A 112,572-nucleotide genomic window follows, 5' to 3' on the forward strand; every position below is an offset into this window, starting at 1 on the left:
GCCCGGCCTTGATCAGCGACTGCCGTGCCGGGTTCTGCCCGGAACCGGCCGTCAGCACCTGGCCCATGATCACTTCGCTGACCTGCTCGGGCTTCACGCCCGCACGCTCCAGCACCGCGCGGATCACCGTCGCGCCCAGCTCGGGCGCCGCAATCTTCGCAAGCGAGCCGCCGAATTTGCCGACCGCGGTCCGCGCGGCCGATACGATCACTACGTCCGTCATTTCCCTTTCCTCCAGGCCCGCACGACACGGCGCATCGCTACCGGCCCTGTTAAAAAAACTGCGGTGCACCGGACAGCCTGCGCCGCTGTCCGGTTTTCGTCAATCGCGCTGCAACACGTAGCGGCCCGGCGCCGGCTCGATCACCGGGAACTGCGCGTTACCGGGCTGGGCGGGCGGCTCCACCTTGCGGCCGCCGTACTGGTCGAGCCATTCGACCCAGGTCGTCCACCAGCTTCCCGGGTGCTCGGTCGCACCGGCGAACCAGTCGTCCGCCGATTCGGGCAGGTCGCTGTCGTTGACCCAGTAGCTGCGCTTCTTCTTCGCCGGCGGATTGATCACGCCCGCGATGTGCCCCGACGCGCCGAGCACGAACTTCAGCGGGCCCGACAGGATCGACGTCGACGCATAGGCCGTCTGCCAAGGCACGATGTGATCCTCGCGCGAACCGTAGATGAAGGTCGGCACGTCGATCAGCGTCAGGTCGACCGACTCGCCGCACACGGTCAGCGCGCCCGGTTCGCGCAGCTTGTTCTCGAGATAGGTATTGCGCAGGTACCACGCGTACATCGGGCCCGGCAGGCTCGTCGAATCGCTGTTCCAGTACAGCAGGTCGAACGGCGCCGGCGTGCGGCCCTTCAGGTAGTTGTCGACGACGTAGTTCCACACGAGGTCGTTCGGCCGCAGGAACGAGAACGTGTTCGCGAATTCGACGCCGCGCATCAGCCCCGGCTGCGACCCGTTCTTGCCGCCGATGGTCTGCTCGCGCATCTGCACGTGCGCCTCGTCGACGAACACGTCGAGAATGCCGGTGTCGGTGAAGTCGAGCATCGCGGTGAGCAGCGTCATCGACGCGGCCGGATGTTCGCCGCGCGCGGCAAGCACCGCGAGTGCGGTCGCGAGCATCGTGCCGCCGACGCAGAAGCCGAGCGTGTTGATCTGTTCGCGGCCGCTGACCTGCTGCACGGCGTCGATCGCCGCGAGCAGCCCTTCGTTCATGTAGTCGTCCCACGTCTTGTGCGCGACCGATGCGTCCGCGTTGCGCCACGACACGAGGAACACCTGATGGCCGCTCGACAGCGCATGCGCGACGAGCGAATTCTCGGGCTGCAGGTCGAGGATGTAGAACTTGTTGATGCAAGGCGGCACGATCAGCAGCGGCCGCTCGAACACCTTGTCCGTCTTCGGCGTGTACTGGATCAGCTGGATCAGGTCGTTCTCGTAGACGACCGCGCCTTCAGTACACCCGAGGTTCTTGCCGACCACGAACTGCGATTCGTCGGTCTGCGAAATCTTGCCGCGCTGCATGTCGCCGAGCAGGTTCATCATCCCTTGCCGCAGGCTTTCGCCCTGCGTTTCGAGGATCGATTTCTGTGCGTCGGGATTGAGTGCGAGGAAGTTGCTCGGCGCGGCCGCGGCCGTCCACTGCTGGACCGTGAAACGAATGCGCTCGCGCGTCTTCGGATCGGTCTGCAGCGCGTCGGCCAGTTCCTGCAGATAGCGCGCGTTGAGCAGATACCAGGCCGCCGCGAACGCATGCGCCGGCGACGCCTTCCACGCATCGCCGCTGAAACGGCGGTCCTTCAGTTCGGGCGACTCGAGCTTCGCCGCGGCGGCCTGCTGCATCAGCGCCATGCAGTCACGCGCGTAGTCGGCCTGCAGCGCCTGCAGCCGCTCGGGCGGAATCGCGGCGGCCGGCAGCTTCAAGCCGGCGAACGGCGACGCCATCGCGCCGAAATCGGGCATCGACGGCATCTGGAACGGGAACGATGTCGGAAACTGGAATGTCGCGAACGGATTCACGGTGGCCGACGCAGTCGCGGCGCGCGCCGGATCTGCAAAACCGCGCCACGCGTTCAACCACGACTCGAACATCTGCTGCATCGGCTGGGCCGCCGGATCGAAACCAATGCTGCCCGGAGAAGTGCCCGCCTGAGCGGACGTCGACGATTTTTTCGATGCTGTCATTACCTGCCTTACCGGTGATTCGTGAGCGTCTATCGTGAAATCCTGCTCGCGCGCGGCATGCCGGTTGCGAGCCGGGCCGTCATGCTCTGGAGAGGCGTCTCCAGATTCTGCCGCAGTGCGGTATTTTTATCATTATCGTTTTCCCCATGTGAAGCGCCATGTCAAACCGCTGAACATTTCCGTACGGAGATAATCCTCGCACAACAGACGGGACAAGGGTTCCGGCAAAACATAAAACATTTTGGTTGACTTGACTTCGGGATTTTTCATTCAATCGCGCATGCAGCGCGGTATGGCTGCCGAAATATCGAGATAACCCGATTTTGCGGCGCAACAAACTCCACGCGCATGCGCATTTCGTCAATCGGCCAGCCAGATCGCTGCTGACATGCGGCCCGTCACGCGATCGCGCCGGTATGAATAGAAGCGTGCCTGTTCGGTGACCGTGCAGGCCGTCCCGCCGCTCACGTGCGCAACGCCCGCACGCGCGAGACGCAGGCGCGCGAGCGCATAGAGATCGGCGAGGAACTTGCCCGGCGCGCCATCGATCGCGACGAACGCAAGCCGGGTTTCATCATGCTCCGACTGCGGGGCCGTGTCGAGAAACGCGTCACGCACGTCGGCGCCGACCTCGAACGCCCGCGGGCCGATCGCCGGCCCGAGGTACGCATGAAGCGCGTCCGTCGCACTGCCCGCGAGTGCCGCGACACGCGCCGCGGTCTGCTCGACGATGCCGGCCGCCAGCCCGCGCCAGCCCGCATGTGCGGCGCCGACCGCGCGGCCCTGCATGTCGCACAGCAGCACGGGCAGGCAATCCGCGACCATCACGACGCAGACGGCACCCGCCCGGTCGGTGACGCTCGCGTCGGCCTGCACCGGCGCCGTAGCCGTGGGCGCCGCCGCGATCACCTCGTCCGCACGCACGATCTGCGCGCCGTGAACCTGCTCGAGCCATGCAGCGCTCGACTGGCCGGCCAGCGCCAGCAAGCGCGCGCGGTTCCCCGCGACATGGGCCGGGTCGTCACCGGTATGCAGGCCGAGGTTCATCCCGCCCGGCAGCGCGTCTCCGCCCTGCCAGCGCCCGTACGGGCCTTCGCTCACCCCGCCGTCGCGCGTCGTGATCAGCGCGCGCACGCGCGGCGACACCTGCCAGTCGGGCTGTACGCAGTCCTGCCACGTCAACGGCGCCAGGTTCGTCATCGGCACTCACTCCTCCTCATCGTCCAGGTCCGGCTCGTCATCGTGATACTCGCCGCCGAAATCGTCATCGTCGTAGACACCGTCATCGTCGTCGAATTCCTCGTCGCCCTGCCCGAAGCCGAGCGCCGCGACGAGTGCGTTCATGTCGTCCGGCAGCGGGCAGCGCCATTGCATCGCCTTGCCCGTGACCGGATGCACGAGACCGAGCCGCCATGCATGCAGCGCCTGTCGCGCGAACCCGTCCGGCAGCGGCGTGACCGAGCGCTTGCCGCGCGCACGCCCGTACACCGGATCGCCGAGCAGCGGGTGCCCGGCGTGCGCGCAGTGCACGCGGATCTGGTGCGTGCGACCGGTCTCGAGATCGCACTGGATCGCCGAAACCGGCTGACGTTGCCACAGGCATGTGTCAACCGTGCGGAAATGCGTGCGCGCGGGCTTGCCCGATGCGCCCGTAACGACGGCCATGCGCGTGCGTTCACGCGGATCGCGGCCGATCGGCGCGTCGATCGTGCCTTCCTCGGGCATCGTGCCCCACACGAGCGCGAAATAGCGGCGCTTCACCGTGCGGGCCTGCAACTGGCGCACGAGGTCCGTTTGCGCGGCCAGCGTGCGCGCCACCACCATCAGGCCCGACGTTTCCTTGTCGAGCCGGTGGACGATCCCAGCGCGCGGCAGGCCGGCCGCCGCGTCGCCGTAACGATGCAGCAGCCCGTTGAGGATCGTGCCGCTCCAGTTGCCGGCGGCCGGATGCACGACGAGGCCGGCCGGCTTGTTGATGACCACGAGTGCGTCGTCCTCGTAGATCACGTCGAGCGGCACCGGCTCCGGCGTAAAGGCAAGCTGCTCGGGGAGCAGGTCGGGCACGAGCTCGATCTTCGCGCCGAGCGGCACCGGCTGGCGGATCTTCGCCGGCGCGCCGTCGACGAGCACGCGCTGCGCCTCGATCCAGCTCTGCAGGCGGCTGCGCGAGAATTCGGGGAACAGTTGGGCGAGCGCCTTGTCGAGGCGTTCGCCCGCGAGCGACATCGGCACTTCGACGACGCGCGGCGCTTCATCGACCGCTGCGGACGGCACGACGGGCGGCTGCATTGCGTCGCCGGTCAGATCGTCATCGAGGGAATCCCCCGAGGCAGCGTCGGCGGGCCGATCGCTTGGGCTATAATCTTCGCGATTTGGTGTGCCCGGCTGGGCATTCTGCGAACTTGAACGGGTCATTTAGACTGGGTCACCGAGACTTGAAGCTAGGACATGCGAGCATGATGAATTCGACCAAACGCACGGCCAGAACCGTCGCCGCCCGGGCTGCGGCGGTAGCGGCCGCGGCCCTCATCGCCGGCTGCCACGGCTTGCCGCAGAAGCAGGACGAGACGGCTACCTGGTCGAACAACAAATTATACTCAGAGGCCCAGGACGCACTGTCCGGCGGCGACTGGGGCAAGTGCGCGAAATATTTCGAATCGCTGCAAGGTCGCGATCCGTTCGGCCATTTCGCGCAGCAGGCGCAGATCAACGTTGCATACTGCAACTGGAAGGATAACGAAGCGGCCGCCGCCGACCAGGCCGTCGATCGCTTCATCCAGCTCCACCCCGATCATCCGGATATCCCGTACGCGTACTACCTGAAGGGGATGATCCACTTCAACGACGATCTCGGGCTGTTCGGCCGCTTCTCCGGCCAGGACATGAGCGAGCGCGATCCGCAGGCACTGCGCGAATCGTACGATGCGTTCAAGGTCGTCGTCGATCGCTTCCCGAAGAGCAAGTACGCGCCCGACGCCGCCGCGCGGATGCGCTACATCGTCAACGCGCTCGCATCGCACGAAGTGCACGCGGCCGACTACTACTACCGGCGCGGCGCCTACGTGGCGGCCATCAACCGCGCGCAGCTCGCGATCAAGGACTACAAGGGCGCGCCGGCGATCGAGGACGCACTGCACATCATGATCCTGTCGTACGGCAAGCTGAACCAGCCGGAACTCGCCGAGGACACGAAGCGCGTGCTCGCCGGCACGTTCCCCGACAGCCCGTATGTGACGGGCCACTCGCGCCCCGGCTCGAAGAAGTCGTGGTGGCAGTTCTGACGAAAGCACCGTACAGCCCGCGCTGCACGAACAAAAAACCCGGCCATCGAGCCGGGTTTTTTATTGGCGCCGCATTCAGGCGGCGCCAGTGCGATCGCGCGGCGATCGCCGCACGCACCGTCAGGTGCGCTTTGCAGAACGATGCTCGTCGAAGAAGTCCTGGACGACCGCGATCTCGCGGGTCCGCTTGAACGGCGGCAGGCTCTGCCAGATCCGGCGCCCGTAGGGCTTGTCGACGAGCCGCGTGTCGCAAATCATCAGCACGCCGCGATCCGTCTCCGCACGGATCAGCCGGCCTGCGCCCTGCTTCAGCGTGATCACGGCCTGCGGCAACTGGTGCACGGCGAACGGGCTCAGCCCCTTCTTCGTCAGCGCGTCGAGCCGTGCGGCCAGCACCGGATCGTCCGGCGGCGCGAACGGCAGCTTGTCGATCACGACGAGCGACAGCGCGTCACCGCGCACGTCGACGCCTTCCCAGAAACTCTGGCTGCCGACCAGGATCGCGTTGCCATACGCACGGAAACGGTCGAGCAGTTCGGTACGGCTTGCATCGCCCTGCACGAGCAGCGGCGTGTTCCAGCCGCGCGATTCGATCACGTCACGCAGCTTCGACGCAATCCGGTCGACCGCGCGCAGCGTCGTGCACAGCATGAACACGCCGCCACCGGATGCCTCGATCGCCGGCAGCGCGGCGTCGAAAACGGCATCGGTAAACGCCGGCGAAGACGGTTGCGGCAGGTTGCGCGGCACGTACAGCAGCCCTTGCGACTGGTAGTCGAACGGGCTCGCGAGCGTCATCGAGCGCCGCGAGCTGAGGCCCATCTGCGCCGCGTAGTGCGTGAAGTCGCCGCGCACCGACAGCGTGGCCGACGTGAACACCCAGGCACGCGGCACGCCCGCGCGCTGCTTGGCAAAGATCGGCGCGACCGACAGCGGCGTTTCGTGCAGCTGGACCGTATGCGCGAACACTTCGACCCAGCGCACCTTCTCGTTCGGATCACCGTCGGATGCCGCCTTGTCGCCGGCCGCCGTTGCGTCGGCCTTCGCCGCCGCTTCCGTCGCGCCGGGTGCGACCCAGCCGGCCAGCAGGTCCTGCAGCTCGCGTGCGCGCCGCAGGCACGCGCCGAGCGATTCCGCCCGTTCGGCCTGGCTGGCAAGCGCCGACGCCAGCGCGTCGAGCGCAGCCTCGAGCGCGTCGAGCGCACCGAACATCGGGTGATCGTCGCCGAGCTGGGCGAGCGACATGCGGACGATCTGGTCGTTCGCGAACGCCAGGCGCAAGTCGCGCGCCGCGCGCTCGAGATCGCCGCCGAGCTTCACCCACTCGACCGCGTCGCGTGCATGGCTCAGGCCTTCCGCCACCGTGTCGCGGGCGAGCTCGAGAATCTGCGTCGTCGACAGCGTTTCTCCGAAGAACAGCGTCGCCGTTTCCGGCAACTGGTGCGCTTCGTCGAAGATGACCGTGTTCGCGTTCGGCAGCAGCTCGGCCATCCCCGTATCGCGCAACATGATGTCCGCGAAGAACAGGTGGTGGTTGACGACGACGACGTCGGCCTGCTGCGCCTCGCGCCGTGCCTGCATCACGAAGCAATCCTTGTAATGCGGGCATTCCTGGCCGAGGCAGTTGTCGCGCGTCGACGTGACCATCGACCACACGGGCGCCGTTTCCGGCACGCTCGCGAGCTCGGCCTTGTCGCCGCTCTTCGTGATCTTCGCGAAGCGGACGATTTCCTGCAGATAGGCCGTATCCTGCCGCGACGGCAACCGGCCGTTGTCGGCCGTGCGCTGCAGGTAGTAGTGACACAGGTAGTTGGCCCGGCCCTTCAGCATCGCGACCGACACCGGCACCGCCAGCGCGTTGCGCACGGTCGGGATGTCGCGCGCGAACAATTGGTCCTGCAGGTGTTTCGTGCCGGTCGACACGATCACCTTGCCGCCCCACAGCATTGCGGGCACGAGGTACGCATAGGTCTTGCCGGTACCCGTACCGGCCTCGACGATCAGCGTGTTGTCGCCGGCATCGCTGTCGACTTCGGCTGGCGCGGCGGCGTCCGCGCCCGTTTCGGCCGCCTTGTCGCCATCGCCGAGGCGACGTGCCGGCCGCTTGCGGGTTTCGAAGATCTCGGGCTCGGGCATCCGGCGCGCGGACGCTTCCATCGCGGACGCGACGGCGCGCGCCATCTCGATCTGCGACAGTCGCGGCCGATAGCCGTCGATCGCACGCGCCAGCAGTCCGCCTTCGCCGAAGATCGTGTCGAGTTCGTCGACGCGCTTGCGGCTCAGCTCAAAGGTGCCTTCGGGCGCACGAGCGCGCCCGGCGGACGACACGTCGCGCCGGGCATCGGGGGTGGCTTCAAGCGGTGAATTCAAGGCAAGCGTTCCTGTGTCCAGCGCCCGGGCGGCGCCGGCGCTTGCCAGGCCGCGCTCAGGCGCGCTTATCCGGTTCCAGCTGCGATTGCAGCAAAATGATTTTGTCCTTGGCCGCCAGCTTTTCCTTCTTCAGCCGGTGCAGCGTGATGTCGTCGATGTCGGAGTGTCCTTCCTTCAGCTCGATCTCCCGAGCGAGCTGCTGGTGCTGCTCCTGCAATGCAGCCAAACGGTTGTGCAATTCCTGCTGCTGTTCCGTGTGACGGTTTTGCATACTTGCCTCCTCATCGAAGCAGCGCGCCGACTGGCGTGCCAGCGCGCCCGAGACTGATCTCGATCAATCCAACACGTTACTGACCCTGCTGTTGCTTCTGCTGCGCCTTCTCGGCCGCTTCCTTCTGGCGCCGCTCGACATCGGCCTTGTGCTGCACGGCTTCCTTCTGCTTCTGCTCGTAGCGCGCGGCGTTGTCCGCCCGCTCCTGCGCCTTCTGCGCGGCCTGCTGGTGCGCCTGGTCGAGCTTGCGCTGGAAGTCGCCCTGCTTCTGGTCGTATGCCTGCTTGTTCGCCGCGCGCTGCGGCCCTTCCGCGCCACGCTGCGCCTGCTTCAGAGCATTTTGCTCCTGCTTGTCGCGGAACGCAGCCGCGTTTGCCGCATCGTTCGCCGCGCGCTGCGGTGCTTCCGCCGCGTTCTGCGCCGCCTTCAGCGCCTGCTGCTGGTCGCGCTGCTGCGCACGCACCGCCCGCTGCTCGTCGTTGAGTGCGAGCTGCTCCTGGCGGATGCTCGCCCGCTCGTCGCGCATTTGTTCACGCGCCTTGCCGAGACAGTGATTGACGAAGAACTTGCTGTAGCAATCGTGCTCGGCCACCGCATAACGATAATCGTTTTCCGCGGAGCGTTGATTGAGCACTTTTTGACGGGCGTCGAAATCCGGTGCGGCCGTGGCCGTCACGGGCGCAGCCGCGGCGGCGGCCGGGGCGGTTGCGTCCGAAGCTTGCGCGAACGCGCCGGAAGGCCCGGCAGACAAAGCCGCGGCGAGCGCTGCGCCGAGCGCGACGAGAGAAATTCGGGAAGTTGGCAACGTCGTAGGAAAGCTGCGGGACATGTGTCAAATTCTATCACCCCCGGCTGGACGCTCCGCCATTTATGGCAAAATGCCCCGCTTCACTCACCCGCGGCATCCGGCCCGTCGGGCCCGCCACGCAGCCCGCCGCTTCGGGCCTGCCGGCCCCCGCCGCGATTTCAGCAGGCAGATCATCCACGACATGACGGAAACCGTAGCACTCAAGATCGTACAGCGCATCGCCACCGAACTGTCCGTCCAGCCGCGCCAGGTCGCGGCGGCCGTGCAACTTCTCGACGAAGGCTCGACCGTTCCGTTCATTGCCCGGTACCGCAAGGAAGTGACCGGCAACCTGGACGACACGCAGTTGCGCCAGCTCGAGGAACGCCTCCTGTATCTGCGCGAACTCGAGGATCGCCGCGCGTCGATCCTGTCGAGCATCGACGAACAGGGCAAGCTGACCGACGAACTGCGCGCCGCGATCGACGCGGCCGACAGCAAGCAGGTGCTCGAAGACCTTTATCTGCCGTACAAGCCGAAGCGCCGCACGCGTGCGCAGATCGCCCGCGAAGCCGGCCTCGAGCCGCTCGCCCAGGCGCTCCTCGCGAACCCGCTGCTCGACCCGCAGGCCGAGGCAGCCGCGTACGTCGACGCCGACAAGGGCGTCGCCGACGTGAAAGCCGCGCTCGACGGCGCGCGCGACATCCTGTCCGAACAGTTCGGCGAGACGGCCGAGCTGCTCGGCAAGCTGCGCGACTATCTGCACAACCAGGGCGTCGTGTCGTCGGCCGTCGTCGAGGGCAAGGAAAACGAGGAAGGCGAGAAATTCCGCGACTATTACGACTACGCGGAAACGATCAAGACCGTGCCGTCGCACCGCGCCCTCGCGCTGTTCCGCGGCCGCAACGCGGGCGTGCTGACGGTCAAGCTCGGCCTCGGCGAAGAGCTCGACGCTCAGGTGCCGCACCCCGGCGAGGCGATGATCGCGCGCCATTTCGGCATCGCGAACCAGAACCGCCCGGCCGACAAATGGCTGTCCGACGTATGCCGCTGGTGCTGGCGCGTGAAGGTGCAGCCGCACATCGAGAACGAGCTGCTCACGCAATTGCGCGAAACGGCCGAAACGGAAGCGATCCGCGTGTTCGCGCGCAACCTGAACGACCTGCTGCTGGCCGCGCCGGCCGGCCCGAAGGCCGTAATCGGTCTCGACCCCGGCCTGCGCACGGGCGTGAAGGTCGCGGTCGTCGACCGCACCGGCAAGGTGCTCGCGACCGACACGATCTACCCGCACGAGCCGCGCCGCGACTGGGATGGCTCGATCGCGAAACTCGCCCGCATCGCCGCGCAGACGCAGGCCGAGCTGATCAGCATCGGCAACGGCACCGCGTCGCGCGAAACCGACAAGCTCGCGAGCGAACTGATCGCGAAACACCCGGAGCTGCGCCTGCAGAAGATCGTCGTGTCGGAAGCCGGCGCATCGGTCTATTCGGCATCCGAGCTGGCCGCGAAGGAATTCCCGGAGCTCGACGTGTCGCTGCGCGGCGCCGTCTCGATTGCACGCCGCCTGCAGGATCCGCTCGCCGAGCTCGTGAAGATCGAGCCGAAGGCCATCGGCGTCGGCCAGTACCAGCACGATGTGAACCAGCGCGAACTCGCCCGCTCGCTCGACGCGGTCGTCGAGGACTGCGTGAACGCGGTCGGCGTCGACGCGAACACCGCGTCGGCCCCGCTGCTCGCCCGCGTATCGGGCCTGAACGCGACGCTCGCGCGCAACATCGTCGACTACCGCGATGCGAATGGCCCGTTCCCGTCGCGCGAGCACCTGCGCAAGGTGCCGCGCCTCGGCGACAAGACCTTCGAACAGGCCGCGGGCTTCCTGCGCATCAACGGCGGCGAGAATCCGCTCGACCGCTCGTCGGTGCACCCGGAAGCGTATCCGGTCGTCGAGCGGATGCTCGCGAAGATCAACAAGCGCATCGACGACGTGCTCGGCAACCGCGAAGCGCTGTCGGGCCTGTCCCCCGCGGAATTTGTTGACGAACGTTTCGGCCTGCCGACCGTGCGCGACATCCTGTCCGAACTGGAGAAGCCGGGCCGCGATCCGCGCCCCGAATTCAAGACCGCGACGTTCCGTGAAGGCGTCGAAAAGGTGTCGGACCTCGTGCCTGGCATGACGCTCGAAGGCGTCGTGACGAACGTCGCCGCGTTCGGTGCGTTCGTGGACATCGGCGTCCACCAGGACGGCCTCGTCCACGTATCCGCGATGTCGACCAAGTTCATCAAGGATCCGCACGAAGTCGTGAAGGCCGGCCAGGTCGTCAAGGTGAAGGTGCTCGACGTCGACGTGAAGCGCCAGCGCATCGCGCTGACGATGCGCCTCGACGACGACGCGGCAGCGCCCGGCATGTCGTCGCGCGGCGGCCAGGATCGTGGCAACGCAGGGCGCGGCGCGGCCCGCCCGCAGCGTTCGCGCGAGCCGGAACCGGCTGGCGCAATGGCCGCGGCGTTCGCGAAGCTGAAGCGCTGAGCACCCGCACGCCTCTCCGACAGACAAAAAAGCCCGCCGAAAGGCGGGCTTTTTTACGACTTCGGCAAGCACGGCGCGTGGCCGGACGGCCCGCGCGCCACACCTTGGTCAGATTTCGATCTTCGTCCCGAGCTCGACCACGCGGTTCGCGGGGATCGAGAAGAAGTCGGTCGGCTTCGCGGCATTCTGGTGCATCCATGCGAACACGCGCTCGCGCCAGATCGACATCCCGGGCAGATGCGTCGGCACGACCGTTTCGCGCGCGAGGAAGAACGACGTATCCATCAGCTCGAACGTCATGTCGTGCGTGCGGCCGAATTCCTCGAGCACGGCCTTCACGTCCGGCGTCTCGTTGAAGCCGTACTCGGCCTTGACGATGTACAACCCGCCGCCCGCATCACGCGAGGACTGACGCTTGTCGTCGCGCACGTAAGGAAAGTCGCGGGTGACGAACGTGAGGAAAATGGTGCGCTCGTGCAGCACCTTGTTGTGCTTCAGGTTGTGCAGCAGGCTGACGGGCACGAGCTTGTCGTTGCCGGTCAGGTAGATCGCGGTACCCGACACGCGATGCGGCGGATGCGCGAGCAGCCCCTGCAGGAACGGCTCGAGCGGGATACCGTCGGCCGCCGTGCGCTCCTTGACGATGTGACGCCCCTTGTACCAGGTCATCAGCAGGAAAAACAGCAGCGCGCCGATGCCGAGCGGCAGCCAGCCGCCCTGCGCGACCTTCAGCAGGTTCGCGCCGAAGAAGCCGAGGTCGACCGCGAGGAACACCGCGATGATCGCGCCGACCAGCAGCCGGTTCCAGTTCCACACCTTCACCATCACGACCGCGGCGAGCACGGTGGTGATCACCATCGTCGCCGTCACCGCGATACCGTACGCGGCCGCGAGGTTGTCGGAGCTCTTGAAGCCGATGACGATGCAGAGGATCACGAACAGCAGCAGCCAGTTCACGACCGGCACGTAGATCTGGCCGATCGCGAGTTCCGACGTGTGCAGCACCTTCATACGCGGCACGTAGCCGAGCTGGATGGCCTGCGACGTCAGCGAATACGCACCCGAGATCACCGCCTGCGACGCGATCACGGTCGCGACCGTCGACAGCACGACGAGCGGCAGCAGGCCCCATTCGGGTGCCAGCAGGAAGAACGGGTTCTCGATCGCCTTCGGGTTCTGGATCAGCAGCGCGCCCTGGCCGAAGTAGTTCAGCACGAGCGACGGCATCACAAGCCCGTACGCGGCGATGCGGATCGGCTTCGCGCCGAAGTGGCCCATGTCCGCGTAGAGCGCTTCCGCACCGGTCAGCACCAGCACGACCGAGCCCAGCACGACGTACGCCTGCAGCAGGTGGTCGGCCATGAACGACGCCGCGTAATACGGGTTGATGGCGGCCATGATGCCCGGCACGCGCACGATGTGGTACACGCCGAGCGCCGCGATCACGACGAACCACAGCACCATGATCGGGCCGAACAGCTTGCCGACCAGCGCGGTACCGTGGCGCTGGATCCAGAACAGCGCGATCAGGATCACGATCGTGATCGGCAGCACGAGATGGGACAGGTGTGGCGTCGCGATTTCGAGACCTTCGACCGCCGACATCACCGAGATCGCCGGCGTGATCACCGCGTCCCCGTAGAACATGCACGCGCCGAAGATCCCCAGCGCCATCAGCGCGCCCGCGACCCGGGTCTTCGAGTCGAGCGGTCGCAACGACAGCGCCATCAGCGCGAGCACGCCGCCTTCGCCGTTGTTGTCCGCGCGCATCACGAACAGCAGGTACTTGATGCCGACCACCAGGATGATTGCCCAGAACAGCAGCGAGATCACGCCGAGAATCGATCCTTCGGTGAGCGGAATGCCGTGTGCGGGGCTGAACGCCTCCTTGAGCGAATACAGCGGGCTGGTGCCGATGTCGCCGAACACGACGCCGATGGCTGCTATCGCCAGCGCCCGCATCGAGTGTTGTTGCGTCGAATGCGGCGCGTGTGCTGCGTCGGTCGCGTGGATCGTGTCGTTCATATGAAGCGTAATAATCGGGTCCGGGTCGGACAAAACGAGCGCTATTCTACTCGCGCCCCCGTGAAACACCGCCCTGCTCTGTTGCCTTGTAACCACGCGATCCACGCTGCGCATGCAATCCGGCGCGAGCTGTGGCAGGGCTGTCAATCATAGCCGGGGCAGCACCGTCTGCCTACCGGATCCACGGTACGCGCGGCGCCGGCGCGTATCGCGCCCCAATGAAAAACGGCGCCGCGAGCGGCGCCGTACAAGGCTTTCCTTCGATTGGCCGGCCGTTTATGCGCCCGAGCCGTCGCGCTGTGCGCGACCGCGCTTGATCCACGCCTCGAGGTTGTGCGGGCGAACCGTATCCCACTCCTCGAACGGCTGATGAATCCACGGATTCGTCGGCAGGAACTGCGTGTGATAGTCGGGCTTGACCTTCGAGCAACCCTTGTACCAGAGCACGGCCGAGCGCACAGCCGTCACCGACGGATAGCGCTCCTTCAGGTGCTCCTGCACGCGCGCAAGCGTGACGCCCGAATCGACGAGATCGTCGACCAGCAGCACGTTGCCCGCCAGGTTGCCGCGCGTCATCGTGATGTACTGCGCGATATCGAGGTCGCCCTGCTCCGTGCCGGCCGCTTCGCGGTACGAACTCGTCGCGAGGATCGCGAGCGGCACGTCGTAGATGCGCGACAGTTGATCGCCGACGCGCAGGCCGCCGCGCGCGAGACACAGGATCTGGTCGAACTTCCAGCCCGATGCATGTACCTGGAGCGCGAGCAGCTCGATGAGACGGTGATACTCGTCCCAGCCTACCCACAGATTCTTGTCGTCGTTGCGCGGATCAGTCATCAAGTCTGCCGCCGTCATCGTGATTTGCTGCGTCATCTGAAAATTACACCTTGAACGGATGGCGGAGCAGGATCGTTTCGTCGCGGTCCGGACCCGTCGACACCATGTCGACCGGCACGCCAGCCACTTCCTGGACGCGGCTCAGGTAAGCCTGCGCGTTCGCCGGCAGCGCTTCCCACGTCTTGATGCCGACCGTGCTTTCCTTCCAGCCGGCAAACGTTTCGTATACGGGTTCGCAACGGGCCACATCAGCGGCACCGCGCGGCAGGATGTCCGCATCCTTGCCATCGATCTTGTAGCCGACGCACAGCTTGACTTCGTCGAGGCCATCGAGCACGTCGAGCTTCGTCATGCACAGGCCCGACACGCCGTTGATCTGGATCGAGCGGCGCAGCGCGGCTGCGTCGAGCCAGCCCGTACGGCGCGGACGGCCGGTGACCGAACCGAATTCCTTGCCGACGTTGGCGAGCGTGACGCCGACCTGGTCCTGACGCTGCGGATTGTCCGCATCGTACAGTTCGCTCGGGAACGGGCCCGAGCCGACGCGCGTGCAATATGCCTTCGTGATGCCGAGGATGTAGTTGAGCTTCTGCGGACCCACGCCCGCGCCAGCCGACGCCGCACCTGCGACGCAGTTGCTCGACGTGACGAACGGATAGGTGCCGTGGTCGATGTCGAGCAGCGTGCCTTGTGCGCCTTCGAACAGCAGGTTCTGGCCCGCATTGTTCGCGTCGTACAGGCGGCGCGAGACGTCGGCCACCATCGGCTTCAGGCGGTCGGCATAACCGAGCATCGTGTCGAGCGTGGCCTGGAAATCGACAGCCGCGCCGCCCAGGTACTGGGTCAGCACGAAGTTGTGGAAATCGAGGTTTTCGCGCAGGCGGTCGGCGAAGGTCTTCGCGTCGAACAGGTCCTGCACGCGCAGCGCGCGGCGGCCGACCTTGTCTTCGTATGCGGGGCCGATGCCGCGGCCCGTCGTGCCGATCTTGCCCGCGCCCTTGCGCGCTTCGCGCGCCTGGTCGATCGCGATGTGGTACGGCAGGATCAGCGTCGTGGCTTCGGAGATGAACAGACGGTCGCGTACGTTCACGCCGGCTTCTTCGAGCTCGCCGATTTCCTTGAACAGTGCTTCGGGGGACAGCACGACGCCGTTGCCGATGTAGCAGGCGACGCCTTCACGCATGATGCCCGACGGAATGAGGCGCAAGATCGTTTTCTTGCCGCCGATGATGAGGGTGTGGCCGGCGTTGTGACCGCCCTGGAAACGCACGACGCCCTGAGCGTGGTCCGTCAGCCAGTCGACGATCTTGCCCTTGCCTTCATCACCCCATTGCGTTCCCACGACGACGACATTGCGCCCGGGAGTCACGTTCACTGCGCTGGCAGACATGTTGATTCGTTAGCTGGTTAAAAACGTATTCTACCTATGTTCGCGGGCGATTCCGAATTTTTCCGTTTCGCTTCAACGATATGCACGCCGAAGCACGTCCCGCGAACGCCTGTTTATCGGGGTTCGACCACCCATGCGCCATTGCGCTCGACGAGCGAACGGTCGCACGCGAATTCGTCGAGCACATGATCGTGGCCCGGCAGCGCCTGGATCACGACCTCACCGGCATCACGCAGCGCCGCGACGGCCGCGCTCAGCGCATCGTCCTGCGCCCACGGCGCGAGAATCGCGGTGCCGCGCGCCTCGACCGGCGAAATCCGCGCGAGCTCGCGCAGGTCGAGCGAGAAGCCCGTAGCGGGACGGGCACGGCCATACGCCTGGCCGACGTGGTCGTAGCGGCCGCCCCGCGCGATCGCGTTCGGCACGCCGTCGATGTAGGCGCTGAACATCGCGCCGCTGTGATACGCATAGCCACGCAGGTCGCCGAGATCGATCGCCACCTCGGCACCCTTCGCCTGTGCCGCGAGCTGCGCCAGATCGTCGAGCGCCCGCGTGATTTCGGGCAGCACCGGCAAGCGTGCGCGCGCCTCGACGAGCACGCTCGCGTCGCCATAGAGATGCGGCAGCGCGCGCAGCGCGGCGCGCGTATCGGCACCGAGATCGTCGGTGAGCTCGTTCAGCAGCGGCACGTCCTTGCCCGACAGCGCGTCGTACAGCGACTCGCCGCGCTCGGCGGCCTGCGCGTCGCGCGCCAGCAGCGCAGCGAGCACGCCCGCGTGGCCGAGGTCGAGACGGATGCGCGACAGGCCTGCGAGATGCAGCGCGTCGAGCATCAGTTGCTGGATCTCGAGGTCGGCTTCCAGCCCCGCATGCCCGTAGATTTCGGCGCCGATCTGGATCTGCTCGCGCGTCGCGTGCAGGCCGCGCGGACGCGTATGCATCACGTGGCCCGCATAGCAAAGGCGCGTCACGCCCTGGCGGTTCAACAGGTGCGCGTCGATCCGCGCGACCTGCGGCGTGATGTCCGCACGCAGGCCGAGGGTGCGGCCCGACAGCTGGTCGACCAGCTTGAAGGTGCGCAGGCGCAGGTCTGCGCCGCCGCTCGTCAGCAGCGACTCGAGATACTCGAGCAGCGGCGGCATCACCATTTCGTAGCCATACGAACGGAAGCGGTCGAGCAGCCTGCGGCGCAGCTCCTCGATCTTGCGCGCTTCCGACGGCAGTACGTCGGCGATATTCTCGGGAAGTAACCAGGTCGACATCGGTACGGTCCTACGACGGGAAACAGCGCGCGACACGCGCGCCGCGATGTGAATCGGAAATTCTGAATTCGGGCGGGACGAACGGCGGATAAGCCGGCTGGATCAGGTCCCGGTCAGGTGGCGAGCAGCAGCAGTATGAGCCCGAGCACCATCACGATCAGCCCGCCGATCCGGATATGATGCGGCGGCCGCTCAGCTATTCTACGAAACGTGTCGCGCCAGGCGACGGGAAACACGAAGGGGAACGCCCCCTCGATGATCAGCATCAGCGCTACTGCGAGCAACAACGAGCCAGCCAGGTCCATGCGAGCGACGGCGCCGCTCGACGCGGCGCCCCAAGGTCAGTGTTTGCGGGGAGCAGGCGCCGCCGGTGCGGCACCGCCCGTCGGGCTGCGCATGAAGCGGAAGAACTCGCTGTCGGGATCGACGACGATGATGTCGTTGCGCTTGAACGTGTACCGGTAAGCCTGCAGGCTCGCGTAGAACTGGTAGAACTGCGGATCGCGACCGAACGCGTCGGCGGCAATCGTCGCGGCCTTCGCGTCGCCCTCGCCCTTGATCGTCTGCGCGGACTTGTACGCGTTCGCGAGCACGGCCTGCTGCTCGCGTTCGGCGTCCGCCTTGATCTGCTCGACGTCGGCCGCGCCTTGCGCACGCACCTGCGCCGCCTGATCGCGCAGCGCGCCGATCATCCGCTGATAAACGGCGTCGGTCTGAGCGGCCGGCAAGTCGACACGCGTCAGCTGGACGTCAACGACGTCGACGCCGAAACCGGACGCCTTCGCCTTCACTTCGTCACGAGCCGCATCGGCGATCGCACGCTGGCCGCCGAGCGCGTCGTCGAGCGCACGCTTGCCGAACGCGTCGCCGAGTGCGCTCTTCAGCGCGCCGGCGAGACGGTCGCCGGCTGCCGACGGGTCTCCGCCCGTCGTCGTGAAGTACTTCATCGGATCGCTGATCCGGTACTTCACCGCGTAAGCGACGAGCAGGTCGTGCTTGTCTTCGGTTGCCAGTTGCAGCGGATCCGACGACTCGAGCGATTGCAGCCGCGTGTCGATCAGCGTGGCCGTCTGCAGCGGCGGCGGCAACTTGAAATGGATGCCGGGGCCCGCCAGCTCGGGCTGCGCGCCGTCACGCCCCGACAGCACGGCCGTGTGGCGCGGATCGACGGTAAGGACGGTCGACGATGCCGCGAAGGCAACGATCACGATTGCGACGACGAGCGCAATGATTCGGTTCATGTTCTGCGCTCCCCGTTACTTCGTATCGTCTTCGCGCGACCGGCTGCGAAACGCTTCGCGCGATCGCAGCACGTCGTTGCCCGACGCGGCCGCGGCCGACGCCGCACTCGCGGGTGCCGCTGCTGCCGGCGCGACGGCCGCCGGTGCCGACGCCGCATCGGGCGCGGATGCGCCGGTAGACGCCGCGGCGTTTTGCCGCCCCTGCTCGACGAGCTTGTCGAGCGGCAGATACACGACGCTGTTGCCGCCCTTGTTGCCGATGAACACCTTCGTCGAATTCGAATAGATTTCCTGCATCGTCTCGAGATACATCCGCTCGCGGATCACCGCGGGCGCCTTCGAGTACTGCGCATAGACCTGCTTGAAGCGGTCGGCATCGCCTTCGGCTTCCGTGACCACGCGATCGGCATACGCCTTCGCTTCGTCGACGAGCTTCGCCGCATCGCCCTGCGCCTTCGGCAGCAGATCGTTTGCATAGGCTTGCGCCGCACGCTTCGCGGCCTCGCGCTCGTCGCGCGCCTTCGCGACTTCACCGTAGGCGGCCTGCGTCTGCTCGGGCGCCGCAACGCTCTGCATCGTGACGGCCGTCACCTCGAGCCCCGACTGGTAGCGATCGAGATCGCGCTGGATCGCGGCGGAGAGCTGCCCACGCAGCGCGTCGCGGTCCTGGTTCAGCACGTCGGCCGCGCTGCGCGTGCCGACGATCGCACGTACCGCGGCCTGGGCGGCCTGCGAGACGCTGCGCTCGGGATCGACACTGCGGAACAGGTAATCGGTCGCGGAACGGATGCGGTACTGGACGATGAAGCGCACGTCGACGATATCGGCATCGCGCGTCAGCATCGCCGCTTCCTTCACGTTCGCGAGTCGCACGACGTTGTTGCGGCCGATCTCGATCGAGCGGACCTGCGACGTATCGACGATTTCGTGCGACGCGAACGGATACGGCGCGCGCCAGTGCACGCCCTGGCCGACCGTGCCCGACAGCTTGCCGAGCTGCAGCACGACACCCGTCTGCCCTTCCTGCACGACGAACAGCCCGCTGCCCGCGTAGACCGCGACCAGCACGCCGATCACGATGCCGACGCCGACGCGCGCGGCTCGCCCGTTGTCAGGACGGAAGCCGTTGCCGCCCTTGCCGCCGAACAGGCCGTTCAGGCGCCGGTTGAAGTTGCGCCACATCTCGTCGAGATCGGGCGGACCATCGCCGTCGCCTTGCGGACGCTTCGATTCGTTCGGGCGGGGACGGGATCCGTCTTTGCCATTGCCTTCGCCGCGTCCCCAGCGGGGATCGTTGATCGACAGCAAGGCGCGCATCCGCCGCCAGGTACTCCGCTCGTTGTATTCGTTCACCAGAGTTTGTTCACCAGATTAGACGCCGACGAACCGGCCGGGACCGGTTAGCGCCCGTGTTCGGAAATCGTGTGGTCTTCGTGTGGTTCAGCGGGGGCGCCGTCGAGCGCGCCGTTGGGTAACGTCGCGCTGGAAAGGTGTTCCGCGGAGGCGATTTCGGCGATGGCGGCACGCAACGCGTCAAGACCCTGACCGGTGCGCGCGCTCAAAAAGACGCGCGAAATATTACCATACTCGTCCCGCTCGACCGCGTCGCCGCGGGCCGCCAGCTCAGGCACGGCGTCGATCTTGTTGAACACCAGCACCTGGCGGATCGTGTCCGCGCCGATCTCGTGCAGCACACCATTGACCTGCTCGATCTGTTCAAGCCTGACCGCGCTCGACGCATCGACCACGTGCAGCAGCAGATCCGCGTGGATCGTTTCCTCGAGGGTCGCGCGGAATGCGGCGACCAGTTGGTGAGGCAGCTCGCGGATGAACCCGACGGTATCCGACACGACGATCTGGCCGACCTCGTCGCCGAGGTACACGCGCCGCGACGTCGTATCGAGCGTGGCGAACAGCTGGTCGGCCGCATAGGCCTGCGCTTTCGTCAGCGCGTTGAACAGCGTCGACTTGCCCGCGTTCGTATAGCCGACGAGCGACACCGACATCGTGCCGCTGCGCGCGCGCTGGCGGCGTTGCGTGCTGTGTTGCCGGCGCAGCCTGTCGAGCCGCGACTTCAGCATCTTGATGCGTTCGCCGATCAGCCGGCGGTCGGTTTCGAGCTGGGTTTCACCCGGACCGCGCAGGCCGATACCACCCTTCTGCCGTTCAAGGTGGGTCCATGCGCGAATGAGCCGCGTCGACAGGTACTGAAGCTGCGCGAGTTCGACCTGCAGCTTGCCTTCGTGGCTGCGGGCACGCTGTGCAAAGATGTCGAGGATGAGGCTGGTGCGATCGACCACGCGCCTGTTAAGTGCCTGCTCCAGATTACGTTGCTGGGCAGGCGCCAATGCGTGGTTGAAGATGACGATTTCGACGTTGTGCGCGTCGCAGGCGAGCCGGAGTTCGTCGGCTTTGCCGCTGCCGATGAACATCTTGGCATCGGGACTGGAACGACGACCCGTGAGGGTGACTGCGGGACGGGCCCCCGCGCTGGAGGCGAGAAGACTGAGTTCTTCGAGACTGGCTTCGAAATCGGTCTTGCCGAAATCGATGCCGACGAGCGCTGCGTTGATCAAATTTTCAGGTGTCAAGATAAGGCGGCTGGCATCGGTCGCTCGCGGCGACCGGATGCCGGCCGCTGCGATAGGTTAGGACGAGGCTTCCGCGTCCGGGTGGAAATTCACCGGGCGCGCCGGCACGACCGTCGAGATGGCGTGCTTGTACACCATCTGGGTCACCGTATTACGGAGCAACACGACGTACTGGTCGAACGATTCAATGTTCCCTTGAAGCTTGATGCCGTTGACGAGGTAGATCGAAACGGGAACGTGCTCTTTGCGCAGTGCGTTCAAAAACGGGTCTTGTAACAATTGCCCTTTGTTGCTCATGGCGTACTCCATCTTTTTTTGCAGGTTGATCTGGATTGGCGGCGAAGAAAAAGAGATCCGGCGCCAATCGCTACACTATAGCCGATTTTGTCTGGCCCGCCGGGGGCATAGGCCTTGCGGCCAACCCCTTGCGTGACGCGTGTAACAGACGTCTTCAGCTCTTGTCCGCGTACGGATTGTTCGACGAACGGAACTCTATGCGCAATGGAGTCCCGGTCAGCGAGAAAGTTTCGCGGAACCGGTTTTCCAGGTAACGCTTGTACGTTTCCGTCACGGCGTCGAGCGCGTTACCGTGGATGACGATGATCGGCGGATTCTGGCCGCCCTGGTGCGCGTAGCGCAGCTTCGGACGCACCGGGCCGCGACGGCGCGGCTGCTGGAACTCGACCGCCTCGATCAGCGCGCGCGTAAGCTTCGGCGTCGGCAGCTTCGCCATCGCCGCCGCGTATGCGTCGTCGACCGAGCGCATCAGCGTGCCGATGCCCGTCTTCTTCGTGGCCGAAATGAAGTGCGACTTCGCGAAGTCGAGGAATTTCAGCTTGCGGGTCAAATCCGCTTTCGCGCGATCGCGCGCATGCTCGTCGAGCCCGTCCCACTTGTTGACGCCGATCACGAGCGCACGGCCCTGTTCGACGACGAAGCCGGCGATGTGTGCGTCCTGGTCGGAAATATCCTGCTGCGCATCCAGCAGAAGAATGACCACGTTCGCATCGGAGATCGACTGCAGCGTCTTCACGACCGAGAACTTCTCGATCGCTTCGAACACCTTGCCGCGGCGGCGCAGGCCGGCCGTGTCGATCAGCGTGTATTTCTTGCCGTTACGCTCGAAGTCGACGTAGATCGAATCGCGCGTCGTGCCTGGCATGTCGAACGCGATCACGCGATCCTCGCCGATCAGCGCGTTCACGAGCGTCGACTTGCCGACGTTCGGGCGGCCGACGATCGCGATCTTGATGCCGCGCGAAGGATCGTTCTCGTCCTCTTCCTCCGGACGGTCCGCATACGCGACGTCCAGCGCCTCGTTGATCATGTCGGTGACGCCGTCACCGTGCGCAGCCGAGATCGCACGCGGATCGCCGAGCCCGAGCTCGTAGAAGTCCGTCGCGACCGCCGTGTACTTCATCCCCTCGGCCTTGTTGACGACGAGGAAGATCGGCCGGCCGGTCTTGCGCAGGTAGTCGGCGATCGACTTGTCCTGCGGCGCGAGCCCGTTGCGGCCGTCGACGATGAACACGACGACGTCGGCTTCCTCGACCGCCTGCCGCGTCTGGCGGGCCATTTCGTGCAGGATGCCGTCCTTCGCGACGGGCTCGAAGCCGCCCGTGTCGACGACCAGGTACGGCCGCTCGCCGACGCGCCCTTCGCCGTAATGGCGATCGCGCGTCAGGCCCGGCAAGTCGGCGACCAGCGCATCGCGCGAGCGCGTGAGCCGGTTGAACAGCGTGGATTTCCCCACATTGGGGCGCCCAACGAGGGCAATGACCGGTTTCATCTGTGTTTTCTACGGTGATGCGCAGCAGCGGGAGGCCCGCTGCTGCGGGCGGCTGCGCTGAATGAAAATATCACGAATTCGCGCCGCGCCGGATGCGCGCGCCTGGCGCGCGTCGCGCGCCGTCGTCTTTCGTCTCGAACTGCCTTTCAAATACCGAGCGGCCGGGAGCACCGGCCGCCTTCAAGTCGCGCGGCCGCGGCGCGCGGGACAAGCCCATCGCGCCACGGCCGCGCATGTTTCCTGCGCGTCAGCGCGGACGGAATCCGTACAGGCCGCCGTCCTTCGTCTGCACGACGAGCGTATTGCCCGCGAGGACCGGCGCCGCCGTAATCGCGCTACCGTCGGTCTTCATCCGTGCGATGAAGCTGCCGTCTTCGCGCGACAGGAAGTGCACGAAGCCCTTGTAATCGCCCATCACGACCGCGTGCCCGAGCAGATACGGCACGCCGACGTCACGGCTCTTCAGCTTGTCGTTGCGCCACAGCTGGTTGCCCGTGGCCGCGTCGTACGCGGTGACGACCGACCAGTCGTCGCCGCCGGCGACCACCGAATCGTCCTGCGCGAGGCCGCTACGGCTCGAGAACGGCTTTTCCCACAGCGGGCGGCCCGAGTTCGCATCGAAGCAGCCAAGCTGACCCTGGAACGTCACCGCGCAGGCTTCCGCGCCCACGAGCGTCGGCGGACCGCTGACGTCGTTGATGCGCTCGACCTCGGTGACCCCCTTCGGGAACGACACCGGCGCCTGCCAGAACGGCTCGCCCGTCTGCAGGTTGATCGCGACCAGCCCGCCGCCCGGGAAGCCCGCCAGCACCGCCGCGTCACCCGCAAACGTCATGCCGGCCGACACGCGCAGGTTCAGCGGCACCGCGCGGTTGCGGTAGTTCCACTTCTGCTCGCCCGTCTGCGCGTTGAACGCGATCACCTGGCCGTCGATCGTGCGCACGACCACGAGGCCGTTGCCCACGAGCGGCGGCGAGAAGATCTCGCCCTGCACGGTGGTCTTCCACAGTTGCTTGCCGTCCGGACCCAGCACGAACACGCCGCCCTTCAACGCACCGACCGCGGTCAGGTTGCCGTCGCTGCCGACACCGGCCGACAGGTCGGAGCCGACCTTCGCGCGCCAGAGCGTCTGGCCCGTCTTCGCGTCGATCTTCTCGACCGAACCGTTTTCGCCCGCCGCGTAGACGGCGTCACCCACGGCCACCGGCGAGAACAGGTAGCGTCCGCCCTTGCCGACGCTCGCCTTCCAGACCTGTTGCACGTCCATCACGGGCTTGAACTCGGCGAGCGGCGTCGGCACGCGGCGCGCATCCTTCGACGACGAGCAGGCCGCCAGTGCGAGGACAGCCGCCGCGCAGGCAACGGGCACAGCGTAACGTTTCAGCAAATTCATCGGTTAGCGAAGCAGAGTTAAGAGGTTGAGGGGACCGGGGTTCAGCCGCCGAGCGCGTCCAGCTTGAACTGCACGAGCTGACGCGCGGACTGGTCGTCCTTCGACAGGCCGTCGAGCGCGAGCTTGTAAGCTGCGCGCGCATCGTCGGTCTTGCCTTGCGCGGCAAGCAGATCGCCGCGGCGATCGGCCACGAGGCCCTTGAATGCATCGACCGGCGTACCCGACAGCAGCGCGAGGCCCGCATCGTACGCCTTCTCGTCGAGCAGCAGCGACGCGAGACGCAGCTTCGCGATCTGCTTGTACTCGTCATCCTTGGCGTGATCGACGGCCCATTGCAGCTGTGCCTTCGCACCGGCCGAGTCGCCGGCTGCGTACAGCGTCTTCGCAGCGGAGAGTGCAGTCATCTGCGCATACGGCGTGCTGCCGAACTTGTCTTCCATGTCGGCGGCCGCGCGAGCGATCGTCGCCTTGTCGTTCGCGGCGGCGGCCTTCTGGACCTGTTCGTACAGCCCGGACGCCTCGGCAGCCTGACGGCGCTGCCAGTAGTTCCAGCCGTTGAAACCGGCCGCGACGACGAGCGCCGCGAGCACGATCCACGTGGTGAGATTGCCCCAGCGGGCCCACCACGCCTTGACGCTTTCAATCGATTCTTGTTCGTCGTGATAACTCATCGGCGAGCGATTCCTTCCTGTTCAGGCTTTTCTTGTCGAGCGGATGCCAGCGCGATCAGTCGTCGCCGTCTTCGGCGGATGCAACCATCGCATTGATTAGGAATTCGGTCAAGCCTTCGACCGGTACGGTCTGCTGAACGTTCTTTTCCCCGTCTCCGCCCGCACCGCGCAGCGCTTTCACGCCCACCGTGCCGTTTGCAACCTCTTCTTCACCGAAGATCACCGCGAACGCGGCGCCGCTTGCGTCGGCCCGTTTCATCTGCGACTTGAAGCTCGCCGGCGCGCCGTCGGCGCTGCAGTGGAAGATCACGTCGAGGCCCGTGTCGCGCAGGCGCTCGGCCGCGATGAACGCCTGTTCACGCGCGGTCTCGCCCTGGTGCACGACGTACACGTCGACGCCTTCCTGCTCGGGTGCGAGATCCTCTTCCTTCAGCAGCTCGAGGATCCGCTCGATGCCCATCGCCCAGCCGCACGCGGCGGTCGGCTTGCCACCGAGTTGCTCGATCAGCGGATCGTAGCGGCCGCCGGCCGCGACCGTGCCCTGCGCGCCGAGCTTGTCGGTCACCCACTCGAACACGGTCAGGTTGTAGTAGTCCAGGCCACGCACGAGACGCGGGTTGATCTTGAACGGAATGTTGTTCGCGAGCAGCAGGCGCTGCAGCCCTTCGAAGTGCGCGCGCGATTCGTCGCCGAGGAAGTCGATCAGCTTCGGTGCGTTCTGCGCGATTTCCTGCAGCGCGGGGTTCTTCGTGTCGAGCACGCGCAGCGGGTTCGTATACAGGCGGCGCTTCGCATCTTCGTCCAGCACGTCGGCGAACTGCTCGAGGTACTTGATCAGTTCGACGCGATGCGCGGCACGCTCTTCGGCGAGGCCGAGCGAGTTGATCTCGAGCTTGATGCCGGTCAGGCCGAGGTCGTCCCACAGGCGCTGGCACATCATGATGATCTCGGCGTCCGCGTCAGGGCCCGCGAAGCCGAGCGCCTCGACGCCGACCTGGTGGAACTGGCGATAGCGGCCGCGCTGCGGACGCTCGTGACGGAACATCGGGCCGATGTACCACAGGCGCTTCGGGCCGTCGTACAGCATGTTGTGCTCGATCGACGCGCGCACGACGGCCGCGGTATTTTCCGGGCGCATCGTCAGGTTCTCGCCGTTCAGCGCGTCGGTGAAGCTGTACATTTCTTTTTCGACGATGTCGGTGACCTCGCCGATGCCGCGCGTGAAGAGTTGCGTGTGCTCGACGATCGGCGTGCGGATGTTCTGGTAACCGTAGGCGCGCAGCAGCGATTTCACGGTAGCTTCGAAGAACTCCCAAAGGCCGGCATCCTGCGGAAGGATGTCGTTCATGCCCTTGACGCCGGTGAGCTTCTCGATCTTGCGTTTTTGTTCAGTCATCGTGTGTGTGGACGAATTAGTTCGTGGCCTCAGCGCGGCCGTAGTTGCGTTCGACGTAGTCGCTGACGATCTGCTGGAATTCCTCGGCGATCCGCTCGCCGCGCAGCGTCTTGACCTTCTCGCCGTCGATGAAGACAGGCGCGGCCGGGTTCTCGCCCGAGCCCGGCAGGCTGATACCGATGTTCGCGTGCTTCGATTCGCCCGGGCCGTTGACGATGCAGCCCATCACCGCGACGTTCATTTTCTCGACGCCCGGATACGCCTTGCGCCAGACTGGCATCTGTTCGCGCAGGTAGGTCTGGATCTGCATCGCGAGTTCCTGGAACAGCGTGCTCGTCGTACGGCCGCAGCCCGGGCAAGCGATCACCATCGGTGCGAACGAGCGCAGGCCCATCGTCTGCAGGATTTCCTGGCCGACGATCACTTCGCCCGTGCGCGGCGCGCCCGGTTCCGGCGTCAGCGAGATGCGGATCGTGTCGCCGATCCCTTCCTGCAGCAGCACGCCGAGTGCAGCCGTCGACGCGACGATGCCCTTCGAGCCCATGCCGGCCTCGGTCAGCCCGAGGTGCAGCGCGAAGCCGCAGCGGCGGCCAAGCTCACGGTATACGGCGATCAGGTCCTGCACGCCGCTGACCTTGCACGACAGCACGATGCGGTCGCGGCCGAGGCCCAGTTCGACCGCACGCTCGGCCGAGCCGATCGCCGACTGGATCAGCGCCTCGTACATCACGCTTTGCGCATCCCACGGCTGCGCACGCGCGCCGTTCTCGTCCATCATGCGTGCGAGCAGGTCCTGGTCGAGGCTGCCCCAGTTCACGCCGATCCGCACCGCCTTGTCGTACTTGGCAGCCGCCTCGATCATCAGCGCGAACTGCGTGTCGCGCTTCGCGCCCTGGCCGACATTGCCCGGGTTGATCCGGTACTTCGACAGCGACTCGGCACAGCCCGGGTAGTCACGCAGCAGCAGGTGGCCGTTGTAGTGGAAATCGCCGACGAGCGGCACGGTTACGCCCATGCGGTCGAGCTGCTCGCGGATGGCCGGCACGGCGGCCGCGGCCTCGGGCGTGTTGACCGTGATGCGCACCAGTTCGGAGCCCGCGTTCGCGAGTTCCTTGATCTGGATTGCCGTGCCGATCGCGTCGGCCGTGTCGGTATTCGTCATCGACTGCACGCGCACCGGCGCGTCGCCGCCGATCGTCACGAGCTGCCCGCCCCAGCGGACATCCACCGCATGCGATACACGGCGCGGCTGGTGCCCGCCGAACACCGGCTCGGTTGAACAAATCTGACTGCTGCGTGGGGATTGAGCTTCGGATTGCATCGATAGATCCATTTACGCGGAATGCGCCGCGACGCGGCGCATGAATTGAAAAAGCGCCGTGCCCTCACGGCCTGCCGATATCGACGACAGGCCTTCGCCACGGCGCTTGACGTCAGGGCAACGTGAACCGCGCCACATTACCCCGCGCTGCCGAATATTTTGCCGGATCGACAGGTTTTCCGTCGAACGCGATCGCGTCGAGGCCCGCCTTGTTGCCGATCGTGACCTTGAACGGGCCGTCGCCGGCGACCTGCTTCGCCTCGCCGCCGTGCACCAGCCCGGAGAACAGCTCCTTGCCGCTCTTGTCGCGTACGCTGAACCAGCTGTCCTGCTTGACCTTCAGTTCGATCATCGACTGGCCGGCCGCCACCGCGACGCTCGTCGGCTGGGCCGGCGCGGCGGCACTGGCCGCCGTCGTTGCCACGACGGGCTGCGATGCGGCTGCCGTCACGACCGGCGCCACGGGCGCAGGCGCCGGAGCAGCCGATGCAACTGCCGGTGCCGGGGCTGCAGACGCAACAGCCGGGGCCGGAACCTCATTCGCGATTCCGGCAGACGCACCGCTCGAGGCCGCCTCTTCGACGGAAGACGACGATGCCGCCGGCGCGCTCGCGGCCGACGCATGCTCGGCATCGCCGCTCTTGAAGCGCGCGAGCAGGCTCGACGAATCGCCGCCAGTGTGCCACATCAGTACGGCTACCACCGCGACGACGACGATCCCCGTGCCCCAGAGCCACGGGTGATGCCGCGACGACCCGCCCAGCGGAATCGACACGCGGCCACGCGGCAGGTCCGTGCCCGACGACGCGGGCATCGACAGGTCGACTTCCGGCACGCCGCGCTCGCGGCGCAACGCCTGCGCGAACGGTTCCGGATCGACGCCGAGCATCTTCGCGTAGCTGCGCACGACACCGAGCGCGAACGTCACGCCGGGCAAATGACTGATGTCACCGGCCTCGAGTGCCCGAAGCTTCTGCGGTGCGACCTTGAGTCGCGCCGACACGTCGTCGACGGTCCACCCCCTTGTCTCCCGAAGCTGCGCCAGTCGGCTGCCGACTGCCGCAAGCGATTCCAACCCTGCCGGTGCCGGCTTCGCGCCATTCGTCTCTGCGCCGTTAGACGGCTGCGGCTCACTCATCCTCGTCCTCGCGTCGATTCTTCTTCACTGGCGGCCGCCGCCGGTTCCCGCCGGCCGGCACCCGCAACTGTCCTTACCATGCGCGACGCCGAGGCGCCGCGACCGATCGCTATTCGCGTGTTGTACCGCTCAAAGGCCCTAGCATCCCCGGCTAGGCGTCCCTGTCAAATCGCCCGAACCTCGATGATTTTTCCTGCTGCGCCCGTCCGTTCCGCGAGGCGCGTGCGGTCCTTCACCGCGCCGGCCAGCTGGCCGCACGCGGCATCGATGTCGTCACCGCGCGTCTTGCGCACGGTCGTGACGACACCCGCGTCGATGAGGACCTGTGCAAAGCGCTTGATCTGCTCCGGTTTCGAGCGGATGAGGCCCGATTCCGGAAACGGATTGAACGGGATCAGATTGAACTTGCACGGCACGTCGCGTGTGACGGCCAGCAGTTCGCGTGCATGCGCTTCGGTGTCGTTGACGCCGTCCAGCATGCAGTATTCGAAAGTGATGAAGTCGCGCGGCGCGACTTTCAGATAACGCTGGCAAGCCGCCATCAGCTCGCGCAGCGGATACTTCTTGTTGAGCGGCACCAGCTCGTCGCGCAGCGGATCGTTCGGCGCGTGCAGCGAAACGGCCAGCGCGACCGGCAGCTCGGCGCCGAGGCGGTCCATCATCGGCACCACGCCGGACGTCGACAGCGTGACGCGGCGGCGCGACAGGCCGTACGCGTTGTCGTCGAGCATCAGCCGCATCGCCGGCACGACCGCGCTGTAATTCAGCAGCGGCTCGCCCATGCCCATCATCACGACGTTGGTGACGACCCGTTCGGCCTTGCCGTTCGGACCGGGCGCGCGACCCAGTGACGCTCGCAATGCAAATTCGGCCATCCGGAGCTGGCCGATGATTTCAGCTGTCGACAGGTTGCGGGAAAAGCCCTGCTTGCCCGTCGAACAGAAGCGGCAGTTGACCGCACACCCGGCCTGCGACGACACGCACAGCGTGCCGCGCGTCTCTTCCGGGATGAACACGGTTTCAACCGCATTGCCGTTTCCGACGTCGATCAGCCACTTGCGCGTGCCGTCGGTGGAAACGTGATCGCTGGCGATCTCGGGCATGCCGATCGACGCGCGGCCCTTGAGTTTTTCTCTCAAGGACTTCGCGAGATCGGTCATGCCGTCGAAGTCGCCAGCGTTGTACTGGTGGATCCAGCGCTGCAACTGCTTGGCGCGGAACGGCTTCTCGCCGAGGCTGCCGCAGTACGCGACAAGACCCTCGGCATCGAAGTCGAGAAGATTGACGGAAGTTTCGCTCGTCATGATGTGCTGCCTTGCCGCGTGCGCTGAATCCTGCCTACTTGCTGCCAGCCAGGGCTTAGCGCGAGTAAACGTTCATTTCCGGGAAGAAGAACGCGATTTCGACCGCTGCCGTTTCAGCAGCGTCCGAGCCGTGCACGGCGTTCGCGTCGATGCTGTCGGCGAAGTCGGCGCGGATCGTGCCCTTTTCCGCCTTCTTCGGATCCGTCGCGCCCATCAGGTCGCGGTTCTTCAGGATCGCGCCTTCACCCTCCAGAACCTGGATCATCACCGGGCCCGAGATCATGAAATCGACGAGGTCCTTGAAGAACGGACGCGCTGCGTGAACCGCGTAGAACTTCTCTGCGTCAGCACGCGACAGGTGCGCCATGCGCGATGCGACGATCTTCAGGCCGGCGCCTTCGAAACGGCTGTAGATCTGGCCGATCACGTTCTTTGCCACCGCATCCGGCTTGATGATCGACAGGGTGCGCTCGATTGCCATAAAAACTCCAAAAAATTAAGAAGTTACAGGTTCAAATGAATCCGCTATTGTAGCACGATCCCGTGTATCATTGCGATTGAACCCTTACACACGTGAAAGGTTCCGAATCCATATGTTTTGTGCCGCCTGGCCATTGAAACCTCCCGGCACGGAACGTATCTTAGCCATAGCTGCTCCGGTTTGCTGCGCCGCACACCGCGTGCGCCGAACCGGCCCCGGACGCCCACGCGTTCAATGTTAGGAGAAACCATGAACGACTATCCGTACAATTTCGGCCGCGGCGGTTCCGTCAGCACCGCCGAGGTTCGCAACCGCGTGCTGCGAAACACGTACTGGCTGCTCGCGCTGTCGATGGTGCCGACCGTGCTGGGCGCCTGGGTCGGCGTCGCGACGGGCTTCTCGCTGTTCGCGGCCACGAGCCCGATGATGAGCCTGCTCGCGTTCTTCGCGATCGCATTCGGCTTCATGTTCGCGATCGAGCGGACCAAAAACAGCGCGGCCGGCGTGTTCGTGCTGCTCGGCTTCACGTTCTTCATGGGCCTGATGCTGTCGCGGCTGCTGAGCTTCATTCTCGGCTTCTCGAACGGCCCGTCGCTGATCATGCTCGCGTTCGGCGGCACCGGTATCATCTTCGCCGCGATGGCGACGATCGCCACCGTCAGCAAACGCGACTTCTCGGGGCTCGGCAAGTGGCTGTTCATGGGCGTGATCGTGATCCTGCTCGCATCGGTCGCGAACATCTTCCTGCAACTCCCGGCGCTGATGCTCACCGTGTCGGTGCTCGCGATCGCGATCTTCTCCGCCTACATGCTGTTCGACGTCCAGCGCGTCGTGAACGGCGGCGAGACGAACTACATCTCGGCCACGCTCGCGATCTACCTCGACCTGTACAACGTGTTCACGAACCTGCTCGCGCTGCTCGGCATCTTCGGCGGCAACCGCAACTGACGTTCGCTACACCCCATGAAAAAACCGGCCCGCGGGCCGGTTTTTTTACGTCCGCCGCCGGGCTCAGTCGCGCTCGAACAGCGCGATCGATTCGACGTGCGACGTATTCGGGAACATGTTCACGACACCGGCGCCCTTCAGGCGGTAGCCGGCCTCGTGCACGAGCAGGCCCGCGTCGCGCGCCAGCGTCGACGGGTTGCACGACACGTAGACGATACGCTTCGGCAACGGGCCTTCGCCGCTCTGCGCGATCTCGGCCAGCGCCTTCGACACCGCGAGCGCACCTTCGCGCGGCGGATCGATCAGGAACTTGTCGAATGCGCCGAGCGCACGCATGTCGTCGCCCGTCACTTCGAACAGGTTCCGGCATGCGAACGTCGTGTGGCCGTCGACACCGTTCTCGCGCGCATTCGCCAGCGCGCGCGTCGTCAGCGTATCGCTGCCTTCAATGCCCATCACTTCGCGCGACAGTCGTGCGAGCGGCAGCGTGAAGTTGCCGATCCCGCAGAACAGGTCGAGCACGCGGTCGTCGCGCGACGGCGCGAGCAGGCGCAGCGCGCGGCCCACCAGCACGCGGTTGATCTGGTGGTTGACCTGCGTGAAGTCGGTCGGCTTGAACGGCATGCGGATGCCGAATTCCGGCAGCGTGTAGTCGAGTGACACGTCGAGCGGATAGAACGGCGTCACCGTGTCCGGCCCTTTCGGCTGCAGCCAGAACTGCACCTTGTGCTCGTCAGCGAACGCGCGCAGCAGCGCTTCGTCATCCGCGTTGATCGGCTCCAGCACGCGCAGCACGAGCGCCGTGACTTCCGAACCGACCGCGAGCTCGATCTGCGGCATCCGATCGCGGATCGACAGCCCCTCGACGAGCCGGCGCAGCGGCACGAGCATCGCCGACATGTGCGGCGGCAGCACTTCGCAGCTCGTCATGTCGGCGACGTAGCTGCTCTTCTTCTCGTGGAACCCGACCAGCACGCCGCCCTTCTTCGCGACGTTGCGCACGGTCAGGCGCGCGCGGTAGCGATAGCCCCACGACGGGCCGTGAATCGGCGCGAACATCGTTTCCGCGCGCAGCTTCGCCAGGTGCCACAGGTTGTCTTCGAGCACGCGCTGCTTGACCGCCACCTGCGCCCGCATGTCGAGATGCTGCATCGAGCAGCCGCCGCAGGTACCGAAGAACGCGCATTTAGGCTTCGTGCGCATCACGCTCGGGCGCAGAATGTCGACGACCGTCGCCTGCTCGTAGCTCGGCTTGCGGCGGAAGCTCGAATAAGTCACACGCTCGCCCGGCAGCGCACCCTCGACGAAGATGACCTTGCCTGGCTCGCCGTCCTCGGTGATCGTGCGGCCGACACCGCGCGCTTCCATGTCGAGCGATTCGATCTCGAGAACCGGGGCGATTCCGGGCGCGACGGGCGCGTTTCTTGATTTGCGCGCAGAAGTGGGGACGGCTTCGGACACCAGCTTTTCCTGACAAACGTTGAAGAAGGCGAGATTGTAGACGACGCAGGCTCGCATCGCCCGCTTTGCATGCGTCGAGGGTCGATACTTAAGGATAGACGGCCCAGCATTGCGCCGGATCCGCCAGAAAGACGGGCCCGAGAGCGCCAGCGGCCGCGTGACCCGTGGCGCCGACTCAGGCGCGGCCCTGGGCCCGAGATCCGCCAGACAGGAGATTCGACCATGCAACTGATCGACTGGAACATCCAATGGGGTCGGGACGCGGACGGCGGCGTCGATCTTTCACGCACCGTCGCGGCGATCCGCGCGCTCGGCGACTTCGACGTGCTGTGCCTGCAGGAAGTCACGCGCGGCTTTGGCGCACTGCCCGGCCGGCCCGGCGCCGACCAGTTTGCCGAGCTCGCGGCGCTGCTGCCCGGATATACGATCGTCGAAGCGATCGGCGCCGACCTGCCGGCCATCGAGCCGGGCGCACCGCGCCGCCAGTTCGGCAACGCAATCGCGACCCGGCTGCCGGTCGGGCGCGTGCTCCGCCAGTTGCTGCCGTGGCCGGCCGACGCCGGCGCGCCGTCTATGCCGCGCGTCGCGCTCGACGTCGAGTTGCAGACGCCTGTCGGGCCACTGCGGGTAGTCACCACGCATCTGGAATATTATTCGGCGCGCCAGCGGCGCGCCCAGGTCGACGCATTGCGCGACCGGCCAGCCATGCGATGCGATCATCTGCGGCGACTTCAACAGCGCGTTCGGCAGCGAGGCCTATTGCCGACTCCTGGAGCCGATCCCGGACGCGCCGCGCTTCATCGACGCCTGGGTCGCTCGGCACCCCGGTCGCGTGCCACCGCCGACGGCGGGTGTCTACGATACGGTGCAATGGTCGGAGGGGCCGCTCGCGTGCGACTTCGTGTTCGTGACCGATACGCTGCTGCCGCGCGTCACGCGCTGCGAGATCGACGGCGACGTGCGGGCGTCCGATCACCAGCCGGTGCTGCTCGAACTGGCATGATCGCCCCACCGGCCGCGGCGCACCTCGCCCGCGCTATGCGTCGAAACCGGCCAGGTATTCGGCCCAGTGCGACGCAGGCTCCTGCGCAAGCGAGTTTTTCACGAGCAGGATCTCGTCCGCATACTCGCTCGGCGTCAGGCCACCGCGCATCAACTGGAACCGGCAATACAACAGGTAGGTATTGACGACGTCGGTTTCGCAATAGTTGCGGATTTCTTCGATCCGCCCGGCCTGGAACGCCGGCCACACCTGGCTGCCGTCCATCCCGAGCTTGCCCGGAAAACCGCACATCTTCGCGAGCGCGTCGAGCGGCGCGTTCGCACGCGCCTGATACATCGCGAGCACATCCATCAGGTCGGTATGCCGCGAGTGGTAGCGCGAGATGTAGTTGTTCCACTTGAAATCGCGGTCGTCCTCGCCGAGATCCCAGTAGCGGCTGGCGGGGATGCCGTGCACGAGCGCTCGGTAATGGAGCACCGGCAGATCGAAGCCGCCGCCGTTCCACGACACGAGCTGCGGCGTGTATTTCTCGATCACGCGGTAGAACGACTGGATCAGCGTCGCTTCGTTGTCCTGCGGCGTGCCGAGCGAGCGCACACGAAAACCGTTGTTGTCGCGGAACACGCACGAAATCGCAGCGATGCGCTGCAGGTGGTGCGGCAGGAAATCGCCGCCGGTCTTCTCGCGGCGGGCGGCGAACGCGTGTTCGGCCACCGCGGCATCGTCGAGTGTCGCGGGCAGATCTTCCAGACGGCGAATGCCGTCGACATCGGGAATCGTCTCGATGTCAAAAACAAGAATCGGAGTCATCAGTTACAGAACGGCGTCCTTGCGCACGCCGTTGGAGGCGAAAAACCGCTTGAGGCGCACCAGCGCTTCCTGCTGGATCTGGCGCACGCGCTCGCGCGTGAGCCCCATCTCGTCAGCCAGCTCTTCGAGCGTTGCCGGTTCGATGTGGTTCAGGCCGAAGCGGCGCTCGATCACATGCCGATGCTTGTCGGACAGCCGCGACAGCCACGCGCGCGTCAGCGTCTCGAGCTCGCGGTGCTGAACCTCGGCGTCGGGCGACTGGCTCTGATCGTCGGGCAGCAGGTCGAGCAGGCTGCTCGCGGGATCGAGGTCGAGCGGCGCGTCGAGCGACGCCGTGTGCTCGTTGAGCGCGAGGATGTCGGTGACTTCCTCGGCGGTCTTGCCGGTGAGATAGGCGATGTCGTCGATGCTGGCTTCGCGGCGCTCGGCCGCTTCACCCGTCGACATCGAGTTCTTTTCGAGGTGACGCTTCGCGCGCAGCACCTGGTTCAGTTCGCGGATCACGTGCACGGGCAGGCGCACCGTGCGGGCCTGGTTCATGATCGCGCGCTCGATGCTCTGCCGGATCCACCACGTCGCGTAGGTCGAGAAGCGAAAGCCGCGCGTCGGGTCGAATTTCTCGATTGCGTGCATCAGGCCGAGGTTGCCTTCCTCGATCAGGTCGAGCAGCGGCACGCCACGGTTCAGATACCCCTTCGCGATGCTGACGACGAGGCGCAGGTTGCGCTCGATCATCACCTGCCGCGCCTCGAATTCGCCGGCCTTGGCCAGACGCGAATAGCGCTGCTCTTCCTCGACGGTGAGCAGCGGCTTCACGCTGATGCGGTTCAGGTAATGCTGGATCGTGTCGGCCGTGAGCTCGGCCTGCAGCATCGTGCGGAAATCGTCGACGTCGGGCACCGCCTCGGCGCGGCCTTCGCGCTCGTCGTCGCCACCGTCCGCTTCAGAGTCGCGTGCCTCGAGGTCACGCTCGTTGTCCGCGACGTCGTCTTCGTCGTCCGTCGAAGCACCAGCTCGCCCCACCGATGCTTGCGTGGCTCGACTGATTTTCTCAGATTCGGCTTGCGGCTCGTGGCGCTTCGATTTCGGCATGGTCGTCTCGGTTATTGAGGCGGCAAATACTTCAGCGGATCGACAGGTTTACCCTGCCGGCGAACCTCGAAATGCAGCATCACGCGGTCGGAATCGCTGTTCCCCATCTCGGCGATCTTCTGCCCCTTCGTTACCGCATCCCCCTCTTTTACCATCAAAGCGCGATTGTGTGCATACGCCGTGAGGTAAGTTGCATCGTGCTTGATGATAATGAGGTTGCCGTAGCCGCGCAGGCCATTGCCGGAGTAGACGACGCGACCGTCGGCCGCCGCTTTCACGGTCTCGCCGGCCGACCCGCCGATATTGACGCCCTTGTTCTTCGCATCATCGAAACCGTTCAGCACGGGACCGCGCGCGGGCCATGCGAACGTCACGGGGCCGCTCGGCGCGGCTGCCGTATCGCTCGATGCGGCGGCCGCGGCAGGCGGCGTCGCGATCGACGACGACGTACCGGCGGCCGGCGTTGCCGGGCCGCTGCTGAGCGGCGCAGTTGCAACGGCGGCGCCCGCGATCGGCGCGGCGACCTGCGTGCCCGCAACGGCGGCACCGGCCTGCGGCGAAACGCGCAGCAGCTGGTCGACTTCAATCTGATTCGGGTTCGCCAGGTTGTTCCACGCGGCGATGTCGCGATAGTTCTGCCCGTTTTCGAGTGCGATCCGGTACAGCGTGTCGCCCGGCTTCACCCGGTAGTAACCCGGTGGCGCGGGGGGAAGCGGCGCCGCGGGCTGCGCGGTGCCGGTCGTGCCGAGCGAACCGGAGCGATCGACGACGGGCGCGTTGTCGAGCCGCGTCGCACAGGCGGCCAGAAGCGTGGAGAACGCAGCTACGCAGATCGCCCGCTGGGCGAGCGTGAGCGGTTCCCTGGAACGGTTGTTTTGCATCGCGCGCAACATACTCATCGGTTTCAAATTACTCCGGATTTTAAAGGGACAAAGAAAACGCGATCAAGCCGTGACTCTCTCCATTGCGCGTGAGCGACGCGCTCGACGAGCGTGAGCACCTGGTGCTGCCCGCTCTGCGCGCCGACCGGCGCGACGAGCCGCCCGCCGATCGCGAGCTGCTCGAGCAGCGCCTGCGGCACGTCGAGCCCCGCCGCCGCAATCACGATCGCGTCGAACGGGGCCGCGGACGGCAGGCCGACACGCCCGTCGCCGTAGTGCAGACGGATGTTCGGCACGCGCAGCGGCCGCAGGTTCAGCTTCGCGCGCTCGTAGAGCGGCTTGATGCGTTCAATCGAATACACGTCGCGTGCCACGTGGCTCAGCACGGCGGCCTGATAGCCGCAGCCCGTGCCGATCTCGAGGACGCGCTCGAGCGTGCGGCCGGCCATCGCGAGCTCGATCATGCGCGCGACGACCGACGGCTTTGAAATGGTCTGCTGGTGGCCGATCGGCAACGCCGAATCCTCGTAAGCCTGCGTCGCGAGCCCCGGATCCACGAACATGTGTCGCGGCACCGCAGCCATCGCTTCCAGCACGCGCGCGTCGGTCACACCGTTCGCGCGCAGCCGTTCGACCATCCGTTCGCGCACACGTTCCGACGTAAGCGCGAACGCGCCGGCCGGCGCAATGCTCGGCGCGGCCGGCTTCGGCATCGCGGGCTTCAGTGCGGTCGGTTTCGGTGCGGTCGCCGGCTTCGCGGCGGTGGAGCCGGGCAATGCCGATCGCGTCGCAGCCGGCTTCGCCGCAACCGGTTTCAGCACGGCCGCTGGCTTGTCGGCGGCCTTCGACACCGCAACCGCCGCATGGCGTTCACCGGCCCGACCTTCCGACTTGCGTGGCGCTCGCTTGAGATCTTCGAGCGCGAGCGGGAACCGCTTCGCGCGCTCGCCGCTCATGAAGCCCGCCCTCCGGCGCGCGCCCATTCGCGCGTCGCGGGCAGCATCTGCGTGTGCGTGAGGTCCAGCTGCAGCGGCGTGATCGACACGAAACCGTTTGCCACTGCGTGAAAATCGGTGCCGTCGCTGGCGTCCAGCGCTTCACCCGCCGCACCGATCCAGTAGATCGGTTCGCCGCGCGGGTCGGTCTGTCGGATCACCGGCTGTGACGGATGACGCTTGCCGAGGCGCGTGACCTTCCAGCATTTCAGTTCGTCGTACGGCAGGTTCGGAATATTGACGTTGAGCAGCGGCTGGCCCGGCAGCGGGTGCGCGAGAAAGTGCTCGACGATTTCCGCGGCGACGCGCGCGGCGTCCGCCAGATGGGCCCAGCCCTTGTCGACCAGCGAGAATGCGATGGCCGGCACGCCGAACATGATGCCTTCGGTGGCGGCCGCAACTGTCCCCGAATAGAGCGTATCTTCGCCCATGTTCTGGCCGTTGTTGATCCCGGAAACGACGAGGTCCGGCCTGGCGTCGACCATCCCCGTCAACGCGACGTGCACCGAATCGGTCGGCGTACCGTTCACGTAGAAGAAACCCGTACTCGCCGCGCGCTGCACCGACAGCGGCCGCGACAGCGTGAGGGAATTCGACGCGCCGCTGCAGTTCTGCTCGGGCGCGATCACCGTGAGCTCGGCCAGCGGCTGCAGCGCGTCGCTGAGCGCGGCGAGACCGGGGGCGAGATAGCCGTCGTCGTTGCTGAGTAGGATTCGCATCCGGCGATTGTAACCGAGGAAAGATGGCGCGAGAGCGACAGTCCGGCGACTGCGGATGGGCGGCTGCGGGCACCCGGACACGCTGCGCCGTCGCGTTGCGGCGCGGCGTTCCGCGTGCTCAGGAAAACGCCGCGCCGCCCCGGGTTTTCCCCCGTCAATGGAGCGCCCTTGGGGAATGCGCCGTTCCGGGAGCCCGGCGCGAAGCGACAGGCTCGAGGGTGCTCAAATCGCGCCCGCGTCGCGCAGTGCGGCAATCGCCGGCGCGTCGTAGCCGAGGCCGCGCAGCACCTCGTCCGTATGCTCGCCGAGTTCGGGCCCGAGCCAGCGCGTTTCGCCCGGCGTGTCGGACAGCTTCGGCGTGATGTTCGGCAGCGGAATGTCGGTGCCGTCGGCCAGCTTGAAGCGCTGGATCATCTGCCGCGCGACGAACTGCGGATCGGTGAACATGTCGGCGGCGCTGTAGATACGCCCGGCCGGCACGTCGGCCGCGTTGAGCACGACGAGTGCTTCTTCGATCGTGCGCGGCGCGAGCCACGCGGCAATCGCATCGTCGATCTCCTGCGTGCGCGGCACGCGCCCGTCGTTTTGCGCGAGCGCGGGATCGTCGGCGAGGTCGTCGCGCTCGATCGCCTTCATCAGCCGCTTGAAGATCGGGTCGCTGTTGCCGCCGATCACGATGCTGCCGTCGCGGCACGCATACGTATTCGACGGCACGATGCCCGGCAGCGACGCGCCGGTGCGCTCGCGCACCATCCCGTACACGCCGTATTCGGGCACCACGCTTTCCATCATGTTGAAGACGGCTTCATACAGTGCAACGTCGACCACTTGCCCCGCACCGCCGTTGACCTTGCGGTGATGCAGCGCCATCAGCGCGCCGATCACGCCGTGCAGCGCGGCGATCGAATCGCCGATCGAGATGCCGATGCGCGGCGGCGGCAGTTCGGGATAGCCGGTAATGTGACGCAGCCCGCCCATCGATTCGGCGATCGCGCCGAAGCCGGGCCGGTCGCGGTACGGGCCGGTCTGCCCGTAACCGGACAGGCGCACCATCACGAGGCCCGGATTCTCGGCCGACAGCACGTCGTAGCCGAGCCCGAGCTTTTCGAGCAGGCCCGGGCGGAAATTCTCGATCACGATGTCGGCCTCGCGCGCGAGTTGCCGCGCGATCGCCTTGCCGGCGTCGGCCTTCAGGTTGAGCGTGACCGATTTCTTGTTGCGCGCCTGGACGGACCACCACAGCGACGTGCCGCCCTGCTCCGGATGGAGCTTGCGCCACTTGCGCAGCGGGTCGCCACCGTTCGGATCCTCGATCTTGATCACTTCCGCGCCGAATTCGGCGAACAGCCGCGACGCGAACGGCCCCGCGATCAGCGTTCCGAATTCGAGCACTTTGACGCCCGCGAGCGGGCCCTGGCTGGTGCTCATGTGTCTCCTAGGGTCTGTTTACATATGGAACGTGCATGCGTTGCCACGAGAACGGCCGCTCGCAAGGCGCGCGACGCCGCGAATACTGGACGTATTCGCAAGGAGCGCAACGCGGCGAGCGGCCGTTCTCGTGGCAACCCCAAATCAAAAAAACTCATCCCACGGGAATGCCCGAAATCGCCCGTATGGCGGCGTCGCTCGTCGCTTGTTTGGCTCGGCCAAACGGCGCTCCTCACTTCTTGCCCTACGAGCGATTTCGGGCATTCGCATGCACGTTCCATATGTAAACAGACCCTAGCATGAGGAACGGCGCCGCCGGCCGGCGGCGCCCGGCTTACATCGTGCGGCGGTCGAGCATCGCGCGGGCGATGGTGCCCGCGTCGACGTATTCGAGCTCGCCGCCCACCGGCACGCCGCGCGCGAGGCGCGTGACCGCGAGCCCGCGCGCCTTCAGCGTCTGGCCGAGGTAGTGCGCGGTGGCTTCGCCCTCGTTCGTGAAGTTGGTCGCGAGCACGACTTCCTTGACGACACCATCGGACGCGCGCCGCACGAGGCGGTCGAAATGGATTTCCTTCGGGCCGATCCCGTCGAGCGGGCTCAGCCGGCCCATCAGCACGAAATACAGCCCGCGGTAAGTCATCGTCTGCTCGAGCATGATCTGGTCGGCAGGCGTCTCGACGACGCACAGCAGCGTCGGATCACGCTCCTCGTCGCTGCAGACCTCGCAGATCTGCGCTTCGGTGAACGTGTTGCACTTCTCGCAGTGCTGCAGGTGCTCGGTCGCGAACAGCAGCGACCGGCCGAGCCGCTCCGCGCCCTCCCGATCGTGCTGCATCAGGTGGACCGCCATGCGCTGGGCGGATTTCGGCCCGACGCCGGGCAGCACGCGCAACGCTTCGACGAGCGCGGACAGGGCGGACGGCTGTTTCATACGGCAGCAAAAAGTGACACGGACGCTGCGCTCAGAACGGCAGCTTGAAGCCCGGGGGCAGCGGCAGGCCCGACGTCATGCCGCTCATCTTTTCCTGCGACGTCGCTTCGGCCTTGCGCACGGCGTCGTTGAACGCAGCCGCGACGAGATCCTCGAGCATGTCCTTGTCGTCCGCGAGCAGGCTCGGGTCGATCGACACGCGACGCACTTCGTTGCGGCACGTCATCGTCACCTTGACGAGGCCGGCGCCCGACTGCCCTTCGACTTCGATCAGCGCAAGCTGCTCCTGCATCTTCTTCATGTTTTCCTGCATTTGCTGCGCTTGCTTCATCAGACCGGCGAGGTTGCCTTTCAACATGGGAATACTCCTTCTTGATCGTGTGAAAACCGGCACGCGGCGCGTGCCGGCCAATGTGTGGGCGTGATTGTGCCTGTCGCGAGGCGCTCAGTTCAATGCAGCGTCGGCGGCGGGCCGTCCGGCGCCGCATCGGCGAGCGGACGCACCGAACCCTCGACAATGCGCGCACCGAAATCGCGCACGAGCTGCTGGACGAACGGATCGCCGTGAATCTCCTGCTCGGCCTCGCGCTGGCGCGCCGCGCGCGCGGCCGCATCGAGCGCCGCCGCCGTACGCCGTGCGGGCCCGACTTCGACGGTCACCTCGACCAGCTTGCCGAGCGCATCGGCCAGCGCGGCCTTGAGCTTCGCCACCTGCGCGGCGTCCGCATATTGCGGCACCGGCACGGAAAGTTTCAACGTCGTCGCATCGACGGCCGTCAGTTCGCTGTTGAACGCGAGCTGGTACGCGACGCCCTTGAGCGGCAGCCGCGCGGCCAGCGCCGGCCATTCGCCGTCGAAGCCGACCGGATCGAGTGCGATCGCGGGCGGCAACGGACGCGTGTCGACCGGTGCGGACGGACGGGTTTCCGCCGGCCTCGGCGTGACGCGCACGTCGTCGGGGCCGCTGTCGAACACCGGCACGAAGCCGTCGTCGGGCGGGCCGCCGAACATCTCGTCGGCGCTGAGCGGCACGTAGTCGTCCGGCGGAATGTCCTCCCACGGCGGCGTGGCCTGGCGCGAATCGGCCGCCTGCGGCGCACGGGCCGCAGCGCGCGGCGTCGGCACCTGTACGGCGGCGGGACGCGGCGCGGCCGGCTTCTCGGCAGCCGGCTGGGCTGCCGGTTTCGCGGCGGCGGCGCCCGCGCGCCCGCGGTCGGACGACACGCGCATCCCCGCATTGCGCAACACGTCGAGCGCGGCGGCTGCGCCTCCGGAACGCGTCGCCGAACGCGCGGCGGGCTCAGGCGGCGCAGCGCGCGGCATCGGTTCGGCCGGCGCAGCCGGCTCGTCGCTTCGCTGTGCAACGGCAACAGGCAGCTCGGGTTCCTTGCGGACAGGCGCCGGGTTATCGCCGGCCGGCTCCGCTTGCGGTGCTGCAGCCGTCTGCGGCTGCGGCGTTTCGATGACTGGCGCGTCAACCGGGGCCGGCGCGGCTGCTTCGACGGCAGCCGGCTTCGCGGCCGGCCGGCCTGTTTCGTCGCCGGACTGCACCGGCGCTGCACGCACAACCGGCGCCGCGTGCGCTGCCGGGGCAATAGCCTGCGGCCGCACTGCTTCGGCAGGTGCGACCGACACCGGCTTCGCCGCAGCGGCCGATGCCGCCGCCACGCGCGGGCCCGGCACCGCACGCGGCACGGACGGCTGGCCACCCGGCGCACTGCCGGCGGCAACCGCCGGCTCGAACGCGAGCATCCGCAGCAGCGTCATCGTGAAACCCGCGTACTCGTCCGGCGCCAGGCCGAGCTCGGCACGACCGACCGTCGCGATCTGATAGAACAACTGGACCTGTTCGGGACTCAGCGTCTCGGCGAAGCGGCGCAGGTCGCCCGCTTCGGGCCATTCGTCGAGCACCGAGCCCGGCGCGAACTGCGCCCACGCGATGCGATGCAGCAGGCTCGCGAGATCCTGCAGCGCGGTCGAGAACGACAGGCTGCGCAGCGACATCTCGTCGGCAATCGCGAGGATTTCCGGGCCGCCGCCCGCGGCGAGCGCGTCGAGCAGACGCACCATGTAAGTCTGGTCAAGTGCGCCGAGCATGCCCGACACGGCCGACTCGGTCACCTCGTTGGCCGAATAGGCGATCGCCTGGTCGGTGAGCGACAGCGCGTCGCGCATGCTGCCCTGTGCGGCACGCGCGAGCAGGCGCAGTGCCTGCGGCTCGAACGTGATCTGCTCTTCGCCGAGGATCCGTTCGAGATGCGACACGATGTGCCCGGCCGGCATCTGCTTCAGGTTGAACTGCAGGCAGCGCGACAGCACGGTGACGGGGATTTTCTGCGGATCGGTGGTCGCGAGGATGAACTTGACGTGCGGCGGCGGCTCTTCGAGCGTCTTCAGCATCGCGTTGAACGCGTGATTCGTCAGCATGTGCACTTCGTCGATCATGTAGACCTTGAAGCGCGCATCGACGGGCGCGTACACCGCGCGCTCGAGCAGCGCGGCCATTTCGTCGACGCCGCGGTTGCTCGCGGCATCCATCTCGACGTAATCGACGAAACGCCCTTCGTCGATCTCGCGACAGGCGCGACACACGCCGCACGGCTGCGACGTGACGCCGGTTTCACAATTGAGTGCCTTGGCGAAGATCCGCGACAGCGTCGTCTTGCCGACACCGCGGGTTCCGGTAAACAGATAGGCGTGATGGAGACGCCCGCCGTCGAGCGCGTGCGTGAGCGCCCTGACGACGTGCTCCTGGCCGACGAGCGAAGCGAAATCCTTCGGACGCCACTTGCGTGCGAGAACTTGATAGGTCATCGGGAAATTGTATCAGTAACGCTGCGTCGCGCCGACACGCGAAACGGTGCGGAAGACAGGCAACGCGCAGGTAAAACGGAGTGTGGTGCAGAAATAAAAAACGCCCGGCGAACGGGGCGAGAAGGAAGGTGACGAGCCCAACCCTCGGCACTGGCGGAAAACGATTGTGGCTGCTTCGTTCCCGACCTGACCAGGTTCACCGCCCCACCATGCGAGGAGGCCCGTCACGGCATATTCTATCACCGCTTCCGGATGAATGCGACCGTTTGTTCGCACCAATGCGAATATGACCCGACAAATCGACGCGCATCGGGCGCCGCGAAGCTCACCCGACGCGAATGGCCTGCGCGTCCACCCCTTGTAATTTGCGAGCCGGCCTCCACCTGCAGGACACACCGGTCGAACGTCGCGTCGTACCCCTACTCGCGTAGCGGCTACTATCGCCGCCCGCAGCAGATAGCAATTTAGGCTAATATGACGCCCGAACGACCCGCGAGCCGCGGCATGCAGCGCTTACACGCCTCCTTTCCGGAGAGTGGAGTGACCTGCCGCAGCGGCCGGCCGCCAACGGCGGCCGGTACGCCGCAACGCGCAAGCAGGCAGTCCCCGAACCGTAAGAGGTATTGACCCAATGAGCGAACAGATCAAACACATCAGCGACGCATCGTTCGAACAGGACGTCGTCAAATCCGACAAGCCCGTGCTCGTCGATTTCTGGGCCGAATGGTGCGGCCCGTGCAAAATGATCGCCCCGATCCTCGACGAAGTCGCGAAGGACTACGGCGACAAGCTGCAGATCGCGAAGATCAACGTCGACGACAACCAGGCAACGCCCGCGAAGTTCGGCGTGCGCGGCATCCCGACGCTGATCCTGTTCAAGAACGGCGCGGCCGCCGCGCAGAAGGTCGGCGCGCTGTCGAAGTCGCAGCTCACCGCATTCCTGGACAGCCACCTGTAATACAGGCAGTTCCGCGGACGTGTTGTCAGCCGGCAACACGTCCGTCGACAAGCCGCCGATCGCTCGCTCAAGCGCGAATCGGCCTATGCTAGAATTAAAAAACGTCTACAAGACGCATTTAAGTCTCTGAGCGCTTCCGCTCGCCCTCCTCCCTTTATTTCTTTCGTCGTCTCCTCCCTGGCGGGTTCTCCGTATGCATTTATCCGAGCTCAAGTCTCTGCACGTCTCCGAACTGATCGAAATGGCCAATGGCCTGGAGATCGAAAACGCGAACCGCCTGCGCAAGCAGGAGTTGATGTTTGCCATTCTTAAAAAGCGCGCCAAGACGGGTGAGACGATCTTCGGCGACGGTACGCTCGAAGTGCTGCCGGACGGCTTCGGCTTCCTGCGCTCGCCGGAAATGTCGTACCTCGCGAGCACCGACGACATCTACATCAGCCCGTCGCAGATCCGCCGCTTCAACCTGCACACCGGCGACACCATCGAAGGTGAAGTCCGCACGCCGAAGGACGGCGAGCGCTACTTCGCGCTGGTGAAGGTCGACAAAGTCAACGGGCAGCCGCCCGAGGCCTCGAAACACAAGATCATGTTCGAGAACCTCACGCCGCTGCACCCGAACAAGCCGCTGTCGCTCGAACGCGAAATGCGCGGCGAGGAAAACGTCACGGGCCGCATCATCGACATGATCGCGCCGATCGGCAAGGGCCAGCGCGGCCTGCTCGTCGCGTCGCCGAAGTCCGGCAAGACCGTGATGCTCCAGCACATCGCGCACGCGATCAAGCAGAACCACCCGGACGTGATCCTGTTCGTGCTGCTGATCGACGAGCGCCCTGAAGAAGTGACCGAAATGCAGCGCTCGGTCGCCGGCGAAGTGATCGCATCGACGTTCGACGAACCGGCCACGCGCCACGTCCAGGTCGCCGAAATGGTGATCGAGAAGGCCAAGCGCCTCGTCGAAATGAAGCATGACGTCGTGATTCTGCTCGACTCGATCACGCGTCTCGCACGCGCGTACAACACCGTGATCCCGGCATCGGGCAAGGTGCTGACGGGTGGTGTCGACGCGAACGCACTGCAGCGTCCGAAGCGCTTCTTCGGCGCGGCGCGCAACATCGAGGAAGGCGGTTCGCTGACGATCATCGGCACCGCGCTGATCGAAACCGGCAGCCGCATGGACGACGTGATCTACGAAGAGTTCAAGGGCACCGGCAACATGGAAGTGCACCTCGAGCGCCGCCTCGCGGAAAAGCGCGTGTATCCGTCGATCAACCTGAACAAGTCGGGCACGCGTCGCGAAGAAATGTTGATCAAGCCCGAGATCCTTCAGAAGATCTGGGTGCTGCGCAAGTTCATCCACGACATGGACGAAGTCGAAGCGATGGAATTCCTGCTCGACAAGATCCGCCAGACGAAGAGCAACTCCGAGTTCTTCGACCTGATGCGCCGCGGCGGCTGATCACCCCCGCCCCGCACCCCGGAAACGGCCGCCCGCGCATCCTGCCCGGCGGCCGTTTTTCGGTGTCAACCTGAACGTGAACGTACAGGTTGATCTATAATCGCGTCATCGTCCAAACCCAATCCTCCTCCCGATGCCGAACGACGCCTCCACCCCGCTGCTGACCGTGAGCGATGCGGCGTCACGGCTCGGCGTCACGCCGCGCACGCTGAAGTATTACGAAGAGCGCGGGCTCGTCACGCCGTCGCGCAGCGAAGGCCGTTACCGCCTCTACGACGAAGCCGACCTCGAACGCTTCGCGCGTATCCTGCGGCTGCGCGCGCTCGGTTTCTCGTTGCACGGCATCACCGAGATGCTGAAGCGCCCGCTGGAAGAAACGGGCGACGGCCGGCGCCGCTATTCGGACGCGTCGCTGCGCGAGATCCGCACCGGCCTTGCCGAGCAGGTCGACACGCTCGACCGGCGGATCGCGGCCGTCCAGCGCGAACTGAAGGAAGCCGTCGCGCTGCGCAAGGAACTGCAGCACGACATCGACTACGTCGAACGGCGTCTTGCCGGCGAAAACGCCGATGCGCTGATCGCGCAGCGGCAGGCCGAAGCCGGCACGCGGCGCACGCGCAAGGCTCGCGAATGAACGCGATGCCCGGTCGCTCGCCACTGTGGAGCCGCGCAAACCTGCGCGCGGACCTGTTCCCGTGGGCGCTCGCGCTTGTCACCGGCATCGACTACTTCGACAACGCAATCTTCTCGTTCTTCGCGAGCTACATCGCGGGCGGCATCAACGCATCGCCCGACGAACTCGTGTGGTCGTCGAGCGCCTACGCGGTCACCGCCGTGCTCGGCATCCTGCAGCAGCAATGGTGGGTCGACCGGCTCGGCCATCGCCGCTACGTCGCCGGCTGCATGCTGATGTTCTCGTTCGGCGCGATCGCGGCCGCGCTCGCCGACACGTCGCTCGAACTCGCGTTCGCGCGCGGTTTTCAGGGCTATTTCATCGGCCCGATGATGGGCGCGTGCCGGATCCTGATCCAGATCAGTTTCAAGCCGCAGGATCGGCCGCCCGCGACGCGCGCGTTCCTGATCATGATCCTGCTCGGCAGCGCGCTTGCGCCGATCGTCGGCGGCCTGCTCGTCGCACATTCGACGTGGCGCGCGCTGTTTGCGTGCTCGGCGCCGGCCGGCATCGCGTTCGCGATCCTCGCGCTGCTCACGCTGCCCGATTCGGGCCGGACACCCGACGATGAACGCGGCTCCGGACACTTCTGGCCGTATGTCGTGTTCGCGCTCGCGCAAGGCGCGCTGCAGATCGTGCTGCAGCAGGTGCATTACCAGCTCTACAGCGGCTCGCCAATGCTGATCCTGCTGACGATCGCAGGGATCGGCGCGCTTGCGTGGTTCGCGTATCACCAGTGGCATCATCCGACGCCGCTCGTGCGCCTGCACGCGTTCCGCGAGCGGACGTTCCAGATCGGACTGCTGCTCTACATGTTCTATTACTACGAGTCGACGGGCTTCAGTTACCTGACGTCGCGTTTTCTCGAAAGCGGGCTCGGCTACCCGGTCGAGAACGCCGGGCGGCTGGTGGGCACGATGTCGCTGATTTCGGCCACTGCGCTGTTCGCGTACCTGCGTTACGCGAAATTCGTCGCGCACAAGAAGTGGTTCGTCGTGCCGGGGTTCGCGATCGCCATCACGGCCGCGCTGTGGATGACGCGGATGACGCCGCAGGTCGGCGAAGCCGCGCTGATCGTCCCGCTGCTGCTGCGCGGATTGCTGCTGCTCTTCATCGTGCTGCCGGTGGCCAACCTGACGTTCCGGATCTTCGCGATCGACGAATACACGCACGGCTACCGGCTGAAGAACATCGTGCGGCAACTGACGATCTCGTTCGCGACGTCGTCGGTAATCATCGTCGAGCAGCACCGCGTGGCCGTGCACCAGACGCGGCTCGTCGAGCGTGCAAACGTGTTCGACCCGCTGTTCCAGCAGACCGTCGATGCGCTGACGCGCAGCTATGCCGCCGCCGGCCACGCGCTGAACGAGGCGCACGGCCTCGCGATCGCGTCGATCGCGCGCATGGTCGCGCAACAGGCGTCGTTCCTCGCGTCGCTCGACGGCTTTTACTTCCTGGCGGGCGTGGCGCTCGTCGGCGGCCTCTTCGCGGCATGGCAAAAAGAGATCGATTGAGTTAAAAGACAGGCATTGGATTTCCGCGAAACGCCTTCATGCTCTCGAAACTGACCCGCTGGTTCGACGACCGCCGCCGCGACCGCGCGCTGCGCAGCCACCCGATTCCCGACGCGCTGTGGCAGGACACCGTCGAGCGCCTGCCGTTCCTCGCGGCGCTGTCGCCCGACGCGCTCGGCCGGTTGCGCGAACTGACGAGCCTGTTCGTCGCGAAGAAATCGTTCTCGACCGCGCACGGGCTCGAGTTGACCGACGCGATGATCGTCGCGATCGCCGCGCAGGCCTGCCTGCCCGTGCTGAATCTCGACCTGTCGCTGTACGACGGCTGGGTCGGCGTCGTCGTGTATCCGGGCGAATTCGTGATCCGCAAGACGGTGCAGGACGAGGACGGTGTCGTCCACGAAGTCGAGCAGGACGCGAGCGGCGAGGCCTGGGAAGGCGGCCCCGTGATCCTGTCCTGGGAGGACGCGCAGATGACGGACGGCCGCGACGCGTACAACGTCGTGATCCACGAGTTCGCGCACAAGATCGACATGGTCAACGGCGCGGCCGACGGCTATCCGCCCCTATTTCGCCGCTGGCACGCGCCGCACCTCGATGCGCAAGCCTGGGCCGACGTGTTCGAGCACGCGTACGACCAGTTCTGCGCGCGCGTCGACGCGGTGCCGGACCGTGCGTGGGCGCGCTTCGAGCGGGATTCGCTGATCGATCCCTATGCCGCGGACCACCCGTCGGAATTCTTCGCGGTATGCAGCGAGGCGCTGTTCGTCAGGCCAAAAGCGTTCGAGTCCGAATTTCCGGAGTTGTACCGGCTGCTCGCGCGCTACTACCGGCAGGATCCGGCCGGCACTGGCGTGCTCGACGCACCGTGAAAATTATTCGTCAACCATCTGATTTTCTGGCATAATCGCCGTTTTTCGACCTTAGGCAAGTGGCTCGCGCCGGGCTTGGCGTCGTCTGGTTTGCGCAATGTGCGCGCTCCGGCACGACAAGCGGCGGGTTGGCTACCGCTCTCACCAAGGAAAGACCATGAAAGAAGGCATCCACCCGAACTACCGCGAAGTCGTCTTCCAAGACATGTCGAACGGCTTCAAGTTCATCACGCGCTCGACGATCCAGACGCGCGAAAACATCGAACTCGACGGCAAGACCTACCCGCTCGCCAAGATCGAAGTGTCGTCGGAATCGCACTCGTTCTACACGGGTCAGCAAAAGATCATGGACACGGCAGGCCGTGTCGAGAAGTTCAAGAACAAGTTCGGCGTTCGCGCCAGCGGCAAGGCGAAGTAAGCTTCGCACTGCATCCGGTGGTTGCAACGCACCGGTATCGCACAAAAGGGCAGCCCAGGCTGCCCTTTTTTGTCTCTGCTCGCCCGGCAGGCGCCAGCCGGCGCCCGGGCATCGACCTGACGTGCAACAGCGGGCGCGTCTACAATGCCGGATGCTCGAAACCGGCTCGACCGCGCGCCTCCGCGCCGGCCACCCGCCCATAACAAATCGCTCATCTGCATGAAGCCTGTCGTCCGTCTCACCGCCTCTGCCACGCGCGCGCTACCGCGCTGGCTGCTGCTCACGCTCTGCTTCGTCTACGCCGCGTTCGGCCTGTTCGGCCGCGACCCGTGGAAGAACGAGGACGCGGCGGGCTTTGGCGTGATGTGGACGATGGCCAAGGGCGGCTGGCACGACTGGCTGCTGCCGAACCTGGTCGGCAAGTTCATCACGACCGACGGGCCGCTCGGCTACTGGCTCGGCGCGCTGTCGATCCGCGGCCTCGGCCCGTGGGTCGACGCGAGCAACGCGTCGCGCGTCGACACCGGCGTGCTGTTCTGCGTCGCGTGCGCATTCGTCTGGTATGCCGCCTACCTGCTCGGCCGGCGTGCCGAAGTCCAGCCGTTCAAATACGCATTCGGCGGCGAGCCCGAGCCGCGCGACTACGGCCGCACGCTCGCCGACGGCGCGCTGCTGGTGCTCGTCGCCTGCTTCGGCCTCGCGGAGCGCGGGCACGAAACGACGCCGCAGCTCGCGCAGTTCGCGTGGATCGCGATGCTCGTCTACGGGATCGTGCGCGGCATCGACAAGCCGATGCAGGGCGCGCTGTGGTGGGGCCTCGCGATGGGCCTCGTCGCGCTGTCCGGCAATCCGGTGCTGGTCGTCGCGCTGCTCGCCGGCACCGCCGTGCTGTGGCTCGTCACGCCCGAGATGCGCAACCTGCGCCTGCCGCTGGTCGGCGTGCCGCTCGCGGCCGCGATCTTCGCACTGTGGCCGCTGGCCGCGTTCGTCGCGGCCCCCGACGATGCCGCGTGGTTCTTCAACCAGTGGATCCACGGCAGCCTGATGCGCTTTTCGGGCCCGCCGACCGCGGTGCTCGGCTATGCGGCGAAGAACCTGCCGCTGTTCACGTGGCCCGCGTGGCCGCTCGCGATCTGGGCATGGTGGAGCTGGGCCGGCATGCGCCGACGTGCGCACATCGCGATTCCGCTGTCGGTCGCCGTGCCGCTCGTCGCGCTCGTGATCCTGCAGAGCCAGCAGTCGAACCGCATGTACATGCTGCTGCTGCCGCCGCTCGCGGTACTTGCGACGTTCGCGCTGCCGACCCTCAAGCGCGGCGCGATCAATGCGATCGACTGGTTCGCGGTGCTGAGCTTTACGATCCTCGGCACCTTCGTGTGGCTCGTGTGGCTCGCATCGATCACGGGCTTCCCGCATCCGCTCGCGCGCAACCTGGCGCGCCTCGTGCCCGGCTACGAGCCGCACTTCAAGATCCTGTCGTTCATCTGCGCGGTGATCGCCACCGTGTGCTGGTGCTTCCTGGTGCGCTGGCGCATCTCGCGGCAGCCGAAGGTGCTGTGGCGCAGCGTCGTGCTGTCGGGTGCGGGCACCACGCTGATGTGGGTGCTGCTGATGACACTGTGGCTGCCGATCGTCAACTACGGCCGGACCTATCGCGATGTCGCCCAGCAGATCGCCGTGCACCTGCCGTCCGACTACGAGTGCATCTCGCCGGTGCGGCTCGGTGACGCGCAGATCGCGACCTTCGCGTATTTCGGCAACATGCGCTTCGACTTCTCCGGCGACTGTGACGTGATCCTGCGCCAGGACCGCTCGGACTTCGGCGAGCCGAGCTCGATGTCGCAATACGTCTGGCGTCTCGTGTGGGAAGGCCGCCGCGCCGCCGACCGTGACGAGCGCTTCCGCCTGTACGAGCGCATCGAACGGCCGAAGACGCCCGTCAAGCGGCGTCCGCCGCGCCGCCAGCCGGCCGATTGACAATGTTCGGCGACATCCGCCGGATCGTCGGTCTCGCATGGCCGGTGCTCGTCGGTCAGCTTGCGATCATCGCGTTCGGCGTGATCGACACCGCGATGGTCGGGCGCTACTCGGCCGTCGATCTGGCCGCACTCGGGCTCGGTTCGTCGATCTACATTTCGATCTATATCGGCCTGACGGGCATCCTGTCCGCGCTGCAGCCGATCACCGGGCAGCTGTACGGCGCACGGCGCTATGCCGAGATCGGCGAAGAAGTGCGCCAGGCGCTGTGGCTCGCGCTGCTGCTCGCGGTGCCCGGCTTTCTCCTGCTGCATTTTCCCGAACCGCTGCTGCGCGTCGCGCATACGCCCGCCGCGCTGCACGACCGCACCGTCGACTACCTGCGCATCCTGTCGTACGGGCTGCCCGCCAGCCTCGTCTTCCGCATCTACAACGCGCTGACCAACGCGGCCGGCAAGCCGCGCCTCGCGATGATCCTGCAGATCGGCGCGCTGCTGCTCAAGTTTCCGCTCAATGTGTGGTTCATCTTCGGCGGATTCGGCGTGCCGGCCCTCGGCGGCCCCGGCTGCGGGCTCGCGAGCACGCTGATCAACTGGGCACTCGCGCTGATCGGCTACACGCTGCTCGCGAAGCTCGACGTGTTCGCGCCGCTCGCGATCTTCTCGCGCTTCTGCTGGCCGGTCTGGGAACGCCAGAAGGCGATCCTGAAACTCGGCGTGCCGATGGGCCTGTCGTACCTGATCGAGGTCACGTCGTACACGTGCATGGCGCTGTTCATCGCACAGTTCGGCACGACGACGCTCGCCGGCCACCAGATCGCCGGCAACATCGGCGCGGTGCTGTACATGACGCCGCTGTCGATCGGCGTGGCGGCGTCGACGCTGGTCGCGCGCGCGCTCGGCGCCGGACGGCCCGACGAAGCCCGGCTGCTCGGCCGGCACAGCGTGATCTTCGCGTGCGGCATTGCCGCGACCTACGGCCTGCTCGTGTTCGCGCTGCGCCCGCTGATCATCGGCGGCTATACGCCGAACCCGGCCGTCGCCGCGGCCGCGATGCCGCTCGTCGCGATCGTCGCGTGCTACCACGTCTTCGATGCGCTGCAGGTCACGTCGGCGTTCGTGCTGCGCGCCTACAAGGTCGCGGTCGTGCCGACCGTGATCTATGCGGTCGCGCTGTGGGGTGTCGGGCTCAGCGGCGGCTATGCGCTCGGCTTCGACGTGGGCGGGATCGCGCCCGCGTGGCTGACCGGCGCGCGTGGCTTCTGGTTCGCGAACACGATCAGCCTGATGCTCGCGGGCGCCGGGCTCGTCCTGTACCTGCGCCGCGTCAGTCGCGCGCATGCCGCCGCTTCCACGTCCGCCTGACGCGCTGGCCGCTACGTCTCCTCCAGCACGTCGGCCGCGTGATACGACGACCGTACGAGCGGGCCGGCGACGACTTCCCTGAAACCGAGCAATAGCGCCTCGTCGCGCCACGCGGCGAATGCGTCCGGGCTCACGTAGCGCCGTACGGGCAGATGGTGCGCGGACGGCGCGAGATACTGGCCGAGCGTCAGCACGTCGACGTCGTGCGCACGCAGGTCGCGCAGCGTGTCGCGCACTTCGTCGTCGCACTCGCCGAGGCCGAGCATCAACCCCGATTTCGTCACCAGCTCCGGCCGTGCCCGCTTCGCCTGCGCGAGCAGTTCGAGCGAACCGCGATAGTCGGCGCCCGGCCGCGCTGCGCGATACAGCGACGGCACCGTCTCGATGTTGTGGTTGAACACGTCGGGCCAGGCCGCCGACAGCGCATCGAGCGCACGGGCCACGCGACCGCGGAAGTCCGGTGTCAGTACTTCGACGCCGATACCCGGCACGCTCGCGCGGACCGCCGCGATGCATGCGGCGAAATGCGCGGCGCCGCCGTCGCGCAGGTCGTCGCGGTCGACCGACGTGATCACGACGTAGCGCAACCCGAGCGCCGCAACCGCGTCGGCCAGCCGCGCGGGCTCGTCGGGATCGAGCGGCTCGGGACGGCCGTGCGCGACGTCGCAGAACGGGCAGCGCCGCGTGCACAGGCCGCCCATGATCATGAAGGTCGCCGTGCGCTGCGCGAAGCATTCGCCGATGTTCGGGCACATCGCCTCCTCGCAGACGGAATGCAGCCGATGGTCGCGCAGCACGGCCGCCATGTCGGCGACCGCCGCGCTCATCATCGGCCGCGCGCGCAGCCACGGCGGCTTCGGCAACGCCGCACCGGCCGCGGGCTCGACGCGCACCGGAATGCGCGCGAGCTTGTCTCGGCTTCTCGCGCCCGGCTGGCCGAGCGCCGTGAGGCTGGGTCGTTCGAGCGCGGCGGTCATCGTCAGCCTCCGAGAAACGCGACGATCAGGCGGTTCACGTCGGCGGCCGCCTCCATCTGCACCATGTGCCCGCTGCCGGCGATCACCTCGGCGCGCACGCCGTCCGGCAAACCCTGCGCGTGCTGCGCCGGGATCACCTGGTCGTGCTCGCCCCAGATCACGAGCGTGCGCGGCGCAAGCGTCGCGAGCCGGTCGCGGAACACGCGCCGCTGCGCGGCGCCGTCGAACGCGGCATTCGCGATCTTCTCCAGCGCGGCCTGCACGCCTTCGAGCCGCTTGTACTTGACGAGATCCTCGACGAGCTGCCGCGTGACCAGCGCGTTGTCCGCGAACAGCGCGCCGAGGTGCGGCTTCAGCGTGTTGCGGCTGTTCCCGGCGACGAAGCCGTCGATGTAAGCGCGGTTGATGTCGGTGCCGAGCCCCGCGCTCGCGATCAGCGTCAGCGACGCGACACGTTGCGGCGCGCGTTCGGCCGCCGCCATCGCGACCGCACCGCCCATCGAATGGCCGATCAGGTGCGCCTTGTCGATGCCCTTCGCATCGAGCAGCGCGAGCACCGCGTCGGCCAGCTCATCGAGGCTGCCCGTCTCGACCGCCTTGCCCGACTCGCCGTGACCGGGCAGGTCGAGCGCCCACACCGGCCGGTGCGCGGCGAGATCCGCGTGATTGAACAGCCAGTTGTTGAGATCGCCGCCGAAGCCGTGGATCAGCACGGCTGGCGTGCCGCTGCCTTCGCCGAGCTTCAGGAAGCGTACCGTCCGGCCGCCGATCTGCGCCTTCTCGGGCTGCGGGCCCGCGGCTTCGTCGGACGCCGCGCTCGGCACGAAATCGCGCTGGAAATCGGCGATCGCCGCGTCGATGTCGGCATCGCTCGCGTCGGCGGCCGCGACGACGCCGAGCAGCGCGCCGACCGGCAGCGTCTCGCCTTCCTGCGCGACCTGCCGGCGCAGCGTGCCGTCGAACGCGCATTCGACGCCCGACGAGATCTTGTCGGTCTCGACGTCGAGCACCTCGTCGCCCTTCGTCACGCGTTCGCCAAGCGCCTTCAGCCAGCCGTTGACCTGCCCCTGCTCCATCGACAGCCCCCACTTGGGCATCGTGATCATGTGAATCGACATCGTGTCAGCTCCTCGTCTTCAGGACCGCCTGCGCAATCGCATCGGCGGACGGGATATACAGGTCTTCCAGCACGCTCGCGAACGGCGCGGGCGTATGCGGCGCGGTCACGAGCTCGATCGGCGCCTTCAGCGCATGGAACGCACGCTGCGCGACGAGCGCGGCGATATCGGTCGCGATCGAGCAGCGCGGGTTCGCTTCGTCGACCACTACCACGCGCCCGGTGCGCTCCGCGCTTTCGAGGATCGTTTCCTCGTCGAGCGGCGACGTCGTGCGCAGGTCGATCACGTCGACCTGGATGCCGTCCTTCGCGAGCTTCGCGGCCGCATCCATCGCGAGATGCACCATCCGGCCATACGTGACGATCGTCGCGTCGTCACCGTCGCGCATCACATTCGCTTCGCCGAACGGAATCGCATAGGACTCCTCCGGCACGTCGCCTTCGCGGGTATAAAGCAGCTTGTGTTCGAGGAAGATCACGGGATCGTTGTCGCGGATCGCCTGGATCAGCAGCCCCTTCGCGTCGTACGGCGTCGACGGACACACGACCTTCAGCCCCGGAATGTGCGTGAACAGCGACGTGAGCATCTGCGAGTGCTGTGCTGCCGCGCGCAAGCCGGCGCCGTACATCGCGCGGATCACGACCGGCGTCACGGCCTTGCCGCCGAACATGTAGCGGAACTTGGCGGCCTGGTTGAAGATCTGGTCGAAGCACACGCCCATGAAATCGATGAACATCAGCTCCGCGACGGGCCGCATCCCGCATGCAGCCGCGCCGACCGCCGCGCCGATGTAGCCGCCCTCCGACAGCGGCGTATCGAGCACGCGGCCCGGAAACTTGTGGAACAGCCCCTTCGTCACCCCGAGCACGCCGCCCCACGCGTCGTCCTCGCCCGGCGCGCCCGCGCCGCCTGCATTGTCCTCGCCCATCACGATCACGCTGTCGTCGCGCGCCATTTCCTGCGCGAGCGCCTCGTTGATCGCCTGCGAATAAGTGATCTTCCTTGCCATGTCTGTCTCCTGGAATGTTCGGTTCGCCGTGTCGGCCGCGGTGTCAGGCGGCGCTCACGGGTACGACACGTAGACGTCGGTCAGCAGGTCGGCCGCATCGGGTACCGGTGCGGCCTTGGCCTGCGCGACCGCGTCGTCGATCAGCGCCTTCACCTGGGCATCGACCGCGCGCAGGTCGGCGGTCGTCAGCGCTTCGGCCCGCACGACGCGCGTTTCGAAATGCTTCAGGCAGTCCTTCTCGTCGCGCAGCTTCTGCACCTCGCCAGGTGCGCGATAGGTTTGCGCATCGCCTTCGAAGTGGCCGAAATAGCGCGTGAACTTCACTTCGACGAGCGTCGGGCCGCCGCCGTTGCGCGCGCGCTCGACGGCTTCGCCGAGCGCTTCGTGCACCGCGAAGAAGTCGAAGCCGTCGACGATCACGCCCGGCATCCCGAACCCGTTCGCACGATCGGCGATGTTGTCGGTCGCGACCGACCAGCTCGACGATGTCGCCTCCGCATAGCCGTTGTTCTCGGCCACGAAGATCGCGGGCAGCCGCCACACCGACGCGAGGTTCATCGACTCGAAGATCACGCCCTGGTTCGATGCGCCGTCGCCGAAGAAGCACACGCCGACGCCGCCGGTCTTCTTGTGCTTCGCCGCGAGCGCGGCGCCGCAGACGAGCGGGCCGCCCGCACCGACGATCCCGTTCGCGCCGAGCATCCCCATCGACAGATCGGCGATGTGCATCGAGCCGCCCTTGCCGTGGCAGACGCCCGTCTTCTTGCCGTAGATCTCGGCCATCATCCCGTGCACGTCGACGCCCTTCGCGATGCAATGGCCGTGGCCGCGGTGCGTGGTGGCCACGTAGTCGTCGAGGCCGAGGTGCAGTATCGTGCCGACCGCGGACGCCTCCTCGCCCGCGTACAGGTGAACGAAGCCGGGAATCTCGCCGGTCGCGAATTCGACGTGCAGGCGCTCCTCGAATTCGCGGATCGTGCGCATCAGCCGGTAGGCGTCCAGCAGTTTGTCCCTGCTGAGCTGTGTCGAAGCGGTCATGTGTGTCTCCTGAGTAGGTCTGACTGCGAATGCCGCCGCGGCCGGGCCACGGCGACGGATTGCACGGCCCGCGGCCGTCAGTGGAACGTGAAGCCGCCGTCGACGTTCACGGCCTGGCCCGTCACGTTGTCCATCGTCGCGAAGAACAGCGCGAGCCGGCCCATGTCCTCCGGCGTCTGCGCGCGGCCCTGCGGAATCAGCGTCAACTGGTGCCGCTGCCACGACTCCTCGACCGATTCGCCGTCGGTCTTCCATTCGTCGGACAGCCGGTCCCACATGTCGGTCCGCACGATGCCGGGGCAGATCGCGTTGACGGTCACGCCGTCGCGCGCGACCTCCTTCGCGAGCGCGTTCGTGAAGCCGACGACCGCGAATTTCGATGCGCTGTAATGCGCGAGATTCGGAAAGCCTTCCTTGCCGGCGATCGACGCGACGTTGATGATCCGGCCGCGACCCTGCGCCTTCAGCGGCGCAAGCGCCGCGCGGCAGCCGAGGAACGTGCCCTTCGCGTTCACGTCCATCACGAAATCCCAGTCGCGCTCGGTCAGTTCGCCGACCGGATGAATGCTGATCACGCCCGCGCAGTTCACGAGAATGTCGAGCCGGCCGAGGTCGGCGAGCGCCTGCGCAACCATCGCGTCGACCTGCGCGGCCTGCGTGACGTCGACCTTTGCAACCGCCGCCCGGCGGCCGAGCGCGCGTACCTCGCGCGCGGTGGCGTCGAGTGCGTCGTCGAGCAGATCGGCCAGCAGGATGTCGGCGCCCGCGCCGGCAAGCGTCAGCGCAATGCCGCGGCCGATGCCGCATGCACCGCCCGTGACGATGGCGACCTGTCCTTCGAGTGGGACTGTCATGCGATGTCTCCTTGACGATCGTTGTGGATATCGAAATGTCACTCGGTAAAACGGTGTTTCAATAGCGCCACTCGCCGGCATCGCGCAGCAGCTGCCGTGACGACGCGTAGCGCAGCGTGCGCCCGACGTCGACCGTCAGCGGCCCGCGCCAGTCGAGCGAGATCTCGTAGCGATCGCCGCGCGCAACCTCGATCTCGCGCTCGCCGTCGAACGCGAGCGTGCCGTGCTCGAACGGAATCGTCTGCCACGCGCCCGGCTCGAGCCGCTCGCAACTGCGCATCACGACGCGATCAACACGGCCCGGCGCAATCGGCGCGACGAGCGGCGTGCCGGCGGTCTCGCCGTCAGCCGCGAAGCGCATCGCCAGCCCGTGCGGCGCGCTGCGTTCGAGCGGCGCCCACGCGCCGCCGAGCGCGGACAGGCCGATTCCGTCCGGTTCCGCGAATGTCAGGTAGAGCGAATCGATGTCGTCGGACCCCGAGATCGCGCGGGCGCCGATGAAGCGCTGCCGCGCGGCGCACACGTCGACGAGCGCGATCTCCTCGCGCCCCGGCTGCGCGCCCGCCACGCAGCGCACGACGAGCCGCTTGTTGCGCGTGAACGCGACTTCGGCCGGCACCGCGCCGGTCGCGGCGAGTCCAGCCGCGACGCCGGCGACGGTGGCTTCACGATGTTCGGGAAATGCGTTGTTGGTGCCGGTGGACAGCGCGACGAGCGGCGTCGCGCCGCAATGCGCGGCAACCGCGCGATGGGTGCCGTCGCCGCCGAGCACGACGATCAGCGCGACTTCCATCCGGTGCAGGTACGCGGCGCCGGCCTGGGTGTCGGCGACGGTGTCGGTGATCGGCAGGTCGACGAATTCGACCTCGGGCCAGCGCTCGTGCGGCGCGACCGCACGGTGCGTGTCGAGCGCACGCAGCAGCAGCGTCGCGATGCCCGTCCGGTCGCGCAGCGTCAGCACGCGCTCGACGCCCATCGCGCCGAGGCCGGCCAGCAGGCGCACGATCATGTTCGCCTTCTCCGCCGTCGGAAAGACGGAGGCATGCGTCGTGAGGCGGCGGATGTCGCGCCCCGATGCGGGGTTCGCGATCACACCGACGGTAACGGGCATCGTCACGGGTTCGTCTCCATCCAGTTGGCCGGCCGCGGCGCGTTGGCGTGCCGAGGCCCTGCCTGTCTCGTCCGCTGCCATCGCCGGGCGGCGGATCGTCGTCGACGCAACCGCGCCGACTTGCCCGTGATCTCTGCAAGCGGCGTGCCACCCTACGCGTGAGGAACGTGAAACCCTTGTGAGTGCTGACGCGGCGGGGATGCCGATGTTTCGGATTCGCCGCTGGAAGGACGGAGCGCGCGGCCATTCGGCCCGCTCGTCTCACCGCGTCGATACGACGAAACGGCCACCGCGACGCCGGTGCAAGCGCACCGCCCTGCCCGCAAAGCCCGCCATATCGCGGCGCCGCGCAGGCCGCGTCATGCCGGACGATCTCCGCCGGTCGCACATGAACGCGTCTCAACGACACGAGACAGCCCGCGATACCGGTGAGACGAACGTCTCAGGCCCGCCGCGTGCTGCGATGCAATGTGATCCGTCGAACGGGATGTGCTACAAGAACATCGCATCCCCGCCGTACGGAACCGGAGCCGACCATGCCCTACGCCGTCCCCCAGGCCCAGCACGCCGACCGCGTGCTCGGCGCGCTCGCCGGACGCCTGCCCGCGCCGGCCGACTCCACGCGCCTCGTGTCGTCGTGGCAGCGGTCCCTGGAGCGTTACAGCCTCGACCCCGCTTCGTCGATCGGCCCGCGCGTGCTGACCGCGGCCGAGCTGCGCGAAGTGCGCGACAAGGAGGAGGCCTTCCTGCGCGCGTCGGGCCAGTGCCTGACGCGGTTGCACGAGATGATCCGCGTCGCCGACTACTGCGTGATGCTGACCGACGCGCACGGCGTGACGATCGACTACCGGATCGACCGCGAGCGCCGCAACGACTTCCGTCATGCGGGGCTGCACATCGGCTCGTGCTGGTCGGAAAGCGAGGAAGGCACCTGTGGCGTCGCGAACGTACTGACCGATCTCGCGCCGATCACCGTGCACAAGACCGATCACTTTCGTGCGGCGTTCACGACGCTCACCTGCAGCGCGGCGCCGATCTTCTCGCCGGGCGGCGAGCTGATCGGCGTGCTCGACGCGTCGGCCGTTCATTCGCCCGACGGCCGCGACAGCCAGCGTCTCGTCTATCAGCTCGTGCGGCAGAGCGCGGCGCTGATCGAGGACGGCTACTTCGTGCACAGCACCGCGCAGCACTGGATCCTGTTCGGTCATCCGAATCGTCACTACGTCGAAGCGCAACCCGAGTGGCTGATCGCGTTCGACGAATGCGGCAACATCGTCGCCGCGAACCGGCAGGCGCGCGACGCGCTGCCGGCACTGCGCGAACCGCGCCATATCGACGAGATCTTCGATGCGACCGAGATGCCGCTGCGCGATGCCGCGCGGCTCGATGCGATCGTCGCGCTGCGGCTGCGCGCGACCGGCGCGCCGCTCTATGCGCGGCTGCGTGCGCCGCTACGACGCACCGGCCGCGAGCCCGGCACGGCCTCGCGCCGCCCGGGAAGCGCGCAACGCCACGTCGGCGCGCTGACGCCGTTCCTGCAAAGCAGCGACGCGCATATCGCGCAGCAGGCCGAACTCGCGCTGCGTGTCGCAAGCAAGCGGCTGCCGATTCTCGTGCTCGGCGAAACCGGTGCGGGGAAGGAAGTATTCGCACGCGCGATCCACGATGCCGGCGCACGGCGTACGCGGCCGTTCGTCGCGGTCAACTGCGGCGCGCTGCCGGAAGCGCTGATCGAGAGCGAACTGTTCGGCTATGCGGCCGGCGCGTTCACCGGCGCACGCAAGCACGGCGCGCGCGGCAAGATCGCGCTCGCCGACGGCGGCACGCTGTTCCTCGACGAAATCGGCGACATGCCGCTCGCGCTGCAGACGCGCCTGTTGCGCGTGCTCGCCGATGGCGAAGTCGTGCCGCTCGGCAGCGATACGCCCGTGCGCGTCGATCTCGACGTGATCTGCGCGACGCACCGCGATCTCGCACGGATGGTGGCCGACGGCACGTTTCGCGAGGACCTGTACTACCGGCTGAGCGGCGCGACGTTCGAACTGCCGCCGCTGCGCGAGCGCGCGGACGTGCGCGACGTGATCGCCGCCGTGTTCGCCGAGGAAGCGCAGGCCACCGGCCACGTGCTGACGCTCGATGCGACGCTCGCCGAACAGCTCGCCGCGTATCCGTGGCCCGGCAACGTGCGGCAATTGCGCAACGTGCTGCGCTATGCGTGCGCGGTGTGCGACGCCGCGCGCGTGACGCGACATGACCTGCCGGCCGAGATCGCCGCGCAGCTCGGCGGCATGGCGCCCGGCACGCTGCCCTACGACGAACGCGGCCGCATCGTCGCGGCGCTCACCGCGCATCGCTGGCGGCCCGACGCGGCCGCGCAGGCGCTCGGCATCTCGCGCGCGACGCTGTACCGGCGCATCGCGAAGCACCGGATCGTCGCGCCGCACCGCGCGTAACACGCCGGCGCGCGCTTCGTCATGCGGACTTCCCGGCCGCTTCGTTCGCGTCTGCCGCGTTGCCGGCCGCTTCATCGCGCCGCGTGAACACTTCGTGCGCGGCGAACAGCGCGTTGAGCGCGGCCGGCATCCCCGCGTACACGGCCATCTGCATGAATACCTCGACGATCTCGTCGCGCGTGCAGCCGACGTTCAGCGCGGCCACGATATGCACCTTCAGCTGCGGCTGCGCATTGCCGAGCGCGGCCAGCGCGGCGATCGTCGCGATCTCGCGCGCTTTCAGGTCGAGCTGCGGCCGGCTGTAGATGTCGCCGAAGCTGAACTCGACCAGGAGCCGCCCGAAATCCGGTGCGATCGGCGCGAGCGCCGCGATCACGCGTTCGCCCACTTCGCCGTCGATTTCCTTCAGTTTGTTCCAGCCGCGCGTGTAGCGGTCTTCAACGAGTCGTTCCATTGTGTCCGTCCTGTTCCGAGAGAGAGTGAGAAGGTTTCGCCCGTCGCGCCGTATCCCGCTCCTGGGCCTCGTAGTACGCGATCTTGTCGCTGATCGCGTCGAGGCTCGCCTGCAGCTCCGCGATATGCGCGCGCACCGCGTCGCGATGCTCGACCAGCAGGCTGCGCCGCGCGCCGAAGGTCGACTCGCCTTGCGCGCGCAGCGCCGCGAACGCCTGCATCTGCGCGATCGGCATGCCGGTCGCCTTCAGGCGCATCACGAAGGCCAGCCAGTCAAGGTCGGCCGGTGCATAGAGCCGGTGCCCGGCCGCCGTGCGCGAAATCGCGCGCAGCAGGCCGGCCTGCTCGTAGTACCGCAGCGTATGCGTCGACAGGCCGGTCATTTCGGCGACCTGGCCGATCGTCAGCGGGCCGGCGGAGGCGGAGGATGGTCGGGTTACGGTTTTCGACATGGCAGGAACAAGGTTAGGAGTTAGAGTTCACTCTAAGTCAAGCCCTGTCGAACAGCCAGTGCAACGATTGTCAGTGACACCCACGGCGACACCCCGGCGACACCGTAAAGAATGGTCAAAACCGCCGCCCGGCGCAGGTTTGGTCTTTACAGCGCCGCAAGCCTTCAGCAAGATTCGTTCAGCCTGTCTTAAAAAGGGCACGCATTTGTCCTATGCTTAACGGCGATGCCCGCCCGGGCGTCGCCCCGCCGTCCGTTGCAACAGCCATTCATCCGTCAGAACCAGGGAGCCTTTGCCATGCTGAAAAAGCTGCTGATGCTGTTCGTCGCGCTATCGCTGTCGCTCGCCGCAGGCCTTGCCGCGGCCGTCGAAGTCAACACGGCTGACCAGGCCGCGCTCGAATCCGTGAAGGGTCTCGGGCCCGTGAAGTCGAAGGCGATCATCGACGAACGCACCAAGAACGGCCCGTTCAAGGACGCGGACGATCTCGCGAACCGCGTCAAGGGCCTCGGCACGAAGTCGGTCGGGCATCTCGAGGAAAACGGCCTGACGATCGGCGGCGCATCGACGCCGCCGAAGGGCGTGAAGCTGTCGAAGCCGGCCGCGACGACATCGGCCACCACGTCAGCCACGACGTCGACCGGCACGGCGTCGACGTCCACGGCCACGACGGCCGGCACGACGGCCACCGCACCGGCACCGGCGGCAAGCGCGCCGGATGCGGCCGCGAAGCCGGCCAAGGCCAAGCGCATGACGAAGAAGGAAAAGGCGGCCGCAGCAGCGGCGGCATCCGCCGATGCGGGTGCGAGCGCACCGGCCGCAGCGTCGTCGGCAAAAGCGACGAAGGGTTCGAAGAAGAAAAGCAAGAAGGACAAGGCAGCCTCCGCCGCCGCGGCGTCGGGCGCCTGATGTGCGCCGCGCGCGCGACGGCGTGCGCGCGGCATTCGTTCAACGGGCGCCCACGGCGTGGCGCCCTTATCGGTAAAGGTAAAGAACCATGGGTCTCCTCGACATCGTTGGCGGTCTGCTCGGCGGCCAGGCCGGCGGCAACTCGCAAAGCGCGCTGATCACGACCGCGCTCGAATTCATCAACAACCAGCCGGGCGGCCTGAATGGCCTGATCGAGAAGTTCAAGGCCGGCGGCGCCGGCGACATCATCGGCTCGTGGGTCGGCACCGGCCAGAACCAGCCGATCTCGCCGGACGCCCTGCAGAACGTGCTCGGCTCTGACGCGATCGGTGCGCTCGCGAGCAAGTTCGGTGTCGATCCGTCGATGGCCTCGACCGTCCTCGCGCAAGTGCTGCCGCACGTCGTCAACCACGCGACGCCGGACGGCGCGGTGCCGGCCGATGGCCAGGCACAGGTCGACCCGTCGAACGTGCTCGGCTCGCTGTCGCAGATCGCCGGCATGTTCGGCGGCAACAAGCAGGGCTGACGCGCTGCGTCGTTGCGACGCTCCATAAGCAAACACCCCGCCGAGGCGGGGTGTTTGTTTTTGCGCACCCGGCGCGAACCGGGCACGCGGCCGATGGCAGGCGATCAGTGAACGACGCGGTCGAACACGAACTGGCCGTCGTTGACGTCGACCGGGATCACGTCCTTCGGACCGAAGCGACCCGCGAGGATCAGCTTCGCGACCGGGTTCTCGATCTCCTGCTGGATCGCGCGCTTCAGCGGCCGCGCACCGAACACCGGGTCGTAGCCGACCTTCGCGATCTGTTCGAGCGCCGCCGGCGACACGTCGAGCGCCATGTCGAGCTTCGCGAGCCGGTCGTGCAGGCGTGCGAGCTGGATCTTCGCGATCGACTCGATGTTGCTGCGGTCGAGCGCATGGAACACGACGACGTCGTCGATCCGGTTCAGGAACTCGGGGCGGAAATGCTGCTTCACCTCGAGCCACACGGCGTCCTTGATCTCTTCCTGCGGCGCACCCGTCATCGCCTGGATGACCTGCGAGCCGAGGTTCGACGTCATCACGATCACCGTGTTCTTGAAGTCGACCGTGCGCCCCTGCCCGTCCGTCATGCGGCCGTCGTCGAGCACCTGCAGCAGCACGTTGAACACGTCCGGATGCGCCTTCTCGATCTCGTCGAGCAGGATCACGCTGTACGGCTTGCGGCGCACGGCTTCCGTCAGGTAGCCGCCTTCCTCGTAGCCGACATAGCCCGGCGGCGCGCCGATCAGCCGCGCGACGCTGTGCTTCTCCATGAACTCGCTCATGTCGATGCGGATCAGGTGCTCTTCCGAATCGAACAGGAACGACGCCAGCGCCTTGCACAGCTCGGTCTTGCCGACACCGGTCGGGCCGAGGAACAGGAACGAGCCGTACGGACGATTCGGATCGGCGAGACCGGCGCGCGAACGACGGATCGCATCGGCCACCGCGCTGATCGCCTCGTCCTGGCCGACCACGCGCTCGTGCAGCTTTTCCTCGATGTGCAGCAGCTTCTCGCGTTCGCCCTGCATCATCCGCGACACCGGGATCCCGGTCGAACGCGACACAACTTCCGCGATTTCCTCGGCGCCGACCTGCGTGCGCAGCAGGCGCGGCCGCGTCGGGTTGTGCTGCTCCTGCTCTTCGGCCTGCGTGACCTGCTTCAGCTGCGCCTCGAGCTGCGGCAGCTTGCCGTACTGCAGCTCGGCGACCTTCTCCAGCTTGCCTTCACGCTGCAGGCGCGCGATGTCAGCACGCACCTTCTCGATCTCTTCCTTCAGCTGCGCGCTGCCCTGCACCGCGGCCTTCTCGGCGGTCCAGATTTCCTCGAGGTCCGCATATTCGCGGCCGAGACGCTCGATCTCTTCCTCGATCAGCTGCAGGCGCTTCTGCGACGCTTCGTCCTGCTCCTTCTTCACGGCTTCGCGCTCGATCTTCAGCTGGATCAGACGACGGTCGAGCTTGTCCATCTCTTCGGGCTTCGAATCGATTTCCATCTTGATCTTCGAAGCGGCTTCGTCGATCAGGTCGATGGCCTTGTCCGGCAGGAAGCGGTCGGTGATGTAGCGGTGCGACAGCTCGGCCGCGGCGACGATCGCCGGGTCGGTGATGTCGACGCCGTGGTGCAGTTCGTACTTCTCCTGCAGCCCGCGCAGGATCGCGATCGTCGCCTCGACGCTCGGCTCGTCGACGAGCACCTTCTGGAAGCGGCGCTCGAGCGCGGCATCCTTCTCGATGTACTTGCGGTATTCGTCGAGCGTGGTCGCGCCGATGCAGTGCAGCTCGCCGCGCGACAGCGCCGGCTTCAGCATGTTGCCCGCATCCATCGCGCCTTCGGCCTTGCCCGCGCCGACCATCGTGTGGATTTCGTCGATGAAGACGATCGTCTGGCCTTCGTCCTTCGCGATGTCGTTGAGCACCGCCTTCAGGCGCTCCTCGAATTCGCCGCGATACTTCGCGCCGGCGAGCAGTGCGGCCATGTCGAGCGACAGCACGCGCTTGCCCTTCAGCGTCTCGGGCACTTCGCCGTTGACGATCCGCTGCGCGAGCCCTTCGACGATCGCCGTCTTGCCGACGCCCGGCTCGCCGATCAGCACCGGGTTGTTCTTGGTGCGGCGCTGCAGGATCTGGATCGAACGGCGGATTTCGTCATCGCGGCCGATCACCGGATCGAGCTTGCCCGCACGGGCGCGCTCGGTCAGGTCGACCGTGTATTTCTTCAGCGCCTCGCGCTGGCTTTCCGCGTCCTGGCTGTGCACCTGCGAGCCGCCGCGGACCGCGGCGATCGCGGCTTCCAGCGCCTTGCGCGTGAGGCCGTGCTGGCGGGCGAGCTTGCCGGCGTCGCCCTTGTCGTCGGACACGGCGAGCAGGAACATCTCGCTCGCGATGAACGTGTCGTTGAGCTTCTGCGCTTCCTTGTCGGCCTGGTTCAGCAGCCCGGCCAATTCACGGCCGATCTGGATGTCGCCGCCCGTGCCCGTCACTTGCGGCAGGCGCGAAATGGCCTCGTTCAGCGCGCCTTGCAGCGCCTGAATGTGAACGCCCGCGCGCGACATCAGCGAGCGGGCGGAACCGTCCTGCTGCGCGACCAGCGCGGCGAGAACGTGAACGGGTTCGATGTATTGATTGTCGCGGCCTGCCGCGAGGCTTTGCGCGTCCGCGAGTGCTTCCTGGAACTTGGTGGTGAGCTTGTCGATTCTCATTTAGTCGAGACCTCCAATTTTCGATTAACACCAAGATGAGGATGGTCATGCGGCTTTCAAGCGAAATTCGGGTTGATTGAGCGCAAAAAACGATGGATATCCTTGATGCGGCCCCGGGACGGGCCACGGCCGGGTCGAGACGCGCGGCGAGCGCGTATCAGCCGGCCGTCGACGGCGGTTCGACGGCCGCAGGTGCGTCTTCCGGCAAAGGCTCGGCGTGCAGGCGCACGACCGGGTGGATACCGAGCAACGCGGCGAGCGGCGAAGCGGGTTCGACCAGTTCGCCGAGCGTGTGGCGGTCGAGTTCGACGAAGAATGCATCGCGCGCGGCCGCCAGCACGCCCTTCAACCGGCATTGCGGCTCGATCACGCAGCCGCGCGATTCGCCGTCGGCCGAGAAGCAGCCGACCAGCGCGAAATCGCTCTCGGTCGCACGCACGACCTGGCCGACGGTCAGTTGCAGCGATTCGGGGAACAGCCGCAGCCCGCCATTGCGGCCGCGGACGGTATCGACCCACCCCAGCTCGCCGAGCTGCTGCACGACTTTCATCAGATGGTTCTTCGAGATGCCGTAGGCGTCCGAGATCTCCTGGATCGTCGCGAGCCCTTCGCCGCGCACGGCAAGGTACAGCATCACGCGCAGCGAATAGTCGGTGTAGTCGGTGAGTCTCATGGGCGAATACGGAAAAGATCGATCGTGCCCCGATTACGTGAGCCGGGCCGATCGGGATGCGCACGAGGCCGGTTGACGGCCCTGCTCCGCGGCTCCGGGTTGCCGGGATGGCGCGCGCGCAATAAGATGCGTGACACTTACACGTTTTTCAGGGGTATTGGACGCTATTTTGCGTCAAAATTCGGCCGGCGTCCTACTCGATGCCCGCGCCGCCCCTGTCGTTGCCTATTTCTCCGGCCCTTTTGCCATGACCGTCCTGCCCGCCTCGCCCGATACCGCACCGGCCCGCCCTCGCGACACCGAGCCGACCGAAGAGAACATCCGCGATCTCGTCTACGCGTTCTACGACCGCGTGCGCGCCGATCCGCTGCTCGGGCCGGTGTTCGACGCGAAGCTGGCCGGCCGCTGGGACGACCACCTGCCGAAGATGGTCACGTTCTGGTCGAGCCTCGTGCTCGGCACCAAGGGCTATCGCGGCAACGTGCAGCAGGCGCACCAACCGCTCGACGGGATCGAGCCCGCCCATTTCAGCCGCTGGCTGTCGCTGTTCCTGAAGACCGTGGAGACGCGCTACGCGCCGCCCGCGGCGATCCGCTTCATGGAGCCGGCGCTGCGCATCGCGCAGAGCCTGCAGTTGAGCCGGTTCGGCTGGGACTACCAGATTCCGCCCGAGCAGCAGGCGCTGCTCGACGCGATCGCGCCGCGCCGTCGGGATGCGGGTGACGATCCGCACGCGTTGCCGTCGCGTGCCCGCGGCGAGCCGTTTCCGACGAAGATCATCGGGCGCAGCGGCGATCCGGACGCGTAACGGGCAGCCGGCGCCCGCGACGCTTGCGCGCATGCGGCATCGCGCCGCATTACCCTGGCGCCACGCTCAGCGCCGCGTATTGCCCGATTCGATGCCCCAGCGGGCGAGCGCGGCATCGTCGGTGCTGCGCGCATCGACCCAGCGCTCGCCATCCGGCGTGGTTTCCTTCTTCCAGAACGGCGCTTCGGTCTTCAGGTAGTCCATCACGAACTCGCACGACGCGAACGCATCGCCGCGGTGCGACGCCACCGTGGCGACCATCACGATCTGGTCGAGCGGCAGGAGCCGGCCGACGCGATGCACGATCGCGACGTCGATGCCCGGCCAGCGCCGGCCGGCCTCGGCGGCAATCTTCTCGAGCGCCTTCTCGGTCATCCCCGGATAGTGCTCGAGCTCCATCGCGGCCACCGAATCGCCTTCGTTCAGGTCGCGCACCGTGCCGACGAAGCACGCGACCGCGCCGATCTTCGGGTTGCGCGCACGCAATGCCGCGACCTCGGCGTTCAGGTCGAAGTCGTCGGTCTGGATTCGTACCGTTGCCATTGCCGGTGCCTCAACCACCCGTGACCGGCGGAAAGAACGCGACTTCGCAGCCTTCGGTCAGCCGCGTGTCGGGATCGGTCATCTCGTGATTGCACGCCATGCGCAGTGCGCGCCCTTCCGCGAGTGTCTCGGCCCACGCCCCGCCGCGCACGCGCAGCCACGCGCGCACGTCGCCCACGGTCGTGACGCCGTCCGGCACGTCGGCCTGCTCGTCGGCGACGCCCAGTGCCTCGCGCACGCTGGCAAAAAATTTCAGTTGAATCTTCATGGTTCGGGAAGCCGTCGCGTTACGACAGCAGTTCGGAAAACGGAATGAAACGCACGGTCTCGCCGGCGCTGATCGCGTGCTGCGGCGGATTGTCGATGAGACCGTCGCCCCACACCGTCGACGTCAGTACCGCCGAGCTCTGGTTCGGGAACAGATCGAGGCCGCCGGCCGCGTTGACCCGCGCACGCAGGAACTCGTTGCGCCGGTCGCCCTTGTTTTGCGAAAAATCGGCACGCAGCGACAGCGCGCGCGGCGCGACGTCGCGCACGCCGGACAGGCGCAGCAGGAACGGCCGCACGAACAGCAGGAACGTGACGAAGCTCGACACCGGGTTGCCGGGCAGCCCGATGAAATGTGCGTCGGGGCGATCGTCGCCGCGGCGCACCGCGCCGTACGCGAGCGGCTTGCCGGGCTTCATCGCGATCTGCCACAGCGCGAGCCGCCCTTCGGCCTCGACGGCCGGCTTCACGTGATCCTCGTCGCCGACCGACACGCCGCCGCTCGTCAGGATCACGTCGTGATCGCGGGCGGCCTCGCGCAGCGTGTCGCGCGTCGCGGCGAGCGAATCGGGCACGATCCCGTAGTCGGTCACGTGGCAGCCGAGCCGCTCCAGCAGCCCGCGCAGCGTGAACCGGTTCGAGTTGTAGATCGCGCCGGGCTTCAACGGCTCGCCCGGCATCGTCAGTTCGTCGCCGGTGAAGAACACCGCGACGCGAATCCGCCGCGCAACCGACAGTTGCGCGCAGCCGACCGACGCGGCCAAGCCGAGCGCCTGCGGCGTGAGCCGCGTGCCGGCCGGCAGGATCACCGAGCCCTGCCGGATATCCGCGCCCTGCGCGGTGATCCATTCGCCGGCCTTCGGCGTGTGCAGGATCTCGACCGCATCGCCGTCGGCCGACGTCTGTTCCTGCATCACGACGGCGTCGGCGCCGGGCGGCACCGTCGCGCCGGTGAAGATCCGCGCGGCCGTGCCGGCTGTGAGCGGCGCGGCCGGATGACCGGCCGGAATGCGCTGCGATACCGGCAAACGCCGCTCGCCATGCAGCAGGTCGGCGACGCGCACCGCATAGCCGTCCATCGCGCTCGTGTGCATCGGCGGCACGTCGAGCGGCGAACTCACGTCGGCTGCCAGCACGCGGCCGAGCGCATCGAGCGTGGCGACGGTTTCGGCGCCGGGCAACGGCTTCGCGGCATCGAGCAGCGCGGCGAGCGCTTCCGCGGTCGACAGCATCGGCGCGCGCGGCGCCACGGAATTCGGGTTCGACATCGATGGAATCGGGGATCGTTGGATTCAATACGTCATTGTAGCGACGCCGTCGCGCGGGCGCGCGATATGGCCGACATGCGGAAACTGTGATTCGCGCGAACGCGCCGGTCTGACACTTGTTTCGTACGCGTTGTGACGACCGCCGCTTGGCAGCTGCCAAACGAAACGGCCGGAACCCCGATCCGTTCGACGAATCGGCATTCCGGCCGTCCCTGCGCAACCGGGCCCGCAGGCCCGGCCGTGCGTCATGCGCCCGTATGGGCGGCGATGAAGTCCTTCACCTGCTGCGCATCGGCGTTCACGACCTCGAAACGCTGCGGCAGCGCCTCGAGCCCGTCGAACGCGGCCGGCCGCTCGGCTTCGCGATCGAGTGCTTCGCGGATCGTCTCGCCGAACTTGATCGGCTGCGCCGTCTCGAGCACGACCATCGGTACGCCCGCATCGAGATGCTCGCGCGCGACCTTCACGCCGTCGGCGGTGTGCGTATCGATCATCGTGTCGTAGCGCGAGAACACGTCGCGGATCGTCGCGATGCGGTCCGTGTGGCTGCTGCGGCCCGACACGAAACCGAATTCGGCAACGCGCGAGAAATCGCCGCTCGCCGCGAGATCGAAACCACCCTTCTCCTCGACGTCACGGAACAGCTGCATCACGCGCGCCGGGTCGCGGCCGAGCAGGTCGAACACGAAACGCTCGAAGTTCGACGCCTTCGAGATGTCCATGCTCGGGCTGCTCGTGTGATAGGTGTTCTCGGCGCTGCGCACGCGATACGCGCCCGTGCGGAAGAACTCGTCGAGCACGTCGTTCTCGTTGGTCGCGACCACGAGCTTCGCGATCGGCAGCCCCATCATCCGCGCGATGTGGCCGGCGCAGACGTTGCCGAAGTTGCCCGACGGCACCGTGAACGACACGCGCTCGTCATTCGACCGAGTGGCGGCGAAATAGCCCTTGAAGTAGTACACGACCTGCGCGACGACGCGTGCCCAGTTGATCGAGTTGACCGTGCCGATCTTCTGCTGCGCCTTGAACGCGTGATCGTTCGACACGGCCTTCACGATGTCCTGGCAATCGTCGAACACGCCTTCGACCGCGAGGTTGAAGATGTTCGGATCCTGCAGGCTGAACATCTGGGCCGTCTGGAACGCGCTCATCTTCTTGTGCGGCGACAGCATGAACACGCGCACGCCGGCCTTGCCGCGCATCGCGTATTCGGCTGCGCTGCCCGTGTCGCCGGACGTCGCGCCGAGAATGTTCAGCGTCTGCCCGTGCTTCGCGAGCGTGTACTCGAACAGGTTGCCGAGCAACTGCATCGCCATGTCCTTGAACGCGAGCGTCGGGCCGTTCGACAGTTCGAGCAACGAGAGCGGCGCGCCGTTCTCGGTACCGAGCGTCTTCAGCGGCGTGATGTCGGACGCGTTCTCGCCATGGCGCGTGTTGCGGTACACGTCGGCCGTGTACGTGCGGCGCGTAATCGCGCGCAGGTCGTCGGCCGGCACGTCGTCGCAGAACTTCGACAGGATCTCGAACGCGAGATCCGCGTACGACAGCGTGCGCCAGCGTGCGAGCTCGTCGGCGGACACCGTCGGATACTCGGCCGGCAGGTAGAGCCCGCCGTCCTTCGCGAGACCGCCGAGCAGGATGTCGGAGAACGTGTGGCGCTCGCCGATGCCGGCGCCGCGCGTGGAGATGTAGTTCATGTCGTCCTCAGCTCAGTTCAGCGCTTCCATGCGCAGCTTCGTCACCTTCGATACCACCGTCGCGAGGCTCTCGATCTGCGCGATCGCCGCATTCACGTTCTTCTCGACCGTGACGTGCGTGATCAGGATGATGTCGGTTTCGCCGTTCGCACCGTCGACCTGCTCCGACTCCTTCTGCAGCAGCGCGTCGATCGAGATGCCCGATTCGGCGAGGATGCGCGTGATGGCGGCCAGCACGCCGGTTTGATCGGCAACGCGCAGGCGCAGGTAATAGCCGCTCGTCACTTCCTCGATCGGCAGGATCGGCGTGTTCGAGAGGCTGTCCGGCTGGAACGCGAGGTGCGGCACGCGATGCTCCGGGTCCGCCGTGTGCAGGCGCGTGACGTCGACGAGATCCGCGACCACGGCCGATGCGGTCGGCTCCGCGCCCGCGCCCTTGCCGTAGTACAGCGTCGTGCCGACCGCGTCGCCGTGCACGACGACCGCGTTCATCGCGCCTTCGACGTTCGCGAGCAGGCGCTTCTCCGGGATCAGCGTCGGATGCACGCGCAGCTCGATGCCGTTTTCGGCGCGGCGCGTGATGCCGAGCAGCTTGATCCGGTAGCCGAGTTCTTCCGCGTAGCGGATGTCGGTCGCATCGAGCTTGCTGATGCCCTCGACGTACGCGCGGTCGAACTGCACCGGCACGCCGAACGCGATCGCGCTCATGATCGTCGCCTTGTGCGCGGCGTCGACGCCTTCGATGTCGAAGGTCGGATCGGCTTCCGCGTAGCCGAGCTCCTGCGCCGCCTTCAGCGCGGTCGCGAAGTCGAGCCCGCGATCGCGCATTTCCGACAGGATGTAGTTGGTCGTGCCGTTGATGATGCCCGCGATGTACTGGATGCGGTTCGCGGTCAGGCCTTCGCGCAGCGCCTTGATGATCGGGATGCCGCCGGCGACGGCCGCCTCGAACGCGACCATCACGCCCTTCGCGCGCGCGGCCTCGAAGATCTCGGTGCCGTGCACCGCGAGCAGCGCCTTGTTGGCCGTCACGACGTGCTTGCCGTTCGCGATCGCGCGCAGCACGAGCTCGCGCGCGATGCCCGTGCCGCCGATCATCTCGGCGATGATCGCGATCGACGGATCATCGACGACCGAATTGAAATCGTCGGTGATCTGCGCGGCGCCGGCGTCGCCGCCGAGCGCAGCCAGCGCCTTGGCCGGGTTGCGCACCGCAATGCGGGTCACCTCGATGCCGCGCCCCGCGCGTCGCTTGATTTCTTCCTGGTTGCGGCCCAGCACCGTGAAGGTGCCGCTGCCCACCGTGCCGAAGCCCAACAGGCCAACTTTGATCGGTTCCATGCTGCGTGTGATCGATGAGTAAGAAGTAGTGAATTCCGTGTGGTCCTGCCGCTCAGGCCGAATGGCGCTTGCGGTAGCCGTCGAGGAAGCGTGCGATCCGGTTGATCGAATCGGTCAGGTCGTCGAGGTTCGGCAGGAAGACCACGCGGAAGTGATCCGGCGTCGTCCAGTTGAAGCCCGTGCCCTGTACGAGCAATACCCGCTCCTCGAGCAGCAGGTCGAGAATGAACTGCTGGTCGTTCTGGATCGGATAAAGCTTCGGGTCGAGGCGCGGGAACATGTACAGCGCGGCCTGCGGCTTCACGCAGGTCACGCCCGGGATCGACGTGAGCATGTCGTACGCGAGTTCGCGCTGCTTGTACAGGCGCCCGCTCGGCACGATCAGCTCGTTGATGCTCTGGTAGCCGCCGAGCGCCGTCTGGATCGCGAACTGCCCGGGCACGTTCGCACACAGGCGCATCGACGACAGGATGCCGAGCCCTTCGAGATAATCCTTCGCGTGTCGGCGGTTGTCGCCGCCGAGGCCCGACACGGCCATCCAGCCCGCGCGGTACCCGCACGACCGATAGCTCTTCGACAGGCTGTTGAACGTGACGGTGATCACGTCCTCGGACAGCGAACCCAGCGCGGTGTGCTCGAGGCCGTCGTAGACGATCTTGTCGTACACCTCGTCGGCGAACACGATCAGCCCGTGCTGGCGCGCGATCTCGAGCAGCTCGAGCAGCAATTCGTCCGAATAAAGCGCGCCCGTCGGGTTGTTCGGGTTGATCACGACGATCGCCTTCGTGTTCGGCGTGATCTTGCGGCGGATGTCGTCGAGATCGGGCATCCACGCGTTCTGCTCGTCGCAGATGTAATGCACCGGCGTGCCGCCCGACAGGCTGACCGCCGCCGTCCACAGCGGGTAGTCGGGCGCGGGCAGCAGCACTTCGTCGCCGTCGTTCAGCAGCGCCTGGGTCGCCATCACGATCAGCTCGGACGCGCCGTTGCCGATGTAGATGTCGTCGAGGCCGACGCCCACGACGCCCTTTTCCTGCGTGTAGTGCATCACGGCCTTGCGCGCGGAGAACACGCCCTTCGAATCCGAATAGCCGGACGACGTCGGCAGGTTGCGGATCATGTCCTGGATGATCTCGTCCGGCGCGTCGAAACCGAACGGCGCGAGATTGCCGATGTTCAGCTTGATGATGCGGTGGCCTTCTTCCTCGAGGCGCTTCGCGTGCTCGAGCACCGGGCCACGGATGTCGTAGCAGACGTTGAGCAGCTTGTTCGACTTCTGAATCGGTTTCACGACGACACGGTTCCTGGGTTGGCCTTGCGGCCGGGGGGACGGGATCAAAACTGGAAAGCGGCCGGTCTGTGCGCGCTGTCTAGACTGGGAAAAAGCGGGCGGTCGGGCGCGGCTTGTGGCGACGCGCGACGCATGTGGCGCCCGGAGGCGACCAAAAAGTTATAATTTAGCGGATTTTGGCTGACTTTCGCAATGCACCATAGCCGCGCCGTCAGGCGTCCCGCGTGCTCGGGCAAGCGAAACCGGCCATCCGGGCCCGTGTGGCCCTGCGATACATTCCCCTACGGAACCGCGGAATACCGATTTGAAACTGCACCAGGACACGAGCGGCGCGCTCAACACCGTCACCGGCTACGGCCCCGATTATGTCGACGTCAATCTCGAACGCCATGAAACGAGCGTCATCGTACTGCCCGGCGCGCCGGTCCGGGCCTGGCCCGTGTCGTCGTTCGACGCGCTCGCGCCCGAGCATTTCGCGATGCTGCTCGACCCGACACCCGAACTCGTGATCTTCGGCAGCGGCGCGCGGCTGCGCTTCCCGCACCCGCGGCTCGTCGCGGCGCTCACGGCGAAGCGGATCGGCGTCGAGACGATGGATTTCCAGGCTGCCTGCCGCACCTACAACATCCTGATGGCCGAGGGCCGCAAAGTCGCCGCCGCGCTCTTAATTGAACGTTAATCCCGGATGCGGTAAAACTCGGGCCGGCGCAGCGGGTCGATCCCCCGGATCGGCCCGGCCAGGCCGCCCGCCCCCGGCGCAACCCGCCGGCGGCCCGTCACAATAACCAACAGGCTGAAAACCCATGAACGATACGCCGTCGAGGCTACCGCTCAATCGCATCACGCTCGTCCTCCTCGTCGTCGCACTCGCGATCGTCTGGTTCGCGCCGCTCGGGCTGCGCCACCTGATCCCGAGCGACGAAGGCCGCTATGCGGAAATGGCGCGCGAGATGTTCGTCACCGGCGACTGGATCACGCCGCGCTACAACGGCTACAAGTATTTCGAGAAGCCGCCGCTGCAGACCTGGCTGAATGCGCTCACGTTCGCGTGGTTCGGCATCGGCGAATGGCAGGCGCGCCTCTACACGGCCGTCGCGAGCTTCGCGGGCATCCTGCTGGTCGGCTACACCGGCGCGCGCCTGTTCAACCCGCTGTCGGGCTTCCTCGCCGCCGTCGTGCTCGCGTCGTCGCCGTACTGGAACCTGATGGGCCACTTCAACGCGCTCGACATGGGGCTCGCGTTCTGGATGTCGCTGTCGCTGTGCTCGCTGCTGCTCGCGCAGCAGCCCGGGCTGCGCCCGGCCGCGGCACGCGGCTGGATGTGGGCGTGCTGGGCCGCGATGGCGTTCGCGGTGCTGTCGAAGGGCCTCGTCGGCCTGATCCTGCCCGGCGCCGTGCTCGTGCTCTATACGCTGATCGCGCGCGACTGGGCGCTGTGGAAGCGCCTGTACCTGGTGAGCGGCCTCGTGATCTTCTTCGCGATCGTCACGCCGTGGTTCGTGCTCGTCCAGCAGCGCAACCCCGAGTTCTTCAACTTTTTCTTCATCGTCCAGCAGTTCCGCCGGTACCTGACCCCGGAACAGAACCGCCCGGGCCCGCTTTACTACTTCGTGCCCGTGCTGCTGGTCGGCTTCCTGCCGTGGCTGTCGGTCGCGTGGCAGAGCATCCGCCATGCGCTGCGGATGCCGCGCCAGCCGAACGGCTTCTCGCCGATGCTCGTGCTGCTGATCTGGAGCGCATTCATCTTCCTGTTCTTCAGCGCGTCGCATTCGAAGCTGATCTCGTACGTGCTGCCGGTCGCGCCGGCGCTCGCGCTGATCATCGGCGCGTACCTGCCGCTGATGAGCGCCGACCGGTTCCGCCGCCACCTGCTCGGCTACCTCGTGTTCCTCGTCGTCGCGGCGTTCGGGATCATCTTCCTTGCGTACCAGGGCGATGCCCGCACGCCGAACGCGCTGTACCGCGCGTTCCAGATGTGGCTGTACGCGAGCCTCGCCGTCGCGGCCGTGCTGACGCTCACGGCCGCATGGCTAAATCGCCGCACGGGCGTGGCCGCCGCGCTCGCCGCATTCGGCGCCGCCTGGCTCGCGTTCGGCACGATCGGCGGCACCGGTCACGACGAATTCGGCCGCTACAGCTCGGGCGCGCTGCTCGCGCCCACCGTGCGCGCCGAACTGGCGAAACTGCCGGCCGACACGCCGTTCTACTCGATCGAGATGCTCGACCACACGTTCCCGTTCTACATGGGCCATACGACGATCATGGTCCAGCGCCAGGACGAGCTCGCGTTCGGGATCTCGATGGAGCCGAACAAGTGGATTCCGACCGTCGACGAGTGGATCACGCGCTGGAAGCAGGAAACCCATGCGCTCGCGATCATGCCGCCCGGCCTGTACGACACCCTGGTCACACAAGGCGTGCCGATGCGCGTGATTGCACGCGACAACCGCCGCGTGATCGTCGAGAAACCGCAATCGTAAGGACGCCCGCTGCATGAATCCCGTTTCGTTCGTCTGCATCATCACCGGCGTGATGCTCAACGCCTGTGCGCAACTTCTGCTGAAAGCCGGCGTCAACGCCGTTGGACACTTCGAATTCAGCCGTGCGAACATCATCCCGGTCGGCCTGAAGATCGCAACCCAATTGCCGATCATCGGCGGCCTCGGCTGCTACGTGCTGAGCGTCGTGGTCTGGATCGTCGGGCTGTCGCGGGTCGACGTGTCGATCGCGTACCCGATGCTGTCGCTCGGCTACGTCGTCAACGCATTCGCGGCCTGGTACCTGTTCGGCGAAGTGCTGTCGGTCCAGCGGCTGGTCGGCATCGGCATCATCCTGATCGGCGTGCTGGTGCTCGCGCGAAGCTGAGCATGCCCGCCGCGCGCATTAAGCGTCTGCCTACAAAAAATCACGGTGCGATTCCGCCAACCGGTGTTTAATGCCGGTTTCGGCCGGGATCGCCCGACCCTTTTATTACACGCCATTACAGGCCAAAGCGTACATGAGCCAGACTACCGCTCCGTTTCTGCCGTTCACCCGCCCCGAGATCGATGAGGAAACCATCCAGGGCGTCGTCGACGTGCTGCGCTCGGGCTGGATCACCACCGGCCCGCAGAGCCAGAAATTCGAAGCGGCGCTGTCCGAGTACTGCGGCGGCCGTCCGGTCCGCGCGTTCAATTCGGGCACCTGCACGCTGGAGATCGGCCTGCGCATCGCGGGCGTCGGCCCCGGCGACGAAGTGATCACGACGCCGGCGTCGTGGGTCTCGACCAGCAACGTGATCCTCGAGACGGGCGCGACGCCCGTGTTCGCCGACATCGATCCCGTCACGCGCAACATCGACCTCGACAAGCTCGAGCAGGCGATCACGCCGCGCACGAAGGCCATCATCCCCGTGTTCCTGTCCGGCCTGCCGGTCGACATGGACCGCCTGTACGCCATTGCGCGCGCACACAAGCTGCGCGTGATCGAGGATGCGGCGCAGGCATTCGGCTCGACGTGGAACGGCAAGCGCATCGGCGCGATCGGCGACATCGTGTCGTTCAGCTTCCACGCGAACAAGAACCTGACGACGATCGAAGGCGGCGCACTCGTGCTGAACAACGAGGAAGAAGCGACGCTCGCGCAGAAGTACCGGCTGCAGGGCATCACGCGCACGGGCTTCGACGGGATGGACTGCGACGTGCTCGGCGGCAAGTACAACCTGACCGACGTCGCCGCGCGCGTCGGCCTAGGCCAGTTGCCGCACCTCGACCGCTTCACCGCGCAGCGCCGCGCGCTTGCGCGTGCCTACTTCGCCGAATTCGACGGCAGTGCAGCCGTGAAACTCGGCGTCGGCCTGCCGATCGCCGAATTCGAGAACGGCAACTGGCACATGTTCCTGGTCACGCTGCCGCTCGAGCGCCTGACGATCACCCGCGCCGAGTTCATGGCGCAGATGAAGGAACGCGGCATCGGCACGGGAATCCACTACCCGGCGATCCATCTTTTCACGCTGTACCGTGCACGCGGCTTCAAGGAGGGCATGTTCCCCCACGCCGAACGGTATGGCGCGTCGACCGTCACGCTGCCGCTCTTCACGCAGATGACGGAAGGCGACGTGCGTCGCGTGGTCGACGCCATCAACCAGATTTGCGAACAATACGGAAAATAAGCGTACATGAGTCACCTTGAAGCACGCGCCGGGCACCCGGCCGCCGGGCACCTGGACGCCGGCCGGCCCGAAGTATCGGTCATCATCCCCGTGTACAACGAGGAAGACGGCCTCGCTGCGCTGTTCGCGCGGCTGTATCCGGCGCTCGACGCACTCGACACGTCATACGAAGTGATCCTGATCAACGACGGCAGCCGCGACCGCTCGGCCGCGATGCTCGCCGATCAGTTCCACGTACGTCCGGACACGACGCGCATCGTGCTGCTCAACGGCAACTACGGCCAGCACATGGCGATCCTCGCCGGCTTCGCGCAATCGCGCGGCGAGATCGTCATCACGCTCGACGCCGACCTGCAGAACCCGCCCGAGGAAATCGGCAAGCTGATCGCGAAGATGCGCGAGGGCTACGACTACGTCGGCTCGATCCGCAAGCAGCGCCAGGACAGCCTGTGGCGGCGCAAGGCGTCGCAGATGATGAACCGCCTGCGCGAGCGCATCACGCGCATCAAGATGACCGACCAGGGCTGCATGCTGCGCGCGTACAGCCGCCGCATCATCGACACGATCAACGTGTGCGGCGAAGTCAACACGTTCATCCCCGCCCTCGCGTACACGTTCGCGCAGAAACCGACCGAAATCGAGGTTGCGCACGAGGAGCGCTTCGCCGGCGAGTCGAAGTACTCGCTGTACAGCCTGATCCGGCTGAACTTCGACCTCGTGACGGGCTTCTCGGTCGTGCCGCTGCAGTGGCTGTCGTTCATCGGCGTGATCCTGTCGCTCGGCTCCGCCGCGCTGTTCGTGCTGCTGCTCGTGCGACGCTTCATCGTCGGCGCGGAAGTGCAAGGCGTGTTCACGCTGTTTGCCATCACGTTCTTCCTGCTCGGCGTGATCATCTTCGCGCTCGGCCTGCTCGGCGAATACGTCGGCCGCATCTACCAGCAGGTGCGTGCACGGCCGCGCTACCTGATCCAGGCCGTGCTCGAGCAGCACGACGGCGTGCCGCCAGTGCCGGCCGACGCAAACCGCACGGGGACCGCGCAATGAAGCCGCGCGCAGTCGTCTTCGCGTATCACAACGTCGGCGTGCGCTGCCTGCAGGTGCTGCTCGCGCGCGGCGTCGACGTCGCGCTCGTCGTCACGCACGAGGACAACCCGAACGAGAACATCTGGTTCGGCAGCGTCGCATCCGTCGCGGCCGAGCACGGCATTCCGGTCGTCACGCCGGCCGATCCCGCCGATCCGGCGCTGCGCCGCGCGGTATCCGACGCGCAGCCGGACTTCATCTTCTCGTTCTACTACCGCCACATGCTGCCGGTGGACCTGCTCGCGATCGCGCCGAAGGGCGCGTACAACATGCACGGGTCGCTGCTGCCGAAATACCGGGGTCGGGTACCGACCAACTGGGCGGTGCTGAACGGCGAAACCGAAACCGGCGCGACGCTGCACGAGATGGCGGCGAAACCCGACGCCGGCGCGATCATCGGCCAGACCGCGGTGCCGATCCTGCCGGACGACACGGCCACGCAGGTGTTCGACAAGGTCACGGTAGCGGCCGAGCAGACGCTCTGGCGCGTGCTGCCCGCGCTGCTCGCGGGCGAGGCGCCGCACCTGCCGAACGATCTCTCGACCGGCAGCTACTACGGCGGGCGCAAGCCCGAGGACGGCCGCGTCGACTGGTCGAAGCCGGCCGCGCAGGTCTACAACCTGGTGCGCGCGGTCGCGCCCCCGTATCCGGGCGCGTTCACGGACGTCGACGGCTCGCGTTTCGTAATCGCGCGCGCGCGCCTTGCGGCACCCGGCAGCGCGGCGGCGGCCGCCGCGGCAGATTTGCCGCCCGGCCTGCACGTAAGCGATAATGCGCTATTCGGCGTCTGCGGCGACAGCCGCGCCCTATCCATTCTCGAGCTGTGGCAGCAGCGCGACGGCAGCGAAACCGTCGTGACGCCCGCGGAATTCGCGCAGTTCATTCATTCTTCCCGTCATTCATGAAAGCAAAAAAAGTCCTGATCCTGGGTGTGAACGGCTTCATCGGCCATCACCTGTCGAAGCGCATTCTTGAAACCACCGATTGGGAAGTGTTCGGCATGGACATGCAGACCGATCGGCTGGGCGACCTCGTCAACCACGAGCGGATGCATTTCTTCGAAGGCGACATCACGATCAACAAGGAGTGGGTCGAGTATCACGTGAAGAAGTGCGACGTGATCCTGCCGCTCGTCGCGATCGCGACGCCCGCCACCTACGTCCAGCAACCGCTGCGCGTGTTCGAACTCGACTTCGAGGCGAACCTGCCGATCGTGCGTTCGGCCGTCAAGTACGGCAAGCACCTCGTGTTCCCGTCGACCTCCGAGGTCTACGGCATGTGCTCGGACGAGCAGTTCGACCCGGATGCATCGGCCCTCACCTACGGCCCGATCAACAAGCCGCGCTGGATCTACGCGTGCTCGAAGCAGCTGATGGACCGCGTGATCTGGGGCTACGGGATGGAAGGCCTGAACTTCACGCTGTTCCGTCCGTTCAACTGGATCGGCCCGGGCCTCGACTCGATCTACACGCCGAAGGAAGGCAGCTCGCGCGTGGTCACGCAGTTCCTCGGCCACATCGTGCGCGGCGAGAACATCAGCCTCGTCGACGGCGGCTCGCAGAAGCGCGCGTTCACCGACATCGGCGACGGCATCAGCGCGCTGATGAAGATCATCGAGAACAAGGACGGCGTCGCGTCGGGCAAGATCTACAACATCGGGAATCCGAAGAACAACTTCTCGGTTCGCGAACTCGCGCACAAGATGCTCGAACTGGCGGCGGAATTCCCCGAGTACGCCGATTCGGCCAAGCAGGTGAAGCTCGTCGAAACGACGTCCGGCGCCTACTACGGCAACGGCTACCAGGACGTGCAGAACCGCGTGCCGAAGATCGACAACACGATGCAGGAACTCGGCTGGGCGCCGCAGGCGACGTTCGACGACGCGCTGCGCAACATCTTCGAAGCGTATCGCGGCCACGTCGCCGACGCGCGCGCGCTCGTCGAACAGCAAGGCTGACCGGGACGTTCGCTTGGCTCGCATCGTCCTCAAGATCGACGTCGACACGCTGCGCGGCACGCGCGAAGGCGTGCCGAACCTCGCGCGCATCTTCGACCGCTTCAGTGCGCGCGCGACCTTCCTCTTCAGCCTCGGGCCCGATCACACGGGCTGGGCGCTGCGGCGCGTGTTCCGCCCCGGCTTCCTGAAGAAGGTGTCGCGCACGTCGGTGGTCGAACACTACGGCGTGAAGCAGCTGATGTACGGCGTGCTGCTGCCGGGTCCCGACATCGGCCGCCGCGCGATCGCCGACATGCGCGCGATCCACGAGGCCGGCTTCGAATGCGGGATCCACACGTGGGATCACGTGTACTGGCAGGACAACGTCCGCGTGCGCGATCATGAATGGACCGCGCGTGAAATGCAGAAGAGTCACGCGCGCTTCATCGAGGTCTTCGGCGCGCCGCCCGTCACGCACGGCGCGGCCGGCTGGCAGATGAACGATTCCGCGTTCGAGCAGATCGACGCATGGGGGATGCGCTATGCATCCGACGGCCGCGGCCATTCGCCGTACCTGCCCGTCGTCAACGGCCGCACGCTGTCGCACGTGCAGATGCCCACCACGTTGCCGACGCTCGACGAAGTGCTCGGCATCGACGGCATCGACACGCACAACGTCGCCGCGCACATCCTCAAGTTCACCGAAACCAATCCGCACGACCAGGTGTTCACGCTGCATGCGGAACTGGAAGGCCAGAAGCTTGCGCCCGTGTTCGAGCAACTGCTCGCCGGCTGGCGCACGCAAGGCCACACGTTCGCGACGATGGGCGACTACCACGCGACGCTGGACCGCGACTCGCTGCCATCGTACCCTGTCACGTGGGGCGAAATCCCCGGCCGCTCCGGCGAACTGATCGTCCAGCCCGACTGAGTTCGCACGAGCCGGCGTCGCCGCTCCGCCCTTGCGGCGCGTTGCCGCGACGCCCCGCCGTACCGCGCCGCCGCAGCGGCGCCTTTCCATAACAACAGGAGAAACACGTGTCCGTCGAAGTTGACCGTCAAGTTCCCGATTTCACCGCACCGGCCACGGGCGGCGACATTTCGCTGTCCGACCTGAAGGGCAAGAAACTCGTGCTGTACTTCTATCCGAAGGACAACACGCCGGGCTGCACGACCGAAGGGCTGCAGTTCCGCGATCTCTATCCGAAGTTCAAGAAAGCCGGTGCGGAAGTCATCGGCGTGTCGCGCGACAGCCTGCGCTCGCATGACAATTTCAAGGCAAAGCTCGAACTGCCGTTCCCGCTGATTTCCGATGCCGACGAAGCGCTGTGCGCGCTGTTCGATGTCATCAAGATGAAGAAAATGTATGGCAAGGAAGTGCGCGGAATCGAGCGCTCCACGTTCCTGATCGACGCCGACGGCGTGCTTCGCCAGGCATGGCGCGGCATCAAGGTACCGGGTCATGTGGACGACGTGCTAAGTGCTGTACAAGCGCTTTGAGGCGCGTTATATTGGGCCGCAATGAATGCCAGTTCGCCCCATATTTCTCGTAGCTGCGCCGGTGCTCGTTGCGATGCTTGCCGGCACCTGACGCGCATTACGACGGTATCAGCCAAGCCGCATGCTCCTGTCGACGGGGCAGCGGCTTTTTTTATGGATTGCGCGCCGGCCCTCGGTCCGGCCCTCACCCCGTCAAGGAGCTGATCGACACTTAGGCGAACCGGCTAGACGAACTTCCTGTGCGCCACCGCGCGCAAACTGCATGCGTCTACGTCACGCAGGATGCGATCAGCGGCGCACCCCATGCGACACGATTCCTCCCGAGGGACACCATGCCTTTGCCTACTCCCCCCAGCAAGCTCGGCAGCCTGCTGCCGCCCGACGAATACAAGGCGAAAGCGCGGCCCGCGAAAGCCGCGAAGAAATCCGCCGAAGGGGACGCATCCACAGCCGGTGACTTTGGTCCGGCGAGCGTGGCCCAACCGATGACCGAAGCCGCGAACACGGCCGCGCCTTTGCGCGCCGTCGCGTCTTCGGTGCAAGATGCCGCGAGCGCACCCGCACGCGGCCGCAAGACCAGACAGACAGCTGCCCTGCTGCAGCCGATGCCGGCGCCCGCCGAACCCGCGGCACCCGTCGTTGCACGCAACGACAAACCGGCCGCCGACAAACCGGCCGCCGCGCCCGCACGCGATACCGGCGCCGCGACGAAGTCGCGCAGCCGCAAGCCCGCCGAAGCCGAACTGCAGAAACTGTTCGTGCTCGACACCAACGTGCTGATGCACGACCCGAGCAGCCTCTTCCGCTTCGAGGAACACGACGTCTATCTGCCGATGATGACGCTCGAGGAACTCGACAACCACAAGAAGGGGATGTCCGAAGTCGCGCGCAACGCACGCCAGGTCAGCCGCACGCTTGACGCGCTCGTCGCCGATGCCGGCCCGATCACGGCCGGCATCCCGCTGTCGCGCCTCGGCAGCCGCGAGGCGCTCGGCCGCCTGTACTTCCAGACGAAGCTTGCGGACATCGCGCCCGTCGAAGGCTTGCCCGAAGGCAAGGCCGACAACCAGATCCTCGGCGTCGTGCGCGCGCTGCAGCGCGACCGGCCCGATCGCCAGGTCGTGCTGGTGTCGAAAGACATCAACATGCGGATCAAGGCGCACGCGCTCAGCCTGCCCGCGGAAGACTACTTCAACGACCAGGTGCTCGAGGATAAAGACCTCCTGTACAACGGCGTGCGCGAACTGCCGCAGGACTTCTGGACCAAGCATGCGAAGGGCATGGAGAGCTGGCAGGACACGAAGACGGGTACCACGTACTACCGCGTGACCGGCCCGCTCGTCGCGTCGATGCTCGTCAACGAGTTCGTCTATCTCGAGCCGCAGAACGGCGAGCCGACGTTCCACGCGATCGTCCGCGAACTGAACGGCAAGACGGCGCTGCTGCAGACGCTGCGCGACTACAGCCACCACAAGAACAACGTGTGGGGCATCACCGCGCGCAACCGCGAGCAGAACTTCGCGCTGAACCTGCTGATGAACCCCGAGATCGACTTCGTCACGCTGCTCGGCCAGGCCGGCACCGGCAAGACGCTCGTCGCGCTCGCGGCCGGCCTTGCGCAGGTGCTCGACGACAAGCGCTACAACGAGATCATCGTGACGCGCGCGACCGTGCCCGTCGGCGAGGACATCGGTTTCCTGCCGGGCACCGAGGAAGAGAAGATGCAGCCGTGGATGGGTGCATTCGACGACAACCTCGAAGTGCTGCAGAAGACCGACGACGCTGCCGGCGAATGGGGCCGTGCCGCGACGCAGGAACTGATCCGTTCGCGCCTGAAGGTGAAGAGCATGAACTTCATGCGCGGCCGTACGTTCGTCGACAAGTACCTGATCATCGACGAGGCGCAGAACCTGACGCCGAAGCAGATGAAGACGCTCGTCACGCGCGCGGGCCCGGGCACGAAGATCGTGTGCCTCGGCAACATCGCGCAGATCGACACGCCTTACCTGACCGAAGGCAGCTCGGGCCTCACGTACGTCGTCGACCGCTTCAAGGGCTGGGGCCACAGCGGGCACGTGACGCTCGCGCGCGGCGAACGCTCGCGGCTCGCCGACTACGCGTCGGACATCCTGTAACGCGGCCAGCCGGCCGATCGGCCGGCTGTCGACGCCTCGCGGCGCTCCGGAAACGGAGCGCCGTTTTTATTTGGGGTCGAAAACGCAAGTAACGCATCGTCACGCAACAACCCGGTTTACGCGCGAAACTTCAAGTAAATTCTCAGGAATGGTTGCTTAAGCCCCGCCGGAGCGTCTACCATCGGGTCTGTCTGTTGTCATACGATTCGCGAGCGCGCCGCGCTCGCCCGCCTCGCCATGCTTCGAATTTGGGTCCCCGTCGCCGTCGTTTCCCTGCTTGCGGCCTGCTCCAGCGTGCCGCCGCAGTCGGCATCACGCTCCGATTCGGGCATGAGGATCACGACGCCGCGCGCGTTCCCCGCCCCCGCCAATTTCCCGAAATTCGTCGATCACAGCGTCGGCCAGGAAGAAATCTCGATCCAGGCGATGAGCCTCGTCGGCGTCCCGTATCGCTGGGGCGGCAACACGCCGACGAGCGGCTTCGACTGCAGCGGGCTCGTGCGCTACGTGATCGGCCGCGCGGCCGACGTGAACCTGCCGCGCACGACCGCCGACATGAGCAGCCGCGGCGTATCGATCGACCCCGACCAGATCGCGCCGGGCGACCTGATCTTCTTCAATACGACCGGACGGCCGCATTCGCACGTCGGCATCTACGTCGGCAAGCTGCGCTTCGTCAACGCACCGTCGACGGGCGGCACCGTGCGACTCGACTACCTGACGAACCCGTACTGGGCCAAGCGTTTCGACGGCATTCGCCGTGTCGCGCCGCCGCGCGGGGCGCCAACGCCGTTCGATGCGCCGACCTACGAGGCGAAGCGCGACGAGCCGCGCAGCGCACCGGCCCCGGTGGTCGTGACTGCCGCTGCGCCGCGGCCGCCTGCCTATGCCTCGTCGCAAGCGAGACCGGCGCAGGCGCCTGCGCCCGCGCCGGTCATCGCTGCCGCGCCGGCCGTGACGACCGCCGCAGCCGCACCCGCGGCCCCGGCCGCCGATCCGTACGAACCGCCGCCACCGCGTATGCAGGCCGCGCAGCAACAGGCAACGTCAGTGAATGACGGCATGACCGCGATGACGGCCAATGCAGCGCCTGCCGCCCCGGTCGAGTCCGGCACGCAGATTCCGACGACGGCGCTCACGGCCGCCCAGGCCGCCGCGTTCGATGCCGAACCGCCGCCTGCCGCCGCGCCGGCGTCTCCGCGCAGTCTCGAGCCCGCACCTGTGCAGGTATTGCGCGCATCGACGCAATCCGCTCCCGTCAGCCCGCGCACCAGTACGGCAGACGATCCGATCGCGCGGTTTGCGAACGGAAGCTACTGACCGGTTGCCCGAACCTCGACATCGACAGTCAATAACGTTGGCGGTATCTGCCGCCGCCCTCCCGTTCCGTCGCAAACTCCCCCGCTCCAAAAGAAAATGCGCCGCAGCCTTTCGGCTTGCGGCGCATCGGATGTCGATCCGGCTACGTCGGCGATCAGAAGATCTGGTGACCGAGCCACCATCCGCCGGCTGCGAACAGCGCAGCCGCGGGCAGCGTCAGCACCCAGGCCCACACGATGTTGCCGGCCACCCCCCAGCGCACCGCCGACAGCTTCTGCGTCGCGCCGACACCGACGATCGCGCCGGTGATCGTGTGCGTGGTCGACACCGGAATGCCGAGGAAGGACGCGAGGAACAGCGTCATCGCGCCACCGGTTTCCGCACAGAAGCCACCGACCGGCTTGAGCTTCGTGATCTTCTGGCCCATCGTGCGCACGATGCGCCAGCCGCCGAACAGCGTGCCGAGGCCCATCGACAGGTAGCACGCGCCGATTACCCACGCCGGCGGCGCATCGGCGGTCGCCGACGCATAGCCCGACGCGATCAGCAGCATCCAGATGATACCGATCGTCTTCTGCGCGTCGTTGCCGCCGTGGCCGAGGCTGTACAGCCCGGCCGACAGCAGCTGCAGCCGGCGGAAGCGCCGGTCCACCTTGCTGGGCGCGGTGCGGAAATACAGCCACGACACGCCGAGCATGAACAGCGAGCCGAGGATGAAGCCGAGCAGCGGCGAGATGAAGATGAACGCGATGGTCTTCAGCAGCCCGTCGATGTTCAGCGAGCTCCAGCCCGACTTCGCGAGCGCCGCGCCGACGAGGCCACCGATCAGCGCGTGCGACGAGCTCGACGGAATCCCGTAGTACCACGTGATCACGTTCCAGCCGATCGCACCGACCAGCGCGCCGAATATGACGTAGTGGTCGACGATCTCGGGGTCGATCGTGCCTTTACCGACGGTCTGCGCGACTTTCAGGTGGAAGATGAAGTACGCGATCACGTTGAACGCGGCCGCGAACACGACGGCCTGCTGGGGCTTCAGCACCCCGGTCGACACGACGGTGGCGATCGAGTTCGCCGCGTCGTGAAAGCCGTTCATGAAGTCGAATACGAGCGCGACGAGCACGAGCGCCGCGACCATCCATAGGGCGAGTTGTATCGAATGCATCGTGGTCCGCTCAGGCGTTTTCCAGCACGATGCCTTCGATGATGTTCGCGACGTCCTCGCACTTGTCGGTGATCTCTTCGAGCAGCTCGTAGATCGCCTTCAGCTTGATGAGCGTCTTCACGTCGTCTTCCTCGCGGAACAGCTTCGACATGGCCGCGCGCAGCACGCGATCGGCCTCCGACTCCCAGCGGTCGATCTCCTCGCACTGCTTGAGGATCTGCGCCGACTGCTTCATGTCGGACAGCAACCCGACCGCCTGCTGCACGTGCTGGGCCGACTGCGTGACGATGTGCGCGAGCTGGCTCGCTTCGGACGTGACGGAACGGACGTCGTACAGCGACACGGCGGTCGCGACGTCTTCCATCAGGTCGAGGATGTCGTCCATCGTCGTGATCAGCTTGTGGATCTCGTCGCGATCGAGCGGCGTGATGAAAGTCTTGTGCAGCAGATCGATCGCCTCGTGCGTGAGCTTGTCGGCGGCCTTCTCGGCGGTTTGCACGTTTTGCTTGTGAATCTCGGCGTCGGCGAGATTGTCGATCAGCAGTTCGAGCTCGCGGCCACCGGAAACGATGTGCTTCGCGTGCGCGTTGAAGAGTTCAAAGAACTTGCCCTCGGTGGGCATGAATCGACCGAACATGGGATTCCTGAGAGATTGTCAAACTACTGTCACGAAAACGGGCGACATTGTACCGTTTTCGGTCGCGCCGCGACGCGCGCACATGCGCGCGCCGGGATTGGATACAACGTTTGGCGATTTAGGGCTTTACAAACCGGCGTTACTCGCCGTAGAACGTCTGCGCCCCTGCAAAGTTGTCGAACTTCGTGTATTGCCCCAGGAACGTGAGCCGAACGGGGCCGATCGGACCGTTACGCTGCTTGCCGATGATGATTTCGGCCGTGCCCTTGTCGGGGCTGTCCGGGTTGTAGACTTCGTCACGGTAGATGAACAGGATCACGTCCGCGTCCTGTTCGATTGCGCCGGATTCGCGCAAATCCGACATCACCGGACGCTTGTTCGGACGCTGCTCGAGGCCGCGGTTCAGCTGCGACAGCGCGATCACCGGCACGTCGAGTTCCTTCGCGAGGCTCTTCAGCGATCGCGAGATTTCCGAGATTTCGGTCGCGCGGTTCTCGCCCTGCGACGAACCCGACATCAGCTGCAGGTAGTCGACGATGATCAGGCCGAGCTTGCCGCATTGCCGCGCCAGACGCCGGGCGCGCGAGCGCAATTCCATCGGGTTCAGGCCGCCCGTTTCGTCGATGAAGAGTTGCGCCTCGCTCATCTTCTGCACCGCGTGCGTCAGCTTCGGCCAATCCTCGTCCGTCAGGCGGCCCGTCCGCATCCGGTGCTGGTCGAGCCGGCCGATCGAGCCGAGCATCCGCATCACGAGCTGGGTGCCCGGCATTTCCATCGAGAACACCGCGACCGGCAGCCCGTACTCGACCGCGACGTATTCGCCGATGTTCATCGAGAATGCGGTCTTACCCATCGACGGGCGCCCCGCCACGATGATCAACTCGCCGCCGTGCATCCCGGACGTCATCCGGTCGAGGTCGACGAAGCCCGTCGGCGTGCCCGTGACGTCGCTCGGGTTCGCCGTGTGGTACAGCGTATCGATGCGCTCGACGACCTGCGTGAGCAGCGGGCCGATCTCGAGGAAGCCCTGGTTGCCGCGCGCGCCCTCTTCGGCGATCGAGAACACCTTCGACTCGGCCTCGTCGAGCAGTTGGCGGACTTCCTTGCCCTGCGGGTTGAACGCATCGGCCGAGATTTCGTCGGCGACCGACACGAGCCGGCGCAGCACCGCGCGGTCGCGCACGATTTCCGCATAGCGGCGGATGTTCGCCGCGCTCGGCGTGTTCTGTGCGAGCGCGTTCAGGTAGGCAAGCCCGCCGACGTCGTCGGCCTTGCCGGACGTGGTCAGCGCTTCGTACACGGTCACGACGTCGGCCGGGCGCGTCGACGCGATCAGGCGGCCGATGTGCTCGTAGATGATCCGGTGGTCGTAGCGGTAGAAATCGCCCTGCGACAGGAAGTCGGCAATCCGGTCCCAGGCCGCGTTGTCGAGCAACAGGCCGCCGAGCACGGATTGTTCGGCTTCGACCGAGTGCGGCGGGACTTTCAGCGATTCAATTTGAGGATCTTGCGGCGCGTTCATGGGTTGGGATTATCGCGAATAACCTACGACGACGCCAGAGAGAGCCCCGGCGATGCGGCAATAAAAAAGGCAGGCCCCGGTTGCCCGGGCGCCTGCCCTTGTCCGGACGGCGGAAGCCGCCCGGCAAGCTTGCGTACGCTTACGCGTGGTCGCCGATCACGTTGATCGTGACGTCGACGACGACGTCCGTATGCAGCGCGACCTGGACGTTGTGCTCGCCGATCATCTTCAGCGGGCCTTCCGGCATGCGAACTTGCAGCTTCTCGACTTCGAAACCTGCCTTCTTCAGCAGTTCCGCGACGTCGCCGTTCGTGACCGAGCCGAACAGACGGCCGTCAACGCCCGACTTCTGCGTGATTTCGAACGACTGGCCGTTCAGCTTCTCGCCGACTGCCTGCGATGCTGCCAGCTTTTCAGCGGCGATCTTTTCGAGTTCAGCGCGGCGAACTTCGAATTCGGCGATCGCTTCCTTCGTTGCACGGCGAGCCTTGCGGTTCGGGATCAGGAAGTTGCGAGCGTAACCGTCCTTGACCTTGACGATGTCGCCGAGGTTACCCAGATTGGCGACTTTTTCCAACAGAATGATTTGCATTCGAATTCTCCTTATTGCGTCGCCTGATTACGCCTTGTGCTGATCGGTGTACGGCAGCAGCGCGAGGAAACGCGCACGCTTGATGGCCGTATCCAGCTGACGCTGATAGTGCGCCTTCGTACCCGTCAGACGAGCCGGCGTGATCTTGCCGTTTTCGCCGATGAAGTCCTTCAGCGTTTCCGTGTCCTTGTAGTCGATCTTCTCGACGCCTGCAGCCGTGAAACGGCAGAACTTCTTGCGCTTGAAGAGCGGGTTTTGTTGCTGACGACGCTTGTCGAATTTCTTACCAGTCGGGCGGGGCATGATTTCAGTCCTTTCCAATGTCCTGCAATGCTGTGATGTGAAACACCAAGGTTCTCGCGTTGCGGCTTTTCTTTGCCAGGAAGCCCGTGAACAGCGTTTCGACGCCCATTTCACGACTCTCCAGCCTGCCGCTCGCCTCACCGGCCGCCACCGCCTCGATCGTCATTTCGACCTGACGGGGAATGCCTGCTTCGACGACTTCCGTGCGGTGATGCAATGTGGCGCTTGCGATCGGAACACCTGCCGGCGTATATCGCACCGGCGCGCGTTCGACGACGCTTGCCTTCAATTGCAACCTGTTCACGTGAGTGACGCGCTCCTTGATGGCTTAATGAATGACGAACTTAAGCCTGCGCTTCGGTCGGCTGAGCTGCAGCCGCCTTCTTGGCTTCTTCGCGCTGAACTTCCTTCATCATCGGCGACGGGCCGGTTTCGGCCTTCTTCATCTTGACGATGAGGTGACGCAGCACGGCGTCGTTGAACTTGAACGCGTGTTCGAGTTCGTCGAGCGTCGTCTGGTCGCACTCGATGTTCATGCAGACGTAGTGAGCCTTCGCGAGTTTCTCGATCATGTAGGCCAGTTGGCGACGGCCCCAGTCCTCGACACGGTGGATCTGACCGCCGTGCGACGTGATCGTGGTCTTGTAACGCTCGATCATCGCGGGCACTTGCTCGCTCTGATCGGGGTGCACGATGAATACGATTTCGTAATGACGCATTACACACTCCTTGTGGATTAAAGCCACCCGGGCGTCTGAACCGGTGTGGCAAGTGAGAAGCCGAAGATTCTAACCCGGATACGGGGCGCATGCAAGACCAATCGACGATTCGCACGCGGATTCGGCCATGTTTTCAAAGACTTGAAGGGGCGAGCCCGGGCAGGCCGGCTGCTCTTGGGCGCATTTCCCGATCAGGGTCGGAACAGAAGCGCGCGGCGGGCCGCAGCCCGCCGCGGTGCCGTCACTCGGTGCGCGTGACGCCGAGTCGCGCATCGAGCGCGGTCCTGAACGCCGCGAGCGCCGACGGTTCGGCGTCGGTCACGGCCCACCAGGTCATTCCGGCCGCCTCCCAGCGGTCGAGCGCGTAGCCTTGCGACACGGTCGTGTACGACGCCCCCGGCCCTTCCCCGGCCGGCCGCACGTAGACGTCGATCACGTGCTGCCGGTAACGGTAGACGAGCACCGCGACGCGGCGCCGCCCGACGTAGTCGAGCCGGCCGCCGACCAGCGCGAAACCTGCCGCCGCGAGATCCTCGACCGGCGGCGCATAGTCGATCCGGCCGTTGAACCACGGCTTGACCGTGTGCCGGTCGGTCGAGATCACGTCGATGTCGCGCGCCGACAGGTCGGCCCGCACGTGGCTCGACACGAGTTCGTCGACCGTGCGGTCGGTGTCGGCGTGGCGGGCGGACAACGCCATCCCGCCCGCCGCGGCAAGCGCCACCAGCAGCGCGACACCCCAGCCGAGGCCGGGCAGCGCGGCAACGCGCGGCCCCATGCCGGCCGACGCCGGGCGTGCCGCCCCGCCTTGAGCCGTCAGCCACGAAAACCAGCGGCGGCCACGCGGACGCGGCTGCGGCCTTGACCGCGGTTCGGGCCGCGGCTCCGCCCGCGCCTGCTCGCGCCCGGGCGCATCGGCCGCTGCCGGCAGGCTCGCGAGAATGCCGGCCCGCAACGCATCCGGCGCACGGTGATAGTCGGCCTGGCGCACGGCCTGCACCAGCGTGACGATCCGCGCGCGTTCACGGCGGCACGCTTCGCACCCTTCGACATGCTGCTGGACCCGCAACGCATCGGGCGCCGACAGCTCGCGGTCGACGTCCGCGTCCAGCAACGCTCGCGCTTCGTTACAGTCCATCGATAGCCTCCGATGCGGTTCCGCCAGCCGGCGTACGGCCCGGCCTGCCTTCGGCCGCCGATGCCGGCGGGCCGCCCAGCAGCGCGGCGAGCTTGCGCCGGCCCCGTGCGAGCCGCGACATCACCGTGCCGACCGGCACGTCCGCGATCGCCGCAATCTCGCGGTAGCTCAGGTCCTCCATCTCGCGCAGCACGAGCACCTCGCGGTATTCGGGCGGCAGCTTCGCGAGCGCTTCGTTCACGAGCCGCACGTTCTCGCCCCGCAACAGGTGCGCGAGCGGATCGTCGGTCGCCGGTTGCCAGTCGTCGGGCACGTCGGTGTCGTCGAGCGTGTCGGGCAGCGCAACCTCATGCGCATGCGTGCGGCGCCGCCATTCCGTGTACCAGGTGTGGCGCACGATCGTCAGCAGCCACGGCCGGGCGTTGTCGCCGCGACACGAATCGACGAAGCGCAGTGCGCGCATGCACGCGTCCTGGACGACGTCGTCCGCGTCGCCGGCGTTGCCGCTCAGCCAGCGCGCGAGGTTGTACGCGGCGTCGAGATGCGGCAGCACGAGCGCGCGAAACCGCTCGCCGCGCGCAACCGCGTCGTCCGCCGACCGGTCTTCGACCGCCTGTCCGGCTTGCCCCACATGGCCTCCCTGGTCCCGGCGGCCCAAGCCGCGCCCGTTCCGAGCACGGCGCCCGGACAGACCGGCAACGTGCACGCTCGATGACCTTACCGTCGTTGCGTCGAGTTTATTCCCGCGCCGCGCGCCCGAAGCGTAAAAAATCGCCGGACGGCCCCGTGGCCGGGCCGTCCGCGCCGGTCATGGCGTGGTGCTCCAGTAGCCCGGGCTCGCGTAAGCGGCGCGCAGGTAGTCGATGAAGTAGCGCACGCGCGCCGGCACGTAGCGCTGCTGCGGGTAGACCGCGAGGATGTCGTAGTCGGGCAACGCATATTCGTCGAGCACGGTTTCAAGCTCGCCCGTCTCGAGCTGGGCGGCGATTTCCCACGTCGAGCGCCAGCCGAGCCCGAGACCTTCAGCCACCCAGCGGTGCAGCAGTTCGCCGTCGTTGCAGTCGAGATTACCCGTCACGCGCATCGTCGCGATCTTGCCGTGGCGCTGGAAATACCAGCCGCGGTTCTGCCCGCCCTGCAGGTTGAACGCCAGGCAGTTGTGCTTGAGCAGGTCGTCGAGCGACTTCGGCCGGCCGTGCTGGCGGAAATACTCGGGCGTGCCGCACACGACACGCCGGTTCGATGCGAGCTTCACCGCGACGAAGTTCGGATCGACGGCCCCGCCGATCCGGATCGACAGGTCGTAGCCTTCGCGCACGAGATCGACGACGCGGTCGGTCAGGTTGAACGACAGCTGCATCTCGGGCTTGTCGGCCAGAAAGCCGGGGGCGTGCGGCGCGACGTGCTTGCGCCCGAATGCGGCCGGCGCGGACACGATCAGGTGCCCGCTGACCGCGCGCCGCCCGGCGGCCAGCTCGTTCTCGGCCTGGTCCCATTCGGACAGGAGGCCGCGGCAGCGCTCGAGGAAGGCGGCGCCCTCCTCGCTGACCACCAGGCGCCGCGTCGAGCGGTACATCAGCTTCACGCCGAGACGCTTTTCGAGCGCGTCGATGCGCCGCCCGAGCACCACCGGCGACACGCCCTCCTCGAGCGCCGCCGCCGCGAGGCTGCCGGCATCGGCCACCCGCACGAACGTCTCGATCTGCTTGAAGCGATCCATCTCCCGTCTCCGTCTCTGTTCCGGCCCGGCGGAAAGCCCCGCCCGGCCGTCATTCCATACTTTTAGTTTCGAAAAAAGCGACTTCGGCTGATCTTATCAAACCTTTCCTGCATCCCTAAAGTGTCCCCAACAGACCCATTTGCAAGATCCACCCCATTCAAGGAGACATTCATGGCCAAGATGAGAGCCGTCGACGCAGCTGTGCTCGTACTCGAGAAGGAAGGCATCCAGACCGCGTTCGGCGTGCCGGGCGCGGCGATCAATCCGTTCTACTCGGCCATGCGCAAGTCGGGTGGCATCAGCCACGTGCTGGCACGCCACGTCGAAGGCGCGTCGCACATGGCCGAAGGCTTCACGCGTGCGGCCCCGGGCAACATCGGCGTGTGCATCGGCACGTCGGGCCCCGCCGGCACCGACATGATCACGGGCCTCTACTCGGCATCGGCCGACTCGATTCCGATCCTCGCGATCACGGGCCAGGCACCGCGTGCCCGCCTGTACAAGGAAGACTTCCAGGCCGTCGACATCGAATCGATCGCGAAGCCCGTCACGAAGTGGGCCGTCACCGTGCGCGAGCCGGCGCTCGTGCCGCGCGTGTTCCAGCAGGCATTCCACCTGATGCGCTCGGGCCGTCCGGGCCCGGTGCTGGTCGACCTGCCGATCGACGTGCAGCTCGCCGAAATCGAATTCGACATCGACACGTATGAACCGCTGCCGGTCTACAAGCCCGCGGCCACCCGCGCGCAGATCGAGAAGGCGCTCGCGATGCTCAACGACGCGGACAAGCCGCTGATCGTGTCGGGCGGCGGCGTGCTCAACGCAGCGGCGGAAGACCTGCTCGTCCAGTTCGCCGAAACGATCGGCGTGCCGGTGATCCCGACGCTGATGTCGTGGGGCGCGATTCCGGACGACCACCCGCTGATGGCCGGCATGGTCGGCCTGCAGACGTCGCACCGCTACGGCAACGCCACGATGCTCGCGTCCGACTTCGTGCTCGGCATCGGCAACCGCTGGGCGAACCGCCACACGGGCAGCGTCGAGGTCTATACGAAGGGCCGCAAGTTCGTGCACGTCGACATCGAGCCGACGCAGATCGGCCGCGTGTTCGGCCCGGATCTCGGCATCGTGTCGGACGCGAAGGCCGCGCTGGAACTGTTCGTCGCCGTTGCACGGGAATGGAAGGCCGCCGGCAAGCTGAAGAACCGCAGCGCATGGGTCTCGGAATGCCAGGCGCGCAAGCGCACGCTGCAGCGCAAGACGCACTTCGACAACGTGCCGGTCAAGCCGCAGCGCGTGTACGAAGAGATGAACAAGGTGTTCGGCCGCGATACGTGCTACGTCAGCACGATCGGCCTGTCGCAGATCGCCGCCGCGCAGTTCCTGCACGTGTTCAAGGCGCGCAACTGGATCAACTGCGGCCAGGCCGGCCCGCTCGGCTGGACGATTCCCGCCGCGCTCGGCGTGCGTGCAGCGGACCCGAGCCGCCCGATCGTCGCGCTGTCCGGCGACTACGACTTCCAGTTCATGATCGAGGAACTGGCAGCCGGCGCGCAATTCAAGCTGCCGTACGTGCACGTCGTCGTGAACAACTCGTACCTCGGGCTGATCCGCCAGGCCCAGCGTGCGTTCGACATGGACTACTGCGTGCAGCTCGCGTTCGACAACGTGAACGCACCGGAACTGAACGGCTATGGCGTCGACCACGTGGCCGTCGCGGAAGGCCTCGGCTGCAAGGCGCTGCGCGTGTTCAAGCCGGAAGAGATCGAGCCGGCGCTGCGCCAGGCGCAAACGCTCGCGGAAGAGTTCAGCGTGCCGGTGGTCGTGGAAGTGATCCTCGAGCGCGTGACGAACATCTCGATGGGCACCGAAATCGACGCGATCAACGAATTCGAGGATCTCGCCGAAAAGGCCGAGCACGCACCGACCGCGATCTCGATGCTCGACTGAACCGCACGACATTTTTGACTGACCGACCGAAGAGGCTTAGCTCATGCCGAAGTTTGCTGCAAACCTGACCATGCTGTTCAACGAAGTGCCGTTCCTCGACCGCTTCAAGGCGGCCGCCGACGCGGGCTTCGACGCCGTCGAGTTCCTGTTCCCGTATCCGTACGCGAAAGAAGAGCTCGCCGAGCGGCTCGAGACGCACCGCCTGCGCCTCGTGCTGCACAACCTGCCCGCAGGCAACTGGGACCAGGGCGAGCGCGGCATCGCGTGCCTGCCCGATCGCGTCGGCGAGTTCCAGGAAGGGGTCGGCCGTGCGATCGAGTACGCGAAGGCGCTGAAGGTGCCGCAACTGAACTGCCTCGTCGGCATCCCGTCGGCCAGCACGGCGCGCGACAAGACGTTCGTCACGATCGTCGACAACCTGCGCTTTGCCGCCGATGCGTTGAAGCGCGAAGGCATCCGCCTGCTCGTCGAGCCGTGCAACAGCTTCGACATCCCGGGCTTCGCGCTGAACCGCTCGTCGGAAGGGCTCGACGTGATCCGCGCGGTCGGCTCGGACAACCTGTTCCTGCAGTACGACATCTATCACATGCAGCGCATGGAAGGCGAACTGGCCGCGACGATCGAACGCAACCTCGCATCGATCGGCCACGTCCAGCTCGCGGACAACCCGGGCCGCAACGAGCCGGGCACGGGCGAGATCAACTACGCGTTCCTGTTCGCGCTGCTCGACCGGCTCGGCTATGCCGGCTACGTCGGCTGCGAGTACAAGCCCCGCACCACCACGACGGAAGGCCTCGGCTGGCTGCAAAGCGTCGCCGGCTGCGCACCGGGCTCGGCGCGTCGCGCCGCCTGAGATCCGCCCTTTCCGTTTTCAGCCCTATAGGAGACATTCACATGGCAACCATCGGTTTCATCGGCCTCGGCATCATGGGCGCGCACATGGCGCGCAACCTGCTCAAGGGCGACCACCAGCTCGTCGTGAACGGCGCGTTCCCGATCCCGGACGACCTGCGCACGAGCGCGAAGGTCGTCGCGAACTCGACCGAAGTCGCACGGAACGCGGACATCATCATCTCGATGGTGCCGGACACGCCGGACGTGCGTAACGTGCTGTTCGCCGACGACGGCGTCGCGAAGGGCCTGACGGCCGGCAAGCTCGTGATCGACATGAGCTCGATCTCGCCGCTCGACACGCAGGCATTCGCGAAGCAGATCAACGCACTCGGCTGCGACTACCTCGACGCGCCGGTGTCCGGCGGCGAAGTGGGCGCACGCGAAGCGACGCTGACGATCATGGTCGGCGGCCCGGAGGCAGCGTTCGAGCGCGCCAGGCCGCTGTTCGAGAAGATGGGCAAGAACATCACGCTCGTCGGCGACAACGGCGCGGGCCAGACCTGCAAGGTCGCGAACCAGATCATCGTCGCGCTGAACATCGAAGCCGTCGGCGAAGCGCTGCTGTTCGCCGCACGCTCGGGCGCCGATCCGGAGCGTGTGCGCCAGGCGCTGATGGGAGGCTTCGCCGCCTCGCGCATCCTCGAAGTGCACGGCGCGCGGATGACGAAGCGCACGTTCGATCCGGGCTTCCGTATCGAGCTGCACCAGAAGGACCTGAACCTCGCGCTCGACGGCGCACGCAAGCTCGGCCTCGCGCTGCCGCACACGGCCAGCGCGCAGCAGCTGTTCAGCGTGTGTGCGTCGCACGGCGGCAAGGCCTGGGATCACTCGGCACTCGTGCGCGCGCTCGAGATCATGTCGAACTTCGAGATCGGCCAGACGCCGGCCGCGTAACACGGCTGCAACGATGCGCGTTTCCGCTGCGATGGCGGAGACGCGCGACAGACACACGTGACCGGCACGGCCGGTCGCATCGGTGCGTGACACGCTCGCGCATCACGGTGGGGCGCCCCGCCCTGCACTGCCGACGGCATGCGGGACGGGGCGAAAAACGCCGCTCTGGGCTGAGAGCGGCGTGGTGGGGTCCGCAGCGGCACCCGGCGACGCCGGGGAAGCCTTGGTCGGTCAGACGTCGTCGTCGGGTGTCCGCCTGTCGGATTTCGCGTATTACATTTCTTTACGTTCAAGCGTGCGATTTTTCATGCAATCGTCGTCATGAACGCCTACACTTTCGCCACGCCTTTCGAGAAAACCGCCGCGCTAGCGTTCACCTCCGGTGACCGCGCCCAGCGCGGTGTTTTTTTCGCCACTTCACGGCGCGTTTTCTTTTCAACCACCTAAGGAGTGCAACGATGGGTCTTCTTTCGTTTATCAAAGAGGCGGGCGAAAAACTGCTGGGTCATGCCGATGCGCAAGCCGCGGAAGATCCGAATGCCGCAAACCAGACCGCGGCCGATGCCATCAAGAACTACATCAACACGCAAGGTCTCGATACGTCGAACCTGACCGTTGCGTTCGACGGCGCATCGCGCACCGTGACGCTGTCGGGCAGCGTCGCCGACCTCGACACCAAGGCCAAGGTCAAGGTCGCGGCCGGCAACGTGCAAGGCGTCGCGGGTGTCAACGACGACGATCTGCAGCCGGACGATCCGGAAGTGCAGTACCACGACGTGAAGCCGGGCGACACGCTGTCGGCGATCGCCAAGGAAGTCTACGGCGACGCGAACAAGTACCCGGTGATCTTCGAGGCGAACAAGCCGATGCTGTCGAGCCCGGACCGGATCTACCCGGGCCAGAAGCTCGTGATTCCGCCGCAATCCTGAGCATCGTTGCCGGACTGACGGACGCTGAAAAGGCAGGCCGATGGCCTGCCTTTTTTCATGGTGACGCGCGCGGCCCGCGCAGCGCGTATCGGTCAGCCGGTCACAGCGTATCGAACACGCGCTGCAGCGCGTCGCGGCCGTGAATGCCGTTCGCGAGCGCGAGCATCAGCAGCACGCGCGCCTTGAACGGGTTCAGCGACCCTGCGCTCACGAAGCCGAGCGCATCGTCGCTCGCGGCGCCGTTGCGCATCACATGCCCCGATCCGACGCGCGACGCGCGAACCACCACGACGCCTGCGTTCACCGCATCGGCCAGCGCCGCCTGCAGCGTCGCATGGATCGAGCCGTTGCCCGTGCCCGCGACGACGAGACCGCGCACGCCGGCCGCGACGAGCGCATCGACGGCCGTGCGCGTCACGCCCGCGTAGCTCGCAACGACTTCGACGGGCGGCCACGCGGCGGCGATCGCCAGTTGCGTGTCGCGCGAACGCGTGACGCGGCGGGCGAATTCGACCCGGCCGTCCTGCACCCAGCCGAGCGCGCCGAGCTCCGGCGACTGGAATGCATCGACCGCATAGGTACTCGTCTTCACGACGTCGCGCGCACCGTGGATCCGGTTGTTGAATGCGACCAGCACGCCCTGCCCGCGCGCGGACGGATGCGCGGCCACCGTCACCGCGTTCAGCAGGTTCAGCGGGCCGTCGGACGACAGCGCGGTCGCCGGCCGCATCGCGGCCGTCAGCACGACCGGCTTGTCGCCGTTGACGACCAGATGCAGCGCATACGCGGTTTCCTCGAGCGTGTCGGTGCCGTGGGTGATCACGATGCCGTCGACCGCCGGATCGGCCACCAGCGCGTCGATCCGCGCGGCGAGCGTATTCCACAGCGGCAGCGCGAGATCCTTGCTGTCGATGCTGGCGATCTGCTCGGCGTCGATGCGCGCGACGGACGCGAGCGCCGGCACCGCGTCGACCAGGAAATTGACGCCGAGCGCACCGGCCTGGTAGCCGGCCGTGCTGGCCGCGTCGGGCGCGGCGCCGGCGATCGTGCCGCCGGTGGCGAGCACGGCGATGCGCGGCAGGGCCGCCGCGGACGAAGGGGATGCGGAATTCGGAGTATTCATGGCCGCGATTGTAAAGGCTTGCGGCCGGGATCCGGCGCGGCGACCGAGGCCGGCCGCCGCGCATCATGGTTTGTCCCGATCGTCCGGCAACACGTGCCGTCAACGGCCACGGTGTCCGCAACGTTATAGAAAGTGCCGTTTTGGTGTTTTCACATTGATTTGCCATAATCGGAGCGCGCTGTGCGATGCGACCCTATCCTCATTGCACGGTGCTTCGTGACGGCGGCGATAACACGCAATTCACCCCATGGGAGTGTCGAAATGAAAATCCAATCGCTCGTAGCCGCAGTGCTTCTCGGCGGCATGCTGGCTTCCCCCGCGTTCGCGGCGAACAGCCAGCAGGACAAGATGAAGGCCTGTAACACCCAGGCAGCCGGCAAGACGGGCGACGAACGCAAGGCGTTCATGAAGGACTGCCTGTCGGCGAAGCCCGCGAAGGCCATGTCGCAGCAGGAAAAGATGAAGGCGTGCAACACGCAGGCCACCGGCAAGAAAGGCGACGACCGCAAGGCGTTCATGAAGAGCTGCCTGAGCAGCCAGCCGGCCGCCTGAGTTCCGGCGCTCCCGTATCGAATGCCGCGCACCGCTTCGGCGGGCGCGGCATTTTTGTTTTCGTTGCACGCGCATCGACGCGCCCCGCTCCCGCGCCGCTGCCGCGCTGTTGCAACGCCTCCCGCCCCGCTTTTCCGGCCTGCCGGACCGGCGCCGCCACATGGTGCGGCAATTCGCCGCGTTTTCTTCTATGATGGCTGCAACGCGGCCCATCCAAGTACAAGAAGCGCCATCGGGCCGCCCTCGAGACGGACGCGCACGCGCGTCAAACGGAGGCATGGATGGCATGGAGACAACACCGCTGGTTCCGCCGCTGGCTGATCGTGATCGTATTCTGGGCCGTGCCCGTCGCGATCGTCGCCGTGCGCGAGATCCGCGAGGAAATGGCGTACAACAAAGCGGACCTGCAACTCGCGCTGACCACCTGGCAGCTCACCGATGCGCAGCAGGCCGCCGGCGCCGCCGCGAAGTGCCACGGGGATCCTGACGAGGCGCGCGCGGCCGGCTGCCCGGCCGACGTGCTCGCCGCCAATGCGCCGCGCCAGCAGGCGGCCCGCGACGAATACGTGGTGCGACGCAGCACGCTCGCCGGCTACCTGTGGCACGCGTTCGTCGGCTACTGGGTCGTGCCGGCCGCGTTCCTGTTCGCCTGCGGCGTCGTGATCGCGCTGATCCGCCGCGTGCTGCGCCGCCCCCCGATCAAGCCGCCTGTTCCGCCCGTCACGCACTGATGCGCGCGGCAGGCGCCGCCGTCCGATCGACCACCGTATTTCCCGCATGCCGACCCGACGTCGGCGCGCGGGTGCGGGTTCGTCCGTTGGCGCGCCGCGACACCCCCAGCCGATTTGACGCTTTTTCACGCCGCAACGAAAAGAGGCTGTAATCCGCTGTGATATAACTGCCGACGTGATCCGCTCCCTGAGCGAGACTCACTCCGAACATCATCCGATGGAGAAGAACGATGCAAAAACGGAATCTTGTGCTCAAAGCCGCCGCTGCGCTCATCGTCGGTAGCCTCGCGCTCACCGGTTGCACCACCACCCCGGACAAGCCGGACAACGCCGCAACGAACGCGTCGAAGCGCCAGGCAATCGACTCGAGCGTCGACGCCACGCTGTCGCGCATGTACTCCACGGTCAAGGGCTCGCGTGAGCTCGTCGCGAAGTCGCGCGGCGTGCTCGTCTTCCCGGACGTCATCCAGGCCGGCTTCATCGTCGGCGGCCAGTCCGGCAACGGCGCACTGCGCGTCGGCGGCAGCACGGTCGGCTACTACAACACGTCGTCGCTGTCGGTCGGCCTGCAGGCCGGTGCGCAGTCGAAGGCGATCGTGTTCCTGTTCATGACGCAGGAAGCGCTCGACGAATTCCGCGGCTCGGACGGCTGGGCAGCCGGCGCCGGCGCGTCGGTCGCGCTCGTGAAGATGGGCGCGAACGGCGCGGTCGATTCCAACACGGCCACCGCGCCGGTCCAGGTCGTCGTGCTGACGAACGCGGGCCTGATGGGCGACGTGTCGATCAACGGCACGAAGGTCACGAAGCTGAAGATCTGACGCTCGCGCACCGCCCGTGCGCACCGCGCGTGGGCCATGTACAAACGGCGATGTCCTTGCGGGCATCGCCGTTTTTTTCATCCGCGCGCGTCGTGCGCGTCGCGTCAGGTCGTCGAGTCGATCACCTTGAAGCGCGAGCGCTTCTGCGCACGGATCACCGACTGGTAGACGTCGACATACTGCTGCGCCATGCGGCGCGACGTGAAGCGTTCCTCGAAGCGCTGCCGCACGCGCGCACGCGGCAGCAGGTGCAGCCGGTTCACGGCGGCCACCGCGCTGATTTCGTCCTCGACGATGAAACCCGACACGCCCTCGTCCAGCACTTCGGGCACCGCGCCGCGATTGAACGCGATCACCGGCGTGCCGCACGACATCGCCTCGATCATCACCAGGCCGAACGGCTCCGGCCAGTCGATCGGAAACAGCAGCGCATGCGCGCCCGACAGGAATTCGGCCTTCTGGTGATCGGCGATCTCGCCGATGAATTCGACGTGCGGCAACGCGAAGAGCGGCTTGATCTCGCGCTCGAAGTATTCCTGGTCGGCCGCGTCGATCTTCGCGGCGATCTTGATCGGCAGCCCGCACTGGCGGGCGATGCGGATCGCCGTGTCGACGCGCTTCTCCGGCGAGATGCGGCCGAGGAACGCCAGATAGCGCGGCTCGACGGGCTGCGGCATGTACAGCGTATCGGGCAGCCCGTGGTAGACCGTCGTCAGCCATTTCGCCTGCGGCAACGGCTGGCGCTGCGAATTCGAGATCGAGATCACCGGCGCCGTGTTGAACGTGTCGAACACCGGCTGCTGCTCGGGCAAGTCGAGCCGGCCGTGCAGCGTCGTCACATAGGGCGTTTCCTGCCGGTTGAACACCGAGAACGAGTAGTAGTCCATGTGGAAATGGAGCACGTCGAAATCCTTCGCTCGGCGCGCGACCGTCTCCATCAGCAGCATGTGCGGCGCGACCCGGTCGCGGATCGACGAATCGAGCCGCAGCGCGCGCGGCCAGACCGCCTCGAGCTTCGCCCGCGTCGTCGAATCGCCACTGGCGAACAGCGTCACATCATGGCCGAGCTCGACGAGCGCCTCGGTGATGTAGGACACGACGCGCTCCGTGCCGCCGTACAGCTTCGGCGGCACCGATTCGGTCAGCGGCGCGATCTGGGCAATTCTCATGGTCCACGTCTCCTGTGTCCTGTCCGTTGCGGCACGGCCGGCGGACGTGTGCGCTTGCGCGCCCCGCTCGCCCCCATACGGCACCGGCCGGCACGGCGCCAGCCGGATATCTCATTATTATTCGCGATCCCGCTGCCCGGGGCCGCCCCGTCTTGCATTTTATGGGTGTTGTTACAGGCAGGATACATTCCTGCCTGCCGGGCCAATCCGGCCCCCGACGCGATGATCGCGGCCCGTCAGCGCGACGGCCACTTCCATGCCGGCAGGTCGCGCGTGTCGGCATCGACGAGCCCGGTCGCGCCGAGCTGCTTGTCGAGCACCAGCGATTCACAGCCGGCCTCGCGCTCGAGCGTCGCGATGAGCCGTGCCGCGTGCGACACGACGAGCACCTGCGAACGCTGCGCCGCCTGCGCGATCAGGCGGCCGAGCGCCGGCAGCAGATCGGGGTGCAGGCTCGTCTCCGGTTCGTTCAGCACCATCAGCGCCGGCGGCCGCGGGGTCAGCAGCGCGGCCGCGAGCAGCAGGTAGCGCAGCGTGCCGTCCGACAGCTCGGCCGCCGCAAGCGGCCGCAGCAGCCCCGGCTGGCGCATCAGCACGTCGAAGCGGCCACGGCCGCCCGGATTGTCGATCTCGACCGACGCGCCGGGAAACGCGTCGTCGAGCGCCGCATCGAGCGCCGCGCCGTCGCCGATCTCGCGGATCGTCTGCAGCGCGGCGGCCAGGTCGGCACCGTCGTCCGCGAGCACCGGCGTGTGGGTGCCGATGTGCGACTGCCGCGCCGGCGCCTGCGCGTCGGTCCGGAAATGGTCGTAGAAGCGCCACGAGCGGATCCGTTCGCGCACCGCGATCATTTCGGGGGCGCCGGTCGGATCGGCGAACTCGGTCATCATGCTGTCGAAGCTGGCCACCGGCTGCGGAATCGTCTGCCAGTCGCCCGATGCGGTGCGCGCGCGGATCTGCGCGCCCTGCCGGTCGACCAGCAGCGTCGACGGGCGCAACATCGCGCCGCCCCAGATGCACTCGCGCTTCACCACCGGGTCGAGCGAGAACTGCGAGCGGCTCGGGATCGGCATGCCGAGATCGATCGCATAACCGAAATCGTCGCAGGCGAAGCCGAGCTTCAGGCTCACCGGCCCCTTGCGCACCGTGCCGGTGACCGGTGCATCGCCGTCCAGCATCGCCCTCGAAAAGCGCTCGGGGCCGGCCCACAGCGTCGACGGCAACCCGCCTTCGCGGGCGAGCGACGGGATCACGCGCCCCTGCGCGGTGTCGGCGAGCAGCCGCAGTGCGCGGTACACGCTCGACTTGCCGCTGCCGTTCGGCCCCGTGACGACGTTGAGCGCCGCGAGCGGCACGATCAGCTCGCGCAGCGAGCGGTAATTGGCGATGGCGAGCGTGTTCAGCGCGGTCATGACGATGGAGGATGAGCATGCGGGCCGCTGTCAGCGGCCTTCGGCGGTCTGCGGGTCGGCCGCGGTATTGGCCGCCGTGCTGGCGGCAGGCGAGCGCGCGTGCGGCCGTTCGGGATTCGGCGCGTTCGGCGCGGCATCGTGCGGATACAGTTCCATCCGGCTGCGCGGCAGGCATTGCGGATAGCGGTCCTGCAGGTAGGCGATCAGCCCTTCGCGCACGCGGCAGCGCAGGTCCCAGCACGACGATGAATCGGCCGCACTGACGAGCGCACGCAACTGCATCGTGCGTTCCGTCGCGTCGGTCACCTGCAGCACCTGCACGCGGCCGTCCCACTCCGGTGCCGCGTGGACGAGCCGTGCGAGCTCCTCGCGCAGCGGCGCGAGCGGCGTGCGGTAATCGACCGACAGGTAAACCGTGCCGATGATTTCCGAGCTGCTGCGCGTCCAGTTCGTGAACGGGTTCTCGATGATCCACTGCAGCGGCACGACGAGGCGCCGCTGGTCCCACAGCCGCACCGACACGAACGAGCCGGTGATTTCCTCGATGCGCCCCCACTCGCCCTGGATCACGACCACGTCGTCGAGCCGGATCGGCTGCGTGAGTGCGATCTGCAGCCCGGCGATCAGGTTGCCGAGCACCGGCCGTGCGGCAATACCGGCGACCAGGCCCGCGACGCCGGCCGACGCCAGCAGGCTCGCACCGACCTGGCGCACGTTCGGGAACGTCATCAGCGCGGCGCCGGTGCCGATGATCACGATCAGCACCATCACGGTCCGCACGAGTACCTTGGCCTGCGTATGGACGCGCCGGGCCTGGAGGTTGTCGGCCGTATCGATCGGATGCGCCTGGATGATGGCGTCGCCGACGCCGGCCGCAAGCCGCACCAGCAGCCACGTCAGCGAAATGATGGAGCCGACCGCCGCCGCCGTGCGCATGCCGCGCACGAACGCCATGCCGTCGTCCGCCTGGACCCACAGGAATTCGAGCGCCAGCAGCGCGAGCACGACGAGCGAAGGCCTGTCGATGTAGCGCAGGATCGCGCTCATCAACGGATACGGCTGCGCGATGCGCTTGACGATGCGTGCGCCGAGACGGTGCACGACCGTGACGACCAGCAAGACGATGACGGACACGGCCAGCGTGCCGAGCCATGAATGCAGCGGCGCATCGGTGATGCGCTGCAGTTCCTCGATTGAAATCATCGGCGCCCGTGGGTTATGAGGCGCGCACGCCTCGTCCTGGATGCGTCGGCGACGCCCGGGCCGCGCGCGGGCCCGGACACGGCGTCAGGTCAGCTGCCGCTCCTGCAGGGAAACGCTTTGCCGAGACCGAGCGACACCGCGGTGCTCGCGTTGTAGTCGGCCAGCTTCGGATTCTCCGCGATGTACTTGCGCACCGCGTCGGTCATCTGCTGCGCCCGGATGTCGGGCGGCAGGCAGAAATACTGGCCGACCCGCGGCCCCGTCGTGCCGCCGATCGCATCGATGGTGTTGTAGACGCCGTCGGCGGCGCCTTCGATGTAGGCCGCGCACGACGCCCGCGACTTGACGTCCGTCTTCGCGCACAGCCGGTCGAGATCAGCGCCCGTGAAAGCCGCCGCCGACAACGGCACGGCAAACGCCGCGGCACAAAACATTGCGCGCAACATGGTGTTCCTTATGTCAATGCGGCCCGAGGCCGCCTGCTGCCTTGGCCGGCGCGGCGCCGGATTGCCCTGCTCCGGCCGGAATCCGGCCGGGCGGGCACCGTCTGCCGCACCGAAAACCGTCATTTTGCACTCTTTTGCGCATCTGCCGGCGTCGATGCCCCGATGCGGGTCGTCCGCTTGCTCAGGATCTCGATCGCGTCCGGCGCGTTGTAGTGCTTCGCGAATTCGAGCGCGGTGATGCCGAGCTGGTTCTTCACCTGCGGATCGGCGCCCTGGTCGAGCAGCAGCGTGACCGTCGACGGATGATTGCCGCGTGCGGCCATCATCAGCGGCGTCGTGCCGTTCGGCGATGCGGTATCGATGTACGCGTCGTGGTCGAGCAGCAGCTTCACGACTGCGTCCTGGCCGTTGGTGGCCGCGTAGTGCAGCGGCGCCCAGCCCTTCTTGCTGACTTCCGCACCCTTGTCGATCAGCAGCTTGGCAAGGCCGACATCGCCGTTCAGCGATGCGAGCATCAGCGCCGTTTCGCCGGCCTTGTCTTCCTTCTCGAGGTCGACGTTCGGCGTCGTGGCGAGCGCCGCCGCGACCTTGTCGGACTTCTCGCGCGCGGCGATCACGATCAGCGGGTCGCCGTTCGGCGCGATCGTGTTCGGGTCGAGCTTGCCGCTCTTGAGCTGCTTGCCGATGTCGGCGATGTCGTCGAACTTGACGGCCTTGACGATCGCGTCGAGCGATTCGGCATGCGCGCCGGCTGCCGCGAACAGGCCGCTCGCGACGAGTGCGGCGGCAACGAGTGCGCGTTTCGGCAGATGGTTGGTCGGCTTCGTCATTGTTGTGGGCTCCTTCCCTGGGTTGTCGGCTGCGCGCACGTCGTTAGCGCGCGATCTTGAACAGCCGGAAAAAGTTCTGTGTCGTCGCATCGGCGAGCGCCTCGACGGCGATCCCGCGCTCGGATGCGATAAAGCGTCCGACATGGCTGACGTACGCAGGTTCATTCGGCTTGCCGCGATACGGCACCGGCGCGAGGTACGGCGAGTCGGTCTCGATCAGCAGCCGGTCGAGCGGCACGCGCCGCGCGACGTCCTGCACGTCGGTCGCGTTCTTGAACGTGACGATGCCCGACAGCGAGATATGGAAGTTCTGCGCGAGCGCCTGCTCGGCCACCGGCCACGGCTCGGTGAAGCAGTGCATCACGCCGCCCGGCACGTCCGCGCGCTCCTCGGCCATGATCCGCAGCGTGTCTTCCGACGACGAGCGCGTGTGGATGATCAGCGGCTTCATCGTCGCGGTCGCCGCGCGGATATGCGTGCGAAAGCGTTCGCGCTGCCATTCCATGTCGTCGATCGAGCGGCCTTCGAGGCGGTAGTAGTCGAGGCCCGTTTCGCCGATCGCGACGACCTTCGGGTGCGCGGCCAGCTCGACGAGCTCCGCGAGCGTCGGCTCGTGCATGTCCTCGTGATCGGGATGCACGCCGACCGACGCATAGACGTTGTCGTGCGCGTCCGCGATCGCCAGGATCTCCGGCAGCGTCTCGAAATCGACCGACACGCACAGCGCGTGCGTGACGTCGTGCTCGCGCATGTTCTCGAGAACGGCCGGCAGGCGGTCGGCCAGGCCCTTGAAATTGATATGGCAGTGAGAGTCGACGAACATCGTGTTTCCTGAATACGTAAGGCGGGCGCTCATGCGCTCGCCGGCATGCGGCAACGGGCAGCGTTCGCGGGCCGGACGGCCACGGTCGCGTCGCGGCGTGGGCCCGTCATCGTTTCGCAACCCGCGAGAAACAATGCCGGATCACGCGAACATTTCCCGATATCCGAGAAACAATTCCTCGAATACGAGCCGCGCGTTGAGCGGATGGTTCTCGACCGTCCGCTGCCGCGTCACGGCCTTCATGAAGCGGGCGAACGCGTTCGCATCGACCGCTTCTGCGCAGCGCGCGAGCGCCGCCGCGTGCATCGGGAAGTAGCGCGGTGCGCCCGCCATCCGCTGCGCGAGCAGGTCGTACAGCCAGCGCTGCAGCCAGCCGAGCACCAGCGGCACCGGCAGTTTCTGCAGCGTCTCGCCGCACGCGAACGGGTCGCAGGCCGCACCGGCCGCGAGCTGTCCGAGCGTGTAGTCGCGCAGCGGGCGGTTCTCGTCGCTCGCAAGCGCCAGCGCGGCGAGCGGCGCACCGCCGGCCTCGGCGAGCAGCGCCGGCGCATGATCGACGCCCTGCGCGGCGAGCCACGCCGCGGCCGCGTCGGGCGCCGGTACCGCCATCGGCCACTGTCGGCAGCGGCTGATGATGGTCGGCAGCAGGCGGTCGATGCGCGCCGACACGAGCAGGAACACGACGCCGGACGGCGGTTCCTCCAGCGTTTTCAGCAGCGCGTTCGACGCGGCGACGTTGAGTGCTTCGGCCGGATACAGCACGACGACACGCGCGCCGCCGCGGTGCGAACCGACCCCGCAGAAGTCGAGCAGCGCGCGCACCTGCTCGATCTTGATTTCCTTGCTCGGCGCCCGCGCCTTCTTGCCGCCTTCGTCCGCGTCGGCCGCCTTCGTGTCGTCCACGGCGCCCGGCGCCTCACCCGCCAGCGCCTCGGGCAGCACGATCCGGTAATCCGGATGGTTGCCCTGCGAGAACCAGGTGCAGGCCGCGCAAGTGCCGCACGGCTCGCCGTTCGGCTGTGGCGATTCGCACAGGAAGCCCTGCGCGAGATGCTGCGCGAACTGCAGCTTGCCGATCCCGGCCTGGCCATGCAGCAGCAGCGCGTGCGGCCATTGCGCGCGCAGTTGCTGCAGGCGGTTCCAGTCGTCGGTCTGCCACGGATAGATCATGGGGTGCGTTCCTTGCGAATTACAGCGCGGCGAGCACGCGTTCGAGCTGCTGGCGGATCTCGGGAATCGTCTGCGTCGCATCGACGATCGCGAAGCGGTGCGGCGCCTCTTCCGCGCGCCGCAGGTACTCGCCACGCGTGCGCGAGAAGAACGCGTCGGACTCGCTTTCGAACTTGTCGGGCATGCGTGCGGCGCCGCGGCGCTCGCTCGCCACCTGCGGCGCGACGTCGAACAGCACCGTCAGGTCGGGCTGGAAACCGCCCTGCACCCAGCGCTCGAGCGTCTCGAGCTTGTCGCGCGGCAGCCCGCGGCCGCCGCCCTGGTACGCGAACGTCGCATCGGTGAAGCGATCGGACACGACCCAGTCGCCACGCGCGAGCGCCGGCTCGATCACGAGCGCGAGATGCTCGCGGCGCGCGGCGAACATCAGCAGCGCTTCCGTCTCGAGATCCATCGGCTGGTTCAGCAGGATCTCGCGCAATTTCTCGCCGAGCTGCGTGCCGCCCGGCTCGCGGGTGACGACGACTTGCCGGCCGGCCGCGGCCAGCTTGCCCTGGAGGCGTTCGCAGAACCATTGCAGGTGGGTGGTCTTCCCCGCCCCGTCGATGCCTTCGAACGTGATGAATTTACCGCTCGCCATTATTGACCTCGTATGTACTTGTCCACGGCCTTGTTGTGGTCGCCGAGCGTGTCCGAGAACACGCTCGTGCCATCGCCTTTCGCGACGAAATAGAGCGCGCTCGTTGGTGCCGGGTTGATCGCCGCCTGCAGCGCGGCCACGCCCGGCAACGCGATCGGCGTGGGCGGCAGCCCGCGTCGGGTGTAGGTATTGTAAGGAGTGTCGGCCTGCAGGTCGCGCTTGCGCAGGCGGCCGTCGTACGCGTCGCCGAGCCCGTAGATCACCGACGGATCGGTCTGCAGCGGCATGCCGATGCGCAGCCGGTTCGCGAACACGGCCGCGACGAACGCGCGGTCGGCCGCATGGCCCGTTTCCTTTTCGACGATCGACGCGATCGTCAGCGCTTCGTAAGGCGTCTTGTACGGCAGGCCCGGCACGCGCGCGGCCCAGGCCTCGTCGAGACGCGTCTGCATCAGATGGTACGCGCGCCGGTAGATGTTCAGGTCGCTCGTGCCCTTGTCGAACAGATAGGTGTCGGGGAAGAACAGCCCCTCGCCGCTGCCGCGCTGCACCGCGCTGTCCGACGCGCCGATCGCGCGCAGCAGCTCGGCGTCGCTCATGCTGGCCGTCGAGTGCGCGAGATCGGGGTTCGAGTCGAGTTCCGCGCGCATCCGCTTGAAGGTCCAGCCTTCGATGACCGTCGCGACATACTCGTTCACGTCGCCGCGCGCGATCTTCTGCAGTACCTCGTAAGGCGTGATGCCGGTCTTGAATTCGTAGTTGCCGGACTTGAGCCGGCTCGACAGCCCGAGCACGCGCGTCATCGCGACGAAGCCGAGCGGCGCGACCGGCACGCCGCCGCGCTTCAACTGCAGCGCGACGCTCTTCACGCTGCTGCGCGGCTTGATCGTGACGTCGAGCGATGGCGAACCCAGCAGCAGGGGCCGGGTTGCCCAGTAATACCCGCCGCCCGCGCCGGCAGCGGCCACAACGACGGCCAGCGCCACGATCGTCGCGGCGCATTTCTTCAGTAGGGACATGGAAACGTGACTCAGGTAAGACCCATATAATACTTGCTCGCCTCCGTCAAAGTCAGGGTTGACTGTTCCCTCATTCCATGAGCACACCGTTCGCTTCACCGGCAGTCCAGGCCGCACCCGCCTCGCTCCCCGTTTTCCCCCGCCCGTCCGCCGCCGATTTCGATGCGCCGGGCGCCTGCATGCCGTTGCCGCAGTTCGGCGTGATCGACGTGGCCGGCGATGATGCCGCGACGTTCCTGCACAGCCAGCTCACCAACGACATCGAACATCTCGACGCCGCCAGCGCGCGACTATCCGGCTATTGCTCGCCGAAGGGGCGCCTCCTCGGCTCGTTCCTCACGTGGCGCGCCGGCCACGGCGTGCGCCTGCTGGTATCGAAGGACGTGCAGGCGGCCGTGCAGAAGCGGCTGTCGATGTTCGTGCTGCGTGCCAAAGCGAAGCTGACGGATGCGAGCGACACGCTCGCGGTGGCCGGTTTCGCGGGCGACGTGCGCGACGCGCTGTCGGGCATCTTCGATGCGCTGCCGGACGGCGTGCACGTGAAGGTCGACGGCCCCGCCGGCACGCTGATCCGCGTGCCCGATGCAGCCGGCCGCAAGCGCTATCTGTGGGTCGGCCCGCGCGCGGAAGTCGACGCGCGCATCGCCGCGCTCGGCGGGTCGCTGCCGGTCGTGTCGCCGGCCGTCTGGGACTGGCTCGACATCCGCGCGGGCGAACCGCGCATCACGCAGCCTGCCGTCGAACAGTTCGTGCCGCAGATGGTCAACTTCGACGTGATCGGCGCCGTTAACTTTCGCAAGGGCTGCTACCCGGGCCAGGAAATCGTCGCGCGCAGCCAGTACCGCGGCACGATCAAGCGCCGCACGGCGCTCGCGCATGTCGCCGGCGAGACCGATACCGTGCGTGCCGGCGTCGAGCTGTTCCACAGCGACGATCCCGGCCAGCCCTGCGGGATGATCGTCAACGCGGCGGCCGCGCCCGCAGGCGGTGTCGACGCGCTCGTCGAGATCAAGCTCGCCGCGCTCGACAACGGCACGGTGCACCTCGGTGCAGCCGACGGCCCGGTGCTCGCGTTCGATACGCTGCCGTACGCGTGGCCGACGGAAGCGTGATGCACTGACAACCCGTTCGCGCGCCGGCTCGCGAGTCGCAGCCGGCGCCCGATGTTTCCTGCGAGAGATTCGCCCGATGTGTCTGATTGCCTTCGACTGGCAGCCTGATGTCGCCGCCGGTCCCGTCTTTACCCTCACCGCCAACCGCGACGAGTTCTTTCGTCGGACGAGCGCGCCGCTCTCGTGGTGGGAAGATGTACCGGGCGTGCTGGCCGGCCGCGATCTCGAAGCGGGCGGCACGTGGCTCGGCGTATCGCGCGACGGCCGTTTCGCCGCGCTGACGAACTACCGCGCGCCGTTCGACATCCGCGCGGGTGCACCGAGCCGCGGCAAGCTCGTGTCCGACTTCCTCGGCGGCCCGTCCGTCGCGCCGCTCGACTATCTCGGGCAGCTCGCGGAGCATGCGGCCGTCTACAACGGCTTCAACCTGCTCGTCGGGGACTGGCGACGGCGTGAGCTCGCGTGGTTTTGCAATCGCGCGCCCGAAGGTGAAAGCGCTGTCGCCGCGCCCGTCGCGATCGCGCCCGGCGTCCATGCGCTGTCGAATGCGCGGCTCGATACGCCCTGGCCGAAAGTGGTGCGCAAGCGCGCGGAGCTCGGCACGCTGCTCACCGACAATCCGACCCCGTCGCTCGACGAACTGATCGAGCTGATGCGCGACCCGCATGTCGCGGACGACGATGCACTGCCGCACACCGGCATTCCGATCGAGCGCGAGCGTGCGCTGTCGGCGGCGTTCATCGAGACACCCGAATACGGTACGCGCGGCACGACCGCGCTGCGCGTCACGATGAAGGAAGGCGTGCGGCTGACGGTCGAGATCAAGGAACGCTGCGACGACGACGGCTCGCACCGCACCGTTCGCCCGGGCAC

The 112,572-nt window shown here is 66.7% G+C and carries 105 protein-coding genes, 1 other RNA gene and 3 pseudogenes (1 of these 109 only partly in view); 37 read left to right on the forward strand and 72 right to left on the reverse strand.

All coding sequences use genetic code 11. The features are described 5' to 3' along the window. From CFB82_RS10110 to CFB82_RS10125, 4 genes and pseudogenes are all read right to left on the reverse strand, one after another. A pseudogene (locus tag CFB82_RS10110) lies at positions 1-223 on the reverse strand (acetyl-CoA C-acetyltransferase); the annotation flags it as partial. Positions 224-322: 99 nt separating this feature from the next. Continuing rightward, positions 323-2,188, reverse strand: coding sequence for a PHA/PHB synthase family protein (locus CFB82_RS10115; RefSeq protein ID WP_089484064.1), 1,866 nt, complete (start codon positions 2,186-2,188; stop codon positions 323-325). A 360-nt stretch (positions 2,189-2,548) separates the two neighbouring features. Then, positions 2,549-3,388 carry a peptidoglycan editing factor PgeF gene (gene pgeF, locus CFB82_RS10120; RefSeq protein ID WP_089484065.1) on the reverse strand — a complete coding sequence of 280 codons (840 nt, stop codon included), beginning with the start codon at positions 3,386-3,388 and terminating at the stop codon, positions 2,549-2,551. Positions 3,389-3,394: 6 nt separating this feature from the next. Then, positions 3,395-4,603 carry an RluA family pseudouridine synthase gene (locus tag CFB82_RS10125; protein WP_089484066.1) on the reverse strand — a complete coding sequence of 403 codons (1,209 nt, stop codon included), beginning with the start codon at positions 4,601-4,603 and terminating at the stop codon, positions 3,395-3,397. Positions 4,604-4,644: 41 nt separating this feature from the next. Between CFB82_RS10125 and CFB82_RS10130 the strand changes: the two genes are divergently transcribed. Further along, positions 4,645-5,469 (forward strand): outer membrane protein assembly factor BamD, encoded by an 825-nt coding sequence (locus CFB82_RS10130; RefSeq protein ID WP_039360216.1) that lies wholly within the window; start codon positions 4,645-4,647, stop codon positions 5,467-5,469. Positions 5,470-5,589: 120 nt separating this feature from the next. Here CFB82_RS10130 and CFB82_RS10135 read toward each other — a convergent pair whose 3' ends face one another. The 3 genes from CFB82_RS10135 to CFB82_RS10145 all read right to left on the reverse strand — a co-directional run bounded on the left by CFB82_RS10135 (position 5,590) and on the right by CFB82_RS10145 (position 8,939). After that, the gene (locus CFB82_RS10135) at positions 5,590-7,839 is read right to left on the reverse strand and encodes an ATP-dependent DNA helicase (RefSeq protein ID WP_069248093.1); all 2,250 of its coding nucleotides are present in this window, start codon (positions 7,837-7,839) and stop codon (positions 5,590-5,592) included. Between the two features lie 55 nt (positions 7,840-7,894). Further along, positions 7,895-8,110: a YdcH family protein gene (locus CFB82_RS10140; RefSeq protein ID WP_006478692.1), complete on the reverse strand. Its 216-nt coding sequence runs from the start codon at positions 8,108-8,110 to the stop codon at positions 7,895-7,897. 76 nt (positions 8,111-8,186) lie between these two features. Continuing rightward, entirely contained in the window at positions 8,187-8,939 is a 753-nt protein-coding gene (locus tag CFB82_RS10145; protein WP_069248094.1) for a hypothetical protein, read from the reverse strand. Positions 8,940-9,099: 160 nt separating this feature from the next. On the opposite strand from CFB82_RS10145, the gene CFB82_RS10150 reads away from it, so the two are divergent. Further along, positions 9,100-11,424, forward strand: a complete 2,325-nt coding sequence (locus tag CFB82_RS10150; RefSeq protein ID WP_069248095.1) for a Tex family protein — start codon at positions 9,100-9,102, stop codon at positions 11,422-11,424. 108 nt (positions 11,425-11,532) lie between these two features. On the opposite strand, the gene CFB82_RS10155 is transcribed toward CFB82_RS10150, so the two are convergent. The 17 genes from CFB82_RS10155 to ndk form a co-directional block, all read right to left on the reverse strand. Then, a complete protein-coding gene (locus CFB82_RS10155; RefSeq protein ID WP_069248096.1) occupies positions 11,533-13,449 on the reverse strand; it encodes a potassium transporter Kup in 1,917 nt (638 codons plus the stop codon). Between the two features lie 276 nt (positions 13,450-13,725). Beyond that, positions 13,726-14,322: a phosphoribosyltransferase gene (locus CFB82_RS10160; protein ID WP_011352251.1), complete on the reverse strand. Its 597-nt coding sequence runs from the start codon at positions 14,320-14,322 to the stop codon at positions 13,726-13,728. 7 nt (positions 14,323-14,329) lie between these two features. Further along, a complete protein-coding gene (locus tag CFB82_RS10165; RefSeq protein ID WP_069248097.1) occupies positions 14,330-15,676 on the reverse strand; it encodes an adenylosuccinate synthase in 1,347 nt (448 codons plus the stop codon). A 113-nt stretch (positions 15,677-15,789) separates the two neighbouring features. Then, a complete protein-coding gene (locus CFB82_RS10170) occupies positions 15,790-16,938 on the reverse strand; it encodes an ATP phosphoribosyltransferase regulatory subunit (RefSeq protein WP_089484067.1) in 1,149 nt (382 codons plus the stop codon). A 113-nt stretch (positions 16,939-17,051) separates the two neighbouring features. After that, positions 17,052-17,243 carry a DUF2065 domain-containing protein gene (locus CFB82_RS10175; protein WP_011352254.1) on the reverse strand — a complete coding sequence of 64 codons (192 nt, stop codon included), beginning with the start codon at positions 17,241-17,243 and terminating at the stop codon, positions 17,052-17,054. Positions 17,244-17,279: 36 nt separating this feature from the next. After that, positions 17,280-18,179, reverse strand: coding sequence for a protease modulator HflC (gene hflC / locus CFB82_RS10180; RefSeq protein WP_089484068.1), 900 nt, complete (start codon positions 18,177-18,179; stop codon positions 17,280-17,282). Between the two features lie 15 nt (positions 18,180-18,194). Then, entirely contained in the window at positions 18,195-19,532 is a 1,338-nt protein-coding gene (gene hflK, locus CFB82_RS10185) for an FtsH protease activity modulator HflK (RefSeq protein ID WP_089484069.1), read from the reverse strand. A 47-nt stretch (positions 19,533-19,579) separates the two neighbouring features. After that, complete coding sequence (gene hflX, locus CFB82_RS10190; protein WP_174945516.1) at positions 19,580-20,755, reverse strand: GTPase HflX; 1,176 nt, start codon at positions 20,753-20,755, stop codon at positions 19,580-19,582. A 72-nt stretch (positions 20,756-20,827) separates the two neighbouring features. Further along, positions 20,828-21,067: an RNA chaperone Hfq gene (hfq, locus tag CFB82_RS10195; protein ID WP_006399927.1), complete on the reverse strand. Its 240-nt coding sequence runs from the start codon at positions 21,065-21,067 to the stop codon at positions 20,828-20,830. A 154-nt stretch (positions 21,068-21,221) separates the two neighbouring features. After that, positions 21,222-22,559 carry a ribosome biogenesis GTPase Der gene (der, locus tag CFB82_RS10200; protein ID WP_046197066.1) on the reverse strand — a complete coding sequence of 446 codons (1,338 nt, stop codon included), beginning with the start codon at positions 22,557-22,559 and terminating at the stop codon, positions 21,222-21,224. Positions 22,560-22,806: 247 nt separating this feature from the next. Then, complete coding sequence (gene bamB / locus CFB82_RS10210; RefSeq protein ID WP_089484070.1) at positions 22,807-23,952, reverse strand: outer membrane protein assembly factor BamB; 1,146 nt, start codon at positions 23,950-23,952, stop codon at positions 22,807-22,809. Positions 23,953-23,993: 41 nt separating this feature from the next. Further along, entirely contained in the window at positions 23,994-24,623 is a 630-nt protein-coding gene (locus CFB82_RS10215) for a tetratricopeptide repeat protein (RefSeq protein ID WP_039360256.1), read from the reverse strand. A 55-nt stretch (positions 24,624-24,678) separates the two neighbouring features. After that, entirely contained in the window at positions 24,679-26,019 is a 1,341-nt protein-coding gene (gene hisS, locus CFB82_RS10220; RefSeq protein ID WP_039360260.1) for a histidine--tRNA ligase, read from the reverse strand. Positions 26,020-26,035: 16 nt separating this feature from the next. Continuing rightward, positions 26,036-27,340, reverse strand: a complete 1,305-nt coding sequence (ispG, locus tag CFB82_RS10225; protein ID WP_089484071.1) for a flavodoxin-dependent (E)-4-hydroxy-3-methylbut-2-enyl-diphosphate synthase — start codon at positions 27,338-27,340, stop codon at positions 26,036-26,038. Positions 27,341-27,452: 112 nt separating this feature from the next. After that, on the reverse strand, positions 27,453-28,478 hold the full coding sequence (locus CFB82_RS10230; RefSeq protein ID WP_089484072.1) for a helix-turn-helix domain-containing protein: 1,026 nt from the start codon (positions 28,476-28,478) through the stop codon (positions 27,453-27,455). Between the two features lie 164 nt (positions 28,479-28,642). Then, positions 28,643-29,782, reverse strand: a complete 1,140-nt coding sequence (gene rlmN, locus CFB82_RS10235) for a 23S rRNA (adenine(2503)-C(2))-methyltransferase RlmN (protein WP_069248105.1) — start codon at positions 29,780-29,782, stop codon at positions 28,643-28,645. Between the two features lie 55 nt (positions 29,783-29,837). After that, the gene (gene ndk / locus CFB82_RS10240; RefSeq protein ID WP_006478674.1) at positions 29,838-30,263 is read right to left on the reverse strand and encodes a nucleoside-diphosphate kinase; all 426 of its coding nucleotides are present in this window, start codon (positions 30,261-30,263) and stop codon (positions 29,838-29,840) included. Positions 30,264-30,512: 249 nt separating this feature from the next. Between ndk and CFB82_RS10245 the strand changes: the two genes are divergently transcribed. Next, positions 30,513-31,211 carry a Bax inhibitor-1/YccA family protein gene (locus CFB82_RS10245; protein ID WP_006761414.1) on the forward strand — a complete coding sequence of 233 codons (699 nt, stop codon included), beginning with the start codon at positions 30,513-30,515 and terminating at the stop codon, positions 31,209-31,211. A 63-nt stretch (positions 31,212-31,274) separates the two neighbouring features. Here CFB82_RS10245 and rlmD read toward each other — a convergent pair whose 3' ends face one another. After that, on the reverse strand, positions 31,275-32,729 hold the full coding sequence (rlmD, locus tag CFB82_RS10250; RefSeq protein WP_306426976.1) for a 23S rRNA (uracil(1939)-C(5))-methyltransferase RlmD: 1,455 nt from the start codon (positions 32,727-32,729) through the stop codon (positions 31,275-31,277). 165 nt (positions 32,730-32,894) lie between these two features. On the opposite strand from rlmD, the pseudogene CFB82_RS10255 reads away from it, so the two are divergent. Then, positions 32,895-33,675, forward strand: a pseudogene (locus CFB82_RS10255) (endonuclease/exonuclease/phosphatase family protein). Positions 33,676-33,708: 33 nt separating this feature from the next. On the opposite strand, the gene CFB82_RS10260 reads toward CFB82_RS10255, so the two are convergent. The 10 genes from CFB82_RS10260 to ffs all read right to left on the reverse strand — a co-directional run bounded on the left by CFB82_RS10260 (position 33,709) and on the right by ffs (position 43,571). After that, on the reverse strand, positions 33,709-34,485 hold the full coding sequence (locus CFB82_RS10260) for a 3'-5' exonuclease (RefSeq protein ID WP_039360281.1): 777 nt from the start codon (positions 34,483-34,485) through the stop codon (positions 33,709-33,711). 3 nt (positions 34,486-34,488) lie between these two features. Next, a complete protein-coding gene (gene rpoS, locus CFB82_RS10265; RefSeq protein WP_069248109.1) occupies positions 34,489-35,577 on the reverse strand; it encodes an RNA polymerase sigma factor RpoS in 1,089 nt (362 codons plus the stop codon). 11 nt (positions 35,578-35,588) lie between these two features. Next, the gene (locus tag CFB82_RS10270; protein ID WP_089484073.1) at positions 35,589-36,476 is read right to left on the reverse strand and encodes a peptidoglycan DD-metalloendopeptidase family protein; all 888 of its coding nucleotides are present in this window, start codon (positions 36,474-36,476) and stop codon (positions 35,589-35,591) included. A gap of 5 nt (positions 36,477-36,481) precedes the next feature. Then, a complete protein-coding gene (locus tag CFB82_RS10275; RefSeq protein WP_089484189.1) occupies positions 36,482-37,414 on the reverse strand; it encodes a protein-L-isoaspartate(D-aspartate) O-methyltransferase in 933 nt (310 codons plus the stop codon). After that, the gene (gene surE, locus CFB82_RS10280) at positions 37,411-38,172 is read right to left on the reverse strand and encodes a 5'/3'-nucleotidase SurE (protein WP_089484074.1); all 762 of its coding nucleotides are present in this window, start codon (positions 38,170-38,172) and stop codon (positions 37,411-37,413) included. Before surE ends, CFB82_RS10275 begins: the two co-directional genes overlap by 4 nt. 222 nt (positions 38,173-38,394) lie before the next feature. Next, positions 38,395-39,600, reverse strand: a complete 1,206-nt coding sequence (locus CFB82_RS10285) for a CaiB/BaiF CoA transferase family protein (RefSeq protein WP_069248112.1) — start codon at positions 39,598-39,600, stop codon at positions 38,395-38,397. 334 nt (positions 39,601-39,934) lie between these two features. Next, positions 39,935-40,531, reverse strand: coding sequence for a recombination mediator RecR (gene recR, locus CFB82_RS10290; protein ID WP_006478665.1), 597 nt, complete (start codon positions 40,529-40,531; stop codon positions 39,935-39,937). A 31-nt stretch (positions 40,532-40,562) separates the two neighbouring features. Further along, a complete protein-coding gene (locus CFB82_RS10295; RefSeq protein ID WP_006482124.1) occupies positions 40,563-40,889 on the reverse strand; it encodes a YbaB/EbfC family nucleoid-associated protein in 327 nt (108 codons plus the stop codon). A 92-nt stretch (positions 40,890-40,981) separates the two neighbouring features. Further along, positions 40,982-43,345, reverse strand: coding sequence for a DNA polymerase III subunit gamma/tau (locus tag CFB82_RS10300; protein ID WP_089484075.1), 2,364 nt, complete (start codon positions 43,343-43,345; stop codon positions 40,982-40,984). Positions 43,346-43,472: 127 nt separating this feature from the next. Further along, positions 43,473-43,571: signal recognition particle sRNA small type (gene ffs / locus CFB82_RS10305), an RNA gene on the reverse strand. Between the two features lie 405 nt (positions 43,572-43,976). Between ffs and trxA the strand changes: the two genes are divergently transcribed. The 8 genes from trxA (at position 43,977) to CFB82_RS10345 (ending at position 52,577) form a co-directional block, all read left to right on the forward strand. Continuing rightward, a complete protein-coding gene (gene trxA / locus CFB82_RS10310; RefSeq protein WP_006402348.1) occupies positions 43,977-44,303 on the forward strand; it encodes a thioredoxin TrxA in 327 nt (108 codons plus the stop codon). Positions 44,304-44,496: 193 nt separating this feature from the next. Continuing rightward, a complete protein-coding gene (rho, locus tag CFB82_RS10315) occupies positions 44,497-45,759 on the forward strand; it encodes a transcription termination factor Rho (protein WP_006478662.1) in 1,263 nt (420 codons plus the stop codon). A gap of 133 nt (positions 45,760-45,892) precedes the next feature. Then, the gene (locus CFB82_RS10320) at positions 45,893-46,393 is read left to right on the forward strand and encodes a MerR family transcriptional regulator (protein ID WP_089484076.1); all 501 of its coding nucleotides are present in this window, start codon (positions 45,893-45,895) and stop codon (positions 46,391-46,393) included. Beyond that, the gene (locus CFB82_RS10325) at positions 46,390-47,946 is read left to right on the forward strand and encodes an MFS transporter (protein ID WP_089484077.1); all 1,557 of its coding nucleotides are present in this window, start codon (positions 46,390-46,392) and stop codon (positions 47,944-47,946) included. The genes CFB82_RS10320 and CFB82_RS10325 overlap by 4 nt, the downstream gene beginning before the upstream one ends. Before the next feature lie 38 nt (positions 47,947-47,984). Further along, positions 47,985-48,818 carry a zinc-dependent peptidase gene (locus CFB82_RS10330; protein WP_089484078.1) on the forward strand — a complete coding sequence of 278 codons (834 nt, stop codon included), beginning with the start codon at positions 47,985-47,987 and terminating at the stop codon, positions 48,816-48,818. 157 nt (positions 48,819-48,975) lie between these two features. Next, the gene (locus tag CFB82_RS10335; RefSeq protein WP_006753671.1) at positions 48,976-49,236 is read left to right on the forward strand and encodes a type B 50S ribosomal protein L31; all 261 of its coding nucleotides are present in this window, start codon (positions 48,976-48,978) and stop codon (positions 49,234-49,236) included. Between the two features lie 144 nt (positions 49,237-49,380). Next, positions 49,381-51,213: an ArnT family glycosyltransferase gene (locus tag CFB82_RS10340; RefSeq protein WP_089484079.1), complete on the forward strand. Its 1,833-nt coding sequence runs from the start codon at positions 49,381-49,383 to the stop codon at positions 51,211-51,213. A gap of 2 nt (positions 51,214-51,215) precedes the next feature. Beyond that, a complete protein-coding gene (locus CFB82_RS10345) occupies positions 51,216-52,577 on the forward strand; it encodes an MATE family efflux transporter (protein WP_089484080.1) in 1,362 nt (453 codons plus the stop codon). Between the two features lie 11 nt (positions 52,578-52,588). Here CFB82_RS10345 and lipA read toward each other — a convergent pair whose 3' ends face one another. The 6 genes from lipA to CFB82_RS10375 form a co-directional block, all read right to left on the reverse strand. After that, positions 52,589-53,554, reverse strand: a complete 966-nt coding sequence (gene lipA / locus CFB82_RS10350; protein ID WP_089484081.1) for a lipoyl synthase — start codon at positions 53,552-53,554, stop codon at positions 52,589-52,591. A gap of 2 nt (positions 53,555-53,556) precedes the next feature. Beyond that, on the reverse strand, positions 53,557-54,672 hold the full coding sequence (locus tag CFB82_RS10355) for an acetoin dehydrogenase dihydrolipoyllysine-residue acetyltransferase subunit (RefSeq protein ID WP_089484082.1): 1,116 nt from the start codon (positions 54,670-54,672) through the stop codon (positions 53,557-53,559). A gap of 4 nt (positions 54,673-54,676) precedes the next feature. Further along, entirely contained in the window at positions 54,677-55,681 is a 1,005-nt protein-coding gene (locus CFB82_RS10360) for an alpha-ketoacid dehydrogenase subunit beta (protein ID WP_048021073.1), read from the reverse strand. 54 nt (positions 55,682-55,735) lie between these two features. Beyond that, positions 55,736-56,719: a thiamine pyrophosphate-dependent dehydrogenase E1 component subunit alpha gene (locus CFB82_RS10365; RefSeq protein WP_059233993.1), complete on the reverse strand. Its 984-nt coding sequence runs from the start codon at positions 56,717-56,719 to the stop codon at positions 55,736-55,738. 77 nt (positions 56,720-56,796) lie between these two features. After that, the gene (locus tag CFB82_RS10370) at positions 56,797-57,573 is read right to left on the reverse strand and encodes an SDR family NAD(P)-dependent oxidoreductase (RefSeq protein ID WP_089484083.1); all 777 of its coding nucleotides are present in this window, start codon (positions 57,571-57,573) and stop codon (positions 56,797-56,799) included. A 58-nt stretch (positions 57,574-57,631) separates the two neighbouring features. Beyond that, positions 57,632-58,690, reverse strand: a complete 1,059-nt coding sequence (locus tag CFB82_RS10375) for an ATP-NAD kinase family protein (protein WP_069249314.1) — start codon at positions 58,688-58,690, stop codon at positions 57,632-57,634. 530 nt (positions 58,691-59,220) lie between these two features. Between CFB82_RS10375 and CFB82_RS10380 the strand changes: the two genes are divergently transcribed. Further along, positions 59,221-61,137, forward strand: a complete 1,917-nt coding sequence (locus CFB82_RS10380) for a sigma-54-dependent Fis family transcriptional regulator (RefSeq protein WP_089484084.1) — start codon at positions 59,221-59,223, stop codon at positions 61,135-61,137. A gap of 19 nt (positions 61,138-61,156) precedes the next feature. Here CFB82_RS10380 and CFB82_RS10385 read toward each other — a convergent pair whose 3' ends face one another. Next, positions 61,157-61,591 carry a carboxymuconolactone decarboxylase family protein gene (locus CFB82_RS10385; protein ID WP_089484085.1) on the reverse strand — a complete coding sequence of 145 codons (435 nt, stop codon included), beginning with the start codon at positions 61,589-61,591 and terminating at the stop codon, positions 61,157-61,159. After that, complete coding sequence (locus tag CFB82_RS10390; RefSeq protein ID WP_089484086.1) at positions 61,575-62,042, reverse strand: MerR family transcriptional regulator; 468 nt, start codon at positions 62,040-62,042, stop codon at positions 61,575-61,577. Before CFB82_RS10390 ends, CFB82_RS10385 begins: the two co-directional genes overlap by 17 nt. A 297-nt stretch (positions 62,043-62,339) precedes the next feature. On the opposite strand from CFB82_RS10390, the gene CFB82_RS10395 reads away from it, so the two are divergent. Together CFB82_RS10395 and CFB82_RS10400 are read left to right on the forward strand one after the other, a co-directional pair. After that, positions 62,340-62,951: a ComEA family DNA-binding protein gene (locus tag CFB82_RS10395; protein ID WP_089484087.1), complete on the forward strand. Its 612-nt coding sequence runs from the start codon at positions 62,340-62,342 to the stop codon at positions 62,949-62,951. Between the two features lie 88 nt (positions 62,952-63,039). Next, positions 63,040-63,477, forward strand: coding sequence for a YidB family protein (locus CFB82_RS10400; RefSeq protein WP_089484088.1), 438 nt, complete (start codon positions 63,040-63,042; stop codon positions 63,475-63,477). A gap of 104 nt (positions 63,478-63,581) precedes the next feature. On the opposite strand, the gene clpB is transcribed toward CFB82_RS10400, so the two are convergent. After that, entirely contained in the window at positions 63,582-66,179 is a 2,598-nt protein-coding gene (gene clpB / locus CFB82_RS10405; protein ID WP_069248128.1) for an ATP-dependent chaperone ClpB, read from the reverse strand. 157 nt (positions 66,180-66,336) lie between these two features. Then, positions 66,337-66,852 carry an Rrf2 family transcriptional regulator gene (locus CFB82_RS10410; RefSeq protein WP_089484089.1) on the reverse strand — a complete coding sequence of 172 codons (516 nt, stop codon included), beginning with the start codon at positions 66,850-66,852 and terminating at the stop codon, positions 66,337-66,339. A gap of 247 nt (positions 66,853-67,099) precedes the next feature. Here CFB82_RS10410 and CFB82_RS10415 point away from each other — a divergent pair, with 247 nt between their 5' ends. Then, entirely contained in the window at positions 67,100-67,660 is a 561-nt protein-coding gene (locus CFB82_RS10415; protein ID WP_089445782.1) for a group III truncated hemoglobin, read from the forward strand. 66 nt (positions 67,661-67,726) lie between these two features. Here the strand turns inward: CFB82_RS10415 and CFB82_RS10420 are convergent, their stop codons facing one another. The 6 genes from CFB82_RS10420 to CFB82_RS10445 all read right to left on the reverse strand — a co-directional run bounded on the left by CFB82_RS10420 (position 67,727) and on the right by CFB82_RS10445 (position 74,067). Beyond that, on the reverse strand, positions 67,727-68,203 hold the full coding sequence (locus CFB82_RS10420) for a molybdenum cofactor biosynthesis protein MoaE (protein WP_043188206.1): 477 nt from the start codon (positions 68,201-68,203) through the stop codon (positions 67,727-67,729). Positions 68,204-68,213: 10 nt separating this feature from the next. Continuing rightward, the gene (gene moaD, locus CFB82_RS10425; RefSeq protein ID WP_031403202.1) at positions 68,214-68,471 is read right to left on the reverse strand and encodes a molybdopterin converting factor subunit 1; all 258 of its coding nucleotides are present in this window, start codon (positions 68,469-68,471) and stop codon (positions 68,214-68,216) included. 19 nt (positions 68,472-68,490) lie between these two features. Next, the gene (locus CFB82_RS10430; RefSeq protein ID WP_089484090.1) at positions 68,491-69,738 is read right to left on the reverse strand and encodes a molybdopterin molybdotransferase MoeA; all 1,248 of its coding nucleotides are present in this window, start codon (positions 69,736-69,738) and stop codon (positions 68,491-68,493) included. Positions 69,739-69,983: 245 nt separating this feature from the next. Next, entirely contained in the window at positions 69,984-71,435 is a 1,452-nt protein-coding gene (thrC, locus tag CFB82_RS10435) for a threonine synthase (RefSeq protein ID WP_089484091.1), read from the reverse strand. A 12-nt stretch (positions 71,436-71,447) separates the two neighbouring features. Beyond that, on the reverse strand, positions 71,448-72,776 hold the full coding sequence (locus CFB82_RS10440; RefSeq protein ID WP_069248134.1) for a homoserine dehydrogenase: 1,329 nt from the start codon (positions 72,774-72,776) through the stop codon (positions 71,448-71,450). Positions 72,777-72,828: 52 nt separating this feature from the next. Then, positions 72,829-74,067, reverse strand: a complete 1,239-nt coding sequence (locus CFB82_RS10445; protein ID WP_046545879.1) for a pyridoxal phosphate-dependent aminotransferase — start codon at positions 74,065-74,067, stop codon at positions 72,829-72,831. Positions 74,068-74,371: 304 nt separating this feature from the next. Here CFB82_RS10445 and CFB82_RS10450 point away from each other — a divergent pair, with 304 nt between their 5' ends. The 9 genes from CFB82_RS10450 to CFB82_RS10490 all read left to right on the forward strand — a co-directional run bounded on the left by CFB82_RS10450 (position 74,372) and on the right by CFB82_RS10490 (position 82,736). After that, positions 74,372-74,746: an Mth938-like domain-containing protein gene (locus CFB82_RS10450; protein WP_069248135.1), complete on the forward strand. Its 375-nt coding sequence runs from the start codon at positions 74,372-74,374 to the stop codon at positions 74,744-74,746. Positions 74,747-74,870: 124 nt separating this feature from the next. After that, positions 74,871-76,547, forward strand: coding sequence for a glycosyltransferase family 39 protein (locus CFB82_RS10455; RefSeq protein ID WP_089484092.1), 1,677 nt, complete (start codon positions 74,871-74,873; stop codon positions 76,545-76,547). Positions 76,548-76,560: 13 nt separating this feature from the next. Further along, positions 76,561-76,932, forward strand: coding sequence for an EamA family transporter (locus CFB82_RS10460; RefSeq protein ID WP_011352303.1), 372 nt, complete (start codon positions 76,561-76,563; stop codon positions 76,930-76,932). A 133-nt stretch (positions 76,933-77,065) separates the two neighbouring features. Beyond that, entirely contained in the window at positions 77,066-78,217 is a 1,152-nt protein-coding gene (locus tag CFB82_RS10465; RefSeq protein WP_089445788.1) for a DegT/DnrJ/EryC1/StrS family aminotransferase, read from the forward strand. Positions 78,218-78,223: 6 nt separating this feature from the next. Then, positions 78,224-79,261, forward strand: a complete 1,038-nt coding sequence (locus CFB82_RS10470; protein ID WP_069248138.1) for a glycosyltransferase — start codon at positions 78,224-78,226, stop codon at positions 79,259-79,261. After that, positions 79,258-80,205, forward strand: coding sequence for a formyltransferase (locus tag CFB82_RS10475; RefSeq protein ID WP_069248139.1), 948 nt, complete (start codon positions 79,258-79,260; stop codon positions 80,203-80,205). Before CFB82_RS10470 ends, CFB82_RS10475 begins: the two co-directional genes overlap by 4 nt. Continuing rightward, the gene (locus CFB82_RS10480; protein ID WP_006482864.1) at positions 80,202-81,257 is read left to right on the forward strand and encodes a bifunctional UDP-4-keto-pentose/UDP-xylose synthase; all 1,056 of its coding nucleotides are present in this window, start codon (positions 80,202-80,204) and stop codon (positions 81,255-81,257) included. The genes CFB82_RS10475 and CFB82_RS10480 overlap by 4 nt, the downstream gene beginning before the upstream one ends. Positions 81,258-81,270: 13 nt before the next feature. Then, positions 81,271-82,167, forward strand: coding sequence for a polysaccharide deacetylase family protein (locus CFB82_RS10485; protein ID WP_089484093.1), 897 nt, complete (start codon positions 81,271-81,273; stop codon positions 82,165-82,167). A 107-nt stretch (positions 82,168-82,274) separates the two neighbouring features. Continuing rightward, positions 82,275-82,736: a peroxiredoxin gene (locus CFB82_RS10490; protein ID WP_006756046.1), complete on the forward strand. Its 462-nt coding sequence runs from the start codon at positions 82,275-82,277 to the stop codon at positions 82,734-82,736. Between the two features lie 192 nt (positions 82,737-82,928). Here CFB82_RS10490 and CFB82_RS44435 read toward each other — a convergent pair. Continuing rightward, positions 82,929-83,173: pseudogene (locus tag CFB82_RS44435) on the reverse strand (hypothetical protein); the annotation flags it as partial. On the opposite strand from CFB82_RS44435, the gene CFB82_RS10500 reads away from it, so the two are divergent. Together CFB82_RS10500 and CFB82_RS10505 are read left to right on the forward strand one after the other, a co-directional pair. After that, positions 83,069-84,871, forward strand: coding sequence for a PhoH family protein (locus tag CFB82_RS10500; RefSeq protein ID WP_089484094.1), 1,803 nt, complete (start codon positions 83,069-83,071; stop codon positions 84,869-84,871). The pseudogene CFB82_RS44435 and the gene CFB82_RS10500 overlap by 105 nt on opposite strands. 237 nt (positions 84,872-85,108) lie before the next feature. Continuing rightward, on the forward strand, positions 85,109-86,191 hold the full coding sequence (locus CFB82_RS10505) for a C40 family peptidase (protein ID WP_089484095.1): 1,083 nt from the start codon (positions 85,109-85,111) through the stop codon (positions 86,189-86,191). A 154-nt stretch (positions 86,192-86,345) separates the two neighbouring features. On the opposite strand, the gene CFB82_RS10510 is transcribed toward CFB82_RS10505, so the two are convergent. The 10 genes from CFB82_RS10510 to CFB82_RS10555 all read right to left on the reverse strand — a co-directional run bounded on the left by CFB82_RS10510 (position 86,346) and on the right by CFB82_RS10555 (position 93,987). Next, positions 86,346-87,356, reverse strand: a complete 1,011-nt coding sequence (locus tag CFB82_RS10510; RefSeq protein ID WP_046543500.1) for an inorganic phosphate transporter — start codon at positions 87,354-87,356, stop codon at positions 86,346-86,348. Positions 87,357-87,366: 10 nt separating this feature from the next. After that, positions 87,367-87,993 carry a DUF47 domain-containing protein gene (locus tag CFB82_RS10515; protein WP_034188683.1) on the reverse strand — a complete coding sequence of 209 codons (627 nt, stop codon included), beginning with the start codon at positions 87,991-87,993 and terminating at the stop codon, positions 87,367-87,369. Between the two features lie 139 nt (positions 87,994-88,132). Continuing rightward, on the reverse strand, positions 88,133-89,515 hold the full coding sequence (locus CFB82_RS10520) for a replicative DNA helicase (RefSeq protein ID WP_006486249.1): 1,383 nt from the start codon (positions 89,513-89,515) through the stop codon (positions 88,133-88,135). A gap of 139 nt (positions 89,516-89,654) precedes the next feature. Beyond that, positions 89,655-90,107, reverse strand: a complete 453-nt coding sequence (gene rplI, locus CFB82_RS10525) for a 50S ribosomal protein L9 (RefSeq protein ID WP_021156519.1) — start codon at positions 90,105-90,107, stop codon at positions 89,655-89,657. A 27-nt stretch (positions 90,108-90,134) separates the two neighbouring features. Beyond that, positions 90,135-90,410, reverse strand: a complete 276-nt coding sequence (gene rpsR / locus CFB82_RS10530; protein ID WP_089484096.1) for a 30S ribosomal protein S18 — start codon at positions 90,408-90,410, stop codon at positions 90,135-90,137. A gap of 4 nt (positions 90,411-90,414) precedes the next feature. After that, positions 90,415-90,714 carry a primosomal replication protein N gene (priB, locus tag CFB82_RS10535; RefSeq protein WP_014896852.1) on the reverse strand — a complete coding sequence of 100 codons (300 nt, stop codon included), beginning with the start codon at positions 90,712-90,714 and terminating at the stop codon, positions 90,415-90,417. 40 nt (positions 90,715-90,754) lie between these two features. Next, on the reverse strand, positions 90,755-91,129 hold the full coding sequence (gene rpsF / locus CFB82_RS10540) for a 30S ribosomal protein S6 (protein ID WP_006402295.1): 375 nt from the start codon (positions 91,127-91,129) through the stop codon (positions 90,755-90,757). A 241-nt stretch (positions 91,130-91,370) separates the two neighbouring features. Continuing rightward, a complete protein-coding gene (locus tag CFB82_RS10545) occupies positions 91,371-92,267 on the reverse strand; it encodes an anti-sigma factor family protein (protein WP_089484097.1) in 897 nt (298 codons plus the stop codon). Then, positions 92,257-92,898: an RNA polymerase sigma factor gene (locus CFB82_RS10550; RefSeq protein ID WP_069248144.1), complete on the reverse strand. Its 642-nt coding sequence runs from the start codon at positions 92,896-92,898 to the stop codon at positions 92,257-92,259. Before CFB82_RS10550 ends, CFB82_RS10545 begins: the two co-directional genes overlap by 11 nt. 177 nt (positions 92,899-93,075) lie before the next feature. Then, positions 93,076-93,987, reverse strand: a complete 912-nt coding sequence (locus CFB82_RS10555) for a LysR family transcriptional regulator (protein ID WP_069248145.1) — start codon at positions 93,985-93,987, stop codon at positions 93,076-93,078. A 171-nt stretch (positions 93,988-94,158) separates the two neighbouring features. On the opposite strand from CFB82_RS10555, the gene gcl reads away from it, so the two are divergent. The 5 genes from gcl to lysM all read left to right on the forward strand — a co-directional run bounded on the left by gcl (position 94,159) and on the right by lysM (position 98,651). Continuing rightward, on the forward strand, positions 94,159-95,934 hold the full coding sequence (gene gcl, locus CFB82_RS10560) for a glyoxylate carboligase (protein WP_089484098.1): 1,776 nt from the start codon (positions 94,159-94,161) through the stop codon (positions 95,932-95,934). A gap of 43 nt (positions 95,935-95,977) precedes the next feature. Further along, positions 95,978-96,787: a hydroxypyruvate isomerase gene (hyi, locus tag CFB82_RS10565; protein ID WP_011657073.1), complete on the forward strand. Its 810-nt coding sequence runs from the start codon at positions 95,978-95,980 to the stop codon at positions 96,785-96,787. A gap of 35 nt (positions 96,788-96,822) precedes the next feature. Continuing rightward, positions 96,823-97,722, forward strand: coding sequence for a 2-hydroxy-3-oxopropionate reductase (locus tag CFB82_RS10570; RefSeq protein WP_256990339.1), 900 nt, complete (start codon positions 96,823-96,825; stop codon positions 97,720-97,722). A 321-nt stretch (positions 97,723-98,043) separates the two neighbouring features. Continuing rightward, a complete protein-coding gene (locus CFB82_RS43950) occupies positions 98,044-98,169 on the forward strand; it encodes a hypothetical protein (protein ID WP_256093589.1) in 126 nt (41 codons plus the stop codon). 11 nt (positions 98,170-98,180) lie between these two features. After that, entirely contained in the window at positions 98,181-98,651 is a 471-nt protein-coding gene (gene lysM, locus CFB82_RS10580; protein WP_039367010.1) for a peptidoglycan-binding protein LysM, read from the forward strand. A gap of 100 nt (positions 98,652-98,751) precedes the next feature. Here lysM and CFB82_RS10585 read toward each other — a convergent pair whose 3' ends face one another. Beyond that, complete coding sequence (locus CFB82_RS10585) at positions 98,752-99,774, reverse strand: asparaginase (RefSeq protein ID WP_089484099.1); 1,023 nt, start codon at positions 99,772-99,774, stop codon at positions 98,752-98,754. Between the two features lie 261 nt (positions 99,775-100,035). Between CFB82_RS10585 and CFB82_RS10590 the strand changes: the two genes are divergently transcribed. From CFB82_RS10590 to CFB82_RS10600, 3 genes are all read left to right on the forward strand, one after another. Beyond that, positions 100,036-100,326 (forward strand): PsiF family protein, encoded by a 291-nt coding sequence (locus CFB82_RS10590; RefSeq protein ID WP_043188161.1) that lies wholly within the window; start codon positions 100,036-100,038, stop codon positions 100,324-100,326. A gap of 281 nt (positions 100,327-100,607) precedes the next feature. Then, positions 100,608-101,057: a hypothetical protein gene (locus tag CFB82_RS10595; protein WP_179255392.1), complete on the forward strand. Its 450-nt coding sequence runs from the start codon at positions 100,608-100,610 to the stop codon at positions 101,055-101,057. Positions 101,058-101,287: 230 nt separating this feature from the next. Beyond that, on the forward strand, positions 101,288-101,875 hold the full coding sequence (locus CFB82_RS10600; protein WP_069248150.1) for a BPSL1445 family SYLF domain-containing lipoprotein: 588 nt from the start codon (positions 101,288-101,290) through the stop codon (positions 101,873-101,875). 104 nt (positions 101,876-101,979) lie between these two features. Here CFB82_RS10600 and CFB82_RS10605 read toward each other — a convergent pair whose 3' ends face one another. The 9 genes from CFB82_RS10605 to mltG all read right to left on the reverse strand — a co-directional run bounded on the left by CFB82_RS10605 (position 101,980) and on the right by mltG (position 110,587). Continuing rightward, entirely contained in the window at positions 101,980-103,044 is a 1,065-nt protein-coding gene (locus CFB82_RS10605) for a glycosyltransferase family 4 protein (RefSeq protein ID WP_069248151.1), read from the reverse strand. Positions 103,045-103,280: 236 nt separating this feature from the next. Further along, a complete protein-coding gene (locus CFB82_RS10610; RefSeq protein ID WP_089445798.1) occupies positions 103,281-104,456 on the reverse strand; it encodes an AAA family ATPase in 1,176 nt (391 codons plus the stop codon). 30 nt (positions 104,457-104,486) lie between these two features. Continuing rightward, a complete protein-coding gene (locus tag CFB82_RS10615) occupies positions 104,487-105,659 on the reverse strand; it encodes a mechanosensitive ion channel family protein (protein WP_069248153.1) in 1,173 nt (390 codons plus the stop codon). A gap of 89 nt (positions 105,660-105,748) precedes the next feature. Further along, the gene (locus tag CFB82_RS10620) at positions 105,749-106,105 is read right to left on the reverse strand and encodes a Rap1a/Tai family immunity protein (protein WP_059506076.1); all 357 of its coding nucleotides are present in this window, start codon (positions 106,103-106,105) and stop codon (positions 105,749-105,751) included. Between the two features lie 119 nt (positions 106,106-106,224). Further along, positions 106,225-106,935: an ankyrin repeat domain-containing protein gene (locus CFB82_RS10625; RefSeq protein WP_011352329.1), complete on the reverse strand. Its 711-nt coding sequence runs from the start codon at positions 106,933-106,935 to the stop codon at positions 106,225-106,227. A gap of 43 nt (positions 106,936-106,978) precedes the next feature. Further along, positions 106,979-107,758 carry a TatD family hydrolase gene (locus CFB82_RS10630; protein WP_089484100.1) on the reverse strand — a complete coding sequence of 260 codons (780 nt, stop codon included), beginning with the start codon at positions 107,756-107,758 and terminating at the stop codon, positions 106,979-106,981. Between the two features lie 141 nt (positions 107,759-107,899). Next, positions 107,900-108,928, reverse strand: a complete 1,029-nt coding sequence (locus CFB82_RS10635) for a DNA polymerase III subunit delta' (protein ID WP_089484101.1) — start codon at positions 108,926-108,928, stop codon at positions 107,900-107,902. A gap of 19 nt (positions 108,929-108,947) precedes the next feature. Then, entirely contained in the window at positions 108,948-109,568 is a 621-nt protein-coding gene (gene tmk / locus CFB82_RS10640) for a dTMP kinase (protein WP_069248156.1), read from the reverse strand. Then, positions 109,568-110,587, reverse strand: coding sequence for an endolytic transglycosylase MltG (gene mltG, locus CFB82_RS10645; protein ID WP_089484102.1), 1,020 nt, complete (start codon positions 110,585-110,587; stop codon positions 109,568-109,570). The genes tmk and mltG overlap by 1 nt, the downstream gene beginning before the upstream one ends. A 77-nt stretch (positions 110,588-110,664) precedes the next feature. On the opposite strand from mltG, the gene ygfZ reads away from it, so the two are divergent. Both ygfZ and CFB82_RS10655 read left to right on the forward strand, forming a co-directional pair. Continuing rightward, positions 110,665-111,699, forward strand: coding sequence for a CAF17-like 4Fe-4S cluster assembly/insertion protein YgfZ (ygfZ, locus tag CFB82_RS10650; RefSeq protein WP_089484103.1), 1,035 nt, complete (start codon positions 110,665-110,667; stop codon positions 111,697-111,699). A 76-nt stretch (positions 111,700-111,775) separates the two neighbouring features. Then, on the forward strand, positions 111,776-112,572 hold the 5' portion of the coding sequence (locus CFB82_RS10655) for an NRDE family protein (RefSeq protein ID WP_089484104.1). 49 nt of this gene lie beyond the right edge of the window; the window shows 797 of its 846 coding nt (coding positions 1-797); the start codon lies at positions 111,776-111,778; the stop codon falls past the right edge of the window.

This window comes from Burkholderia sp. HI2714 (assembly GCF_002223085.1).
GTDB lineage: Bacteria > Pseudomonadota > Gammaproteobacteria > Burkholderiales > Burkholderiaceae > Burkholderia > Burkholderia lata_D.

What these genes read in the sequence shown, in the direction of transcription:
- CFB82_RS10600 (WP_069248150.1), top strand. Translation starts at nt 101,288, where the DNA reads ATGCAAAAACGGAATCTTGTGCTCAAAGCCGCCGCTGCGCTCATCGTC.
- pgeF (WP_089484065.1), bottom strand. Translation starts at nt 3,388, where the DNA reads ATGACGAACCTGGCGCCGTTGACGTGGCAGGACTGCGTACAGCCCGAC.
- hfq (WP_006399927.1), bottom strand. Translation starts at nt 21,067, where the DNA reads ATGAGCAACAAAGGGCAATTGTTACAAGACCCGTTTTTGAACGCACTG.
- CFB82_RS10595 (WP_179255392.1), top strand. Translation starts at nt 100,608, where the DNA reads ATGGCATGGAGACAACACCGCTGGTTCCGCCGCTGGCTGATCGTGATC.
- trxA (WP_006402348.1), top strand. Translation starts at nt 43,977, where the DNA reads ATGAGCGAACAGATCAAACACATCAGCGACGCATCGTTCGAACAGGAC.
- rpsR (WP_089484096.1), bottom strand. Translation starts at nt 90,410, where the DNA reads ATGCCCCGCCCGACTGGTAAGAAATTCGACAAGCGTCGTCAGCAACAA.
- hyi (WP_011657073.1), top strand. Translation starts at nt 95,978, where the DNA reads ATGCCGAAGTTTGCTGCAAACCTGACCATGCTGTTCAACGAAGTGCCG.
- CFB82_RS10415 (WP_089445782.1), top strand. Translation starts at nt 67,100, where the DNA reads ATGACCGTCCTGCCCGCCTCGCCCGATACCGCACCGGCCCGCCCTCGC.
- surE (WP_089484074.1), bottom strand. Translation starts at nt 38,172, where the DNA reads ATGCGAATCCTACTCAGCAACGACGACGGCTATCTCGCCCCCGGTCTC.
- CFB82_RS10175 (WP_011352254.1), bottom strand. Translation starts at nt 17,243, where the DNA reads ATGGACCTGGCTGGCTCGTTGTTGCTCGCAGTAGCGCTGATGCTGATC.
- CFB82_RS10395 (WP_089484087.1), top strand. Translation starts at nt 62,340, where the DNA reads ATGCTGAAAAAGCTGCTGATGCTGTTCGTCGCGCTATCGCTGTCGCTC.
- moaD (WP_031403202.1), bottom strand. Translation starts at nt 68,471, where the DNA reads ATGAAGATTCAACTGAAATTTTTTGCCAGCGTGCGCGAGGCACTGGGC.
- CFB82_RS10330 (WP_089484078.1), top strand. Translation starts at nt 47,985, where the DNA reads ATGCTCTCGAAACTGACCCGCTGGTTCGACGACCGCCGCCGCGACCGC.
- CFB82_RS10335 (WP_006753671.1), top strand. Translation starts at nt 48,976, where the DNA reads ATGAAAGAAGGCATCCACCCGAACTACCGCGAAGTCGTCTTCCAAGAC.
- lysM (WP_039367010.1), top strand. Translation starts at nt 98,181, where the DNA reads ATGGGTCTTCTTTCGTTTATCAAAGAGGCGGGCGAAAAACTGCTGGGT.
- gcl (WP_089484098.1), top strand. Translation starts at nt 94,159, where the DNA reads ATGGCCAAGATGAGAGCCGTCGACGCAGCTGTGCTCGTACTCGAGAAG.
- CFB82_RS10215 (WP_039360256.1), bottom strand. Translation starts at nt 24,623, where the DNA reads ATGAGTTATCACGACGAACAAGAATCGATTGAAAGCGTCAAGGCGTGG.
- CFB82_RS10515 (WP_034188683.1), bottom strand. Translation starts at nt 87,993, where the DNA reads ATGTTCGGTCGATTCATGCCCACCGAGGGCAAGTTCTTTGAACTCTTC.
- CFB82_RS10320 (WP_089484076.1), top strand. Translation starts at nt 45,893, where the DNA reads ATGCCGAACGACGCCTCCACCCCGCTGCTGACCGTGAGCGATGCGGCG.
- CFB82_RS10145 (WP_069248094.1), bottom strand. Translation starts at nt 8,939, where the DNA reads ATGTCCCGCAGCTTTCCTACGACGTTGCCAACTTCCCGAATTTCTCTC.
- der (WP_046197066.1), bottom strand. Translation starts at nt 22,559, where the DNA reads ATGAAACCGGTCATTGCCCTCGTTGGGCGCCCCAATGTGGGGAAATCC.
- rlmD (WP_306426976.1), bottom strand. Translation starts at nt 32,729, where the DNA reads ATGCGAGCCTGCGTCGTCTACAATCTCGCCTTCTTCAACGTTTGTCAG.
- CFB82_RS43950 (WP_256093589.1), top strand. Translation starts at nt 98,044, where the DNA reads ATGAACGCCTACACTTTCGCCACGCCTTTCGAGAAAACCGCCGCGCTA.
- CFB82_RS10465 (WP_089445788.1), top strand. Translation starts at nt 77,066, where the DNA reads ATGAGCCAGACTACCGCTCCGTTTCTGCCGTTCACCCGCCCCGAGATC.
- CFB82_RS10160 (WP_011352251.1), bottom strand. Translation starts at nt 14,322, where the DNA reads ATGACGCAGCAAATCACGATGACGGCGGCAGACTTGATGACTGATCCG.
- CFB82_RS10430 (WP_089484090.1), bottom strand. Translation starts at nt 69,738, where the DNA reads ATGTCGAACCCGAATTCCGTGGCGCCGCGCGCGCCGATGCTGTCGACC.
- rplI (WP_021156519.1), bottom strand. Translation starts at nt 90,107, where the DNA reads ATGCAAATCATTCTGTTGGAAAAAGTCGCCAATCTGGGTAACCTCGGC.
- CFB82_RS10420 (WP_043188206.1), bottom strand. Translation starts at nt 68,203, where the DNA reads ATGGCAACGGTACGAATCCAGACCGACGACTTCGACCTGAACGCCGAG.
- CFB82_RS10455 (WP_089484092.1), top strand. Translation starts at nt 74,871, where the DNA reads ATGAACGATACGCCGTCGAGGCTACCGCTCAATCGCATCACGCTCGTC.
- CFB82_RS10630 (WP_089484100.1), bottom strand. Translation starts at nt 107,758, where the DNA reads ATGTTCGTCGACTCTCACTGCCATATCAATTTCAAGGGCCTGGCCGAC.
- CFB82_RS10345 (WP_089484080.1), top strand. Translation starts at nt 51,216, where the DNA reads ATGTTCGGCGACATCCGCCGGATCGTCGGTCTCGCATGGCCGGTGCTC.
- CFB82_RS10585 (WP_089484099.1), bottom strand. Translation starts at nt 99,774, where the DNA reads ATGAATACTCCGAATTCCGCATCCCCTTCGTCCGCGGCGGCCCTGCCG.
- CFB82_RS10245 (WP_006761414.1), top strand. Translation starts at nt 30,513, where the DNA reads ATGAACGACTATCCGTACAATTTCGGCCGCGGCGGTTCCGTCAGCACC.
- ndk (WP_006478674.1), bottom strand. Translation starts at nt 30,263, where the DNA reads ATGGCAATCGAGCGCACCCTGTCGATCATCAAGCCGGATGCGGTGGCA.
- CFB82_RS10615 (WP_069248153.1), bottom strand. Translation starts at nt 105,659, where the DNA reads ATGATTTCAATCGAGGAACTGCAGCGCATCACCGATGCGCCGCTGCAT.
- CFB82_RS10440 (WP_069248134.1), bottom strand. Translation starts at nt 72,776, where the DNA reads ATGGAACCGATCAAAGTTGGCCTGTTGGGCTTCGGCACGGTGGGCAGC.
- ygfZ (WP_089484103.1), top strand. Translation starts at nt 110,665, where the DNA reads ATGAGCACACCGTTCGCTTCACCGGCAGTCCAGGCCGCACCCGCCTCG.
- mltG (WP_089484102.1), bottom strand. Translation starts at nt 110,587, where the DNA reads ATGTCCCTACTGAAGAAATGCGCCGCGACGATCGTGGCGCTGGCCGTC.
- hflC (WP_089484068.1), bottom strand. Translation starts at nt 18,179, where the DNA reads ATGAACCGAATCATTGCGCTCGTCGTCGCAATCGTGATCGTTGCCTTC.
- CFB82_RS10475 (WP_069248139.1), top strand. Translation starts at nt 79,258, where the DNA reads ATGAAGCCGCGCGCAGTCGTCTTCGCGTATCACAACGTCGGCGTGCGC.
- CFB82_RS10605 (WP_069248151.1), bottom strand. Translation starts at nt 103,044, where the DNA reads ATGAGAATTGCCCAGATCGCGCCGCTGACCGAATCGGTGCCGCCGAAG.
- CFB82_RS10360 (WP_048021073.1), bottom strand. Translation starts at nt 55,681, where the DNA reads ATGGCAAGGAAGATCACTTATTCGCAGGCGATCAACGAGGCGCTCGCG.
- CFB82_RS10480 (WP_006482864.1), top strand. Translation starts at nt 80,202, where the DNA reads ATGAAAGCAAAAAAAGTCCTGATCCTGGGTGTGAACGGCTTCATCGGC.
- CFB82_RS10260 (WP_039360281.1), bottom strand. Translation starts at nt 34,485, where the DNA reads ATGACTCCGATTCTTGTTTTTGACATCGAGACGATTCCCGATGTCGAC.
- ispG (WP_089484071.1), bottom strand. Translation starts at nt 27,340, where the DNA reads ATGCAATCCGAAGCTCAATCCCCACGCAGCAGTCAGATTTGTTCAACC.
- CFB82_RS10625 (WP_011352329.1), bottom strand. Translation starts at nt 106,935, where the DNA reads ATGACGAAGCCGACCAACCATCTGCCGAAACGCGCACTCGTTGCCGCC.
- CFB82_RS10140 (WP_006478692.1), bottom strand. Translation starts at nt 8,110, where the DNA reads ATGCAAAACCGTCACACGGAACAGCAGCAGGAATTGCACAACCGTTTG.
- CFB82_RS10275 (WP_089484189.1), bottom strand. Translation starts at nt 37,414, where the DNA reads ATGAGCGGCGAGCGCGCGAAGCGGTTCCCGCTCGCGCTCGAAGATCTC.
- lipA (WP_089484081.1), bottom strand. Translation starts at nt 53,554, where the DNA reads ATGACCGCCGCGCTCGAACGACCCAGCCTCACGGCGCTCGGCCAGCCG.
- tmk (WP_069248156.1), bottom strand. Translation starts at nt 109,568, where the DNA reads ATGGCGAGCGGTAAATTCATCACGTTCGAAGGCATCGACGGGGCGGGG.
- CFB82_RS10520 (WP_006486249.1), bottom strand. Translation starts at nt 89,515, where the DNA reads ATGAACGCGCCGCAAGATCCTCAAATTGAATCGCTGAAAGTCCCGCCG.
- clpB (WP_069248128.1), bottom strand. Translation starts at nt 66,179, where the DNA reads ATGAGAATCGACAAGCTCACCACCAAGTTCCAGGAAGCACTCGCGGAC.
- bamB (WP_089484070.1), bottom strand. Translation starts at nt 23,952, where the DNA reads ATGAATTTGCTGAAACGTTACGCTGTGCCCGTTGCCTGCGCGGCGGCT.
- CFB82_RS10590 (WP_043188161.1), top strand. Translation starts at nt 100,036, where the DNA reads ATGAAAATCCAATCGCTCGTAGCCGCAGTGCTTCTCGGCGGCATGCTG.
- CFB82_RS10130 (WP_039360216.1), top strand. Translation starts at nt 4,645, where the DNA reads ATGATGAATTCGACCAAACGCACGGCCAGAACCGTCGCCGCCCGGGCT.
- CFB82_RS10270 (WP_089484073.1), bottom strand. Translation starts at nt 36,476, where the DNA reads ATGAGTATGTTGCGCGCGATGCAAAACAACCGTTCCAGGGAACCGCTC.
- rpoS (WP_069248109.1), bottom strand. Translation starts at nt 35,577, where the DNA reads ATGCCGAAATCGAAGCGCCACGAGCCGCAAGCCGAATCTGAGAAAATC.
- CFB82_RS10505 (WP_089484095.1), top strand. Translation starts at nt 85,109, where the DNA reads ATGCTTCGAATTTGGGTCCCCGTCGCCGTCGTTTCCCTGCTTGCGGCC.
- CFB82_RS10390 (WP_089484086.1), bottom strand. Translation starts at nt 62,042, where the DNA reads ATGTCGAAAACCGTAACCCGACCATCCTCCGCCTCCGCCGGCCCGCTG.
- thrC (WP_089484091.1), bottom strand. Translation starts at nt 71,435, where the DNA reads ATGAACTACATCTCCACGCGCGGCGCCGGCATCGGCGAGCGCCACACG.
- CFB82_RS10500 (WP_089484094.1), top strand. Translation starts at nt 83,069, where the DNA reads ATGCCTTTGCCTACTCCCCCCAGCAAGCTCGGCAGCCTGCTGCCGCCC.
- CFB82_RS10325 (WP_089484077.1), top strand. Translation starts at nt 46,390, where the DNA reads ATGAACGCGATGCCCGGTCGCTCGCCACTGTGGAGCCGCGCAAACCTG.
- CFB82_RS10230 (WP_089484072.1), bottom strand. Translation starts at nt 28,478, where the DNA reads ATGAGTGAGCCGCAGCCGTCTAACGGCGCAGAGACGAATGGCGCGAAG.
- CFB82_RS10295 (WP_006482124.1), bottom strand. Translation starts at nt 40,889, where the DNA reads ATGTTGAAAGGCAACCTCGCCGGTCTGATGAAGCAAGCGCAGCAAATG.
- CFB82_RS10355 (WP_089484082.1), bottom strand. Translation starts at nt 54,672, where the DNA reads ATGTCGATTCACATGATCACGATGCCCAAGTGGGGGCTGTCGATGGAG.
- CFB82_RS10155 (WP_069248096.1), bottom strand. Translation starts at nt 13,449, where the DNA reads ATGAACGACACGATCCACGCGACCGACGCAGCACACGCGCCGCATTCG.
- CFB82_RS10410 (WP_089484089.1), bottom strand. Translation starts at nt 66,852, where the DNA reads ATGAGACTCACCGACTACACCGACTATTCGCTGCGCGTGATGCTGTAC.
- CFB82_RS10400 (WP_089484088.1), top strand. Translation starts at nt 63,040, where the DNA reads ATGGGTCTCCTCGACATCGTTGGCGGTCTGCTCGGCGGCCAGGCCGGC.
- CFB82_RS10340 (WP_089484079.1), top strand. Translation starts at nt 49,381, where the DNA reads ATGCCGGATGCTCGAAACCGGCTCGACCGCGCGCCTCCGCGCCGGCCA.
- hisS (WP_039360260.1), bottom strand. Translation starts at nt 26,019, where the DNA reads ATGACTGAACAAAAACGCAAGATCGAGAAGCTCACCGGCGTCAAGGGC.
- rho (WP_006478662.1), top strand. Translation starts at nt 44,497, where the DNA reads ATGCATTTATCCGAGCTCAAGTCTCTGCACGTCTCCGAACTGATCGAA.
- CFB82_RS10460 (WP_011352303.1), top strand. Translation starts at nt 76,561, where the DNA reads ATGAATCCCGTTTCGTTCGTCTGCATCATCACCGGCGTGATGCTCAAC.
- CFB82_RS10610 (WP_089445798.1), bottom strand. Translation starts at nt 104,456, where the DNA reads ATGACCGCGCTGAACACGCTCGCCATCGCCAATTACCGCTCGCTGCGC.
- CFB82_RS10510 (WP_046543500.1), bottom strand. Translation starts at nt 87,356, where the DNA reads ATGCATTCGATACAACTCGCCCTATGGATGGTCGCGGCGCTCGTGCTC.
- CFB82_RS10365 (WP_059233993.1), bottom strand. Translation starts at nt 56,719, where the DNA reads ATGACCGCTTCGACACAGCTCAGCAGGGACAAACTGCTGGACGCCTAC.
- CFB82_RS10370 (WP_089484083.1), bottom strand. Translation starts at nt 57,573, where the DNA reads ATGACAGTCCCACTCGAAGGACAGGTCGCCATCGTCACGGGCGGTGCA.
- CFB82_RS10300 (WP_089484075.1), bottom strand. Translation starts at nt 43,345, where the DNA reads ATGACCTATCAAGTTCTCGCACGCAAGTGGCGTCCGAAGGATTTCGCT.
- CFB82_RS10125 (WP_089484066.1), bottom strand. Translation starts at nt 4,603, where the DNA reads ATGACCCGTTCAAGTTCGCAGAATGCCCAGCCGGGCACACCAAATCGC.
- CFB82_RS10545 (WP_089484097.1), bottom strand. Translation starts at nt 92,267, where the DNA reads ATGGACTGTAACGAAGCGCGAGCGTTGCTGGACGCGGACGTCGACCGC.
- CFB82_RS10635 (WP_089484101.1), bottom strand. Translation starts at nt 108,928, where the DNA reads ATGATCTATCCGTGGCAGACCGACGACTGGAACCGCCTGCAGCAACTG.
- CFB82_RS10385 (WP_089484085.1), bottom strand. Translation starts at nt 61,591, where the DNA reads ATGGAACGACTCGTTGAAGACCGCTACACGCGCGGCTGGAACAAACTG.
- CFB82_RS10150 (WP_069248095.1), top strand. Translation starts at nt 9,100, where the DNA reads ATGACGGAAACCGTAGCACTCAAGATCGTACAGCGCATCGCCACCGAA.
- rlmN (WP_069248105.1), bottom strand. Translation starts at nt 29,782, where the DNA reads ATGACGAGCGAAACTTCCGTCAATCTTCTCGACTTCGATGCCGAGGGT.
- CFB82_RS10165 (WP_069248097.1), bottom strand. Translation starts at nt 15,676, where the DNA reads ATGTCTGCCAGCGCAGTGAACGTGACTCCCGGGCGCAATGTCGTCGTC.
- CFB82_RS10470 (WP_069248138.1), top strand. Translation starts at nt 78,224, where the DNA reads ATGAGTCACCTTGAAGCACGCGCCGGGCACCCGGCCGCCGGGCACCTG.
- recR (WP_006478665.1), bottom strand. Translation starts at nt 40,531, where the DNA reads ATGAAACAGCCGTCCGCCCTGTCCGCGCTCGTCGAAGCGTTGCGCGTG.
- CFB82_RS10115 (WP_089484064.1), bottom strand. Translation starts at nt 2,188, where the DNA reads ATGACAGCATCGAAAAAATCGTCGACGTCCGCTCAGGCGGGCACTTCT.
- CFB82_RS10555 (WP_069248145.1), bottom strand. Translation starts at nt 93,987, where the DNA reads ATGGATCGCTTCAAGCAGATCGAGACGTTCGTGCGGGTGGCCGATGCC.
- CFB82_RS10620 (WP_059506076.1), bottom strand. Translation starts at nt 106,105, where the DNA reads ATGTTGCGCGCAATGTTTTGTGCCGCGGCGTTTGCCGTGCCGTTGTCG.
- CFB82_RS10170 (WP_089484067.1), bottom strand. Translation starts at nt 16,938, where the DNA reads ATGTCGACCTGGTTACTTCCCGAGAATATCGCCGACGTACTGCCGTCG.
- CFB82_RS10380 (WP_089484084.1), top strand. Translation starts at nt 59,221, where the DNA reads ATGCCCTACGCCGTCCCCCAGGCCCAGCACGCCGACCGCGTGCTCGGC.
- CFB82_RS10285 (WP_069248112.1), bottom strand. Translation starts at nt 39,600, where the DNA reads ATGAGCACCAGCCAGGGCCCGCTCGCGGGCGTCAAAGTGCTCGAATTC.
- rpsF (WP_006402295.1), bottom strand. Translation starts at nt 91,129, where the DNA reads ATGCGTCATTACGAAATCGTATTCATCGTGCACCCCGATCAGAGCGAG.